This window comes from Streptomyces violaceorubidus, assembly GCF_000717995.1.
Taxonomy (GTDB): domain Bacteria; phylum Actinomycetota; class Actinomycetes; order Streptomycetales; family Streptomycetaceae; genus Streptomyces; species Streptomyces violaceorubidus.
This window is the reverse complement of the sequence record NZ_JODM01000019.1, coordinates 1-115343: the sequence shown is the minus strand read 5'-3', so window position 1 is coordinate 115343 and position 115343 is coordinate 1. Positions and strand designations below refer to the sequence as shown.

The window sequence follows — 115343 nt, the reverse complement described above, 5'->3', positions numbered from 1 at the left end:
GTGCCGGCGAACGTGCCGGGCGTGGGAGCGGGGGCGGGCGTGGGCACGGGACCCGGGTGCGCGACGGTGGGCGAGGCGGCCGTCGGAGGCCGGGGCACGGCCCGGACCGCTGGTCGCGGACGTGGTGCGTGAACGTGAGCGAAGAGCCATGCGACGAGGATCGGGCACCTCGACGCCCTCGCGATGATCATGGTCGTTTCCCGGGGACTACCCACGGGTTGTGGAAAACTCCGCCCCCCTCACGGGTGACCCGACCGCACGCACCCCCACCCACCCCACTCCGCCCCGGTCCCCCGCCCCGGTCCCCCGGTCCCCCGACACCCCGCCCTCACCGTGACGAGACCACAACCCCCAACAGCCCCGGCCCCGTATGCGCGCCGATCACCGCGCCGACCTCGCTCACGTGCAGGTCGGCCAGCCCGGGCACCCGGGCCCGCAGGCGGTCCGCCAGGGCCGACGCGCGGTCGGGGGCGGCGAGATGATGGACGGCGATGTCGACGGGCGCGCTGCCCGCCCGGTCGGCGGCGATCTCCTCCAGCCGGGCGATGGCCCTGGACGCCGTCCGGACCTTCTCCAGGGGTTCGATGCGGCCGCCCTCCAGCCGCAGCAGCGGCTTCACGGCGAGCGCGGAGCCGAACAGCGCCTGGGCCGCCCCGATCCGGCCGCCGCGGCGCAGATAGTCGAGCGTGTCGACGTAGAAGTAGGCGGAGGTGTCCGCGGCGCGCTTCTCCGCGGCCGTGACGGCCTCGTCCACCGTGCCGCCCGACTCCGCCGTCTCCGCGGCGGCGAGCGCGCAGAATCCGAGGGCCATCGCGATCATCCCGGTGTCGACGACCCTCACCGGCACGGCGGCCTCACGGGCCGCGACGACGGCCGCGTCGTGGGTGCCGGAGAGCTCGGCGGACAGGTGGAGGGAGACGATGCCGTCGGCGCCGGACTCGGCGATCCTGCGGTAGGTCTCGGCGAAGACTTCGGGGCCGGGGCGCGAGGTGGTGACCGGCCGCCGTTTCTGCAGCGCCTGGGCCAGGGAGCGGGTCGAGATCTCGGTGCCCTCCTCCAGGGCCCGGTCGCCCAGGACGACGGTCAGGGGTACCGCGGTGATGCCGTGCCGCTCCATCGTCCGGGCCGGAAGGTAGGCCGTTGAATCCGTGACGATAGCGACATGGCGGGACATGAGCTGGAGGTTACCTGGCGTAGTGCCCGTACGGCAGTCCGGCCCCGAGGACCGGGCGTTCACAGGGCCGGATCGAGTCGGCGGGGCCGGTCAGGTGGTGCTCTCGGGGCGGGCCTTCTTCTGCCAGGGGTACACGGGGCGCCCGGCCGGCGGGGTGATGGCGGGACGTGTGGCGTCCTTCTCCGCCGGGCCCCGGGCGGTCGATTCCGGCCGGCTCTGCCGGGTGGACGGGGCTTCGGCGGGCGGGGCCTCGGGCCAGGACGAGGGCGCGGCGGCGGGCTCCGTCTCCGTCCAGTGCCGCAGCGCGCCCGCCTCCACGTCGATCTGCGCGCTCAGCGAGTCCAGGTCGTCGTCCGCGAAACGGCGGGCGCGGTCGCGGGCCGCCCAGCGCAGGGAGTCCGCCGACCGGGTGATGCGCTCGGTGCGCTCACGCAGCCCGGGCAGGCGCTCGGCGAGGGTGGCGCGGTCCGGCTCGGACTCCAGCCGCCGCAGCTCGCCGTCCAGCTCGAAGCCGTGCGCGCTGAGCCGCTCGAAGAGGGCGAGGGACTCCTTGAGGGACTCGTCCTCGGCCACGCGCGCGTGCAGCGCGTCCTGCGTGGCCCGCATCGAGGTGCGCAGGGTGAGCCGCAGCTGTGCCAGCTCGGCCGCCGGGCCCACCTGGACCAGGGACTTGGCCCGCAGGGTGTGGTCCTCGACGGTGCGGCGGGCCTGGGTGATGCCGCGGTCCACGCTGCGCTTGGCGGCGCCGACGGCCTTCACCGTGGCGTACACGCCCAGCACCACGGCGAGCAGGAAGAGCAGGGCGAACACGGTGAGCGCTGCTTCCACTGGGCTCCTCCTCCGAGCGTCCGGCCGGCGAGCCGGCAGGCCACGGCACGGCACCCGTCGTGCCGCTCTTCCACGGTAAACGCAGCGGGCAGGCCCAGGGTTCCGCGAGAACCCCGAACCTGCCCGTACCCGACCCGTAGGGGGCGCCCGGAGCGCCCGGGTCACCGCCTACGCCGGAACGATGTTCACCAGCTTCGGCGCCCGCACGATCACCTTGCGGATCCCGGCCCCGCCCAGCGCGGCCACGACCTTCTCGTCGGCCAGCGCGGCCTTCTCCAGGTCGTCCTCGGAGATGGAGGGGGCGACCTCCAGCCGCGCCTTGACCTTGCCCTTGATCTGGACGACGCAGGTCACGGTCTCGTCGACGACGTAGGCCGGGTCGGCGACCGGGAAGTCCTCGTGGACGACGGAGGAGGTGTGCCCCAGCCTGCGCCACAGCTCCTCGGCGACGTGCGGGGCCAGCGGCGCGACCAGCAGCACCAGGCGCTCGGCGACCGACCGCGGGACCGGACCGCCGGCCTTGGTCAGGTGGTTGTTCAGCTCGGTGACCTTGGCGATGGCGGTGTTGAACCGCATGCCCTCCAGGTCCTGCCGGACGCCGTCGATGGCCTTGTGCAGCGCGCGCAGGGTGTCGGCGTCGATGTCGCTCTCCGCGACGTCGGCCACGGACAGCTCGCCGGTGTTCTCGTCGACGACGTTGCGCCACAGCCGCTGCAGCAGCCGGAACTGGCCGACCACCGCGCGGGTGTCCCACGGCCGGGACACGTCCAGTGGCCCCATCGCCATCTCGTACAGGCGCAGCGTGTCGGCGCCGTACTCGGCGCAGATCTCGTCGGGGGTGACGGCGTTCTTCAGGGACTTGCCCATCTTGCCCAGCAGCCGGGAGACCTTCTCGCCCTGGTAGTAGTAGGCGCCGTCGCGCTCCTCCACCTCGGCGGCCGGCACGGCGATGCCGCGGCTGTCCCGGTAGACGTAGGCCTGGATCATGCCCTGGTTGAACAGCTTGTGGAACGGCTCGGCCGAGGAGACGTGCCCCAGGTCGAACAGCACCTTGGACCAGAAGCGCGCGTACAGCAGGTGCAGCACGGCGTGCTCGGCGCCGCCGACGTACAGGTCGACGCCGCCGTGCGGCAGGCCCTCGCGCGGGCCCATCCAGTACTGCTCGATCTCGGGGTCGACCAGCGCCTCGCTGTTGTGCGGGTCCAGGTAGCGCAGCTCGTACCAGCAGGAACCGGCCCAGTTGGGCATCGTGTTGGTCTCACGGCGGTACTTCTTCGGCCCGTCGCCCAGGTCCAGGGTGACGTGGACCCAGTCCTCGTTGCGGGACAGCGGGGTCTCGGGCTCGGTGTCGGCGTCGTCCGGGTCGAAGGTGCGCGGGGAGTAGTCCTCGACCTCGGGCAGCTCCAGCGGCAGCATCGACTCGGGCAGCGGGTGGGCGATGCCGTCCTCGTCGTAGACGATCGGGAAGGGCTCGCCCCAGTAGCGCTGGCGGCTGAACAGCCAGTCGCGCAGGCGGAAGTTGACGGTGCCCTCACCGGTGCCGGTGCGCTCCAGCCACTCGGTGATGCGCTCCTTGGCCTCGACGACGGACAGGCCGTCCAGGCTGACGCCGTCGCCCGAGGAGTCGGTGCTGGACGAGTTCATGATCTTCGCGTCGTAGGAGGAGAAGGCGTCCTCCCACGTCGCGGTGTCGGTGCCGCGGCCGTCGGTCGGCTCGACGATGCAGCGGATCGGCAGCTCGAAGGCGCGGGCGAACTCGAAGTCGCGCTGGTCGCCCGCCGGGACGGCCATGATCGCGCCGGTGCCGTAGCCCATCAGCACGTAGTCGGCGATGAAGACGGGGACCTGCTCGCCGGTGACCGGGTTGGTGGCGTACGCGCCGATGAAGACGCCGGTCTTGTCCTTGGCCTCGGCCTGCCGCTCGACGTCGGACTTGGAGGCGGCCTGCGCGCGGTACGCGGCCACCGCCTCGGTCGGGGTGGCGTGACCGCCGGTCCACGCGTCGCGGGTGCCCTCGGGCCAGGCGGCCGGGGTGAACTTCTCGACCAGCGGATGCTCGGGCGCCAGCACCATGTAGGTCGCGCCGAACAGGGTGTCGGGGCGGGTGGTGAAGACGGTGATGCGCTCGCCGTCGACGGGGAAGTCGACGCGGGCGCCCTCGGAGCGGCCGATCCAGTTGCGCTGCTGCAGCTTGATGGCCTCGGGCCAGTCCAGCTGGTCCAGGTCGTCCAGCAGCCGGTCGGCGTAGGCCGTGATGCGCATGTTCCACTGGCGCAGCTTGGCCTTGAAGACGGGGAAGTTGCCGCGCTCGGAGCGGCCGTCGGCGGTGACCTCCTCGTTGGCCAGCACGGTGCCCAGTCCGGGGCACCAGTTGACCGGCGCGTCGGAGGCGTAGGCCAGGCGGAACTCGCCCAGGACGTCGGCGCGCTCGGCCTCGCTCAGGGTGCTCCACGCGCGCCCGGGGTGGCCCGGTACGGGCCGCTCACCGGAGGCGAACCGGGCGACCAGCTCGGCGATCGGGCGGGCCTTCCTCGCCTCGTCGTCGTACCAGGAGTTGAAGATCTGCAGGAAGATCCACTGGGTCCACTTGTAGTACTCGGGGTCGATCGTGGCGAACGACCGGCGCTTGTCGTGGCCCAGGCCCAGCCGGCGCAGCTGGGACTTCATGTTCTCCATGTTGGCTTCGGTGGACACGCGCGGGTGCGTGCCGGTCTGCACGGCGTACTGCTCGGCGGGCAGGCCGAAGGCGTCGAAGCCCAGGGTGTGCAGGACGTTGTGTCCGGTCATCCGCTGGAAGCGGGCGAAGACGTCGGTGGCGATGTACCCCAGGGGGTGGCCGACGTGCAGGCCCGCACCGGACGGGTAGGGGAACATGTCCATGATGAACTTCTTGGGCTTGGCGACCAGCTCCGGGTCGCCCGCCAGGTCACCCTTGGGGTTCGGCGCCGCGTAGGTCCCCTCGGCGTCCCAGAAGTCCTGCCAGCGTGCCTCGATCTCGGCGGCCATGGCAGCCGTGTAGCGGTGCGGCGCGGCGTCCGCCGACACAGGGGCGGTCGCCGCGGGGTTCGTCTCGCTCATGATCCTCAAAGCTCCATCGATCGTCTCTGCCAGCGGCTGCGACCTTCATGACCAGCGGCTGCGAAGGCCGGGAAATGAAAAATCCCCTCGCACAGGAGGGGACGCCGCGCCGATTCCGGCCTCCGGACTGTGACCGGGGTCGGGACTGATCAGCGCGGCTCGCTAAGCAGAAGGCGTACGGCACGCATGGCGTCAGGGTACCGCAGTCGTCGAGCGGGCTGCGACGGGCTTCCGACGGGCGTGCGGTCGGTGTGGGGTCGGCGTGCGGCCGACCGGAATCCGCGGCCCGAGATCCGGAAACCGGAGACGCGCCCGAACCAAGGTCAAAGGTTACTTCGCGTAACGACCGCTAAGGGACACCAGCCCGAGCGCACTGTCATTTGATAACAACGCAATAACTCAAACCCCCTACCCGCCGGTATGGCGCCACTTAGAGTGCGGCAGCGGGACCGCTTTCCCGAACCGCTCCGGAGTTGCCCCCATGAACTCTCCCCCGATGAACCCTCCCCCGAGGCACCCGCGCGACCCCGGCTCGCCGCCTCCCGTGACGTCCCTGGCGTGCGGAGGTCCGTCGTCATGACGAACGACAGCACGGTGGACGACACCTTCGCCCAGTTCCTGAACTTCGGCGCCGGCGTCCTCTCCCTCGTCCTCCTCAGCTGCTCGGTGATCTGGGGTCTGCTTGCCCAGGACCGGATCGTCCTCGACACCCGGCAGCGGATCCTGGCCCAGGCCGTGCACCGGACCACCGCCGTCGCCTCGGTCGTCCTCCTGCTGGTGCACATCGTGGTCAAGCTGGTCCTGGACCACACCACGTGGGTCGCCGCGGTCCTCCCGTTCGGGCTCCTGGCCACGGACGACGAGGCGTTCGGCGGCCGGGCCGTCCTCATCGGCTTCGGCACCCTGGCCAGCATGCTCATGATCTTCGTCGGAGTCACCGGAGCCCTGCGCAACCGCTTCGCCTCGCCGGCCCCGGTGGCCGCCCGCTGGCGGGCCATGCACATGCTCGCCTACCCGGCGTGGTGCCTGGCCCTGCTGCACGGCCTCTACGCGGGTCGCGCGGCGAAGCCGGTCTTCGTGGTCCTGTACGCCCTGTCCGTGGCCGGCGTCATGGCGGCCCTGGCGCTGCGCGCGGCACCCCGTCCGGTCAAGCGCGAGGTCGCCGACCGGATCGCGGGCCTCTTCGGGACCGGGGAGCGGCCCGCGCGGCAGGAGCAGGCGGAGATCCGGCCGAGGGACACCGCGCCCCTGCCGGGCCACGAGCACGCCGGGGCCCCGCCCTCGCGCGGCGCGTCCCCGTCCGCCCCGCTGTACGAGTCGGCGGAGCGCCTCACTCCCCCCGAGCCCACCAGCGGCTTCGCGGCGGCCTACCGCGCCGTGTCCGGTCCCCCGGGCCCGCGCCGGGCGCCGCTGACGGCCGACCCGGCCGCGTCCGCCCAGCCGCCGCCGGACCTGCGGCCCACCGAGGCGATGCCGGTCGTGGACGGCGGCGCCGGCACCCCGGGCGGCTGGCCCGTGCCGTCGCCGCCCCCGGTCGGCGAGGCGCCCCCGTCGGCCTACGACCCGCTCAACGACACGGGACACACCATCCCGGTCTACGGCGGTCCGGGCGCGGCGGACCACTCCGCGAGCCACGCCGCGCAGTACGCCTCCGGCTACGGCTCGAGTGACGTGTACGACACCCGTGAGACGAACGCGGTCCACGACACGTACTACCCGGACGACACGTACAACAGCGGTCCCGCCCCCGAACCAACCCCCGGTGTGCCCTCGCCGTCCCACGACTTCGGCGCACCGGGTTCCGGTGAACCTTGGAACACGCCTTCCGGAGGCTTGAAGTGAACGAGGCCCTGCCCGACGTCCCAGAGGTCCGCGTGGTCGGGCTTCCCCAGCTCACGTCGGGCTTCGACCTTGTCGAGCGGCTGGATCTGCCGATGCACCTCAAGGTGCACGGTCCGCTCGAACCGATGGGCGGGGAGCAGCTCGCGCAGCTCTCCGAACGCATCAACCTGAAGGGCCGCGGCGGCGCGGGCTTCCCCTTCCACAAGAAGCTGCGCTCGGTGGCCGAGGCGGCGATCAAGCGCGGCGTACGGCCGGTCGTGGTGGTCAACGGCAGTGAGGACGAACCGGCCTGCCGCAAGGACACGGTGCTGATCAACCGCGCCCCGCACCTGATCCTGGACGGCGCGCTGCTGTGCGCCGAGGCCATGGGCGCCCGCACACTGGTCATCGGGGTCACCCGCGAGTCCACGCAGCGCTCCATGGAGGCCGCCCTCGCCGAGCGCGGCCTGAGCAACGGCCGCCGGTCCGCCCTCCGCGCGCGCGTGCAGCGCAATCCGGTGCGCATGGTCACCGGCGCGGCGGCCTCGCTGATCCGCTCCATCGACGGCGGCCCGGCGATCCCGCCCGGCCGCAAGGTGAGCGCCTCCCGGAGCGGCGTGGGCGGCGCACCCACCCTGCTGTCCAACGCCGAGACCTTCGCCCAGCTGGCGATCGCCGCCCGCATCGGCCCGGAGCGCTACGGCAACACCGGGCTGTACGACGAGCCGGGCACCGTGCTGCTCACGGTCTCCGGCGCGGTGGCCCGCCCCATGGTGATCGAGGTCCCGACGGGCGTGCCGCTGCGCTACGTCCTCCAGCTGGCCGGCGCCCCGCCGGTGCCGCAGGGGGTGCTGACCGGCGGCTACCACGGCAAGTGGATCGACGCGGCGACCGTCGACGAGGCGATCGTCTCCCGCACCTCGCTCCAGCAGGTCGGCGGCTCGCTCGGGGCGGGCGCGATCCTGCCGATCGGTCAGAACACCTGCCCGCTGGGCGAGTCGCTGCGGGTGGCGCAGTGGCTGGCCGAGGAGAGCGCCGGCCAGTGCGGGCCCTGCTACCTGGGCCTGCCGGCCGCCGCGCGGGGGCTGGAGGACATCCTGAACGGCGGTGGCCCGGCCGCCCTGGAGGCGGTCAAGCAGGTCGCGAAGAACGTGAAGCGGCGCGGCGCCTGCTCGCACCCGGACGGCTCGGCGATGTTCCTGGAGTCGACCGTCAAGGCGTTCACGGACGACCTGGCCGCCCATGTCCTCGGCAACGGCTGCGGTCGGCCCGTGGAGGGCGTCCTGCCGCTCTTCGAGACGGGCAGGGCTCCGACCGGCGTCCCGGGCGGCGGGGAGGAGAACGGCCCCAGCCGTCAGAAGATCTTCGTCGACTGGACGCTGTGCCGGGGGCACGGGCTGTGCGCGGACATCCTGCCGGAGGTCTTCCAGCTCGGCGCCGACGGCTTCCCGACCGTCGCGCAGGCCGAGGTGCCGCGTTTCGCGGAGGCCAAGGCGGTGCGTGCGGTGCGCCGCTGCCCGGCGCTGGCGCTGCGCATCGAGGAGGACACCCGCGGACAGGCGCCGTCCTCGCGCGGCAACCTGCCGGTGCTGTCCCAGGGCCGGGGCCGCCGGGCGCTCGGCCGCTGAGACACGAACAAACCCCCCGGACACGATCCGGGGGGTTTCCCTGTGGAGCTAAGGAGAATTGAACTCCTGACCTCCTGCATGCCATGCAGGCGCTCTACCAACTGAGCTATAGCCCCTTGCCCTTCATCCGCCCGGTCTCCCCGGCGGCGACGCCAACATTACACGGTCCACCGGGCACAACACCAAATCGTTTCCGCTTTGCCCGTTCTGCCCTCTTGCGGGGTCGTTCCGCCGTCAGGCCGTCACGAACGAGTAGAAGCGTTTGAGCGTGCAGTGCTCCTCCAGGAGCCGGCCGTAGATCGGTTCACCCTCGAGCTCGCGGTACGTCTCGATGGGGTCGCCCTTTATGATCAGCGCCCGCGCGCATTCCTCGCACCAGTACTGGTAGTCGGGGTTGACCGGCTCCATGTCGCGCACGATGGGCGTACCGCTGCCGCACCAGTCGCACTTCCGCCTGTGTGCACCCATCGATCAGCTCCAGCTGTGGCCGCAGGCCGTGCACACGTAGGAGATCCCGCCGTTGTCGCCGAGGACTTGGGCCACATGACCGGAACCGCAGGAGGGGCAGCTGAGACGGGTGACCGTGTTCCGTGCCACCGCTCCGCCGAGGAGGTGACCGACCTCCTCGAGGATGCTCCCAGGCATCGCCACTCCCTCCCGTCGGGCCGCGGTCCCCTTCCGGCCGTTTGATTCTGCCACGGCCGGGCCGACCCGGTCAGCGACGCCTCAGTACCGGTCCGGACACGGAGTCCCCCCGACGTATACGCCTGTGGGACGCGTGTTGCTCAAGTGGGCGGGGACGAAAAATCCCGCCCCCCGAAGGGGACGGGATTCGTCCGTGGGCTGTGGAGCTAAGGAGAATTGAACTCCTGACCTCCTGCATGCCATGCAGGCGCTCTACCAACTGAGCTATAGCCCCTGGTGCCACGCGACCGGAGTCGCATGGTCCTGCTCCTCGTCCGCTCCGCTCGGCGGGGCGAACAAGAAGAACTTTAGCCTGCGACCTGCCGGAAAGTGAAATCGCGGTTCAGACGTCGTCGCCGATCACCGGCTCCGGCAGGGTGCCGGCGTTGTGCTCCAGCAGGCGCCAGCCCCGGGCGCCCTCGCCCAGCACGGACCAGCAGCAGTTGGTCAGGCCGCCGAGGCTCTCCCAGGTGTGCGGCTCCAGGCCCAGCAGACGGCCGAGGGTGGTGCGGATCGTGCCGCCGTGGCTGACCACGACGAGGGTGCCGTCCTCGGGGAGCTTCTCGGCGTGCCGCAGCACCACGGGGGCGGCCCGGTCGGCGACCTCGGTCTCCAGCTCGCCGCCGCCGCGGCGCACGGGCTCGCCGCGCTTCCAGGCCGCGTACTCCTCGCCGTGCCGGGCGATGATCTCCTCGTGGGTCAGGCCCTGCCAGACGCCCGCGTAGGTCTCCCGCAGGCCCTCCTCCAGGGTCACCTCCAGGCCGGTGAGCACGGACAGCTCGGCGGCCGTGTTCGCGGCGCGCGCGAGGTCGGAGGCGACGATCGCGTCGGGCCGCAGGTGCACCAGCAGCCCGGCGGCCCGGCGGGCCTGGGCGACGCCGGTCTCGGTCAGCTCGACGTCCGTGCTGCCCTGGAAGCGCCGCTCCACGTTCCACGCGGTCTGGCCGTGCCGCCACAGGATGACGCGGCGGCCGCGGCCCGGCCTGCCCGCGGTCACCTCTCCGGTGGCGCTCACCGCCAGTCCTCGTCGGTCCGCGTCGCCTCCTCGGCGGCCTGGAGCTTCGCGTGCTCCTCCGCCTTGCCGCGGGTCTCCTTGGCGTCGGCGGGCAGCTCCAGCTCGGGGCAGTCCTTCCACAGCCGCTCCAGGGCGTAGAAGACGCGCTCCTCGCTGTGCTGGACGTGGACGACGATGTCGACGTAGTCGAGCAGGACCCAGCGGGCCTCGCGGTCGCCCTCGCGACGCACCGGCTTGGCGCCGAGTTCCTTGCTCAGCCGCTCCTCGATCTCGTCGACGATCGACTTGACCTGGCGGTCGTTGGGCGCGGAGGCCAGCAGGAAGGCGTCCGTGATCGACAGGACGTCGCTGACGTCGTAGGCGATGATGTCGTGCGCGAGCTTGTCGGCCGCCGCCTGGGCGGCGGCGTTGATGAGTTCGATGGAGCGGTCGGTCGCGGTCACTGCCTGGCTTTCGGGTCGGCGGTCGGTTGACCTCAAGGGTCTCACGACCGCCGACACGGGCCCACGTGGCGAGCGCCCGCCGCCCGCCGCCCCCCTACGACGCCGGCTTGTAGTCCTGGCCGAGCACCACCGAGACCCGCGCGTTCGCGGAGACCTTCCCCTGGGTGACGGAGCCCGTGGGCAGGCCCAGGGTCTTGGCGACCTCGACGGCGTTCTCCTTGTCGGCGGCCTCGGCGTAGACGACCTCCGAGGTGGCCTCGGTGCCCGAGGCGGTGCCGCCCGACACGAAGGTGAAGCCGCCGTTGAGAAGGACGACGCGGGCCTTGCCGGTGCGGTCCTCGGCGCCGGTGGCGTTGCGGACGGAGACGGTGACGGCCGCGTCCTTGTCGGGGCTCTTGGCGGTGCCGCCGAGGACGTCCTTGACGACGCTGTCACTGGCCTCGGCGCTGAGCCCGCCGTCGTCCTGGACCGGCAGCAGCGCGGTCTTGAAGTCGCCGCCCTTGGCGCGGTCGGAGAGCCCGGCGAGGAAGGTGCCGAGGTCCTTCTCGGTCAGCGGCGGGTCGAGGATCATCCCCATGGTCTGCACGGTGGTCGTCGCCGCCTGCGGGTCGGAGGACAGCTTGCGCAGCACGCCCTGCATGACCTGCCCGAACCGCTGCAACTGGGCGTTCGCGTCCTCGCCCTTGCCGCGGTAGGTGGCGTAGGCGACGGCCATCTTGCCGCTGAGGGTCTGGCCCTCGCCCTTGCGCACCAGGGGCGCGGCGGTCTTGTCCTTGGACTCCGGGTCGGGGACGTCGGCGTCGGTGTCGACCTCGATGTTGCCGACCAGGTCGACGAGGATCTGGAGGTAGGGGGTGTCCAGGCGCCAGGTGCCCTCGATGTCGGTGCCGAGGGCGGAGTCGAGCGCGGTGCGGGTCGCGTCGGGGCCCTCGTCGTCGACGGACTTGGCGAGCGTGGTGGTGCTGCCGTCGTCGCCGGTCAGGGCGAACGCGTTGGGCACCAGCACGGCGGTGCCCTGCTTGGTGGTGGTGTTGTTCACCAGGAGCGCGGTGGAGGTGCCGCCGCCCCTGGTGTCGTGCAGGTGGAGGGCGATGACGTCGCGCTTCTGGGCGCCGGCCGCCGTCGTCGCGCCGCTCTTGTCGTCGGAGGAGGACAGTCCGGGCAGCTTCCCGGCGTACCAGAGGTAGCCGACGCCGCCGACCGCGACCAGCGCCAGGACGACGACCAGGGCGACGACGCGCGAGCGGGCGCGCCGTCGGGCCTCCTCACGGCGCTCGGTGCGGTTCTCCGTGAACTTCATCCAGTCGATGACGTCCTCGGAGTCGCCGGTCGGCTCCTCGACGAAGGCGAACTGCTCGGTGCGGTAGTCCCCGCCGGGTTCGGCGGCCTCGCGGTGCTCCGCGCGCTCCCGCTGCTCGGGCGGCCCGGCCTGCTGCGGGATGTGGGCGGTCTGCTCGGCGACCCGGGGCTGCGGCCCGCTGGTCGCGGCCTGCCCGTACGGGTCGTACGGCGGCCGGGGGGCCGGGGCGCCCCCGTGCGGGCCGGCCGGGTGGCCGCCGTGGCCCCCGTAGCCGGGCGCGGGCGGTTGCGCCGGCTGCTGCCCGGTGTCGTAGCCGCCCTGGGAGCCGTAGGGGTCGTAGGGCTGCTGGACCGGCTGCTGGGCACCCGTGGCGTACGGGTCGTAGCCGTAGCCCTGCTGCCCGTACTGCTGACCGTGCTGTCCCGCCTGCCCGTACTGCTGGCCCTGCCGGGCCTGCTGCCCGTACGGGTCGTACTGCTGCTGGTGGCCGGGCTGGGCGTGGCCCCGCCCCTGGGCCTGGCGGTACACGGGGCGGCCGTACTCGTCGTAGCCGACGAGTTCGTACTGGTCGTCGCCGTGTCCCGCGTCGTATCCGTCGTTCACCGGTGCCCCTCTCGGCTCACTCGCCGCGGTACAGGTGGCGTTTGTCGATGTAGCGCACGACTCCGTCGGGCACCAGGTACCAGACGGGATCGCCCTTGGCGACTCTCGCACGGCAGTCTGTGGAGGAGATGGCGAGGGCGGGCACCTCCACGAGCGAGACACCGCCCTTGGGGAGTCCGGCGTCCGTGAGGGTGTGGCCGGGCCGGGTGACGCCGATGAAGTGGGCGAGGGAGAACAGCTCCTCGCTGTCGCGCCAGGTGAGGATCTGGGCGAGGGCGTCGGCGCCGGTGATGAAGAACAGGTCCGCGTCCGGGTTGAGGGCGCGCAGGTCGCGCAGGGTGTCGACGGTGTAGGTGGGGCCGCCGCGGTCGATGTCGATGCGGCTGACGGAGAACTGCGGGTTCTCGACGGTCGCGACGACCGTCATCAGATAGCGGTCCTCGGCCGCGGAGACCGCGCGGTGGCTCTTCTGCCACGGCTGCCCGGTCGGCACGAACACCACCTCGTCGAGCCGGAACTGCGCGGCGACCTCGCTGGCGGCCACCAGGTGGCCGTGGTGGATCGGGTCGAAGGTGCCGCCCATGACGCCCAGCCGCCGCCTGCCCGACGGGCCCTCGGCCGGGCCGTCGACCGGTCCGGCGGCGCGGGCGGGCACCGCGTTCTGCGTGCCGCGCGCCGGCGCGTGCGCCGGGCCGGTAGGCGTCTCGTGCTCTCCCATGCGAGCAGACCCTACCGGCCCGCCCGGAGCGACCCGGTCGCGCCCACTGGGCCGCGGGCTCAGCGGTCGCGGTTGAACCGGGTGGTGATCCACAGCAGGAGCAGCAGGATGACGAACGCGCCGATGCCGGTGACGTAGGGGCTGAGGCTCTCGTGGTTGCCGCCGTGCTCCTCGCCGCCCTCGGCGGCGAGGGTGACGAACTGGGTGGCGCTGGGAGGAAGGCTCATCTTCGGCAGGACCTATCCGGTGTGGGCGGGACTGGACGTCCGCTCATCGTATGCGGGCGCCCCGCGGGCGATCACGCCGACTCCGCCGTTGGGGACGGGCGGCGGCGGGGGATTGGCGGGTCCGGGGAACCTTCGGATCTCCTCAGTCGTCCTTCTGCTTGTACCCCCGCAGCAGGAACCACGCGGTCAGCACGCAGCCCACCACCATGACGATCAGGACGATCCGGAGCAGATTCCCCGGCCCCTGCTGTTCGGCGGCGGTCGCGGCCCCGGCGAGCCAGTCGGGGTGCGGGATGTGCTGCATGGCGTGGACTCCTTAGACGTACTGCCCGTCCACGGTATCTCCGCCTAGGCTGGGCCCGGCTCGGGGGGCGCAAAGGGCCGCACAAGGGTTCGCAAAGACCATACGTACGTCCGGGTCACACCTACGCGCATGGGGGAAGAGATGTCCGACGGCCACCACACCGGGCACGAGCACGTGCCGAGCCGGCAGCGCAGGCGCTTTCCCGGGATCTCCTCGCGTGCGTACGAGCACCCGGCCGACCGCAGTGCCCTGGTGGCGCTGCGCAGGCTGAGCGGCTTCGACACGGTCTTCAAGGCGCTCAGCGGGCTGCTGCCCGAGCGGAGCCTCAGGCTGCTGTTCCTGTCCGACTCGGTGCGCGTCTCGGACCGGCAGTTCGCCCATCTGAACGTCATGCTGCGCGACGCCTGCTACATCCTGGACCTGGAGAAGGTCCCCCCGATGTACGTCAACCAGGACCCGGTGCCGAACGCGATGTGCATCGGCCTGGACGAGCCGATCATCGTCGTCACCACGGGCCTGGTCGAGCTGCTCGACGAGGAGGAGATGCGGGCGGTCGTCGGGCACGAGGTGGGGCACGCCCTGTCCGGGCACGCGGTCTACCGCACCATCCTGCTCTTCCTGACCTCCCTCGCCGTCCGGGTCGCCTGGATCCCGCTGGGCAACGTGGCGATCATGGCGATCGTGACCGCGCTGCGCGAGTGGTTCCGCAAGTCGGAGCTGTCCGCCGACCGTGCGGGTCTGCTGGTCGGCCAGGACCTCCAGGCGTCCATGCGGGGCCTGATGAAGATCGCGGGCGGCAACCACCTGCACGAGATGAACGTGGACGCGTTCCTGGAGCAGGCCGAGGAGTACGAGGCGGGCGGCGACCTGCGCGACTCGGTGCTGAAGATCCTGAACGTGCTGCCCCGCTCGCACCCGTTCACCACGGTGCGGGCCGCCGAGCTGAAGAAGTGGGCGGCCTCCCGGGACCACCAGCGGATCATGGACGGCCACTACCCGCGGCGTGAGGAGGACAAGGACACCTCGGTGCGGGACTCCTTCCGGGAGTCGGCGTCCCACTACGCCACGCATGTGCGCGGCTCCAAGGACCCGCTGATGAAGCTGGTCAACGACATCGCGGGCGGCGCCGGTGACCTCGGCGACCGGATGCGCCGGGGCTTCGGCGGCTTCACGGGCTCCCAGCCGAGGCCGCCCAAGGACGGGGGCGGACCGGCGGAAGGGCCCGAGGGCGAGGGGGGCACCGGGGGCCCGGAGGCGCCCGGGGGGCCTCGGCGCCCCGGTGACGGCGGCCCGGAGTCCGCGCGCGACGGCGCCTGATCTGCCCCGCTCACTCACACCTGCGGCTGGGCGCTCGCCGCGAGGCTGCCGCACAGGGCCGTGGCCTCGCCGGACGTGTACGGGTCGGTGCCGTCCGGGACGCCGACTGCGGCCTTCTGTCCGGCCAGCAGCGGGCGGAGCTGGTTCGCCGTGTCGTCGGCGCAGGACAGCGGCCCGGCCTGGACGGAGGAGGCGACGAGCCGGGTCTGGTGCAGCCGCAGGTCCTCCCGGTCGAAGCGGAAGTGCAGCTCGCGCCGGACGGTGAACAGCGACGTCTCGGCCCGGGCGTCGCCGGGCGGCCGCAGCGCGTACACCATGGTGTGGTCGGCGGTGACCTCCAGCGTGGACGCGTCGCTCTCCACGGTGCGCAGGCTGCCGTCCACCCGGATCCCGGGGTCGGCCAGCTCGGCCCGGGCCGGGTCGAAGCGGATCAGCCACCCGGTCGGGGCGTGGCGGCCGTCCGCGGCGGGCCTGTCGAAGCTCTCGTCGAACTGGGGGAGCTGGTCGGGGTCCAGCAGCACCCGCACCGAGCGGACGTCCTCGCCGCCGAGCACGTCCGGGTCGAGCGCCGAGCGGACGATGTAGTTCTTCGCCGTGGTGAGCGCGCTGAAGACCTGGTCCTCGGAGAAGTGCGCCGTGCGCCGGGCCCCCGGCAGCGGGATGCCCTGGGCCGCGGTCCTGAAGTGCGCGGCGGGGCTGTGCGCGTACAGGAACGCGGCGTCGTCGGCGCCGGGCACGCGGTCCCGCGGGGCGAGCGGGACGACGCTCATCCGCACCGGCTCGGCCGTCCGCTGCCCGGCGGAGCTCTGGTAGGGGTGCCGTACACCCATGTAGATGGCGGTGCCGAAGGCGACGGCGATCAGCAGGACGAGGATCAGCGCCTGCCGGGACAGTCCGGCCCGGCGCAGGGGCGGCCGGCGGCGCACGGCGGGAGCGTGGTCGGTGATGCGCTCCTGGGCGGAGAACTCCTGGAGCCGGGCAGCGCGCACGAACGATTCGTCGAAGACGACGGATCGGTACTCGTCCTCTCCGCCTCCGGGCGCGCCCTCGGGCGTTCCTCCGGGCGGACCGCCAAGCCCTGCCATACCTTCAGAGTGGGTCTGCGGAAGGTCGCGTAAACGCGCCGCCACAGGTCAAGTTGGGACAGCTTGCCACCGTCCCGGGGGCAGGTCAGGGACTGCGCGGAAGCACCGAGACGGCGGGCTGGGAGTACTCGGCGGAGGCCGAGGGCGTCGCGGCGCCGCCCTGCTCCGGGCCGGTGGAGGCGGGCGGCGGCACCCGCTGCGGGCCGCCGCCCGAGGACGCGCCCCGGTAGACGGCCACGAAGGCCAGCGCGACCATGCCGATGCCCATGGCCAGGGCGAGCAGCCAGGCGACGGGTCGGTGCCAGCGGACCTGCTTGCCGTAGGCCGCGGGAGCGCCGTACGGGCGGTCCAGGGGGTCGCGGTCGTCGTCCGGGTCGTCGAGGTCGGGATCATGGCCGAAATCGCCGTACCCGTCGTCGTAGCGCTCGGACCTGCTGCGGCCCCGGCGGGCCGCTTCCGCCTCGGTGGCCTCCGCTCTGGCCTCCGCGGCCGCCAGGAGGCGTTCGACGGCGGTCGGCTCGTGCACCTCGGCCGCCCGCACGAAGGCCTCGTCGAAGACCACGGAGGCGAACTCTTCGTCCGACACCCCGCGGTCGTGGTCGTCGTCGGGCTCCCAGCCGTCCGGGAACGGCGTGCCCCCCACGTCCTCCGGCACGGCTCCAGAGTAGACCTGGGGGGTCGTTTTGGGCAGACGGCGGGGAAATTCATCCAGTGGGTGAGATGCCCCGTTCGGTACGCCCGCGGTGTGCCCGAGGGGTGGCGGGGGGGCGCGCCCGCCGTCAGCGCCGTACGTGCCCGTCGCCGGTGACGATGTACTTCGTGCTGGTCAGCTCGGGCAGCCCCATGGGGCCGCGGGCGTGCAGCTTCTGCGTGGAGATGCCGATCTCGGCGCCGAAGCCGAACTGGCCGCCGTCGGTGAAGCGGGTGGAGGTGTTCACCGCGACCGTGGTGGAGTCGACCAGCTGGGTGAAGCGCCGGGCGGCCTGCTGCGAGGTGGTGACGATGGCCTCGGTGTGTCCGGAGGTCCACAGCCGGATGTGCTCGACCGCCCGGTCCAGGGAGTCGACGACGGCCGCCGCGATGTCGTACGACAGGTACTCGGTCTCCCAGTCCTCGGGCGTCGCCTCGACGACGGTCGCGCCGGAGTCCTTGGCGTGGGCCATCACCCGCTCGTCGGCGTGCACGGTGACCCCGGCCTCGGCGAGCGCGGCCAGCGCGCGGGGCAGGAACTCGGCGGCGATGTCCTGGTGGACCAGGAGGGTCTCGGCGGCGTTGCAGACGCTGACGCGCTGGGCCTTGGAGTTGATCAGGATGTCGACGGCCATGTCGAGGTCGGCCTGGGCGTCGACGTAGACGTGGCAGTTGCCGGTGCCGGTCTCGATGACGGGGACGGTGGACTCCTGGACCACCGTGTTGATCAGTGACGCTCCGCCGCGCGGGATGAGCACGTCGACCAGACCGCGGGCCCGCATCAGCTCGCGCACGCTCTCGCGGCTCTCGCCGGGCACCAGCTGCACGGCGTCGGCGGGCAGCCCGGCCCCGCCCACGGCGTCGCGGACCACCCGGACCAGGGCGGTGTTCGACTGGTAGGCCGAGGACGAGCCGCGCAGCAGGACCGCGTTGCCGGACTTCAGGCACAGGGCGGCGGCGTCGACCGTGACGTTGGGCCGGCCCTCGTAGATGATGCCGACCACGCCGAGCGGGACCCGCACCTGGCGCAGGTCGATGCCGTTGGGGAGGGTGTTGCCGCGCACGACCTCGCCGACCGGGTCGGGCAGGGCGACGACGTCGCGCACGTCGGAGGCGATGGCGCGGACCCGCTCGGGCGTCAGGGTCAGGCGGTCGACGATGGCCTCGCTGGTCCCGGCGGCGCGGGCCTTGGCCACGTCCTGGGCGTTGGCCTCGACGATCTCGCTCGTGCGGACCTCCAGCGCGTCCGCGACGGCGAGCAGCGCGTCGTCCTTGGCGGCCCGCGGCAGCGGCGCGAGGTCGGCCGCGGCGGACTTGGCCCGGTAGGCGGCCCGGGTGACGGGTGACATCGAGTCGTACGGCGAGAGCGTGGTCATGGGGGGAAGGGTAGTGCGCGCGGTCCGGGGGCCGTCCGGTGTCCCATCCCGCGAGATGCGCCCGGGGGACGGGTCAGAACGGGTGAACACCGACGGGTGTCGCCGGGGCGGGCCCGTACCCCGCGGCGATGCGCTGGTGGTAGGTGGCCCGGTCGATGACCTCCAGGCCGACGATCTCCCAGGGGGGCAGTCCCGCGGTCTGCCGGTGCTCGCCCCACAGGCGCAGGGCGACGGCGGCGGCGTCGTGCAGGTCGCGGGCCTCCTCCCAGTACCGGATCTCCGCGTGGTCGTCGGCGTAGCGGCTGGTCAGCAGGAAGGGGTGGTCGTGCGCGAGCTGTTCGAGCGCCCGGCGCACCTCGGTGAGGGGGGCGCGGGCGCCGGAGACGCTGAGGGTGACGTGCCACAGGCGCGGGGTGTGCTCGGGCTCCTCGCCCCGGAAGCGGTCCCCGGCCGCGACGCTGGTCAGGGCGCGCTCCTCGCCGCCCGCCCGGTTCGCGCCCCGGGCGCCGCCGGGGCGCCCGCCCGAGCCGCCGCGGGCGCCCCCGCCCCCGCGGGCGGCGGTACCACCGCGGGGCGCCGCCGTCCCAGGGCGTACTCCGCTCACGACGGCCTCCTTCACGCACACGGCTCGGCCCGGTGGTCGGCCGGACTTGTCCCTGGGGAAAGTTGAGCAGGCCGTGCGAGATCGCGGGGCGGTTTTGCGGAACGTCCACCACCGATTCGGGGACGTTTCGACCCATTACGGGTGCAGGATCACCAGATCGTCTCTGTGTACGACCTCACGTTCGTACGCGGGTCCGAGTTCGCGCGCCAGTTCCCGGGTGGAGCGGCCGATCAGCCGGGGCATCTCCTTGGCGTCGAAGTTGACCACTCCCCGGGCCACCGCCCGGCCGGTGCCGTCCCGCAGCTCGACGGGGTCGCCCGCGGCGAACTCGCCCTCCACGCCCGCGATGCCGGCCGGCAGCAGCGACTTGCGGCCCTCGACGACCGCCCGTACCGCCCCGTCGTCGAGGACGAGCGCCCCCTGCGGGGTGGAGGCGTGCTGGAGCCACAGCAGCCGGTCGGCGGAGCGGCGGCCGGTGGCGTGGAAGTAGGTGCCGGTGTCGCCGCCGGTCAGGGCGTCGGCCGCGTGCACCGCGCTGGTGAGCACCACGGGGATGCCGGCGGCGGCGGCGATCCGGGCCGCCTCGACCTTGGTGACCATGCCGCCGGTGCCGACCCCGGCCTTGCCCGCGCTGCCGATGTCGACCCCCGCGAGGTCGGCCATGTCCCGCACCTCGGCCAGCCGCGAGGTGCCGGGCCTGCTCGGGTCGCCGTCGTAGACGCCGTCCACGTCCGACAGCAGCACCAGCAGGTCGGCGCGGACCAGGTGGGCGACGAGGGCGGCGAGGCGGTCGTTGTCGCCGAAGCGGATCTCGTCGGTGGCGACGGTGTCGTTCTCGTTGACGATCGGGAAGGCGCCCATCGCCAGCAGTTTGTCCAGGGTGCGCGAGGCGTTGCGGTGGTGGGCGCGGCGGCTCATGTCGTCGCTGGTCAGCAGCACCTGGCCGACGCGGACGCCGTAGCGGGCGAAGGAGGCGGTGTAGCGGGCGACCAGCAGCCCCTGGCCGACGCTGGCGGCGGCCTGCTGGCGGGCCAGGTCCCTAGGGCGGCGGCGCAGGCCCAGCGGGGCGAGCCCCGCGGCGATGGCGCCGGAGGAGACGAGGACGATCTCCTTGTCGGTGCCGCGCACCTTGGCCAGCACGTCGACGAGCGCGTCGACCCGGTCGGCGTCCAGGCCGCCCGCGGCGGTGGTCAGCGAGGAGGAACCGACCTTGACGACGATCCTGCGGGCCTCGCCCACGGCCTGCCTTGCCCCTGGCCCTGTCCCCGGCCTTGCCCCTGCCACGGCCCCGTCCGCCTCTCCCGTCGACACACGCCGATCCCTGCGCTCGCCAGGCAATCTACGCGAAGGGGAAGACGCGCCGCACCGGAGTTCACGCTGCGGACAGGGGCTCGGGCCAGGGCTCGGACCGGAGCTCGGACCGGGCGGGGTCGGAGCCGCTCAGGGGCCGGGGGCGGGGCCCGGGTCGAGGCCCGGGGTCAACACGCGCGTGTCGTCGGACGGTCACCGGGCGTTAACCCGGTTGTCCGATGCGCGACGAGCCTGGAGCGATCGCAGTGCCCCTGTCCCTGCCCCGCCGCCGTCTCCCCCGCCCGCCCCGGCCCCTCGGGCGGCCCCGTGGCCTCCGCTTCGGCCTGCCCGGGCGGCGGACGGCCGTGAAGCTGCTGGTCCTGGGCGTGCTCGCGACCGCCTTCGCCGCCCAGGCCCTCGGCGCGCTGCTGCCGCACGTGCCGCTGCTGCTGGCGGCGAGCGCCGGTTCGCTGGCCGCCGAGGGGGCGCTGTACCGGTGGCAGCGGGGCATGGTGTCGCTGTTCGCCAAGTCGCACGCCGACGTCACCGTCCGGCACGTGCTGCGCGACCTGCTGCTCGTGGTGGGTCTGCTGCGCCTCGGCGAGCAGCACCGCGAGGGGGCGTACGCGCCGCTGGTCGCCGGGCTGCTCGTCTTCTACGCGCTGCACTGGGCGATCCAGGCGGTGTCCGTCCTGGTCCGGCGCTCCCGCACGCTGCCGGTGGTCACCCGGAACGTCGACGCGTCCGCGCTGCGGCTGTCCCCGGCGCCCCCGGCACTGCTGCGCCGCCCCGGGCCCCGGCTGGCGGCCTTCGGGCTGCCCGCGACGGCCGGGCTGCTGGCGACGGCGGCGACCGACGCTCCGGTGTGCGGGGCGGCCGGGCTCGCGCTGTCCCTCGCGCTGGCGCTGGCGGGGCTGGGCACGCTGCTGCTGCGGCTGCTGCCGGGGCGCCGACCCGCGGGCGAGCAGGAGGTGCTCGACTGGTTCGAGGCGTGGCTGACGCAGTACCGGCCGACGGTCGGCCTGTACTTCTCGGGCGGGGCGTCCTCGGCGTACCAGGCGAACATGTGGCTGGAGCCACTGGCGCGGCTGGAGGGGCGGCCGGTGATCGTGCTGCGGGAGCGGCACATGGTGCAGCGGATCGCGGCGACCGACATCCCGGTGGTGTGCCTGCCGAAGGTGTCGACGCTGATGCGCCTGGAGCACTCGACGCTCCGTGTCCTCCTCCACCCCTCCAACTCCGGGAAGACCTCCCAGGTCCTGCGCATCCCCACCATCAAGCACGCCTTCGTCAACCACGGGGAGAGCGACAAGCTGTCCTCGTGCAACCCGTACGCGAAGGCGTACGACGAGGTGTGGGTGGCGGGCCCCGCGGCACGCGAGCGGTACGCGCTGGCCGAGGTCGGCGTCGACGACAGGGACGTGGTGGAGATCGGCCGCCCGCAGCTGGACGCCGTCCGGCCGTACGCGGGGCCGCCCGCCCCCGGGGCGTTCACGACCGTCCTGTACGCGCCGACCTGGGAGGGCTGGGACGGCAACCCCGGCAACACCTCGGTGGTCGAGGCCGGGGAGAACCTGGTGCGGGCGCTGCTCGCGGACCCCGGCGTACGGCTGCTGTACAAGCCGCACCCGCTGACCGGGTCGGTGGACCCGCGGGCCCGGGCCGCCGATCTGCGCATCCGCGAGCTGGTGCGGGCGGCGAACCGGGAGCGGGGCGGGCCCCGGCCGCCCGCGTCGGCGGCCACCGCACTGAGTCGGCGGGCGGCGGAGCTGGACCGGCTCACCGCGGCCGGTTTTCGGTCGGCGGCGGACCAGGCGGAGCGCATGCTGCGGCAGCCCGCGCCGCGGCCGGGGCGGGCCGGGGCGGTGCGGCGGGCGGCGGTGGCGTGGGAGGAGGCGTACTGGGCGTCGCTGCCGGCCTGGGAGCACCAGGTCGTCACGGAGGCCCGGCCCTCGCTCTACGCCTGCTTCAACCGGGCCGACCTGCTGATCAGTGACGTGTCGAGCGTGATCAGCGACTTCCTGGCGAGCGGCAAGCCGTACGCGGTCGCCAACACCAGCACGCTGGCCGAGGACGTGTTCCGCAAGTCGTACCCGACGGTGGCGGCGGCGACCGTGCTGGCGCCGGACGCGTCCGGGGTGCCGGCCCTGCTGGCGGCGGTGCGCCATCCGGAGCGGGACGAACTCGCCGGGGAGCGCGCCGCGTTGGCCCGGCGCCTGCTGGGCCCGGCCGAGCCGCCGTCCCGGGAGCGCTTCGCCGGCGCGGTACGCGACCTGTGCGCGGCGGCGGACCGGCACCGGGTCAGGATGGCCGAGCGGCTCGCCGCGGAGCTGCCCGTCCCCGGCCCGCGCCGCGAACCCGCCGGGCCGTCCGCCCCCTCCGCCTCCCCCGCCCCGGCCCCGGCCCCGGCCCCGGAGCAGCGCGGCCACGTCTGAGTCCCGTTCGCTGGGCCGTGGTGTGCACCACACCTGTCACAGCATGGTCACGAATCACGCCCTCCGTCAGGGGCCGTTCGGCACCTCCGCCGGTCACCGGCGGCACCGGCCCGGACACCCGGCCGGTGCCGCGTGCGGACAGCTCGTACGCGGCGAGGTGGGAGTGTCGTGCCCGGCCGCGCCGCAGCCGCACCGGGACACCTCGGTGCCCCGCACCCGCCGCCGTACCCGGCGCCGCCCGTGACCAGCCGCTCGCCCTCGTGCCGTCCGAATCCGCGGCACCCGGTGCGGGCCCTTCCCCGGGCCACCGATATCGAGTCGGGCACATGGGGCGGAAACCGGCTCAAGTCGATAAAGGGGACAGCGGGACCGAATGTGAGGAAGTTCTCCAGCCGCTTCCCCACGGCCCATTCGGGGCGGCCGGTCCGGCCATTTCCCGCTCTGGCGGGGCACAGGGCGTCCGGCTACCGTGCCCGCGGAAACTCCGCGTGAATCCTTTACGCTGATGCGGCGGCGCGCTCCAGGCCCGAGCAGTGCCCGGAGCGCGTTCCGGTCCCAGCCCGCGGTCCCGTGGTCAGTTCTCGGAACAGGTTGTAAGGATGCCCAAGCTCTCTCTCGTTGTCCCCGTGTACAAGGTGCAGGGCTATCTGCCCGAGTGCCTTGACTCCATACTCGGGCAGGACTGCACGGACTACGAGATCATCGCGGTCGACGACTGCTCGCCGGACGGCTCAGGGGCCATTCTCGACGAGTACGCGAAACGGGACACCCGGATTCATGTGATTCACCTCACGGAAAACGTGGGACTGGGTCGCGCACGCAACGCCGGGCTGGAAAAGGCCACCGGCGATTACGTGTTGTTCCTGGACAGTGACGACACGTTGTCCGACGGCGCCCTGTCGGCCGTTCTGGACCGGATCGAGACCGCGGGCGACCCCGAGATCCTGATCTTCGACTACGCGCGTACCTACTGGGACGGCCGCGTCCGCCCGAACCTGCGGGCCGACCTGCTGAAGGAGGAGGGCCCGGACACCTTCTCCCTCGCCGAGCGCCCCCAGTTGCTCGACCTCCTCCAGATCGTGTGGAACAAGGCCTACCGGCGCGACTTCGTCACCCGGACCGGGCTCACCTTCCCGCCCGGGTACTACGAGGACGCCCCCTGGACGTTCTGCTCCCTGATCAGCGCCGAGCGGATCGCCGTCCTCGACCGGGTCTGCGTGCACTACCGGCAGCGGCGCGAGGGCGGCAACATCCTCAAGACGGTCAGCCGCAAGCACTTCGACGTCTTCGACCAGTACCAGCGGGTCTTCGACTACCTGGACACGCACGAGGAACTCGCCGAGTGGCACGGCCCGTTGTTCCGCAAGATGGTCGACCACTACCTGACCGTCCTGGAGCGTCCGGGCCGTCTGCCGCAGGACGCGCGCGCGGAGTTCTTCCACCGCGCCTCGGCCGACTACCGCGCCCGGGTGCCCAAGGGCTTCACCCGCCCCGGCGGGGGCCGCGGCCACAAGTACGGGATGCTGGAGCGCGACGCCTACACCACCATGGTGAGCGCCCTGGCGGCGGTGAAGTTCCGCCAGCGGGTCAAGACCCGCACCCGCACCGCGCTCAACCGCTCCAAGCGCGGCGCGATGGGCGCCTTCTACCAGTCGCAGCTCAGGCTGCCGCTCGACGACAACCTGGTGCTGTTCTCCGCCTACTGGAGCCGCAGCGTCTCCTGCAACCCCGCCGCGATCGACGCCGAACTGGCCCGGCTGGCCCCGCACATGCGCCGGGTGTGGGCGGTCCGCGCGGAGAACGCGGGCCGGGTGCCCAAGGGCGTGAAGGTCGTCCGGGTGGGTTCCCGCGAGTACTGGGCGGCCCTGGCCCGCGCCAAGTACCTCGTGAACAACGTGAACTTCGCGGACTCGGTGGTCAAGCGCGAGGGCCAGATCCATGTGCAGACCCACCACGGCACTCCGCTGAAGACGATGGGCCTGGACCAGCAGAAGTACCCGGCCTCCACCGACATGGACTTCGAGAAACTCCTGGAGCGCTGCGACCGCTGGGACTACAGCATCAGCGCCAACCAGTTCTCGACCGTCGTCTGGGAGCGGGTCTACCCCTGCTCGTACACCACGCTGGAGACCGGCTACCCGCGCAACGACGTCCTCGTCAACGCCACGTCCGAGGACGTGCGCGCGGCCCGCGCCGCGCTCGGGCTGGCCGACGGCGCCAAGGCGTTCCTGTACATGCCGACACACCGCGAGTACCAGCCGGGCTTCACCCCGCCGCTGGACCTGGGCCGGTTCGCCCGTGAACTCGGGCCGGACGTGACGCTGCTGGTGCGCGGCCACTACTTCTACGGCAACTCCCCGCACGTGAACGAGATGCGCCGCACCGGCCGCATCGTCGACGTCTCCGGGCACGCCCGGGTGGAGGAGCTGTACCTCGCGGCCGACGCCCTGATCACGGACTACTCCTCGGCGATGTTCGACTACGCCGTCCTCGACCGCCCGATCATCAGCTACGTCCCCGACTGGGACGTCTACTCCGCGGTGCGCGGCACCTACTTCGACCTGCTCCAGGAGCCGCCCGGCGCGGTGGCCACCACGCAGGCGGAGCTGCTGCGGCTGCTCACCTCCGGCGCCTACGACAGCCCGGAGACCACGGAGCGCCGGGACACCTTCCGCCGGCGTTTCTGCGAATTCGACGACGGACACGCAGCCGAACGGGTGGTGCGGCGCGTCTTCCTCGGTGAAGAGAGCCTGCCGCCCATCGTCCCGTTCGACGAACGCCACCACGCCCCGACCCCCGCCCAGGCGCTCGAACTGGTCGAGCGGGCCTGACCCCGAAAGGAGACCACCAAGCCATGGCCCCTCGGCTCAGTGTCATCGTCCCCATCTACGACGTGGAGCGTTACCTCCCCGCCTGTCTCGACTCGCTCGCGGCACAGACCTTCCGCGACTTCGAGGTCCTGATGGTGGACGACGGTTCACCCGACGGCTCCGCCGCCATCGCCGAGGAGTACGCCTCCCGCGACCCCCGCTTCAAGCTCATACGCAAGGAGAACGGCGGCCTCGGCGCCGCCCGCAACACGGGCATGACCCACCTTGCGCCCGAGTCCGAGTTCCTGACCTTCGTCGACAGCGACGACCTGATCCCGCCGGACGCCTACCGGCTCATGGTCGGCAGCCTCGACGAGAGCGGCTCGGACTTCGCCACCGGCAACGTCTACCACCTCAAGGGCGAGAAGTCCTGGCAGGTGCCGCTGATGCGGATGCTGGCCGGCGAGGCCCGGCTGCGCACCCACATATCCCGCTACGCCAAGCTCGTCGCCGACCGCATCGCCTGCAACAAGGTCTTCCGGCGCACCTTCTGGGAGAAGCACGGCTTCGCCTTCCCCGAGGGCCGGCTGTACGAGGACACCCCGGTCACCATGCGGGCCCACTACCTGGCCGAGAGCGTCGACGTCATCTCGGAGCCCTGCTACTACTGGCGGCTGCGCGAGGGCGAGTCCGCCCCGTCGATCACCCAGCGGCGCACCGACCCGGCGGGCGTGCGCGACCGGGTCACCTCCGTGATGGAGATCAGCGCCTTCCTCGCCGAGCAGCCCGGCGAGACCTACGCCCGCCTCAAGCGCGAGTACGACACCCGCGTCCTCCGCGACGACCTGCGGCTCTTCCTCAACGTGGTGCCGGACGGCGACGAGGAGTACCGCACCGAGTTCCTGCGCTCGGCGAACCGCTTCCTCGACAGCATCGACCCCAAGGTCGTCATGGACCTCCCGGCCGAGCTGCGCGTGCAGTGGCTGCTGGTGCGCAAGCACCAGATGGAGGAGCTGATCGCCCTGCTGGCCGGCCAGCGCCGCCGGGAGACCCCCGAGGTCAGCGGCCTGGTCCGCAAGTACGCCTCCTTCCCCTCCCTGGAGGGTGCGGACCTGCACCTGCCCAAGGGAGCGCTGCGCATCGACCAGCACCTGAACATGCGCGCCCCGCTCCAGGAGGTGAGCTGGTCCGGCGGCAAGCTCGTGCTGTCCGGCAACGCCTGGATCGACAAGATCGACCTGCCCACGCGCAAGGCCTCGGTCAAGGTGCTCCAGCTGCGCAAGGACCGCTCCCGCCGCCGCATCCTGCTGCCGGCCCGCAACCTGCCGCGCCCCGAGGTCACCACCGACTCCGGCCAGGACCGCTACAACTACGAGTGGGCCGGCTGGGAGGTCACCATCGACCCCGCCCGGCTCCGCAAGGGCGGCGAGTGGCAGGAGGCCGTGTGGCACGTGGGCCTGGGCATCTTCGCCTCCGGGCTGGTGCGGCGCCACGCGGTCCACTCCAGCGGCGGCGCGGCCTGCAACTTCCCGCCGTACCACTGGCTGAGCCCGGAATTCCGGATGCTGCCCGCCGTGGAGCGCGGGGCGCTGAAGCTGCGGATCGAGAAGGTCCGCGCCCTGATCACCGGACGTACCCTTGAGGGCGACCGGATCAAGGTCACCGGTGAGATCCGCGAGCCCCTCGCGGCGGACGAGCAGGTGGTCCTGCGGGTCAAGAACCAGAAGGGCGCCGAGACCCTCGAGTACCCCGCCACCGTGGAGCGCGCGGGTCCCGCGCAGTCCTTCTCGGTCGAGGTGCCGGTCGCGGACGTGGCGCTGATCTTCCACGAGGGCGTCGACGAGAAGGCGCAGCCGGAGAAGCGGACCTGGTCCACGGTGCTGGTCGCGACCGGACCGACGGGCACGGAGCGCCGCTTCGGCACCGTGATGCAGGAGGGCCTGGCCGACGCCGAGTTCGCGCTGCCGGCCTCCCTCGGCTCCCAGTCGCACCTGGTGGAGCTGGCCGTCGTGGCGGGCCACACCGGGTTCCTGAAGTTCTCCGGCCGCACCCGCCGCGCCATGATCGACACCGCCACGGTGCGCGACGGCAGGATCGCCCTCACCGGCCACGCCGACCCCCGGCTGTCCGGCGCCCGCTTCCTGCTCAAGCCGCGCAACCGCTACGAGGAGCGCTTCGTCGAGACGCGGTGGCTCGACGGCGGACGCTTCGAGGTGTCCTTCGACCCCTCCCGCCTCGGCGGCAAGGGCGACCTGCCGCTGCGGGCCGGACGCTGGAACCTCTTCCTGCGGCCCGACGAGGAGGGCGTGCCCGACGTGCCCTTCGTGACCGACCGGCTGGCCGCCGACTCGTTCCCGGTGCAGGCCGAACTCGGCGGACGCCGCTACTGGCTGGAGAACCGCTGGGGCGACTTCCCGCAGCTCAACGCCCGTTCCGAGCTGAGCGACCTGGAGCGCGGCCCGTACCGCCAGAAGGAGCTGCGCCAGACGGTGTACGAGCCGCTGTCCCGGCAGCCGCTCAAGGACCAGGTCTTCTACCTGAGTTACAACGGCAAGCAGTTCTCGGACAGCCCGCGCGCGATGTACGAGGAGCTGGTGCGGCGCGGCTCGGACCTGAAGCACCTGTGGGCGGTCCGCGACGGCCAGGTCAACCTGCCGGACGGGGTCGAGAAGGTCCGCATGTGGGGCCGGGAGTGGTACGAGGCGCTGGCCTCCAGCCGCTACATCGTCACCAACGCCCACCTTCCCGACTGGATCGTGCGCCGCCCGGGCCAGTCGATCGTGCAGACCTGGCACGGCACGATGCTGAAGAAGATCGGGCACGACATCGACACCCTGCACTTCGACCGGCGCTACCAGGAGAAGCTGGCGCTGGAGGCCAAGCAGTGGAGCCTGCTGGTGTCCTCCAACCGCTTCAGCACGCCGATCCTGAAGCGGGCGTTCTCCTACGACGGTGAGATCCAGGAGGCGGGCTACCCCCGCAACGACTACCTGTACTCGCCCGAGCGGGACGCGATCGCGGCGCGGGTGAAGGAGGCCCTCGGTCTGCCCGAGGGCAAGAAGGTCGTCCTGTACGCGCCGACCTGGCGCGACGACCAGTCGCACAGCGCCGGGCAGTACCTGTTCGACCTGCGCATCGACCTGGAGGACGCCCAGCGGCGTCTCGGCGACGACCACGTGCTGCTGATCCGCCGCCACTCCAACGTGGTGGACGCGGTGCCGGGCGCGGGCAACGGGTTCGTGTGGGACGCCTCGGAGTACCCGGACATCGCCGACCTGTACCTCGCGGCGGACATCATGATCACGGACTACTCGTCGGTGATGTTCGACTACGCGCACCTGAAGCGGCCGATGCTGTTCTTCACGTACGACCTGGAGCACTACCGGGACACGCTGCGCGGGTTCTACTTCGACTTCGAGCAGGACTCCCCCGGTCCGCTGATCGACAACTCCAAGGAGCTCGTCGACGCGATCCGGGACATCGACCAGGTGCGGGCGGAGTACCAGGAGCGGTTCGACCGCTTCCACCACCTGTTCTGCGACCTGGACGACGGCAACGCGTCCGCGCGGGTCGTGGACCGGATGATCGAGCAGGCGCGGGAGGGCTGACCCGCTGCCGCGAAGGCGGAGACGGCAAGGGGGCGGGCGTGTGGCCCAGCGCCCGGCGGGACTTGCGCACCGCGCGGGTCAGCACGGTCGGCCCGGCGGCCACGGTCTCGCTGATCACCGGGCGGGGGAAGGTGAACACGTTGATCGGCTGGAGGACGTCGGTGCCCAGCTTGGCCAGCGGCACCCGGGGCGCGTCGGGCGCGGTGCGCAGCGACAGGTCCCAGATGACCTCCTTCTCCTCGTCGTCCTCGCCGTGCGCGCGCACCAGCGTGGCGCAGTCCAGGTCGACGGCCACCCAGCCGTCGCCCTCGTCGCGCAGCGGGAAGGTCAGCACCCGCTCCTTGTCCCGGCGGTGCACGGCCTCCACGACGGCGCCCGCGGCGGGCCGCGCGCCCCACAGTTCGGCGCGTACGGCGATGGTCCGTTCGTCGACCCCGACCGGGCCGACCTCGGCGTGGACGTCACGCAGCGCGCTGCGCAGCCGCAGCCCGCCGTCCTCGTGCAGGTGCGGCAGCAGCAGCGCGAGGGACGGCCCCTGGGCGCGCGGCAGTTCCACGGCGAGCAGGTCCCGGGTGTCGCAGCCGTAGCCGTCGGTGGAGAGCGCCACCTCGCGCTCGCCCTCGCGGACGGCCAGGCTCAGCTCCCAGGTGCCGTGCGGCACCCCGGCGTCCCAGGGCACGACCGCGTCGCCCTCGGCGGAGAACGGGAAGCGGTGCTCCGCGCCTGTGGCGCCGCCCTTGCGCAGGACGAGGTCGGCCTGCCCGGCGCTCGGCGGCAGGGTGCCCACGGCGACGTGGACCGAACCCTCCCGGTCCACCCGGGCGGTGGCGTGGCGGGGCAGCTCCTTGCGGGCGAAGGCCTCCTCCAGGATGGCCTCGAAGCGCTCGCGGCTGGCCCGCTCGTGGAAGCGCTCGGCGTTGCGGACGCCGGCTGCCGCCATCTTCAGGCGCAGTTCGTCGTCCTGGACCAGGCGCCGGATCGCCCCGGCCATCGCCTCCACGTCACCGCGCGGGACGATCAGCCCGTCCTCGCCGTCGGTGAGGATGTTGCGCGGCCCGTGGTCGGCGTCCGTGGCGACGACGGGCAGTCCGGCGGCCATCGCCTCCACGACGACGTTGCCGAACGCCTCCCGCTTGGAGGGCAGGACGAAGATCGAGGCCTTGCCGAACTCCGGGGTGACGGGCGAGGTCTCGCCCATCAGCAGGATGCTGTTGGACAGCCCCAGTTCCTCGATGCGGGCCCGCAGCTTCTTCTTCTCGGCGCCGTGGCCGTAGATGCGCAGGGTCCACTCCGGAGCGGCGGCGTGGACCTTGGCGAAGGCCTCGATCAGCAGGGCGTGGTTCTTGTTGTCGGTCAGGTGGCCGGCGGAGACCACCACCTTGTTGGTGCCGCTGGAGCGGATGGTGGAGGCGGGCACGCAGTTGGGCATCACGGCCAGGCGGTTGCGCACCGCGGGCACCTGCCGGGCGAGCGAGGCGACCTCCTCCGGGGTGAGCGCCGTGAGGGCGTCCAGGTGCCGGTAGGCCGGGAAGAGGCGCTGCTTGATGTCCGTGGCGTAGATGGCGGGCATCGAGTGCTCCTGGGTGACCTTCAGGAAGTCACCCGGGGCCTGCGCCAGCATGATCGTGTTGCGCGGGCTGGAGCTGACGACGACGTCGGCGTCGGTGGTGGCGAAGTACTCCAGCAGCCGCAGCTCCGCGAGTCGGCTCACCACCGGCGTCTTGGCACCGGCGTTGAGCGGGTAGATCAGCGGGAACTTGTCGGACAGCGGGTTGTCCACGTCGGAGACCGGGGAGTGCGGCCGCATGTCGGTGAGCGCCCGGACCCTGACCCGCGGGTCGAGCGGGAAGTACGACTCGTCGCGCACCTTGCGCAGCGCCACGATCTCGACGTCGTGCCGCTCGGCCAGCGCCCCGGCGAGGTTCTGCGTGGCGCTGACCACGCCGCCCATGTGGCACAGGTCCCGAACGAGGAATGCGATCTTCACTTTGCGGCTTCTCTCTGCTCCCGGGAACGGCTGGTCGGGCCGTGCCCCCGCCCCTGGCCACGCACGGGTGGCCACATCCTCCTCACAAAGTACACACGGATGCCGGACGGCAGATCACGGCCCCGACACACCTGTGTAACCCTGCGAACAGCAAGATGCCGCCCGCGGGACCATGGTTCCACGGGCGGCCGTGCGCGGTGCTGCCGCAGGGGATCAGAACGGCTCGAAGCCGTCGAACTCCTGCTGGGCCTCGTCCCGTTCGGCCTCGCGGTCCCGGCGCCGCTGGGCCGCCGGGCGCGGCGCCTCGAAGCGGTGGTCCTCGCCGCGGCGGCCGAGCATCTCGGCGCCCGCCGTGACCGAGGGCTCCCAGTCGAAGACGACCGCGTTGTCCTCGGGACCGATGGCAACGCCGTCGCCGCCGCGGGCGCCCGCCTTCATCAACCGCTCCTCGACACCGAGGCGGTTGAGCCGGTCGGAGAGGTAACCGACGGCCTCGTCGTTGTTGAAGTCGGTCTGGCGCACCCAGCGTTCGGGCTTCTCGCCGCGCACCCGGAACAGGCCGTCCTCCTCGCGGGTGACGGTGAAGCCGGCGTCGTCCACGGCCTTGGGCCGGATGACGATCCGCGTGGCCTCCTCCTTGGGCCGGGCCGCGCGCGCCGTGGCGACCAGCTCGGCCAGGGCGAAGGACAGCTCCTTCAGGCCCATGTGGGCCACGGCCGACACCTCGAAGACCCGGTAGCCGCGCGCCTCGAGGTCCGGCCGGACCATCTCGGCGAGGTCCTTGCCGTCGGGTACGTCGATCTTGTTGAGGACGACGATCCGGGGCCGGTTGTCCAGCCCGCCGTACTCGCGCAGCTCGGCCTCGATGACGTCGAGGTCGGAGAGCGGGTCGCGCTCGGACTCCAGCGTCGCCGTGTCCAGGACGTGCACCAGCACGCTGCACCGCTCCACGTGCCGCAGGAACTCCAGGCCCAGGCCCTTGCCCTGGCTGGCGCCGGGGATGAGACCGGGGACGTCGGCGACCGTGTACACCGTCGATCCGGCCGTCACCACGCCCAGGTTGGGGACGAGGGTCGTGAAGGGGTAGTCGGCGATCTTCGGCTTGGCCGCGCTCAGCACGGAGATCAGCGAGGACTTGCCGGCGCTCGGGTAGCCGACCAGCGCCACGTCGGCGACGGTCTTCAGCTCCAGGTGGATGTCCTGGAGGTCCCCGGGCTCGCCGAGCAGCGCGAAGCCGGGCGCCTTGCGCCGGGCCGAGGCCAGCGCCGCGTTGCCGAGGCCGCCCCGGCCGCCCTGCGCGGCGACGTAGGAGGTGCCGTGACCGACCAGGTCGGCCAGCACGTTGCCCGCGCCGTCGAGGACCACGGTGCCGTCGGGCACGGGCAGGACCAGGTCCTGGCCGTCCTTGCCGGAGCGGTTGCCGCCCTCGCCGGGCTTGCCGCCTGTGGCCTTGCGGTGCGGGGAGTGGTGGTAGTCGAGGAGCGTGGTCACCGACTGGTCCACGGTGAGGATCACGTCGCCGCCACGGCCGCCGTTGCCGCCGTCCGGGCCGCCGAGCGGCTTGAACTTCTCACGGTGGACGGAGGCACAGCCGTGGCCTCCGTTACCCGCGGCGACGTGCAGTTCGACGCGGTCCACGAAGGTGGTCATGGGATGTGCCTCCAGTTACTGCCTACTGCGGGAATGTCTCTTGGTCAACACGCGAAAGGCGGACCCGCTTCCCCTCGGGGAAGTGAGGCCCGCCTCGCGAAAGTGTCCGATCAGGCGACCGGAACGATGTTCACGACCTTGCGGCCACGGTGGGTGCCGAACTGCACCGCACCGGCCTGCAGCGCGAACAGCGTGTCGTCGCCACCGCGACCGACACCGGCGCCCGGGTGGAAGTGGGTGCCACGCTGGCGGACCAGGATCTCACCCGCGTTGACGGCCTGACCGCCGAAGCGCTTCACGCCGAGCCGCTGGGCATTCGAGTCGCGACCGTTCCGGGTGGACGATGCGCCCTTCTTGTGTGCCATGTCTCCTCAGTCCCTTACTTCGCAGCCGCGGGGATCTCAGTGACCTTGATCGCCGTGTACTGCTGGCGGTGGCCCTGACGACGGCGGTAGCCGGTCTTGTTCTTGTAGCGCAGAATGTCGATCTTCTGGCCCTTGTGGTGGTCCACGACCTCGGCCTGGACCTTGATGCCGGCCAGCACCCACGGGTCGCTGGTCACAGCGTCGCCGTCGACGACGAGCAGGGTCGAGAGCTCGACCGTGTCGCCGACCTGGGCGGTGGAAATCTTGTCAACCTCAACGATGTCGCCGACAGCAACCTTGTGCTGGCGACCACCGCTGCGCACGATGGCGTACACGCGGATCTCACTCTCTCGCTCGGAACGGCACCCCCGCAGTCCAGCCACCCGGTGACACACGGACAGCCTCTCCCGGCCGGGGCCACGGGGGCCCGCACCCGGAAGGAAAGAGGTTTACGGGGATGTGACGCGTCAGTCGACACGCCGACGGTCAAGATTACGGGGCCGTACGACAGGGGTCAAACCGGGCCCGCTGCTCCCGGGACCGGGGCCCCGCCGTCACCCGCTCACCGCCGCGACGTACTCGGCGTACGCCTCCCCCGCCCGCGCGGGCGACAGGTCGAGGTGCTCCAGGATCGTGTACCGGCCGGGCCGGGTCTGCGGCGCGAACCCGACGGCCCGCACGAACTCCTCGTCGGCGAACCCGATGTCCCGGGCCACCACCGGCAGCCCGTGCCGGCGCAGCGTGTCCGCCATCAGCAGGGAGCCCTCCCGGTCACCGCGCAGGTACGTCGCGAAGGCCGCGCCGATGCCCACCTGCTCGCCGTGGCTGGCCGCGCGCCGGGGATACAGCAGGTCGAGGGCGTGGCTGATCTCGTGGCAGGCGCCGGACGAGGGGCGGGTGTGCCCGGCGATGGTCATGGCGATGCCGGACAGCACCAGGCCCTCGGTCAGCACGGTCAGGAACCCGTCGTCGCCGCAGCCCCCCGGGTGGCGCAGCACGGCCTCGCCGGCCTGCCGGGCCAGGGCGGCGGCGAGGCCGTCGACCTTCTCGCCGTTCACCCGGTGGGCCAGCTCCCAGTCGGCGACCGCGGAGACGTTGGAGACGGCGTCGCCGATCCCGGAGCGCACGAAACGGATCGGCGCCTCGCGGATCACCGCGAGGTCCACGACGAGCGCGATCGGCGTCGGCACACCGTAGGAACCGCGGCCCGCGTCGTTGTCGAGGATCGAGACCGGCGAGCAGATGCCGTCGTGGGACAGGTTGGTGGCCACGGCGACCATGGGCAGGCCCACCCGGGCCGCGGCGAACTTGGCGCAGTCGATGACCTTGCCGCCGCCGAGCCCGACGACCGCGTCGTAGCGCCCCGACTTCATGCCGTCGGCCAGCCGCACCGCGTCGTCGATCGTGCCGCCGCCGACCTCGAACCAGTCCGCGCCGGGCAGGGACGGCTCCAGCCGCCTGCGCAGCCGAGCCCCGGAGCCGTCGCTGATCGCCACGCCCAGCTTCCCGGACTGCGAGATCCGCTGGTCCGCGAGGACGCTCGCCAGGTCGTCCAGGGCGCCCGGCCGGACGTCCACGACGAGCGGCGAGGGGATGAGCCTCGTCAGCACCGGCACGCGATCTCCTCTCCTCGCCCGTCGCCGCGGCGACGCGGCTGTCGTTGATGATGCGCCCGGCGAGGCCCGGGGAAACGTGCGGCCCCGTCCGGACGCGAATCCGTCCGGACGGGGCCACATGTTTCGGGACAGGTGCCGGGTCAGCCCTCGTCGGTACCGGCCGTGACCGACGACGGTGCCTGCTGGGCGGCCGCCGCGGTCTTCTTCGACGCCGTCTTCTTGGCCGTGGCCTTCTTGGCGGTCGTCGTCTTGGCGGTCGCCTTCTTGGCCGTGGCCTTCTTCGCGGTCGTCGTCTTCTTGGCCGCGGTCTTCTTGGTGGCGGCCTTCTTCGCCGTCGCCTTCTTGGCCGTCTTGCGGGCCGCCGCCTTCTTGGCCGGCGCGGCCTCGTCACCGGCGTCCACGGCCGGCGCACCGGCCGCCTCGGGCTCCGCCTGGACCTCCGCCGGCGCCGACGGGACGACCACGACGGCCGCCTCCTCGGACGCGGTGGACGTGGTGGGCTTGCGCACCGCACGGCGCCGCGGACGGGCCGGGGCGGCGCTCTCGGCCACCTCGGCGGCCACCGGGGCCTGCTCCGGCTGCTCGGACCGCTCCGACGCCGTGGTCTCCGGGACCGTCAGCACGGCGGCCTCGGCACCCTCGGGCGAACCGGCCGGTGCGGACACCTTCCGGGTGGCCCGACGGCGGGTACGGCCCTTGGGCGCGGCCTCCTCCGACACGGGCGCCGGGGCCTCGGCCGGAGCCGGGGCCGGGGCCGGGGCACCGGAGACGGCGTCCTCGACGGCGGCGGGCTCGGCCAGCACCTCGGCGGCGGGCTCGCGCCGCACGGGACGCTCGACCTCCTCCCGCACGGTGACGTCCTGCGCGGTCGGCGCCTCGACGGGCGCGCTCGCGGCCTGCGTGGCCCCGCCCTTCGCGGCCTTCGGCGCACCCGCCGGGGCGGACGCCCGACGGCTCGCGCGACGGCGGCCACGACCACGGGTGGCGGCGGCCTCGGCCTCGGCGGCGCTGCTGTACAGCTCCTCGTCCGCGCTGAAGTCGGGCGCCGGGAGGGCGACCGGCTCCGCCACCTCGGCGGCGACCTCGGACTCGGACTCGGTGTCCGCCTCCTGCTCCGCCGTGGGGCCGGTCTCGACCCCGGCGAGGGCCTCGTGCTCGTGCGGCTGCTCGCCGCCGGCCCGGGCCCGCTTGCGGCGCTTGCCACCGCCGCCGCCCGCGGCGGACGTCGGCTGGTCGAGGTGGACGATGACACCGCGGCCGTTGCAGTGGACGCAGGTCTCCGAGAACGACTCCAGCAGGCCCTGGCCGACCCGCTTGCGGGTCATCTGCACCAGGCCCAGCGAGGTCACCTCGGCGACCTGGTGCTTGGTCCGGTCCCGGCCCAGGCACTCCAGCAGGCGCCGCAGCACCAGGTCCCGGTTGGACTCCAGGACCATGTCGATGAAGTCGATGACGATGATGCCGCCGAGGTCGCGCAGCCTGAGCTGACGCACGATCTCCTCGGCAGCCTCCAGGTTGTTCCTGGTGACCGTCTCCTCGAGGTTGCCGCCCTGACCGGTGAACTTGCCGGTGTTGACGTCGATGACGACCATCGCCTCGGTCCGGTCGATCACCAGCGAACCGCCACTGGGCAGCCAGACCTTGCGGTCCAGCGCCTTGGCGAGCTGCTCGTCGATCCGGTACGTGGCGAAGACGTCGACCTCGCTGGTCCACCTGGACAGCCGCTCGGCCAGGTCCGGCGCCACGTGGGACACGTAGCCGTGGATGGTCTGCCAGGCGTCGTCGCCGCTGACGACGACCTTGGAGAAGTCCTCGTTGAAGATGTCGCGCACGACCCGGACGGTCATGTCCGGCTCGCCGTAGAGCAGCGTCGGCGCGTTGGAGCTGCCGCCGCTCTTCGCCTTCTTCTGGATGTCCTCCCACTGCGCCTGGAGCCGCTCGACGTCGCGGCGCAGCTCGTCCTCGCTGGCGCCCTCGGCGGCGGTGCGCACGATGACGCCCGCGTCCTCGGGGACGATCTTCTTCAGGATCGTCTTCAGCCGGGACCGCTCGGTGTCGGGCAGCTTGCGGCTGATGCCGGTCATCGAGCCCTCGGGCACGTAGACCAGGTAGCGGCCGGGCAGCGAGACCTGGCTGGTCAGGCGGGCGCCCTTGTGGCCGATCGGGTCCTTGGTGACCTGCACCAGGACCGGCTGGCCGGACTTGAGGGCGGACTCGATGCGGCGCGGGCCGTTGGCCATGCCCAGCGCCTCGAAGTTGACCTCACCGGCATACAGGACGGCGTTGCGGCCCTTGCCGATGTCGATGAAGGCGGCCTCCATCGACGGCAGCACGTTCTGCACCTTGCCGAGGTAGACGTTGCCGACGTACGAGGTGGCCTGCTCCTTGTTGACGTAGTGCTCGACGAGCACGCCGTCCTCCAGGACGCCGATCTGGGTGCGCTCGCCGTGCTGGCGGACGACCATGACCCGCTCGACGGCCTCGCGGCGGGCCAGGAACTCGGCCTCGGTGATGATCGGCACGCGCCGGCGGCCCTGCTCGCGGCCCTCCCGGCGGCGCTGCTTCTTGGCCTCCAGACGGGTCGAGCCCTTGATGGACTGCACCTCGTCGGACGGCTCGCTCTTCTCCCGCGCGGGTCGCGGCTCGCGGACCTTGACGACGGTGCGCTCGGGGTCGTCGGAGGAGGAGGTCTCGGCCTCCCCGGAGCCGTCCCCGGCCCGGCGACGACGGCGACGGCGGCGACGGCTGCTGCTGGAACCGCTCTCGCCCGCGGCCTCCTCGCCCTCCTCGGCGTCCTCGTCCGCCTGCTCGGCGGTGTCCGCGGCGTCCTGCTCGGCGGCGGTGTGCTCGCCCTCGCCGTCCGTCAGGTCGCCGTCGGCGGCGTCACCCCGGCGACGGCGACGGCCGCCCCGGCGACGGCGACGGCGCGAGCCGGACTCCTCGTAGCCCTCGGCGTCGTCGTGGTCCTCGCCCGACTCGTCGCCCTCGGCCTCGGTCTCGGCCTCGGCCTCGGCGTCCAACTCGGCGTCGCCGTGGTCCGCTTCCCGGAGCACGTCCTCGGCCACGGCGGCGGTGGCCCGCTCCTCGGCGGCCTCCTCGGCCGCGGCACCCCGGCGCTTGCGGCGGCGGCGCGATCCGGCGGACGGCTCCTCCGGGGCCTCCACGCTCTCCTCGACCGGCTTGGCCGACCCGGCACCGGCCGCCTCGGCGGCGGCCTCGGCCGCGGCCCGCTCGGGCGTCTGGAACTGGGGCTCGGCGAACACGGGCGCCTGGAACACGGCGACCGCGGGACGCGACGGACGCTTGGGCGCCTCCGCCTCGCCGGACGCCGCGGCGCCCTGCGGCGGGGCGGCGAAACCGGTGGCGGCCTTACGGGTGGACCGGCGGCGCGCACGACGCGGCCCGGCGTCCTCACCGGACTCGGCACCCTCCACGGACGCGGCGGGCGCGGCGGCCTCGGCGGGTGCGGTGGTCTCGGCCTTCTTCTTCGCCCTGGCCGGCTCGGCAGCCGCGGCGGCCTCGGGCGCGCTCTCTTCGGCGGGCGCCTCGGCCGGGGCGGTCACACGGCGCGTGGCACGACGACGGGTCCGGCCCTTGGGCGCGGCGCTCTCGGCCTCGGTCCCGGCTTCTTCCGTCTCGTCCTCGGCGGGCTCGGAAGCCACGGCGGCGACCGGCTCGGTGACGGCGGGCTCGACGGCGGCCGGCTCGCTGGCCGAGGTCACACTGCGCGTGGCACGACGGCGGGTACGCCCCTTGGGCGCGGCGCTCGCGGCGGGCTCTGTGGCCTCGACGGCCTCCTCGGCCTGGGCCGGGGCCGCCTCGGCGGCAGGGGCCGCGGGCACGACGGTCTCGGCCGCCTCCGCCGCGGCGGGGGCCCCGGCGGGCGCGGAGGCACGGCGCACCGCACGGCGCCGCGGTCGGGCGGGGGCGGCCGACTCGGCAGCCGGCTCGGGGGCCTCGGCCACCTCGGCGGGGGCCGGCGCGACGGTCTCCGTCGGCGCCTCGGAGCCGCCGGACGGCGGTCCCGCCGGGCGGGACGCGGCCCTGCGCCGACGGCGCGGCGGCAGGGTGTCGCTGGGGGTGTTGGATCCGGAGTCCGTCGAAGCGGTCGACGACTCGGTGGGTTCGGTCGGTTCGAGCATGCGGGGGTTTCTCCCGTCAGGCTCCCGGGCGCCGCGCCTGGTCCGGCATCGACATGTCGACCGCCGGTGACGTCCGCGGCTCGCGCGGTGCGCGGTCGCCGCCGTCCGGGGCGCGGGCGCCGCTCGGAAGCTCTCCGTGTCTTGTCTCGCCGGTTCCGTACCCCTTGTCGTGCACGGCCTGGCGAAGTCTTGTGGTCGGTGCGCTGCCCGACCCAGGTGGCTCCCGAGTTCGAGGGCGGCGCTACGACGTCCGTCCCTACGCGGAACCTTCCTTACGCCGGCGCCTTCGCGGCGGCGGAAGCGGCGGCCGGATGCGGCACGGGCGCTTCTGCCTCGCGGTCGGGCGCGAGCGGGTCGGTCACCGCACCGGTCTCTTCATCGAACAGCCCCTGCGCCAGCCTGGTCACCGCTGCGGGGACCGGCGGCGCCAGGTCGGCCACGGCGCGAAGACCGGACAGGACGTCGTCGGGTCGTACGGCAGGCGTCACGTGCCGAACAACCAGCCGCAGTATCGCACAGGGCCGGTCGGTCGGCCTATCAGCCGGTGAACCGTGCGTGGTGACGCTCTCGAGGTGCGCGACGGCGGAGCGGGTGTCGAAGGTACGGACGCCGTTCTTCGTACGGCGCTGGACCTCCACCGCCGGGGCCGCGTTGAACGCCGCGACGGCGGCCTCGGCCTCGGCGGGCTCCACACCGTCCAGCCGCAGCTCCCACACGGAAGCCGTCAGCCGGTCGGCGAGCCCGGAGGTCCGGGCCTCGACCGCGTCGACGACATCGAGCCCGGTGGGCAGCGACTCGTCGAGGAGCAGCCGCAGCCGCTCCGGGTCGCGCGCCTCGGTGAGCGCGATCTCCAGGTACTCCGCCTCACTGCCTGTGCCGGTGGGTGCGGCATTGGCGTACGACACCTTCGGGTGCGGAGTGAACCCCGCCGAGTACGCCATCGGCACCTCGGCGCGGCGCAGCGCACGCTCGAAGGCGCGCTGGAAGTCACGGTGGCTGGTGAACCGGAGGCGGCCGCGCTTGGTGTAGCGCAGTCGGATGCGCTGCACCGCGGGAACGGGCGGCGGGCCTACGGGCTGTCGCTTGCCCAGGGGACTTCTCCTTGTGTACGGCGGTCGGAACCGGACGCATCCCCGCGGTGGCGGGGAGCACACCGGCTGACGCTTTCCCGGTGTCGTCCAGTCAGGATCATCCCCGCGTCGGCGGGGAGGTTTCGCGCCCGGTCCTCTTTTCTAGAGTACGCGTTTGCGCAGGCGTAGGTTCCCGCCCGGTCCACCGGCCGCCGCTCGGCGGGCTCCCCGAAGAGCATCCGCCGCACGTCGGCGCGGGCCTGCCGTGCGGTGAGCCGGGCCGAGGCCAGCGCCTGCCGCGTCGCCCGCCCCACGCTGCGCCCCGCCTCGGCGAGGGGCCGCACGACGGCGTCCCGCACGGCATGCCCCACCGGGGTCAGCACACTCCGGTACACCCAGCGCGCCGGTTCGGCCACGGTCCACCGCAGGACGGTGCCGAGGAACCGTCCGACCGCGCGCGAGAGGTGCCCGGCGATCCGCCAGGCGTGCCCGGCGGCATCCGCCACCTCCCGTCCGACGACGGCGAGGACCCGGCCGACCGGGGTGAGCACCCACCGCCACACGGCGAGGGCCGGCAGCACCAGCAGCACCCGGACGGTCCAGTACAGAACGAACCCGACACCGGTGAGGACCAGCCGCACCCCCCGCGCCACCTGCCTGCCGCACCAGGCGATCCCGTGCCCGACCGGCATCAGCACCCACCGGTACAGCCACACCGCCGGCACGACGGCCAGATACCGCCCGAGCCATGCCAGACCCGCGTACACCCCGCGCCCGATCGCCGCGAGCACCACGCCCACCCGGGTGAGGAACCAGGCGATCCCGTGCCCCACCGGCGCCAGCACCCACCGGTACAGCCACACCGCGGGCACCACGAGCAGCACCCGCCCCAGCCACCCCACGCCCCGGGCGAGCGGCACGACGACGTACCGCCACAGCCCGACCAGCGGCCACACGAAGACGGCCCGCCCGAGCCACGCCAGCGCCCGCCCGACGGGACGCAGCACCGTGTCCCGCAGGAACCGCCCCGCGACCACCAGCGCGTCCCACACCATGCGCACCGGCACGACCAGCACGAGCACCACGATCCGCACCGGAAGCCGGATCGCCACGGCGAGACACCCCTCGGCATCCCGCTGCGGGCCCGCACCGGACGCCTTCTCCAGATCCACCATGCACATGAGGACGCCGCGGAACCCGATCCGGATCCCGCGGCGCCCCGTAATCCCCGGCTGCCGCCGCTCAGCCGGTCGGAGCGGTCTTCTTGACCGTCAGCGGCAGCAGCTTCTTGCCGGTCGGGCCGACCTGGATGGTCGTGTCCATGGCGGGGCAGACCCCGCAGTCGAAGCACGGCGTCCAGCGGCAGTCGTCGACCTCGGTCTCGTCGAGGGCGTCCTGCCAGTCCTCCCAGAGCCACTCCTTGTCGAGGCCGGAGTCGAGGTGGTCCCAGGGGAGAACCTCCTCGTAGCCGCGCTCGCGGGTGGTGTACCAGTCGACGTCGACGCCGGTCGGCTCCAGGGCCTTGTCGGCGCAGGCCATCCAGCGGTCGTAGGAGAAGTGCTCGCGCCAGCCGTCGAAGCGGCCGCCGTCCTCGTAGACGGCGCGGATGACGGCGCCGAGGCGGCGGTCGCCGCGGGAGAGGAGGCCCTCGACGATGCCGGGCTTGCCGTCGTGGTAGCGGAAGCCGATGGAGCGGCCGTACTTCTTGTCGCCGCGGATCTTGTCGCGGAGCTTCTGGAGACGGGCGTCCGTCTCCTGCGCCGACAGTTGCGGGGCCCACTGGAAGGGGGTGTGGGGCTTGGGGACGAAGCCGCCGATGGAGACCGTGCAGCGGATGTCGCCGGAGCCGGAGACCTCGCGGCCCTTGGCGATGACGCGGGTGGCCATGTCGGCGATCTGGAGGACGTCGTCGTCGGTCTCGGTGGGCAGGCCGCACATGAAGTACAGCTTCACCTGGCGCCAGCCGTTGCCGTAGGCCGTCGCGACGGTCCGGATGAGGTCGTCCTCGGAGACCATCTTGTTGATGACCTTGCGGATGCGCTCGGAGCCGCCCTCGGGGGCGAAGGTGAGGCCGGAGCGGCGGCCGTTGCGGGTCAGCTCGTTGGCCAGGTCGATGTTGAAGGCGTCGACGCGGGTGGAGGGGAGGGACAGGCCGATCTTGTCGTCCTCGTACCGATCGGCGAGGCCCTTGGCGACGTCGGCGATCTCCGTGTGGTCGGCGGAGGAGAGGGACAGGAGGCCGACCTCCTCGAAGCCGGTGGCCTTCAGGCCCTTGTCGACCATCTCGCCGATACCGGTGATGGAGCGCTCGCGCACCGGACGGGTGATCATGCCGGCCTGGCAGAAGCGGCAGCCCCGGGTGCAGCCGCGGAAGATCTCCACGGACATGCGCTCGTGGACGGTCTCGGCGAGCGGGACGAGGGGCTGCTTGGGGTAGGGCCACTCGTCGAGGTCCATGACGGTGTGCTTGGACACCCGCCACGGGACGCCGGAGCGGTTGGGCACGACGCGGGCGATGCGGCCGTCGGGGAGGTACTCGACGTCGTAGAAGGCGGGGACGTAGACGCCGCCGGTCTTCGACAGGCGGAGGAGGAGTTCCTCGCGACCGCCAGGGCGGCCCTCCGCCTTCCAGGCGCGGATGATCGCGGTGACCTCCAGGACGGCCTGCTCGCCGTCGCCGATGACCGCGCAGTCGATGAAGTCCGCGATCGGCTCGGGGTTGAAGGCCGCGTGGCCGCCGGCCAGCACGATCGGGTCGTCGATGCCGCGGTCCCTCGCCTCCAGCGGGATGCCCGCCAGGTCCAGGGCGGTGAGCATGTTGGTGTAGCCCAGCTCCGTGGAGAAGGAGAGGCCGAAGACGTCGAAGGCGCCGACCGGGCGGTGGCTGTCGACGGTGAACTGCGGGACGGAGTGCTCCCGCATCAGCTCCTCCAGGTCCGGCCAGACGCTGTAGGTGCGCTCGGCGAGGACGCCCTGCTGCTCGTTGAGTACCTCGTAGAGGATCATGACGCCCTGGTTGGGCAGGCCGACCTCGTAGGCGTCGGGGTACATCAGGGCCCAGCGGACGTCGCAGGATTCCCAGTCCTTGACCGTGGAGTTCAGCTCTCCGCCGACGTATTGGATCGGCTTCTGCACATGCGGGAGCAGGGCTTCGAGCTGCGGAAACACGGACTCGGCGGCCTGGGTGGCTTCGGCAGGCATCTCACGGGACCTTTGTGTGCGGACAGGGGGGACCATCCAGCCTAACCCGGCCGGACCGGTCCCCCTTACCGCTCGTCCCCGGGGGCCGGGCTAGGCCGACATCGGTCGCTGCACGGTGATCGACTGGAGCAGGCCGACCGCCATCCACACGGCGAACATGGAGGAGCCGCCGTAGGAGACGAAGGGCAGGGGCAGGCCGGTGACCGGCATGATGCCGAGCGTCATGCCGACGTTCTCGAAGGTCTGGAAGGCGAACCAGGCGACGATCCCGGCGGCGACGACCGTGCCGTACAGGTCGGGGGTGCTGCGGGCGATCCTGCAGGCACGCCAGAGGACCACGCCGAGCAGGGCGATGATGAGGCCCGCGCCGAGGAAGCCCAGTTCCTCTCCGGCGACGGTGAAGACGAAGTCGGTCTGCTGTTCGGGGACGAACCGGCCGGTGGTCTGGGAGCCGTGGAAGAGGCCGGAACCGGTGAGCCCGCCGGAGCCGATGGCGATGCGGGCCTGGTTGGTGTTGTAGCCGACGCCCGCGGGGTCGAGGGCGGGGTTGGCGAAGGCGGCGAAGCGGGCGATCTGGTAGTCGTCCAGGATGCCGAGCTGCCACACGGCGAGCGCCCCGGCGGTACCGGCGCCGAGCAGGCCGAAGATCCAGCGGTTGCTGGCGCCGGAGGCGAGCAGGATGCCGAGCACGATGATGACCATGACCATGACCGACCCGAGGTCGGGCATGAGCATCACGATGAGCATCGGCACGGTGGCCAGGCCCAGGGCCTGGAGCACGGTGCGGTGATCGGGGTGGGGCCGGTCCCCCGCGTCCACCCGTGCGGCCAGCAGCATCGCCATGCCCAGGATGATCGTGATCTTCACGAACTCCGAGGGCTGCAGGGAGAAGCCGCCGGGGAGCTTGATCCAGGAGTGGGCGCCGTTGATGGTCGAGCCGAGCGGGGTGAGCACCAGCAGGATCAGGAAGACGGAGGCGCCGTAGAGGACCGGGACGGCGGTGCGCAGGGCGCGGTGGCCGAGCCAGACGACGCCGACCATCAGGGTGAGGCCGATGCCGGTGTTCAGGAGGTGCCGGGTGAGGAAGTAGTACGGGTCGCCCTGGTTGAGTTCGGTGCGGTTGCGGGTCGCGGAGTAGACGAGCAGCGAGCCCATCAGGGACAGGGCCACGGCGGCCAGCAGTATCGGCCAGTCGAGCCGCCGCGCCAGGGAGTCCCGGGCGAAGAGGCGGGTCCAGCCGGCCTTCTCGGGGCCGTACCCGGAGACCTGGAAGCTGTTGCCGGTCATGCGCGTGCCCTCCGGCTTCTTCCCCTGCCGCCCGGCCGGGCGCCGCGCCCGCCGCCTCGGCGTCGGTGGCGTCGGGTGTCGCGGTTCTGGCCGTTCTGGTTGGGGGTGGTGGCCGGCTGGTCGCCCTCCTCGACGGGGGCGTACTCCTCGTCCGGGGAGGCCTTCTCGTCGGGCTGGAGTTCCTTGACGACGTCCTTCGGCATCTTCGGCGAGAGGATGGTGCCGTCCGTCTTGATCTTCGGGAGGCTCGCCTGCGGCTTGGGCAGCAGGGCCTTCTTCGGGTCGATGTCGCCGTCGTCGGAGACGCCGTACAGCGCGTCGTAGATGTTGCGGACGGCGGGTCCCGAGGCGCCGGAGCCGGTGCCACCCTGGGAGATCGTCATGACGATCGAGTAGTCCTTGGTGTACGTCGCGAACCAGGACGTGGTCTGCTTGCCGTAGACCTCGGCGGTGCCGGTCTTGGCGTGCATCGGGATCTTCTCCTGCGGCCAGCCGACCTGGGCGAACCGCCAGGCGGCGGTGCCGCGGCTGGCGACGCCGGCGAGGGCCTCGTCCATCTTGGCCAGCGTGGTCTTGCTTATGGGCAGCTTGCCGTGGGCCGTGGGCTGGATCTCGCGGACGTTCTTGCCGTCGGGGCTGACGACGGCCTTGCCGATGGTCGGGTCGTAGAGGGTGCCGCCGTTGGAGATGGCCGCGTAGATGGTGGCCATCTGGATGGGGGTGACGAGGGTGTCGCCCTGGCCGATGGAGTAGTTGATGGAGTCACCGGCGCGCATCTTGTTGCCCTCTAGGCAGTTCTCGTACGCGATCTTCTCGACGTAGGAGCCGTCCTTCTTGCCGGACTTGCACCAGGCGTCCTTGTTGGCCTCCCAGTAGTCCTGCTTCCACTGGCGGTCGGGGACGCGGCCGGTGACCTCGTTGGGGAGGTCGATGCCGGTCGTGGCGCCGAGGCCGAACTGGTGGGCGGCCTTGTAGAAGTAGTCGTGGGGGTTCTTGGGCTTCATCCCGCCGTCCTTCTTCCACTCCTGGTGGGACAGGCGGTAGAAGACGGTGTCGCAGGAGAGCTCCAGGGCGCGGCCGATGGTGATCATGCCTTCGTTGGCCGACTCGAAGTTCTTGAAGACCTGGCCGCCGACGTCGTAGGCGCTGGAGCAGTCGTAGTTGCCGTCGAAGTCGTAGCCCGCCTCGACCGCGGCGGCCGAGGAGACCACCTTGAAGATGGAGCCGGGGGCCGCCTGCCCCTGGATGGCGCGGTTGAGCAGCGGGTAGTTGGAGTCCTTGCCGGTGAGCTTCTTGTAGTCCTTGGCGGAGATGCCGCCGACCCAGGCGTTGGGGTCGTAGTCGGGGTTGGAGGCCATGGCGACGACGCGGCCGGTCTTGGCCTCCATCACCACGACCGCACCGGAGTCGGCCTCGTAGGTGCGGTTGGTGTTGCGGTCCATCTCCTTGCGGGCGGCCTTCATCGCCTCGTTCAGCTCGTACTCGGCGACCCGCTGGACGCGGGCGTCGATGCTGGTGACGAGGTTGGAGCCGGGGGTGCCCGGGTCGGACTCGGCCTTGCCGATGACGCGGCCGAGGTTGTCGACCTCGTAGCGGGTGACGCCGGCCTTGCCGCGCAGCGCCTTGTCGTACTGGCGCTCCAGGCCGGAGCGGCCGACCTGGTCGGAGCGCAGGTAGGGCGAGTCGGTGTCCTGGGCCTGCTGGAGCTCCTCGTCGGTGACCGGCGAGAGGTAGCCGAGGACCTGGGCGCTGTTGGACTTGCCGGGGGCGGCGTAGCGGCGTACGGCCATGGGTTCGGCGGTGATGCCGGGGAAGTCCTCGGCGCGCTCGCGGACCTGCAGGGCCTGCTTGACGGTGGCCTCGTCGGTGACGGGGATCGGCTGGTAGGGCGAGCCGTTCCAGCAGGGCTGCGGGGTCTTGGCGTCGCAGAGCCGGACCTTGTCGATGACGTCCTGGGGCTTCATGCCGAGGACGCCGGCGAGCTTGGTGAGGACGGCCTTGCCGTCGTCCTTCATCTTCAGCAGGTCGGTGCGGGAGGCGGAGACGACGAGCCGGGTCTCGTTGTCGGCGAGGGCGACACCGCGGGCGTCCAGGATCGAGCCGCGGGTGGCGGGCTGGACGACCTGCTGGACGTGGTTGCCGGAGGCTTCCTCGGCGTATTCGTCGCCCTGGCGGATCTGGAGGTACCAGAGTCGGCCGCCGAGGGTGGCGAGGAGCGAGAGGACGAGGATCTGGATGACGACGAGCCGGGTCTGGACGCGGGTGCTGCGGCCGGTCTCCGGAATGTTAGTCATGGGCGCGGCCCATCCGGTCGAGGGTGGTGGTGGGCGGCGGCTGGGAGTTGGTCACTGCTGCCTCCCCCTGGCGATGCGGGTACGGGTGTGCTGGCGGGCCGTCACAGCCGCTTGACCCCCTTGATGCGTCCGGCGCGGGCCACGCGGGCGCGGGCCGTCTTCACCCTCAGGCCGTTGCGCTGTCTGCCGATGCGCAGGCCGGTGCCCCCGGAGAGCCAGCCGGAGGAGATGTCGGGGCTCTGGGCGGCGGCGTTGGTGTCGGCCAGCGGGTCGTGTTCGGCGCGCCGGGCGAGCGCCATGATGCCGGGGACGACGAAGGGCGCGAGCAGCAGGTCGTACAGGGCGGCCGTGAACAGCAGACCGGGCAGGCCGACATGGCGGGCGGCGGTGTCGCCGACGAGGGCGCCGACGCCGGCGTAGAGCAGGGTGGTGCCGATGGCGGCGGCGACCACGACGACCATGGGGCCGGTGGCCGAGCGGAGCCGTCCGTTGTCCGGCCGGGCGAGACCGGCGAGGTAGCCGATGACGCAGAGCACCAGGGCGTAGCGGCCGGCGGCGTGGTCGGCGGGCGGGGCGAGGTCGGCGAGGAGCCCGGCGCCGAAGCCGACGAGGGCGCCGCCGACGTGGCCGTAGACCAGGGCGAGGCCGAGGACGGTGAGCAGCAGCAGGTCGGGGACGGCGCCGGGCAGGTGGAGGCGGGCGAGGACGCTGACCTGGATCACCAGGGCGACGACGACCAGGGCGACGGACAGCAGGATCCGGTTGACGCGCATGGGGTGAAGGCTCCTACGGCTCGGGCTGCTCGTTCTGCTGCTCTGTCTGGTCGTTCTGGCCGGTGGCCTGGTCCTGGCCGGCCGTGTCGTTCTGACCGGCCGTGTCGTTCTGGCCGGTCGCGTCGCCCTGCCCGGCCTCGTCGTTCCGGGCCGGGCCCTCGGGGTCGGCGCCGGGGGTGACGGTCACCGTCACGGTCGGTGTGGGCTTCGGCTGCTTCTTCTCCGGGAGCACCGTGTCGCGGGGGTCCTTGGCCGGGGCCTGGACGACGACGCCGACGATGTCGAGCTTGGTGAAGCTGACGAACGGCGTGACGTCGAGGATGCGGGTCAGGTCGCCGCCGTTGGGGTCGACGCGGGTGATGGTGCCGACGGGCACGCCCGGCACGAACGGCTTGTCGGCCTGGGAGCCGAAGGTGACGAGGCGGTCGCCCTTCTTGACGTCGGCCTTGCCGTTGAGGAGCTCGACGCGCAGGGGGCGGTTGCCCTGGCCGGCGGCGAAGCCGAGTTCGTCGCCGGACTCCATGCGGGTGCCGACGGTGAAGTCCGGGTCGTTGGCGAGCAGCACGGTGGCGGTGTTCGGGCCGACGGTGGTCACGCGTCCGACGAGGCCGTCGCCGTTGAGGACGGTCATGTCGCGCTTGACGCCGTCGTTGGCGCCGGCGTCGATGGTGATGGTCCAGGAGAAGCCCTGGGCGGCTCCTATGGCGATGACCTGGGCGCCCTTGATGCCGTACTGCCCGGCCCCGGCGAGTCCGAGCATCTTGTCGAACTGCTTCAGCCGGCTGCGGCCCCGCTCGTCGCTGCCGAGCTTCGCCTTGAGGGCCGCGTTCTCGGTCTCCAGTCGCGTGAGCCGGTCGTGCCGGTCGCCGGAGTCGCGGACCGCGGAGACCGCGTTGCCGACCGGGTCGACCGCGGAGGAGACCCCGTTCTCGATCGGACCGAAGACGTCGGCCGCGGCCTGCCGGGCCCCGTCGACCGGGGAGTCCTCCCCACCGCGGATGTCCACCGTGATCAGTGCGAACGCGATGGCGATCAGCAGCACCAGGAGCAGCCGGCTCTCTTTCGTGTCCCTCACGTGCGGCGGCCGTGCCTTCCTCGTCGAATTCGGGAATCTCGGAATGTACGTGGCGGTGTTCAGGAATTCAGCTGATCCGGCACGTCGGGTGCTTCACGCGCATCCGGTGCCGGAACCCTCTATATCAACGATCCGCCGCACGAGAGGAGATCGTCTCGTACGGCGGAACCGAAGGGTGACGTCATCTGCGGGGCGAGGCGTCCAGCACCTGCTGGAGCGCCTCGAACTCCTCGACGCACTTGCCGCTGCCGAGCGCCACGCTGTCCAGCGGGTCCTCGGCGATGTGGATCGGCATTCCGGTCTCCCGGCGCAGCCGTTCGTCGAGCCCGCGCAGCAGCGCGCCGCCGCCGGTCAGGACGATGCCCCGGTCCATGATGTCGCCGGACAGCTCCGGCGGACACTTGTCGAGGGTCGTCTTGACGGCGTCGACGATGGCGTTGACCGGCTCCTCGATCGCCTTGCGCACTTCGGCGGCGGAGATGACGACGGTCTTGGGCAGCCCGGAGACGAGGTCCCGGCCGCGGATTTCGGTGTGCTCGTCGGAGTCGAGGTCGTACGCCGAACCGATCGTGATCTTGATCTGTTCGGCCGTGCGCTCACCCAGCAGAAGGCTGTACTCCTTCTTCACGTGCTGGATGATCGCGTTGTCCAGCTCGTCACCCGCGACGCGGATGGACTGGGCGGTGACGATGCCGCCGAGCGAGATGACCGCGACCTCCGTGGTGCCGCCGCCGATGTCCACCACCATGTTGCCCGTGGCCTCGTGGACCGGCAGGCCGGAGCCGATGGCCGCGGCCATGGGCTCCTCGATGATGTGCACCTGTCGGGCGCCGGCCTGGGACGACGCCTCGATGACGGCACGGCGCTCGACGCCGGTGATGCCCGAGGGCACACAGACGACGACCCGCGGACGAGCCAGATACCGCCGCTTGTGGATCTTCAGGATGAAGTAGCGGAGCATCCGCTCGGTGATCTCGAAGTCGGCGATGACGCCGTCCTTCAGCGGGCGCACGGCAACGATGTTGCCGGGCGTGCGCCCGATCATCTTCTTCGCTTCGGCGCCGACCGCGAGGATGCCACCGGTGTTGGTGTTGATCGCGACGACGGACGGCTCGTTGAGTACGATCCCGCGACCCCTGACGTACACCAGCGTGTTGGCGGTCCCGAGGTCGACAGCCATGTCACGGCCGATGAACGACATTGAGTTCCCCATCAGGATTCGACTGGCCTTCCCAGGAGCTTTTGAGGGCTTTTCAGGTAGGCGAAGTGGGTGCAGTGACGCGTGGAGGCTTCCATCGTAGACGCGCTTTCGCGAACACTGCGCGAGGGTCTTCGCCATTGTCAGCAGATGGCGCACCGCCTCGCTTCTGGAGACGGGCCAACGGTGGCATCCGTTCCCCCGATCAGGCGCGCATATGCCACAGGGCGGTCGCTTTCGCGCGACCGCCCCGGCTCCGCCCGGTCCATTCGACTGACACGGTGTCAGAAAAAAAGACGCTCCCGGCGTGTCCCGTAGGTGGATCAGACCCGGCCCGGGAAGAAGATCTTCAGCTCCCGCTCGGCGGACTCCTCGGAGTCGGAGGCGTGGATCAGGTTCTCGCGGACGATCACACCGTAGTCCCCGCGGATGGAGCCGGGCGCGGCGGCGATCGGGTCGGTGGGCCCGGCCAGCGCGCGCACCCCCTCGATGACCCGCTCGCCCTCGACGACCATCGCCACGACCGGCCCGGACGCCATGAACTCGACCAGCGGCTCGTAGAACGGCTTGCCCTGGTGCTCGCCGTAGTGCTGCTCCAGCGTCTCGGTGTCCAGGGTGCGCAGTTCCAGCGCGGTGATCTGCCAGCCGGCCTTGCGCTCGATACGGCTGATGATCTCGCCGGTCAGGCCACGACGGACGGCGTCGGGCTTGAGGAGGACGAGGCTGCGCTGAGTCACGAGGGGCTCCCTTGGAGATGTGCGGTCGTGCGGGTGATGAATGAGGTTACCGGGCGTGTCGCGGCCCCGGTCACACAGCGTCAGGCATACCGGCCCGGTCGGCCCCGTCCCGCCGGTCAGGCGGGGTCGGGCGCGGCGGCCTCGGCCTGGGCGGCGAACCTCGCCTTCGCCTCGTCGATCTTCCGGCCGTAGTGCACCGAGGCCCACCACAGGGCGGCGAAGATCGCACCGAGGAAGAACATGGTCGGCACCACGAAGCCGGCGGCGATCAGCGCGACCTGCAGCGCCCAGCCGAGGGCGATCCCGCCGGGCCGGGTGAGGACCCCGCACAGCAGCACGCTGAGGAACATCGCGATGCCGCTGACCGTCCACACCGTCCCCACGGACAGGTCCGGGTCCTTCATGGCGACCAGTCCGGCGAAGCCGATCACGAAGAACTCGCCGATCAGAGTCGAAGCACAGAGCGTACGCACGGTTTCTCAGCCCCTCCCGAGAAGCAGTCGGGCCTCGCCGACGGTGATGACGGAACCGGTGACGAGCACACCGCCGCCCGCGAACTCGCCCTCCTCCTCGGCCAGCGTGATCGCGGCCTCCAGGGCGTCCGGCAGCCGCGGCTCGACCTGGACGCGGTCGTCGCCGAAGACCTCCACGGCGATCGCGGCCAGCTCGTCGGCGTCCATCGCGCGGTGGCTGGAGTTCTGGGTGACGACGACCTCGGCGAAGACCGGTTCGAACGCCTCCAGCAGCCCCCGTACGTTCTTGTCGCCGCTGGCACCGACCACCCCGATGAGGCGGCTGAACTGGAAGGCCTCCCCCACCGCCTCGGCGGTGACCCGGGCGCCGGCCGGGTTGTGCGCGGCGTCCAGCACCACGGTCGGCGAGCGCCGCACCACCTCCATCCGCCCCGGCGAGGCGACGGAGGCGAAGGCCTTGCGCACGGTGTCCACGTCCAGCGACTCGGGACGCTGCGCGCCGACGCCGAAGAACGCCTCGACGGCGGCCAGCGCGACCGCCGCGTTGTGCGCCTGGTGGGCGCCGTGCAGCGGCAGGTAGACCTCGGTGTACTCGCCGCCGAGCCCGCGCAGGGTGACCAGCTGCCCGCCGACGGCGACCTCGCGGGCCACGACGCCGAACTCCAGCCCCTCGCGGGCGACGGTGGCGTTGACGTCGACGGCCTTCTTCAGCATGACCTGCGCCGCGTCCACCGGCTGCTGGGCCAGGATCACGGTGGCGTCCTGCTTGACGATGCCGGCCTTCTCGGCCGCGATCTCGCCGGGCGTCTCGCCGAGCCGGTCGGTGTGGTCCAGGTCGATGGGGGTGACGACGGCGACGTCCCCGTCGATGACGTTGGTGGCGTCCCAGGAGCCGCCCATCCCGACCTCGACGACGGCCACGTCCACGGGCGCGTCGGCGAAGGCGGCGTACGCCATGCCGGTCAGCACCTCGAAGAACGACAGCCGGTACTCCTGCCGCGCGTCGACCATCTCGACGTACGGCTTGATGTCGGCGTACGTCTCGACGAACCGCTCGGCGGAGATCGGCGCCCCGTCCAGGCTGATCCGCTCGGTGATCGACTGGACGTGCGGCGAGGTGTACCGCCCGGTGCGCAGCTCGAAGGCGCCGAGCAGGGCCTCGATCATGCGGGCGGTGGAGGTCTTGCCGTTGGTCCCGGTGATGTGGATCGAGGGGTACGAGCGCTGCGGCTCGCCCAGTACGTCCATCAGCGCGGCGATCCTGGTGACGGACGGCTCCAGCTTGGTCTCGCCCCAGCGGGTGGCCAGCTCCGTCTCGACGGCGCGCAGCGCCGCGTCCACCTCGGGATCCTCCGGGCGCCCGGGGACGTCGGCCTGCGGGGGGCCGCCCTGGGTGCGCAGGGTGCGGCTGCCGGCCTCGATGACGGCGAGGTCGGGGTCGCGGGTGGTCTCCGCGTCGATGATCTCGTCGAAGGAGTCGAGGGGGTCGGGCTGGTCGTTCTGGCCGGGGTTGTCGCTCACGGGGACCAGTCTACGTACCCCGTGCCCCGTGACCGCGGGCAGTCGTGCGGCCTGGACGGCACGGCTGCCCGCGGGCTGCGGCGGTTACGCCTCCGGCAGCTTCTCCAGCTGCGCGGTGATGCGGGCGATGTCCTCGTCCGCCTTGGCCAGCCGGCCCCGGATCTTGTCCACGACGTGGTCCGGCGCCTTGGCGAGGAACGCCTCGTTGCCGAGCTTGCCGTTGGCCTGGGCCTTCTCCTTCTCCGCCGCCGCGAGGTCCTTCGCCAGCCGCTTGCGCTCGGCGGCGAAGTCGATGACGCCGGAGAGGTCGAGGGCCACCTCGACACCCGCGACCGGCAGCGTGGCCGTCGCCGTGAAGGACTCGCCCTCCGGCTGGAGCCGCAGCAGCTGCCGGACGGCCGCCTCGTGGGCCGCGAGCGCGCTGCCGGTCAGGGTCAGCCGGGCCGGGACCCGCTGGCCGGGCTGGAGACCCTGGTCGGCACGGAAGCGCCGGACCTCGGTGATGACGGACTGGACGGTCTCGATCTCCCCCTCGGCGTCCGCGTCGCGGAACCCGGAGTCGGACGGCCACTCGGCGATGACGACCGACTCGCCACCGGTGAGCGTGGTCCACAGCGTCTCCGTGACGAAGGGGACGACCGGGTGGAGGAGACGCAGCGTCACGTCCAGGACCTCGCCCAGGACCCGCTGGGAGACCTCGGCCGCCTCGCCGCCCGCCTGGAAGGTGGTCTTGGACAGCTCGACGTACCAGTCGAAGACCTCGTCCCAGGCGAAGTGGAACAGGGCGTCGGAGAGCTTCGCGAACTGGTAGTCCTCGTAGTACGCGTCGACCTCGGCGACCACCGAGTTCAGCCGGGACAGGATCCACCGGTCGGTCGAGGACATCCTCGACGCGTCCGGCAGCGGGCCGTCCACCGTCGCGCCGTTCATCAGCGCGAAGCGGGTGGCGTTCCAGATCTTGTTGGCGAAGTTGCGGGAGCCCTGGACCCAGTCCTCGCCGATCGGGACGTCGACGCCCGGGTTGGCGCCGCGCGCGAGGGTGAAGCGCAGGGCGTCGGAGCCGTACTTGTCCATCCAGTCCAGCGGGTTCACCACGTTCCCGAAGGACTTGGACATCTTCTTGCCGTTCTGGTCACGGACCATGCCGTGCAGGGCGATGGTGTGGAACGGCGGGGTGCCGTCCATCGCGTAGAGGCCGAACATCATCATCCGGGCGACCCAGAAGAAGAGGATGTCGTAGCCGGTGACCAGGACCGAGTTCGGGTAGAACTTCGCGAGCGACTCGGTCTGCTCGGGCCAGCCGAGCGTGGAGAAGGGCCACAGGCCGGAGGAGAACCAGGTGTCCAGGACGTCGGAGTCCTGGTACCAGCCCTCGCCGCCGGGCGGCTCCTCGTCGGGGCCGACGCAGACGACCTCGCCGTCCGGGCCGTACCAGACGGGGATGCGGTGGCCCCACCACAGCTGGCGCGAGATGCACCAGTCGTGGAGGTTGTCGACCCAGTCGAAGTACCGCTTCTCCATCTCCTGCGGGTGGATCTTGACCTTGCCGTCGCGGACCGCGTCGCCGGCGGCCTTGGCCAGCGGGCCGACCTTGACCCACCACTGCATGGACAGGCGCGGCTCGATGGTGGTCTTGCAGCGCGAGCAGTGGCCGACGGAGTGGACGTAGGGCCGCTTCTCGGCGACGATCCGGCCCTCGGCGCGCAGCGCGGCGACGATGGCGGAGCGGGCCTCCAGGCGGTCAAGGCCCTGGAAGGGGCCGTGGGCGGTGATGACGGCGTGCTCGTCCATCACGGCGATGGACGGCAGGTTGTGCCGCTGGCCGATCTCGAAGTCGTTGGGGTCGTGGGCCGGCGTCACCTTGACGGCGCCGGTGCCGAACTCGGGGTCGACGTGCTCGTCGGCGACGACCGGGATGGAGCGGTCGGTCAGCGGCAGCTTGATCAGCTTGCCGACCAGGTGCTTGTACCGCTCGTCCTCGGGGTGGACGGCGACGGCGGTGTCGCCGAGCATCGTCTCCGCGCGGGTGGTGGCGACGACGATGGTCTCGTCGCCCTCCCCGTACTTCATGGAGACCAGTTCGCCGTCGTCGTCCTGGTACTCGACCTCGATGTCGGAGATCGCGGTCAGACAGCGCGGGCACCAGTTGATGATGCGCTCGGCGCGGTAGATCAGCTCGTCGTCGTAGAGCCGCTTGAAGATGGTCTGGACGGCCTGGGACAGTCCCTCGTCCATCGTGAAGCGCTCGCGGGACCAGGCGACGGCGTCGCCGAGGCGGCGCATCTGGCCGCTGATCTGGCCGCCGGACTCGCTCTTCCACTGCCAGACGCGCTCGACGAAGGCCTCCCGGCCGAGGTCGTGCCGGGACTTGCCCTCCTTGGCCAGCTCGCGCTCGACGACGTTCTGCGTGGCGATGCCGGCGTGGTCCATGCCAGGCTGCCACAGCGTCTCGTAGCCCTGCATGCGCTTGCGGCGGGTCAGGGCGTCGATGAGCGTGTGCTCGAAGGCGTGCCCGAGATGCAGGCTGCCCGTGACGTTCGGCGGCGGGATGACGACGGTGTACGGCGGCTTCTCGCTCTTCGCGTCGGCCTCGAAGTAACCCCGTTCCACCCAGCGCTCGTACAGCCGCCCCTCTACCTCGGCCGGCGCGTACTGGGTCGGCAGTTCGGTACTGGGGGCGGGCTGCGGCTGCTGAGAGTTCTCGGTCACGGGGGTCAGTTTACGGGCGTCACGGCCCTGTTCCGAAACGCGTTTCTTCTGTAACGGTGCGGCCCCCGGTGACCTGCGCACGCCAGGTCTGGGTCAGGATGTCAGCACCACGTAAGGCATCTGAGGGGGAACCCAGTAATGAGTCACCAGCAGCCGGGCCCGTACGGCGGGCAGCCCCAGCAGCCCGGACCGTACGGCCAGCCGGGACCGTACGGCCAGCAGCCGCCGCAGGCCCCCCAGCCCGGCTACGGCTACCCCCAGCAGACGCCTCCCCCTCAGCCGGGTTACGGCTACCCGCAGCAGCCCCAGCAGGGCGCCGTCCCGCCGCAGGCCCCCTACGGTCAGCAGCCCGCCTACGGTCAGCAGCCCCCGTACGGTCAGCAGCCCCCGTACGGCCAGCAGCCCCCGTACGGTCAGCAGCCGTACGGCATGCCTCAGCCCCCGGCTCCGGGTGGCGGCGGCAAGAAGAAGGCCGGTCTGATCATCGGCGCGGTCGCCGTCGTGGCGGCGATCGGCGTGGGGGCCTACTTCGTGATCGGCGGCGGTGGCGGCGCGGGCGGCCTGGAGGACGACGGCGCCCACAAGCTGACGACGCCGGCGACGGTGCTCACCGACTACAAGCGCGCCAGCGACGAGGCCGCCGAGACCGACTCGGACACGGTCAAGGACCTGGAGAAGAGTGGCGTCAAGGACGGCACGAGCGTGACCGGGTTCTACACCACCGCGGACCTCACCGGGTACGACCCTTCGGACCCGAGCACGGCCCCCGACCCCGCTGAAATGGCGACCGCCAAGGGCATCACCTACATCGGTGCGTACGGGAAGATCTCGGACCCCGAGACAGTGCTCGACAAGTTCTTCGCCGAGTTCAAGAAGGAGTCCGAGAAGAACTCGTCGTCCTCCTCCGAGACGGGGGGCGGCAAGGCCGTGGGCGAACCCGAGTCGGTCGACATCGACGGCGCGGTCATGAAGTGCCAGGGCGTCGAGGGCACCAACCCGGTCTCCAAGAAGGAGAAGACGGACTGGATCTGCGCCTGGGCCGACTACAGCACGATCGCTCTGGTCTCACCGGGTGACGCCACCAAGGGTGTGACGAAGGACGTCGCCGTCGACATCACCACCAAGCTCCGCAAGGAAATCCGCGTCAAGGCCTGACGCGCCTTCGGACGCCACGCGGGAGGGGGGCCCGGTCGAATCGACCGGGCCCCTCCCGCGTGCGTGGTGCGTGACCGGCTACGCCGTCTTCTGCTCGCCCGGGCCCCGCCCCCGCGAATCCCGGGGGATCAGCGTCGGGTTGACGTTGGAGAGGACCACGTCGGCGGTGATGACGACGCGGGCGACGTCCTTGCGGGACGGGACCTCGTACATCACGCCCTGGAGGACCTCCTCCATGATGGCGCGCAGGCCGCGGGCGCCGGTCTGGCGGAGGATGGCCTGGTCGGCGATGGCCTCCAGGGCCTCGCGCTCGAAGTCCAGCTCCACGCCGTCGAGTTCGAAGAGGCGCTCGTACTGCTTGACGAGGGCGTTGCGCGGCTCGACCAGGATCTGGAGGAGCGCCTCGCGGTCGAGGTTGTGGACGGAGGTGATGACGGGCAGCCGGCCGATGAACTCGGGGATCATGCCGAACTTGACCAGGTCCTCCGGCATGACCTGCTCGAACTGGTCCTTGGACTCGATCTCCCGCTTGGAGCGGATCTGCGCGCCGAAGCCGATGCCCTTGGCGCCGGCCCGGCCCTCGATGATCTTCTCCAGGCCCGCGAAGGCACCGCCCACGATGAACAGGACGTTCGTCGTGTCGATCTGGATGAACTCCTGGTGCGGGTGCTTGCGGCCGCCCTGCGGCGGGACCGAGGCCGTGGTGCCCTCGAGGATCTTCAGCAGGGCCTGCTGGACGCCCTCGCCCGACACGTCGCGCGTGATGGAGGGGTTCTCGCTCTTGCGCGCGACCTTGTCGATCTCGTCGATGTAGATGATCCCGGTCTCGGCCTTCTTGACGTCGTAGTCCGCGGCCTGGATCAGCTTGAGCAGGATGTTCTCGACGTCCTCGCCGACGTACCCCGCCTCGGTGAGCGCCGTGGCGTCGGCGATCGCGAAGGGGACGTTCAGCATGCGGGCGAGGGTCTGGGCGAGGAGGGTCTTGCCGGAGCCCGTGGGGCCCAGCAGGAGGATGTTGGACTTCGCCAACTCGATGGCGTCCTCGCGGCCTTGGGCGCCGCCGTTCTCACCGGCCTGGACCCGCTTGTAGTGGTTGTACACCGCGACGGAGAGGGCCTTCTTGGCCGCTTCCTGGCCGACCACGTAGCTCTCGAGGAACTCGTAGATCTCGCGGGGCTTCGGGAGCTCCTCCCAGCGCACCTCGCTGGTCTCGGCCAGCTCCTCCTCGATGATCTCGTTGCAGAGGTCGATGCACTCGTCGCAGATGTACACACCGGGCCCTGCGATGAGCTTCTTGACCTGCTTCTGGCTCTTTCCGCAGAACGAGCACTTGAGCAGATCGCCGCCGTCACCGATGCGTGCCACGGTGTGCTTCCCCTTCGCCTGGGAGACTCCCGGCGTCGACGTCACGTCAACGGCGGGCGGACTCCTGGTGCTGCCTTATGTCCGACGGTACCTTGCCGGGCCCCTCGTCCGGGCCCCCCTTGGCACGGTCCCTTTGACGTGAATCGCGTCAAACCGTGCCAAGGAGCGGCAGACGATACAGCCTCCCGCCTAGCGGAGAGAGGAGTTGTCCATCTTCCGGGTGGTGATGATCTGGTCGATCAGGCCGTAGCTCAGCGCGTCCTCGGCCGTGAGGATCTTGTCGCGCTCGATGTCCTCGCGGATCTTCTCGACCGGCGTGGTGGAGTGCTTGGCCAGCATCTCCTCCAGCTGCGAGCGCATCCGGAGGATCTCGTTGGCGGCGATCTCCAGGTCGGAGACCTGACCGCGGCCGGTCTCGCTGTACGGCTGGTGGATCAGGACGCGGGCGTTCGGCAGCGCCATGCGCTTGCCCGGCGTACCGGCGGCCAGCAGGACGGCGGCGGCGGAGGCGGCCTGGCCCATGCAGACCGTCTGGACGTCCGGCTTCACGTACTGCATCGTGTCGTAGATAGCCGTGAGCGCGGTGAAGGAGCCGCCGGGGCTGTTGATGTAGACCGAGATGTCCCGGTCGGGGTCCATCGACTCCAGGCACAGCAGCTGCGCCATGACGTCGTTGGCCGAGGCGTCGTCGATCTGGACGCCGAGGAAGATCACCCGCTCCTCGAAGAGCTTGGCGTACGGGTCGTACTCGCGCACGCCCTGCGAGGTGCGCTCGACGAAGCGCGGGATGACGTAGCGGGACTCGGCCTGCGGGCCGGTGTAGCGGCCCTGGGAGGCGGCGCGCAGGTCCTGCGTGGCGTTCATGCGGTCGTACAGGCCGCTGCCGGGGAAGTCGTTCACAGTGTCTCCTGTAAAGGGGCTGAGGCGGTCGGCTCGGGGCGGGGGATGGCTCAGGCGCCCGTGCCGCCGCCGCCCGGCATGCCGGCGGCCGTGGCGATGACGTCGTCGATGAGGCCGTACTCCTTGGCCTCGAAGGCGTCGAACCAGCGGTCGCGGTCCGAGTCGCGGGTGATCTGCTCGATCGTCTGGCCGGTGTGCTGGGAGGTCAGCTCGGCCATGCGCCGCTTGGTGTGCAGCAGCCGCTCGGCGTGGATCTTGATGTCCGAGGCCGAACCGGCGAGGCCGGCGGACGGCTGGTGGATCAGGATCTCGGCGTTCGGCAGCGCGAAGCGCTTGCCGGGGGTGCCCGCGCTGAGCAGGAACTGCCCCATGGAGGCCGCGAGACCCATCGCGATCGTCACCACGTCGTTCTTGATGTACTGCATGGTGTCGTAGATCGCCATGCCGGCCGTGATCGAACCGCCCGGGCTGTTGATGTACAGGAAGATGTCCTTGTCCGGGTCGGAGGCAAGGAGCAGCAGCTGTGCGGTGATCTTGTTGGCAATGTCGTCGTCGACCGGCTGGCCGAGGAAGATGATCCGCTCGCCGAGCAGTCGGTTGTAGACCTGGTCGCCGAGGCCGCCACCGATAGAGGGCTCGCCGGCGGCTGAGGGCATCAGATTCGTCACGTATCCACCTGCTCGTCTTACGACGGCGCCGGGCCGTCTCACGTTTCCCTGCGGGGCTGGAGCCGCTTTCCGGGACTCCCCTGCCCTCGTATTCATGGACCCTAACGCGGTGGCCCTCCGGTGCCATCCCGGTTCTGCGGGTGTTCGCCTCGGGCGTAGCGGTACGCAGGGCGCGGGTGCGACCGCGGGCCGTACGACGAACGGGCCCCGGCGTCAAAACGTCCGGGGCCCGTTCCACATCCGTCGGGGACGGCGCGAGGGGATCAGCCCTCGGTCTTCTCCTCGGCCTTGTCGTCGGCCTTCTCGGCGTCGGTGGACTCGGCGGCGGCCTCGGGGGCCTCCGTCTCCTCGTCCTCCTCGTCGTCCAGGTCGACGATCTCGCCGTTGGTGTCCTTGACCGTGGCCTTCTCGACCACGGAGGCCAGGGCCTTGCCGCGGGCGACCTCGCCGACGAGGAGCGGGACCTGGCCCTGCTCGACGACGGCCTGGGCGAACTGGTCGGGGGACATGCCGGAGGAGGCGGCGCGGCGCATGAGGTGCTCGGTCAGCTCTTCCTGGCTGACGTTGAGCTTCTCCTGCTTGACCAGCTCGTCGAGGACGAACTGGGTCTTGATGCCCTTGACCGCGGCCTCGCGGGTCTCGGTCTCGAACTCCTCGGCGGTCTTGCCCTGGAGCTCCAGGTACTTCTCGAGGTCGAGGCCCATCTGGCCGAGCTGGTGGTGCTCGAGGTTGTGCTTACGGGTGTTGATCTCGTCCTCGAGGAGCTTCTCGGGGACCGGGACCTCGACCAGGTCGAGCAGCTTGTCCAGGACGCGCTCCTGGGCCTGCGTGGCCTGGTCGTACTGCTTCATGTTGGCCAGGCGCTTGCGGCTGTCGGCCCGCAGCTCCTCCAGCGTGTCGAACTCCGACGCGAGCTGCGCGAAGTCGTCGTCCAGCTCGGGCAGCTCGCGCGCGGCGACCTGGGTGACCTTGACGGTGACCTCGGCCTCCTTGCCGGCCGCCGAGCCGCCCTTGAGCTCGGAGGCGAAGGTGGCCTCGCCACCGGCCTCCAGGCCCTTCACGGCCTCGTCGATGCCGTCCAGCAGCTCGCCGGAGCCGATGGTGTAGGACACGCCGTCGGCGACGCCGTCCTCGAGGACCTCGCCGTCGACCTTGGCCTGCAGGTCGATGGTGATCACGTCGCCGTCCGCGGCGGCGCGCTCGACCGGGGAGGTGGAGGCGAAGCGCTCGCGCAGCTGCTCCACCGACTTCTCGACGTCCTCGTCGCTGACCTCGACGGCGTCGACCTCGACCTCGATGCCGGAGTAGTCCGGGATCTCGATGGCGGGGCGGATGTCGACCTCGGCGGTGAAGTTCAGCGTCTCGCCGTCCTTCAGCTCCGTGATGTCGACCTCGGGCTGGCCGAGCGGGTTCAGCTCGGCCTCGTTGACCGCGTCGGTGTAGAACTTCGGAAGCGCGTCGTTGACCGCCTCCTCCAGAACCGCACCGCGGCCGAACCGCTGGTCGATGACTCGGGCCGGGATCTTGCCCTTGCGGAAGCCCTTCACCGTGACCTGCTGGTTGATCTTCTTGTACGCCGCGTCGAGGCTGTCCTTGAGCTCCTCGAAGGGCACCTCGACAGTGAGCCGAACCCGGGTCGGGTTCAGGGTCTCCACGGCGCTCTTCACGGTTCGGTCTCCTTGGTGGCTGACTTCTTGGGTTCTGCCGGAACCAGAGAGTGTCCGGCAAATTACGCCGCCCGGAGACTTCAGACGCTGATGACACACGGGCGTGCAGCTTGCATAGTAACGGCAGCGACTACACGGCCCAAAAGGCGATCACTCGGTGGATCGGTCAGTGGATCGGTCGGTGGTCGGGGTGGCGGGATTTGAACCCACGGCCTTCCGCTCCCAAAGCGGACGCGCTACCAAGCTGCGCCACACCCCGTCTGGTGCGACACGTAGGGTACATGCCCCCCGTGCCGGGGGCCGCAGACTTTCCCGCGCGCCCGGGAAGGTCCGGCGTCGGCCGGAAGGGGTGTGCGGCGAGGGGGGACGACCCGCTACGATGCGTGCAGTGCCGCGGTCACCGACCCGCGGCGCCAGCTGTGCGGGCGTAGCTCAATGGTAGAGCCCCAGTCTTCCAAACTGGCTACGCGGGTTCGATTCCCGTCGCCCGCTCCGAGAGGCCTCCGGCCCGGTCCCCCAGGGGATCGGGCCGGAGGCCTTTGTGCGGCTAGAACTGGATCGAGTTGATCGTGTCCGCTATCGAGTCCAGGAAGCGTTGGATGTCGTCGGCCATGCCGGTCGAGGCGAGGAAGAAGCCGAAGAGGACCGCGACGACCGCCGGCCCCGCCTTGATCGACCCTCCCCGCAGCAGCACCACCAGGATGATCCCCAACAGCAGCACCACTGACAGTGAAATGGCCACAACTGATCACACCCTCGGTCGGTCCGCACTACCGCCCGGAGGTGCGGCACCGCACACCCCCGCCAGAACCATCGTGCCACCAACCGGGCCTCCTCATGCGGCGGGTGACACATCGTCCGGCCGGTTCCGTGGGTGGCGCACTCCCCCGCGTACGCGGGCGCGCCCCGCCCTCGCGCCCCGGACGGAATTTCGACGGGCCACTCGTGCGGGGAATTGGCGCCACTTCGTTTCCATGTCCACACAACGCGTTCGCAGATATTTCGAATTGTCGCGGCGGACACATCGGCATTGACATCGGTGACGCGCCGACGGGTGCGCCGACAGGGTCGTCACAGGGAGATCACAGGATCACCATGAGACCCGTAAGCGCATTGAAGCGGACATTCCAGCGGAGTCGCCCGCCGGACTTATGCGGTCTTTAGTCATGACGTGTCACGACAAGTGGGGCGCCCCGGGAGGGGCTTGGCCGCGCGGCGGCCGGGCGGGTTGTGGGGGCCGTCACGCCGTCAAAGAGGCCGGGTTCCGGAAATTCGGGGGTACTCGAACGGTACTCGTACCGCATTGGAAGCCCCGCTCAAGACCCGAATTACAGGAATGACGTCGAGGGTTTTACGGAATCCCACACAGAACGCTAGGGTGCCTCAGATGTTCTACGCTGCCTCGTCCCCCACCAGAGCAGCGAGGTCCTGCGACCGCTCGCCGAGTTCTCGGCGGGGGTCGCATGACTAGCTCGCTGCGACCTCACGGCGACCGGAAGTCGCCGTCGTCCCCTCCCTCCCCGCCGAGCCGGCAGCGCGACGCGTTCTTCGACAACGCCAAGTACCTGGCGATCGTGCTGGTCGGTGTGGGGCACGCCTGGGGTCAGATCCTGGACGGGAACCGGACCGTGGAGACCCTCTACCGGGTCCTGTACACGTTCCACATGCCGGCGTTCATCGTCATCTCCGGCTACTTCTCGCGCAGTTTCGACCTCAGCCCCAAGCGCGTCCGACGGCTGATCACCGGGGTCGCCGTCCCCTACCTCGTCTTCGAGGTCGCCTACACGCTGCACCGCCGCGTCAGCGAGGACCCGCAGAGCGACTTCAGCCTGCTGGACCCCACCTACCTCCTGTGGTTCCTGTGCGCGCTGTTCGTCTGGCGGCTGACCACCCCGATCTGGCAGACGGTCCGCCGGCCGCTCCCGATCGCCCTGTGCATCGCCGCGCTGGCCTCCGTGACGCCCAGCGTCGGCAACGACCTGAACATGCAGCGGGTGTTGCAGTTCCTGCCGTGCTTCGTGCTGGGTCTGGTGCTGCGCCCCGAACACTTCCGGCTGGTGCGGCGCCGTTCGGTGCGGATCCTGTCCGTGCCGGTGGTCGCGGCGGCCCTGCTGGTCGCCTGGTGGTCGGTGCCGCGCATGGAGACCGGCTGGTTCTACCGCAACGCCGCCATGCAGGAGACGGGTGCACCCTGGTGGTCGGGGCCCGTGCTGACGCTGGCGCTCTTCGGCTGCTCCGTGGTGCTGACCGCGTGCTTCTTCGCCTGGGTGCCCGGCCGGCGCATGTGGTTCACGGCGCTCGGCGCCGGCACGATCTACGGCTATCTGCTGCACGGCTTCCTGGTGAAGGAGGGCAGCTACGCCGGCTGGTTCCAGCACTCCTTCCTGGACACGCCGCTCGGTGAGATCGGGCTCACCGTCCTCGGCGCCGCCGCCGTCACCCTGCTGTGCACCAGGCCCGTCCAGCGGGCGCTCCGGTTCGTGGTCGAACCGAGGATGGACTGGGCCTTCAGGCGGGTTCCGGGCGACGCCGCCCGGGGCCGTGCGAAGCCCGAGCGGTCCGAGGCGCGCGACCCGGCCGCCGCGTCCGCCGCGCCGAACGGCAGCGGCGAGAAGGTCTCCGTCTAGGACCGGCGGGTCACCCCTGGCCGAGGAGGGCGCGCATGCGCGTGTACTTCTCGGCCAGTCGTGTGCGGGTGGCCTCGTCGAGGACGGCCAGCCGCCCGGGGTCGGCGTTGTGCGCCAGGTCCGCCTCCTTGACCAGCCGAGCGCCGGGGGTGGCCAGGATCCGCGCGGCGTACGCCTCGGGCGGCTCCCCCGCCCGCCTGGTGAGGGCCAGGACGATGTCCTTGGTACGGCGGCTCAGCGGCGCCTCGTCCAGCCAACGCCCGGTCAGCGCGTCGTCCTCGACGGCGTCGTGCAGCCAGGCGGCCGCGATCTGCTCGTCGTCGCCGCCGCGCGCCCGTACGCCCTCGGCGACGGCCCGCAGGTGTTCGGCGTACGGCCGGCCCGCCTTGTCCCGCTGTCCGGCGTGGGCGGCGCGTGCGGTGGCCTCGACCTCGGCCAGGGAGAGCGTCGGGGCGGGCGGTCCGAAGTCCTGGGGCATGGGCCCAGTATGTCGGTGCGGGCGCGGGGCCTCAGTCCGTGGCCGGTGCGGGCTGGGCGGCGGGGCCCTCGCGGGAGATCAGCAGCAGCGCCCGGTCGTCGTTGACGTCCTTGGCCACCGCCTCGATCAGATGCCAGGCCGCGCCGTGGAAGCCGCCCGCGACATAGCGGTCGGCCTCGCCGGTGAGGCGGTCGATGCCCTCGGCGATGTCCCGTTCGGAGGTCTCCACCAGGCCGTCCGTGAAGAGCATCAGCACGTCCCCGGGCCGCAGGGAGCCCTTCACCTGGTCGAACTGGGCGCCGTCGTACACGCCGAGCAGCGGTCCCTCGGCCGACTTCTCCTCCCAGCGGCCGGTGCCGGCGCTGAGCTGGAGGCCCGGCGGATGCCCGGCCGAGTACAGCTCGTAGTCGCCGGAGTCGAGGTCGAGGACGAGGTGGATGGAGGTGGCGAAGCCCTCGTCCCAGTCCTGGCGGAGCAGATAGCCGTTGGCGGCCGGCAGGAAGGCGTGCGGGGGCAGGCTGCCCAGCAGTCCGCCGAAGGCCCCCGACAGCAGCAGGGCGCGCGAGGCCGCGTCCATGCCCTTGCCGGAGACGTCGGTGAGGACGACCTCCAGCGTCCGCCCGCCGTTCGTCCGGGCCGCGACGACGAAGTCGCCGGAGAAGGACTGCCCGCCCGCCGGGCGCAGCGCCATCTCGCGGTGCCAGCCCTTGGGCAGATTGGGCAGCTTGCTCTGGACGCGGATGCGTTCGCGCAGGTCGAAGAGCATGGTGCCGCCGCGCCGCCAGGGCACACCGACCCGGCTGCGGAACTGGGCGACGAGAAGCCCGAAGAAGCCGCAGGCCGCGACCACCAGGACCACACCGGGGGTGACCCTGGAGGGGCCCTCGGTGTACGGGCCGAGCTGCACGGACTCCACGATCAGCGCGGTGGCCGCCGCGGCGTACAGGCCGAGCAGGCTGGCCGGGCGCAGCAGCAGGCCGCCCGCGACGATCGGGATGACGAGCGCGGAGGGCGAGCACCACACGGAGTTGGCCATCGTGGTGGCCGCGATGACGGGGATCGTCACCAGCAGTCCGGCGAGCGCGATCCAGTCCGAACCGTCGCCGCGGAAGTAGTCGACGGCGGCTCGGCGCACGCCGACGCGGGCCCGGTGCCACTGCTTCTTCCACCGGGCCGTGAACGTCTCGGCCTCCGCGCGCCGCTGTCGTCCTGCTGCCATTAGTTCGGGACCCTATCCATCGGACCGGCCGCTTGGCACGGGAGGTCCCACTTGTCCCCCGTCCGAGGCCGGACTTCACAGTGAACTTCACGAACGGCTCGCGCGCCGCAACCCTGCGGAAATTGTCTCGCCCCGCTCGCGCGGCCCTGGTACGCATGCTGCATGGAACGCTCCAGGAGTGACGACGGCGGTGTGACGACGGAGCTGCGGGTACTGCGGCGCGACGAGTGGGACAGGTGGTACGGGACGCTCGTCCGTGCCTTCGGCGGGGTTCCGGAGCCCGCCGAGGAGTTGGAGCTGTACCGGGAGCTGACGCGGGTCGACCGGTCGATCGGGGTCTGGGAGAGCGAGGGGGAGGGCGGCGCGTGCGTCGGGACGGCGGGGGCGTTCGACTTCCGGTTGACCGTGCCGGGCGGTGCCCGGGTGCCCGCGGCGGGCGTGACGATGGTGAGCGTCGCCGCCACGCACCGGCGCCGGGGCGTCCTGACGTCGATGATGCGGCGGCAGTTGGACGACGTACGGGCCTGGGGCGAGCCGCTGGCCGTGCTGACGGCTTCCGAACCGGCGATCTACGGCCGGTTCGGGTACGGCGCCGCGACCTTCGGGCTCAGCGCGGAGATCGACACGAGCCGGGTCCGGCTGTCGGTGCCGGCCGGCACGGACGACGTACGGCTGCGGTACGAGGCGCCCGCCGACGTGCTCGACGCGTGCGAGGCGGTGTACGCGCGGCTGGTGCCGGGGCGGCCCGGGATGCTGGCCCGGCGGCCCGGCTGGGAGCGGCCGGCGCTGCTGGACCCGGAGAGCGGGCGGGACGGCGCCTCGCCCCTGCAGTGCGTGGTCGCCCGGCGGGAGGGCCAGGTCACCGGGTACGCGCGGTTCCGGGTGCGGCCGGCCTGGGGGCGCGAGGGGGCCGGGGGCACGGTGGTCCTCGACGACCTGGCCGGCCTCGATCCGGCGACCGGGGCGGCGCTCTGGCGCTTCCTGTTCGACGTCGACCTGACCTCCACGCTGGCGGTGCGGGGGCGGCCGGTCGACGAGGCGTGGCAGCACCAGGTGTCGGACATCCGGCGGTGCCGGCCGGAGCTGCGGGACGCGTTGTACGTCCGGCTGGTGGACGTGGGGGCGGCGCTCGCGGCGCGGACCTACCAGGCGCCGGTGGACGTGGTGTTCGAGGTCGAGGACGCCTTCTGCCCCTGGAACGCGGGGCGTTGGCGGCTGAGCGGCGACGCGAAGGGGGCGTCGTGCGAGCGCACCTCGGACGCGGCCGATCTCGCGTTGTCCGTACGGGAGTTGGGGGCGGCGTATCTCGGAGGTGTGAGCCTCGGTTCGCTGGCCGCGGCCGGGCGGGTGCGCGAGGTGCGGTCCGGGTCGCTGGCACAGGCGTCGGTGGGGTTCGGCTCGGACGTGGCGCCGTGGCTGCCGCACGGGTTCTGACGGGGGAAGCTACCGCCGCTGGCAGGTCGGGCACCAGAAGAGGTTGCGGGCGGCGAGGTCGGCGGTGCTGACCGGGCCGCCGCACAGGTGGCAGGGCTGGTTGGCCCGGCGGTAGACGTACACCTCGCCGCCGTGGTCGTCGACGCGGGGCGGGCGACCCATGGCCTCGGGGGTGTGCTCGGGGCGGACGGTGTCGATGCGGTTGTTGCGCACGCCCTCGCGCATCAGGGCGGTGAGGTCCTGCCAGATCGCGTCCCACTCGGCGCGGGTGATGTCCCTGCCGGGGCGGTACGGGTCGATGCCGTGGCGGAAGAGGACCTCGGCGCGGTAGACGTTGCCGACGCCGGAGACGACCTTCTGGTCCATGAGCAGCGCGGCGATGGTGGTGCGGCTGCGGGAGATCCGGCGGTGGGCGGCCGCGGGGTCGGCGTCCGGGCGCAGGGGGTCGGGGCCGAGGCGGTCGTGTATCGCCTGCTTCTCCGGGGGCGTGATCAGGGCGCAGGCGGTGGGGCCGCGGAGGTCGACGTACGCGGTGTCGCCCGCGAGGCGCAGGCGGACGGTGTCCGTGGGCGGGGGCGCGGGGGTGGGGCCGAAGGTGACCTTGCCGAAGAGGCCGAGGTGGATGTGGACCCAGGTGGGGCTCTCGGCCGCGTCCTCAGCCGCGCCGAAGCCCAGGAAGAGGTGCTTGCCGTGGGCGTCGGCGGTGGTCAGGACGGTGCCGTCGAGCAGGGCCGCGGAGTCGGCGAACTTGCCCTGGGGGCTGGTGACGCGGACCGCCGTCCGGGCGAAGGCGGCGGTGTAGTCCTGGGCCAGGCGGTGGATCGTGTGGCCCTCTGGCACGGGTTCGTCCTTTCCATACCTTCCGCCCCCCGTTCACCGGACGCGCCGGCACAGGCGTGCGCGCCGGCGCACCTCCGGCGGTGGGGCCGGAGGCGGCCGGGAGCGTGGGGGCGCTACTGCTGGGGGTGGTGGGGCGGGATGGGCGGGAGGTCGCCCGTCGTCTCGTAGGACGTGAGCATGCCGATGCGGCGGATGTGGCGTTCGTCACCGGAGAACGGCGTGGTGAGGAAGGTCTCGACGAACTTCGTCGCCTCGTCCCGCGTGTGCATACGGGCGCCGATCGCGACGACGTTGGCGTTGTTGTGCTGGCGGCCCAGCGACGCCGTCTCCTCGCTCCAGGCCAGCGCCGCGCGCACGCCCTTCACCTTGTTCGCCGCGATCTGCTCGCCGTTGCCGGAGCCGCCGATCACGATGCCGAGGGCGCCCTGGTCCGCGGCCGTGCGCTCGGCGGCGCGCAGGCAGAAGGGCGGGTAGTCGTCCTGGGCGTCGTAGAGGTGCGGGCCGCAGTCGACGGGCTCGTGGCCCGCCGCCTCGAGCCATTCGACGAGGTGGTTCTTGAGTTCGAAGCCCGCATGGTCCGAGCCGAGATACACGCGCATGCGTCGAGTGTGACACGCGGGCCACGACGCGGACTCTTCGGGTGGCAGCGACGAAAAGAGCACGTGAAACTATGGAAGCTCAGGGAAAGCTCAAGTAACGATCCGGATTCAAAGGTTCCCGATTCCGTTCACCTCCGTTTCACTGGTCCGGCTCGTACACCGCTCGTACGGGAAAGTGCTCGACCGGCGCAAAGGAAACCCTCCCCCCATGACTTCGCAGCCGACCTTGACCAAGCCCGAGGAGGGTTCCGCGGGCCCCGGTTCCGGACTCCAGGCCGGACTCAAGAACCGCCATCTCTCGATGATCGCCATCGGCGGCGTCATCGGAGCCGGGCTGTTCGTGGGTTCCAGTACCGGGATCGCCACCGCGGGACCCGGCATCCTTCTCTCGTACGCCCTCGTCGGCACGCTCGTGGTGCTGGTGATGCGGATGCTCGGGGAGATGTCGGCCGCCCATCCCGCCTCCGGATCGTTCTCCGCCCACGCCGACCGGGCGCTCGGGCCCTGGGCCGGGTTCTCCATCGGGTGGCTCTACTGGTTCTTCTGGGTCGTGGTGCTGGCCGTGGAGGCGACGGCCGGGGCGAAGATCCTGGAAGGGTGGATCCCCGCCGTGCCCCAGTGGGGGTGGGCGCTGATCGTGATGGTCGTGCTGACCGCCACCAACCTCGTCTCCGTCGGCTCCTACGGCGAGTTCGAGTTCTGGTTCGCCGGGATCAAGGTCGTGGCCATCGCGGCGTTCATCGTCGTCGGCGCCCTGGCCGTCTTCGGTGTGCTGCCCGGCGTGGACAGCGAGCAGGCGGGGCTGGGGAACCTGACGGAACACGGCGGTTTCCTGCCGAACGGGGCCGGGGCCGTCCTCACCGGCGTGCTGCTCGTCGTCTTCTCCTTCATGGGCAGCGAGATCCCCACCCTCGCCGCCGGTGAGTCCGAGGACCCGCAGCGGGCCGTCACCAAGGCGACCAACAGCATCATCTGGCGCATCGCCGTCTTCTATCTGGGATCCATCTTCGTCGTGGTCGCGCTGCTGCCCTGGGACTCGCAGTCGATCATCGACAAGGGCTCCTACGTCGCGGCGCTCGACTCGCTCGGTATCGCGAACGCCGGTCAGATCATGAACTTCATCGTGCTGACGTCCGTGCTGTCCTGTCTGAACTCCGGGCTCTACACCGCCTCCCGCATGGCCTTCTCGCTCGGCGAGCGCGGGGACGCGCCGGGGGCCTTCGCCCGCACCACCCGGCGCGGGGTGCCGCGGACGGCGATCCTGGTCTCCGTGGTGTTCGGCTTCGTCGCCGTGTTCTTCAACTACGAGTTCCCGGACTCCGTCTTCCTCTTCCTGGTCAACTCCTCCGGCGCCGTCGCCCTCTTCGTGTGGCTGGTGATCTGCTTCTCGCAGCTGCGGATGCGCCGGATCATCCAGGCCGAGACGCCGGAGAAGCTGGTGGTGCGGATGTGGCTGTTCCCGTATCTGACCTGGGCCGCCGCCGCCCTGATCGTCTTCGTGCTGGGCTACATGCTGACCGACACCGAGCACGACGGGCGCACCACCGTGCTGCTGTCGCTGCTCGTCGCCGCGCTGGTCCTCGTCGTCGCCTTCGTCAAGCAGCGGATCACCGCGACGCGGAAGGCCGCCGCCGGGAAGGGCTGACCTCGGCCGGGAGACGAGAGAGGCTCGCCGGGGCGCTGTCGCGCTCCGGCGAGCCTCTTCGCGTGGGCCCGGGGGCGGTTACCGCTTGTCGACCAGCTTCCACGCGGTGGGCAGGACGCCCATCGCCAGCGCGGCCTTCAGCGCGTCGCCGATCAGGAACGGGGTGAGGCCGGCCGCGATCGCCGCGGTCAGGGACAGGTCGGCGGCGAGGGCCAGGTAGGGCACGCCGACGGCGTAGATGATCGCCTCGCCGAGCAGCATCGTGCCGGCCGTGCGCAGCACCGAGCGGTCGGCGCCGCGGCGGGCCAGGGCGCCCACGGCCGCGGCGGCGAGCAGCATGCCGAAGACGTAGCCGAGGGAGGGGGCGGCGATGCCGGAGCCGCCCTCCGCGAACCACGGCATGCCCGCCATGCCGACCAGGGCGTACAGCGCGAGGGAGAGCAGGCCGCGGCGGGCGCCGAGCGCGGTGCCGACCAGCAGTGCCGCGAAGGTCTGGCCGGTCACCGGCACCGGGGAGCCGGGCACGGGCACCGCGATCTGGGCCGCGACGCCGGTGAACACGGCGCCGCCCGCCACGAGCGCGACGTCCCTGACTCGGGAGGAGGGGATGAGGTCGGCGAGGACCTGCCCGGAGCGGCGGGCGGATACGGCAGCGGTGCTCATGGGGACTCCGCGGTGGTGTGGACATGTCGGGACACCGCGACGCTATCCCAGTGGCGGGGGCCGATCACCAGCAGCGCTCGACAAAGGCCCGCTCGTCGGCTTGGTGGGCTCCCGACAAAGGGCCCGGGATACACCTGGACCGGGGTGACACCGGTCACCGAGGGGGTGAGGCGGGCGTCACCCGGAAGCGGAACCCTGCATTCGGACGATCACATTCCGCATCCGGGCCGTCCGTATCGTGGGCGTCCGCCACCGCCGGACGGCACGGGACCGGAAACTGTGGGCGCTTTTGCCCCATGTCCCCCCACGCATCGGACGAGCCGCTCCCTGGCGGCCGGACGACGTCTTCGCCTGGCTGCTGAACATGATCGGCGCGGTCATCCTGGTCGTCTGGATCTTCATCGCCGCCTCGCAGCTGCGGCTGCGCCGCCGCCTGGAGCGGGAGGCGCCCGGGAGGGTCGTCGTGCGCATGTGGGGCTTCCCGTGGCTGACCTGGGTGGCCCTGGCGGGCATGGCGGCGGTGTTCGTGCCGATGGCCCGCGAACCGGACACCCGGGTGCAGCGGTACTCGACGGGCGGGATGACGCCGGCCCTGGCGGCCCTCGGCCACGCCCGGCAGCGCCGGGGGGCGGCCAGCGGTTCGACGCCGTGATCGCCCGCCTGGAGGTGGTCGGGGTCACCTACCGGCCTTCCCCCGAGGGCCCCCGCACGGACTCGTGCGGGGGCCCTTTCGTGTGCGCGGGCCCACCCCTCCACCCCTCCGAGCACTCTTGCTGCTAGCGTGCACTTGCAAGGCTTTTGCAATAAGAGGCCGGAGGGGATCCGCCATGTCCGTCTACACGCTTCCTGAGCTGCCGTACGACTACTCGGCGCTGGCTCCCGTGATCAGCCCCGAGATCATCGAGCTGCACCACGACAAGCACCACGCGGCGTACGTCAAGGGCGCCAACGACGCGCTGGAGCAGCTCGCCGAGGCGCGGGACAAGGAGACGTGGGGCTCGATCAACGGCCTGGAGAAGAACCTGGCCTTCCACCTCTCCGGCCACATCCTGCACTCGATCTACTGGCACAACATGACCGGCGAGGGCGGCGGCGAGCCCCTGGAGAAGGACGGCGTGGGCGAGCTGGCCGCCGCGATCGCCGAGTCCTTCGGCTCCTTCGCCGGTTTCCAGGCGCAGCTCACCAAGGCCGCCGCGACCACCCAGGGCTCGGGCTGGGGCGTGCTGGCGTACGAGCCGCTGAGCGGCCGGCTGATCGTCGAGCAGATCTACGACCACCAGGGCAACGTCGGCCAGGGGTCCACCCCGATCCTGGTCTTCGACGCCTGGGAGCACGCCTTCTACCTGCAGTACAAGAACCAGAAGGTCGACTTCATCGAGGCCATGTGGGCCGTCGTCAACTGGCAGGACGTGGCCAGGCGCTACGAGGCCGCCAGGTCCCGCACCAACACGCTGCTGCCGGCTCCCTGAGCCCTCCGGGTCGTCCTGCCTCGTGATCGTCTTCTCAACCTTCACCGGGCGGGCGGAATGAGGGAAGCCCCCGCGAGGACGTGACTCGCGGGGGCTTCCTGTGCGCCGGGGCGCGCGGGCGCGGCCTACAGGTTGCTGAAGTCCGGGCCCTTGGTGCGGGTCCGCTTGATCTCGTAGAAGCCCGGCACGGAGGCCACGGCGAGGGTGCCGTCCCAGAGCCTGGCGGCCTCCTCGCCCTTGGGGGCGGGGGTGACGACCGGGCCGAAGAAGGCGACCTGCTCGCCGTCGGCGCCGGGCACGGCGATGACCGGGGTGCCGACCTCCTGGCCGACCTTGTCGATGCCCTCCTGGTGGGAGGCGCGCAGCTGCGGCTCGTAGGCGGTGCCGTCCCAGTGGTCCATGAGGGACTCGGGCAGACCGACGTCCTTGAGGGCGGCGGCCACCGTCTCCCGGCCCGGGCCCTCCTCCTGGTTGTGGATGCGGGTGCCGAGCGCCGTGTAGAGGTCGCCGAGCACCTCGCGGCCGTGCTCCTCCTGGGCCGCGATGACGACGCGGACCGGACCCCAGGCCTTGACCTCCAGCATCTCGCGGTACTCGGCGGGCAGCTCGTCGAGCTTGTCCTCGTTGAGGACGGCGAGGCTCATCAGGTGCCAGCGGACCTCGATGTCCCTGACCTTCTCCACCTCCAGGACCCAGCGGGAGGTCATCCAGGCCCAGGGGCACAGGGGGTCGAACCAGAAGTCGACGGGCGTCTTCTCCGACATGTCTCTCCTCATGAGGCTGCGCGAGCGAGCGTTCTCCGGGGCAACCGACCGCCCGGCCCACCCATTCCCGGCTGCCGGGCGTCAGGGGCGCATGGCAGGATCGGTGCTGTCCACATACTGAACACCATCCGAGGGAGTGCCGCCCGTGCCCGGTGAGAATCTGACCCGCGATGAGGCCCGGGAGCGGGCCGCACTGCTGTCCGTCGACGGGTACGAGGTGTCCCTCGACGTGCGCTCGGCCGTCGGTGAGGCACAGGGTGAGGGGCCGCGCACGTTCCGGTCCGTCACCACGATCCGCTTCCGCTGCAACGAGCCGGGCGCGAGCAGCTTCGCCGACCTGATCGCCCCGAGCGTCACCGCCGTCTCCCTGAACGGCCGCGACCTCGACCCGAGCGAGGTCTTCGACGGCTCCCGGATCGCCCTGGAGGACCTGGCCGCCGACAACGAGCTGGTGGTCGACGCCCGGTGCGCGTACTCCCGCACCGGCGAGGGACTGCACCGCTTCGTCGACCCCGAGGACGGCGAGGTGTACCTGTACACGCAGTACGAGCCGGCCGACTCGCGGCGGGTCTTCGCGTGCTTCGAGCAGCCGGACCTCAAGGCGCCCTTCCGCTTCGAGGTGCGGGCGCCCGAGGAGTGGACGGTGTGGTCCAACGGCGCGGGTGAGCTCGCCGACGGGGTGTGGCGGTTCGCGGAGACGAAGCCGATCTCGACGTACATCACGTGCGTGGTCGCGGGGCCGTACCACTACGTCACGGACTCCTACCAGCGTGTGTTCGAGGACGGTACGCGGCTGGAGATCCCGCTCGGGGCGATGTGCCGCAAGGGTCTCGCGCCGCACTTCGACGCGGACGACGTCTTCCTGGTCACCAAGCAGGGCCTGGACTTCTTCCACGACCACTTCGACTACCCGTACCCCTTCGGGAAGTACGACCAGGCCTTCGTGCCCGAGTACAACCTCGGCGCGATGGAGAACCCGGGGATGGTGACCTTCCGGGAGGAGTACATCTTCCGCGGGAAGGTGACGCGGGCGTCGTACGAGGGCCGCGCCAACACGATCCTGCACGAGATGGCGCACATGTGGTTCGGCGACCTGGTCACCATGGAGTGGTGGGACGACCTGTGGCTCAAGGAGTCCTTCGCGGACTTCATGGGCGCGTTCGCCAACGTCGGCGCGACCCGCTTCAAGGACGCCTGGATCACCTTCGCCAACCGCCGCAAGGCGTGGGCCTACCGCGCCGACCAGCTCCCCTCCACCCATCCGATCACGGCCGACATCCGTGACCTGGAGGACGCCAAGCTCAACTTCGACGGCATCACCTACGCCAAGGGCGCCTCCGCCCTCAAGCAACTGGTGGCGTACGTCGGGCAGGACGCGTTCCTGGAGGGCGCGCGGCGCTACTTCAAGCGGCACGCGTACGGCAACACGCGCCTGGGCGACCTGCTGTCGGTCCTGGAGGAGACCAGCGGGCGGGACATGGCGGCCTGGTCGCGCTCCTGGCTCCAGACGGCGGGCGTCAACTCGCTCACCCCGCAGGTGCTGTTGAGCGCCGAGGGCCGTGTCGACGAGCTGGCCGTGGTGCAGGAGGCGGCCGCGACCACCCCGGCGGACCACCCCCGACTGCGCCCGCACCGCGTCGCGGTGGGCCTGTACCGGCGTACGGCCGAGGGGGCGCTGGAGCGGTACGCGCGCGCCGAGGTGGACGTCGAGGGGCCGCGCACGGTGGTCGCGGAGCTGGCCGGTGCCGAGGCGCCCGAGCTGGTCCTGGTCAACGACGACGACCTCACCTACTGCAAGACGCGCTTCGACGCCACCTCGCTGGCGACGCTGCGCGAGCACCTGGGCGCGCTGACCGACCCGCTGGCCCGCGCCCTGTGCTGGTCGGCGCTGTGGAACATGACGCGGGACGCGCTGCTGCCGACGCGGGACTTCGCGGCGCTGGTCCTGCGGTTCGCGGGGCGCGAGTCCGACATCGGCGTCCTGCAGATGCTGCACGCCTGGACCGGCGCGGCGCTGGTGCACTACGCCGCCCCCGAGTGGCGGGAGGCGGGCGGTCGGCTGCTCGCCGAGGGTGCGCTGCGCGAGCTGCGGGACGCGGCGCCGGGCAGCGAGCAGCAGCTGGCGTGGGCGCGGTTCTTCGCGTCGGTGGCGGCCGAGGAGGCCGACCTGGCGGTGCTCCGGGGTCTGCTGGAGGGCACGGAGAAGATCGACGGGCTGGAGGTGGACCAGGAACTGCGGTGGACCTTCCTCACCCCGCTGTCCGCGCACGGGGCGGTCGACGGCTCGGTGCTGGTGGCCGAACTGGCCCGGGACGACACCGCCTCCGGCAAGCGGCACCAGGTGCGCTGCCTGGCCTCGCGCCCCTCCGACGTGGTCAAGGCGCAGGCCTGGGCGCAGGTCGTGGAGTCGGACAAGCTGTCCAACGCCCTGGTGGAGGCGACCATCGCCGGTTTCGCGCAGCCCTCGCAGCGGGAGCTGCTCGCGCCGTACACCGAGAAGTACTTCGCGGCGATCGAGCGGGTGTGGGCCGAGCGGTCCATCCAGATCGGGATGGACGTGGTCCGGGGCCTGTTCCCCTCCCTGCGGGACTCCCAGGACACGCTGGACGCGACCGACGCGTGGCTGTCGGCGCACGAGGACGCGGCACCGGCCCTGCGCAGGCTGGTGCTGGAGGCTCGGGACGATCTGGCGCGGGCGTTGCGCGCGCAGGCCTGCGACGGGGGTGCGTAGGGGTTTTGTCGGCCGTCGGGCGCGGCTTGGTCGTGGCTGGTCGCGCCCACGCGGCGGAGCCGCACACGGCCCCGCGCCCCTCGGTGCGGCGCCGTCCGGCCCCGCACCGCTGAGCCCTGGCCCATGACCGAGCGCTCCGTCGTCGTTACGGAATCCGGTCAGGAGCAGCCGTAACCCCTGGGCCGCACTGTGGCGGACCAGGGGTTATCGGCATCCGAACAGGCGTCCTTCAGGGCGGGCCTGTCCCGGTTCGGCGATGGGTGTGTAACAGGGGTTAAGGGGCGGATCGGGCGCGGGAAATTGCCGGTCATGACGCACAACACCCCGATCACCCCGCGCCCCCGCCCGCTCCACGAACTGGCCGACGGCCGGCGTCGGCTGATGACGGCCGCCCAGCTGCGGGCGCACGGGGTCTCCGCCGCGGAGACCGACGAGCAGTGCCGGCCCGGCGGTCCCTGGCAGCAACTCCTCCCGAACGTCGTGCTGCTGCACCCTGGCCCACCGACCAGCGACGAGCGCCTGCACGCGGTGCTGCTCTACGCGGCGCGGGACCGCTCCTGCGGTGCGGCAGCGGGCGGGAGCGTCTCCGTGCCGGTCCAGCCGGGCGGGGAGCAGCCGCCCGTGCCGGCCTACGCGGAGGCGATGATCACCGGCCTGGCCGCGCTGACGCTGCACGGCTTCTCGGCCGCTCCCCCGCTGTCGTCCCTGGAGCGGATCGACGTCCTGGTCCCGCGGCTGCGCAGGCTGCGCACCACGGGCTGTGCGCGCGTCGTGCGCACGACCGCGCTGCCGACCGCCGTGGAGCTGACCGGGGTGCCGGTGGCGCCGGTGGCGCGGGCCCTGGCGGACGCGGTGGCGGAGCTGACCGACCCGGGCACGGTCCGCCGCCTGCTGACCGAGGCGGTGCGCGGCGGACACTGCGAACCGGCCGTGCTGGTCAGGGAGTTGAACCGGGCTCGGCTGCTCAGCCGCCCGCACGTGGTGGACGCCGTGGACTCGCTGGTCGCCGAGGGGCGGGCGCTGGCCGAGCAGCGGCTGTACCGGATGGTGCGCGAGCACGGCCTGCCCGAGCCGGTCTGGAACGTCGACCTGCGCCTGCCCGGCGGCCCCCACCTGGGCGGCGTGGACGCCTTCTGGCCCGAGCACGCGGTGGCGCTGGAGCTGGACACCCGGGCGCACCGCCACCGGGAGGACGACGCCGACCGGGCGGAGCACGCCCGCAAGCGCGAGCACCTGGAGCGGCTGGGGATCACGGTCGTGCACCTGACCCCGCGCAAGCTGCGGGACTCCCCGGAGCACCAGGCGACCGTCGTGCGCACGGCACTGATGGCGGCCGGGGACCGGGAGCCCGCGGCGTACGTCGTGGTGCTGCCCCGCTAGGGCCTGTCCGGCGGGCCCTTGGCCCAGCTCACCCGTCGCAGAACTCGGCCTCGATCACCGCCTCGGCGTCGCCGGACCAGTCGCCGTTGAAGTTGAGGGCGAGGGCGTGCCGGCCGTCCCCGGTCGTCACCGCCTCCGAGGAGGAGCCGTGGATGCCGCCGGCGTGGCCCCAGACCGTCACCCCGCAGTCCAGTCGACGCTTGATCAGTCCGAGCCCGTAGTCGGCGTCCTCCCGTGCGGGGACCGTGGTCGTCATCTCGGCGAACTGCTGCGCGGGCAGCAGCCTGCCGCGGAAGAGGGCGGTGTAGAAGCGGTTCAGGTCCGCCGAGTCGGAGATCGCCTCGCCCGAAGCGCCGGCGATGGAGGGGTTCAGCCGCGTGACGTCGTACGTCGGGCCGGTCGCCGTCGGGGCCAGCTTGGAGTAGGCCCGGCTGCTGGGCTCGGGCAGGCCCGTGCGGGTGCCCGGGAAGGAGGTGGCGCGCAGCCCGAGCGGCTCGATGATCCGGCGGCGCACCTCCTCGCCGTACGGGCGGCCGGTGGCCGCCTCGATCACCAGGCCGGCCAGGACATAGTTGGTGTTGGAGTAGTTCCAGGAGGCGCCGGGTGCGGAGTCCGGCTCGTGGGCCATGGCGATCGCGACCAGCTCGCGCGGTGTCACCGTCTCGTGGCGGTGCTCGAAGAAGCCGTCCTTGAGGAAGTGGTCGCGGGCGAACCCCTCGTCGGCCGTGTAGTCGTAGACGCCGCTGGTGTGATTGAGGAGTTGGCGCAGGGTGATCCGGCCGCCGTCGTGGCCGTGGCCCGCGACCAGGCCCGGCAGCCACTCGTCCACCGTGTCGTCGAGCGAGAGCCGGCCCTCGGCCTCCAGTTGCAGCAGCACGGTGGCCACGAAGGTCTTGGTGATGCTGCCGACCCGGTAGCGGTCCCGCTCGGAGCGCGGCTCGCCGGTGCGCAGATCGCCCACTCCGGCGGTCCCGGACCAGGTCCCGCGGCCGTCGCGGGCGCTCGCGGTGACCCCGGGCACTCCGTCCTCGACGGCCGCCCGCAGGGCCCGGCGGGTGGCGTCGTGGCCGCCGGTGGCGGCGGGCGCGGCCACGGCGGGGCCCGCGACGGCCGCCGACAGGGCCAGGGCGGTGGCCGCGAGCAGGGCGGTACGTACACGTACGGTCATGTCTTCCCCCATCCTCGGTACTGCTCGGTCCCGGGAGAGACCGCACCGACCGCATGAGGGTTGCCGCGCTCCGCGACGGTTGAACGGGATTCGGCCCCTTTTCACCCGCACCGGTGCCGTACGGGCCACGGGGTTGTCACGGGCCGTCCCCGGTGTCGGACAACTCTCCCCGGACGGTGATCCGTTGATCGAGGGGGAGCGGTCGGACGGGACCGGATTCCGGGCCGGTCCGGCCGGCGCCGGTCGGGCCGTGGTCCGGTGCGGGTGCGGGAAGGGGCGGGCGCGATGCCGGGCGCCCGCCCCGTCGCGTGTGGCGGCGCGGTCAGTGGCAGGTGAGGGTGCGGGCCTCGGGGAGGGAGGCGGTGATCCGGGCACGGGCGGTGGCGATGTTCCGGTCGCCGGTGATCACCGCGTCCGCGGTGGGCCGGTCCCGGAGGGCACCGACGAGGACCCGGTCGCCGGGGCCGAGCCGGGCAAGGCCGTCGTCCAGGACGAACGTCGTCGTCGGCCCGGTGCTCGCCCCGGGCGCGTAGGCCCGCGTCACGCGGAGCGTGATCCGGTGCCGGGCGGCCCCCGGCACCGGTTCGGCGCCGGTCACCGTGCCCTCGGCGACCAGACGGGCGCAGGCGAGGTACCGGGGGGTGCCGAAGACCACGGCGGGCTCCTGGCCCGCGGACGGGCCCTTTGGCCGGGCCGCGGACTTGTCGGCCGCGCTGCCGCTCGCCGCGTCGTCGGAGGCACCGGTGCCGCTTGGCACCACCAGCCAGCCCAGGCCCGCGACGACGACCCCCGCGCAGGCCGCCGCCAGGACGCCCAGGGCGAGGCGGAAGGGGCGGCGGCGCGGTGCGGGGACCCGCACCGGTTGCGCCGTCGCCGTCGCGCGCTCCTGCGGGACGGCGTCGCCCAGGGCGTCGCCGAGCAGGTTCAGCTGCTCCCGCAGCAGCGCCACGTCGGCCGTCGCCGACCGGTACTCGCCCTGGGCGTCCGCGCCCGCGTCCGGCGGCAGCGGCTCGCCCGTGATCGCGGCCATCAGCGCGTCGTCCGCGCCGGGGTGCTGTTCGGCGGCCATCTCACACCACCTCGTCCTCGTGCAGGCGGGCGCGCAGGGCCCGTACCGCCGTGTGCAGCCTGCTCTTGACCGTGCCCTCGGGGATGCCCAGCTCCTCGGCGATGCCGCGCACCGGCAGGTCGGCGTAGAAGCGCAGGACGAGGACCTGGCGCTGGGCGTCCGGCAGCTCGTCCAGGCCCTGCGCGACGGCCAGGGACAGCACACTGCTGTCCTCGTCGCCGGGGTGCTCCGTCTGGCGCAACGCGGCCAGGCGTTCCCCGAGCCGGTCCTGGCGGCGCCTGGCCCGGTGCCAGTCCATGGCCAGGTTGGAGGCGACGACCGCCGCCCAGGCGGACACGTCGCGCGGCGCCTCGCGACCACTGGCCGTCCGCTCCAGCAGCCGCAGCCGGACCTGCTGCACCCCGTCCAGCAGGTCCGTCTGCGGCACCCCGCCGAGCGCGAGCACCGCCCGCACCCGGCGTTCCTGTGCCGCGTCCAGGGGGTCGTCGCGGACGTCGTCCCCCTGGCCGCGGCGGGCCCTTCTGCGCAGCAAAGCCATTTCCTCCCCCGGCCACGTTTCCCCTAGGACGCACGAGGCGCCCGAAACGTTCGCCCGCCCGGTCGCCCTTCGGCGCGAGGCATAGGTCACATCGTCGTGTGCGGCGGGGAGGGATGGGCAGGGGCGGACCGAGCCTCGGCGTCCCAAGGCGCGGGCACACCGCGCAAAGGATTGGACAGGCGGGCCGGGCTTCGCCCCATGATGGAAAAGTCTCGGCCGAGCAAAGCGCGCGTGAGGACACGCGCACGAACGGAGAAGGAGTCACCGTGAGGGTCGGAATCGTCGGAGCCACCGGTCAGGTGGGCACGGTCATGCGCAGGATCCTCACGGAGCGCGACTTCCCGGTCACCGAGCTGCGGCTGTTCGCCTCGGCGCGCAGCGCCGGCAAGGAGCTGGACGGGGTGACGGTGGAGGACGCGGCCACCGCCGACTACTCCGGACTGGACATCGTGCTGTTCTCCGCGGGCGGCGCCACCTCCAAGGCACTGGCCGAAAAGGTCGCCTCGCAGGGCCCCGTCGTGATCGACAACTCCTCCGCCTGGCGCCGCGACCCCGAGGTCCCGCTCGTGGTGTCCGAGGTGAACCCGCACGCGATCGCCGACCGCCCCAAGGGCATCATCGCCAACCCGAACTGCACCACGATGGCCGCGATGCCGGTGCTGCGTCCGCTGCACGCGGAGGCGGGCCTCGAAGCCCTCGTCGTCGCCACCTACCAGGCGGTGTCGGGTTCCGGCCTGGCCGGCGTGGACGAGCTGTTCGAGCAGGTCCAGAAGGTGGGCGCCGACGCACCCAAGCTGACCCACGACGGTTCGGCCGCCGACTTCCCGAAGCCGGAGAAGTACGTGGCGCCGATCGCGTACAACGTGCTGCCGCTGGCCGGGTCCATCGTCGACGACGGTCTGCACGAGACGGACGAGGAGCAGAAGCTCCGCAACGAGTCCCGCAAGATCCTGGAGATCCCGGAGCTGAAGGTGTCCGGCACCTGCGTGCGGGTGCCCGTCTTCAGCGGCCACTCCCTTCAGATCAACGCCCGTTTCGCCCGCCCGCTCAGCGTGGAGCGCGCCAAGGAGCTGCTGGCCGGCGCCCCCGGTGTCGCGCTCACCGAGGTGCCGACCCCGCTCCAGGCGGCCGGTCAGGACCCGTCGTACGTGGGCCGTATCCGCCGGGACGAGACCGTCGACAACGGCCTCGCCCTGTTCGTCTCCAACGACAACCTGCGCAAGGGCGCGGCCCTGAACGCGGTGCAGATCGCGGAGCTGGTGGCGGCGGAGCTGAAGGGCTGATCGCCGGCTAACCCCGCCTCACCTCGTAGAGGAAGCAGCCGTACTCGACGGCCCGGACGTGGACGAACGCCACGGCCGGGTCGTCGAACGCTTCCCGGAGCGCGTACGCGAAGGCGCCGGGGTCCCCGACGAGCCGCCCGCCCAGGATGCGCCCGTCGGCGGAGTAGCGGCGCAGGGTGCGGTGCGAGTCGGTGAAGGGGAGGCGGTCCGTCCGCGGTCCCGCGCACTGCTCGGCGTGGACGAAGACGGGACCCTGCTCGTCGTAGGGGCCCGGGTCGGCGCCCGTGGCCGCCGCCCAGCGGCGCAGCGGGGCGTAGGAGACGAGGACGATCCGCTCGCCGGGGCCGCTGTGGCGCAGGCAGCAGCGCAGGGGTGCGCCGCCCGCTTCGTCGGTGAAGGGCGCGGGGACGCGGCCCGCGTCGTCGGTGGCGCGCAGTTCGTCGAGGGTGGCCGGTGGGACGGGGTGTGCGGTGCAGCCGTTCATGGGGTCCAGGCTCGCGCGCGGGCGCTCCGCGCACCGGCGGGAAATGGACATCGCGTTCCGTCCCGGCCACGTGGAAGGATGGCACAACCCACACATAACGAGGAGATGACCGCGTGCCTGGCACAAACCTGACTCGCGAAGAGGCGCGGCAGCGGGCGACGCTGCTGACCGTTGACTCGTACGAGATCGATCTCGACCTCACCGGCGCGCAGGAGGGCGGCACCTACCGGTCCGTGACCACGGTGCGCTTCGACGTCGCCGACGGCGGCGGGGAGTCCTTCATCGACCTGGTCGCGCCGACGGTGCACGAGGTGACGCTGAACGGCGACGCCCTCGATGCCGCCGAGGTGTTCCAGGACTCCCGCATCGCGCTGCCGGGCCTGCTGCCGGGGCGCAACGTCCTGCGCGTGGCCGCGGACTGCGCCTACACCAACACCGGCGAGGGCCTGCACCGGTTCGTCGACCCGGTGGACGACCAGGCGTACCTGTACACGCAGTTCGAGGTGCCGGACGCGCGCCGGGTCTTCGCGAGCTTCGAGCAGCCGGACCTGAAGGCGACGTTCCAGTTCACCGTGAAGGCCCCCGAGGGCTGGACGGTCATCTCCAACTCGCCGACGCCCGAGCCGAAGGACAACGTCTGGGAGTTCGAGCCGACCCCGCGCATCTCGTCGTACATCACGGCGCTGATCGTCGGCCCGTACCACTCGGTGCACAGCGTGTACGAGAAGGACGGCCAGTCCGTGCCGCTCGGCATCTACTGCCGTCCCTCGCTGGCCGAGCACCTCGACGCGGACGCCATCTTCGAGGTCACCCGGCAGGGCTTCGACTGGTTCCAGGAGAAGTTCGACTACGCGTACCCGTTCAAGAAGTACGACCAGCTCTTCGTGCCGGAGTTCAACGCGGGCGCGATGGAGAACGCGGGCGCGGTGACCATCCGCGACCAGTACGTGTTCCGCTCGAAGGTGACGGACGCCGCGTACGAGGTGCGGGCGGCGACGATCCTGCACGAGCTGGCGCACATGTGGTTCGGCGACCTGGTCACCATGGAGTGGTGGAACGACCTGTGGCTGAACGAGTCCTTCGCCACCTACGCCGAGGCCGCCTGCCAGGCCGCCGCGCCGGGGTCGAAGTGGCCGCACTCGTGGACGACGTTCGCCAACCAGATGAAGACCTGGGCGTACCGGCAGGACCAGCTCCCGTCCACGCACCCGATCATGGCGGACATCAGCGACCTGGACGACGTGCTCGTCAACTTCGACGGCATCACGTACGCCAAGGGTGCGAGCGTGCTCAAGCAGCTCGTCGCGTACGTCGGTGAGGAGGCGTTCTTCAAGGGCGTGCAGGCCTACTTCAAGCGGCACGCGTTCGGCAACACCCGCCTGTCCGACCTGCTGGGCGCGCTGGAGGAGACCTCCGGGCGTGATCTGAAGACCTGGTCGAAGGCGTGGCTGGAGACGGCCGGCATCAACGTGCTGAGCCCTCGGATCGAGACGGACGCGAACGGCGTCATCACCTCCTTCGCCATCCGCCAGGAGGCCCCCGCGCTGCCCGCCGGTGCCAAGGGTGAGCCCACCCTGCGCCCGCACCGCATCGCGATCGGCGCCTACGACCTCGACGCCGACGGCAAGCTGGTGCGCGGGGACCGCGTCGAGCTGGACGTGGACGGCGAGCTGACGGACGTGCCGCAGCTGGTGGGCAAGCCGCGCCCGGCGGTGCTCCTCCTGAACGACGACGACCTGTCGTACGCCAAGGTCCGCCTCGACGAGCAGTCGCTGGCCCAGGTCACCGAGCACCTCGGCGACTTCACCGAGTCGCTGCCGCGCGCGCTGTGCTGGGCGTCGGCGTGGGACATGACCCGCGACGCGGAGCTGGCGACCCGCGACTACCTGTCGCTGGTGCTGTCCGGCATCGGCAAGGAGTCCGACATCGGCGTGGTGCAGTCGCTGCACCGCCAGGTGAAGCTGGCGATCGACCAGTACGCCGCCCCCACCGCCCGCGAGGCGCTGCTCACCCGCTGGACCGAGGCGACGCTGGCCCACCTGCGCGCCGCCGAGGCGGGCAGCGACCACCAGCTGGCGTGGGCGCGGGCGTTCGCGGCGACGGCGCGCACTCCCGAGCAGCTGGACCTGCTGGACGCGCTGCTCGACGGCACGCAGACCATCGAGGGTCTGGCCGTCGACACGGAGCTGCGCTGGGCGTTCGTGCAGCGGCTGGCGGCCGTGGGCCGGTTCGGCGGGTCGGAGATCGCGGCCGAGTACGAGCGGGACAAGACCGCCGCCGGTGAGCGCCACGCGGCCACCGCGCGGGCGGCCCGGCCGACCGAGGCGGCCAAGGCGGAGGCCTGGGAGTCGGTCGTGGAGTCCGACAAGCTGCCGAACGCCGTCCAGGAGGCGGTCATCGCCGGCTTCGTCCAGACCGACCAGCGCGAGCTGCTGGCCTCGTACACGGAGCGGTACTTCGAGGCGCTGAAGGGCGTCTGGGAGTCCCGTTCGCACGAGATGGCGCAGCAGATCGCGGTCGGCCTGTACCCGGCGGTGCAGGTGGCACCGGAGACCCTGGACCGCACGGACGCGTGGCTGGCCTCCGCCGAGCCGAACGCGGCCCTGCGCCGACTGGTCTCGGAGTCCCGCTCCGGCGTCGAGCGCGCCCTGCGGGCCCAGGCGGCGGACGCGGCGGCGGCCGAGTAGGCGGACGGTACGTACGGGGGGGCGTCCGGTGTCGCACCGGGCGCCCCCTCGGCGTGCGCTCGGCGTATCCGGGGGCGTGGGCGCGTACCTGGGGGCGCGTACTCGGGGGCGTGTGTCCACGCCCCCCGGCGCCCTGCGGCCTGCGCCCTGCGCCCTGCGCCCTGCGCGACACCATGCCCGGCGCCGATCCGAACGCCCCCCGGCGGGGACCCCGTACCGGATCCCCGCCGCGACGTCAGGTGGCGCGCAACTCCGCCGCCGCCCGCAAGGCCGTCAGGACGGCGGCGCCGATCCGAACGCCCCCTCCCCGTGTCCTCGGACGCGTGTACTCGCCGAGCGAGTGTCCCCGCACACCCGACGCAGCACCACGACCGCCGACCGCGGCACCGTGCCCGCCCGCATGGCCGCATCGACCTGCGCCCCCGCCGCCGGGCACGACCAGCCACTGACGACCGCCCATACCCGGCGCCGATCCGAACGCCCCCCGGCGGGGGCCCCGTACCGGGCCCCGCCGCGACGTCAGGTGGCGCGTTCCTCCGCCGCCGCCCGCAGGGCCGTGAGGACGGCGGCGGTCGCGGCGGCCTCCTCCGCCCCCTTGCGCACGGCCGCGACGACGTGCCGGACGGGGCGGTCGGCGCGCAGTTCGCGCATCGCCACGCCGTCCCGCGGCACGGCCGCCATGCGCGGGACCAGGGCGACGCCCATGCCCGCCCCGACCATGGCGAGGATCGCCGGCCAGCCGGCCGCCGCGTGGCCCTGGTGCGGCCGGAACCCGGCGGCCTCGCACGCTGTCGCCGAGGGCCCGGGAGGTGACGAAGCTGCCGGACCAGACGAGGGTGGCGAGGACGGCGAGCGCGAGCCCGAGGGCGACGGGTGCCGCGGGCCGCGCCTCGGCGGTCCGTCGGGGGGTGATCCGGGTGGCGTCGGGACGGGCGGCTGTGGCCACGGAGGTCCTTTCCTGGTCGGGGGCCTGGCGGGCCTACCGTCGCAGGGCCGCACCCGTCAGGTCCATCGAATCTTTTCGACGCTTTTGTGAAGCAGAACCGAAGGGTCCACCGACCGCCACGGCCCCCCGCGGGCGCGGCGCCCGCTGCCCCGCGAGGGTCGCTCCGAACGCCAGCACCATGCCCGCCAGTTGCACCGGGCCGAGCGCCTCGCCGAGCGCCGCCCAGCCGATCACGGCGGCGGTCAGCGGCGAGAGCGGGCCGAGGAAGGTGACCTGGGTGGCGGAGAGCCGGCCGATGCCGCGGAACCAGAGCCAGTACGCCAGCGCCGTGTTGGCCAGCGCCAGGTAGAGGTAGCCGCCGATCGCCGGGCCGTCCAGGGCGGGCGGGGCGCCTTCGACCAGCAGGGCGAGCGGCGCGACGAGCAGGCCGCCCGCGGTCAGCTGCCAGCCGGTCAGGGCGAGCGGGCCGACACCGTCGGGGCGGCCCCAGCGCTTGGCCAGCACGGTGCCGGTGGACATGGAGGCGGTGGAGGCGAGGGCCGCCAGCACACCGAGCGCGTCCAGTCCCCCGGCCGCCTCCAGCACCACCAGGCTGACGCCGGACGCGGCGACGACGCCGGTGAGCACCGAGCGGGCGGTGGGGCGCTGCCCGAGCAGCAGGGCGGACAGCCCGACGACGAGGAGCGGCCCGACCGAGCCCACGACGGCGGCCATTCCGCCGGGCATCCGGTAGGCGGCGAGGAACAGCAGCGGGAAGAAGGCCCCGATGTTCAGCGCGCCCAGCACCGCGGCCTTCCCCCACCAGGCGCCGCGCGGCAGCACCCGGGCGAGCGCGAGCAGCAGCAGACCGGCGGGCAGAGCACGCATCAGCCCGGTGAACAGGGGCCGGTCGGGCGGCAGGAACTCGGTGGTCACGGCGTAGGTGCTGCCCCAGGAGACGGGGGCGAGGGCGGTGAGCGCGACGACGGCGGGGCGGGTGGCGGCCATGGGGCACCCTTCGGAGGCGAAATGAAGCTCAACAGCAAGTAGCTTACCCCTAAGCAAGTTTCTGTCAATCTAGTTTACTTCAAGCTAGTTTCCGTCAAGCTACTTTCTTGCGGTCGAGCGGAACGGCCCCGATACTCGTCCCATGACTGAACGTCCCCCGCAGCCCGGACCGCGCAAGGACCCCGTCGACGTGATCATCGACCAGTGGGCGGTGGTGCGGCCCGACCTGGACACGGCCGCCATGGAGGTGTTCGGCCGGGTCTTCCGGCTGGCGCGCGCCATGGGCGACCGGATGGAGAAGGCGTACGCGCGCTTCGGCATCTCACGCGGGGAGTTCGACGCCCTGGCCACCCTGCGCCGCTCCGGCGAGCCGTACACGCTCTCCCCCCGGCAGCTCTCGGCCACGCTGATGCTCACCACCGGCGGCATGACCGGCAGGCTGGACAAGCTGGAGCGGGCGGGGCTGCTGCGCCGCTCCCCCGACCCGCACGACCGCCGGGGACTGCAGGTCACGCTCACCGAACGGGGGCTGGAGCTGATCGACGAGGCGGTCGGCGCGGGCCTGGCCGTCCAGACCGAGGCGCTGGCCTCCCTGGACGCCGAACGGGCCGGTGAGCTGGCCGGCCTGCTGCGGGACCTCCTCGCCGGCACGGAGGAGTAGGCCCCGCCCGCGAAGACGCCGAAGGGCGCCGTCCCCTCCGCGTACGTGCGGCGGGGCGGCGCCCTCGGTGAAGCCGGGTCGGGAGGCCGGGCGTCGGGTCAGGCCTTCGCGGCGACCTTGGCCTTGGTCTTGGTCTTGCCCTTGGCGCCGGGAGCCGACACCCGGTGGTCCGGGTGGGACCGGTCGAGGACCAGCACCAGGCCCGCGATGACGGCGAACAGCGCGAGCGGGGCCAGGACGTAGAGGCCCAGCGTCTCGACGACGCCCAGGCCGGTGCCGGGGTCGTCGCCGTCGTCGCGCGTCAGCGCGAGCGCGGGGGACGACATGAGCAGCATCATCAGCGTCGTACCGGCTGCCAGGGCGCCGGCGCGCAGGGCGTTCTTCTTGTCCACGGTGCAAAGTTAGCGAACGGTCCGGGCGACCGCGCGCCCGGGGTGCCCGTACGGGGCGCGGGCACCCCGCGGCCCCGTGCCGCTCAGCCGTCCCGGTCGCCGCCGCCTTCCCTTACCGCGTCGATCAGGGCGTGCAGGCGGGGCGAGGCGGCCAGGTCCTCCAGCGTCACCGGGCGGCCCTCGGCATCGGCGACGGGCAGCCGCCAGTTCGGGTACTGGTCCCAGGTGCCGGGCAGGTTCTGCGGGCGGCGGTCGCCGACGGCGTCCGGGAGCCAGATGCCGACCATGCGGGCGGGGGTGCGCAGCAGGAAGCGGTGCACGGCCTGGATCTCCGCCTCCTCGGCGGGCGTTCCGGTGTCGCCGCCGGTGCCGTGCAGCAGCCCGAGCCGGGCCAGTACGTCGATCCACTCGGCGGTGTCCGCGGCGGCCTCGGCGCGTTCCTCCTCCAGCGGGCGGGTGAGCAGCCCGAGCCGGTAGCGGAGTTCGACGTGTTCTCCGGCGAGGCGGGCGGCGGTGGACGGCAGGTCGTGGGTGGTGGCGGTGGCCAGGCAGTCGGCGCGCCACCGCTCGGGCGGCAGGGGGCGGCCGTCGCCGGCCCAGTCCCGTTCGAACCACAGCACCGAGGTGCCCAGCACTCCGCGCTCGCGCAGCGCCTCGCGCACCCCGGGCTCCACGGTGCCCAGGTCCTCACCGATGACGACGGCACCGGCCCGGGCGGCCTCCAGGACGAGGACGGCGAGCATGGCCTCGGCGTCGTAGTGGACGTAGGTGCCCTCGGTGGGCGGGTGGCCCTCGGGCACCCACCAGAGCCGGAACAGGCCCATGACGTGGTCGACGCGCAGTGCCCCGGCGTACCGGAACAGACCGCGCAGCAGCTCCCGGAACGGCGCGTACCCGCAGTCCGCGAGGCGGTCCGGGCGCCAGGGCGGCAGACCCCAGTCCTGCCCGCGGGAGTTGAAGGCGTCCGGCGGCGCCCCCACCGACATCCCGGCGGCGAAGTACTCCTGCTGGGCCCAGGAGTCGGCGCCGCGCGGGTGCACGCCGACGGCGAGGTCGTGGACGATCCCGACCGGCATGCCCGCCTCGCGGGCGGTGCGCTGGGCGGCGGTGAGCTGGGTGTCGGTCAGCCAGGTGAGCCGGGAGTGGAAGTCGACGCGGTGCATCAGCTCGCGGCGGGCGCGGTCGGTGTCGGCCGAGCGGGGGTCGCGCAGCCCTTCCGGCCACCGGTGCCAGTCGGAGCCGTGCACCTCGGCCAGCGCGCACCAGGTGGCGTGGTCCTCCAGGGCGGCGCCCTGTTCGGCGAGGTAGTCGCAGTAGGCGGCGCGGCGGCCGGGCCCGAGGGGGACCTCGTGGAGCAGCTCCAGGGCCTCGCGCTTCAGCTCCCCCACGGCGTCCCGGTCGATCAGGGCGCCCTTGTCCAGGACGTCCTCGCGCAGCCGCCCGGCCCGCTCCCGCAGGGTCCGGGCGCGCTCGGGGTCGCCGACGTACGCGAACTCGGGCACGTCCTCGATCCGCAGGTGCACGGGGTCGGGGAAGCGGCGCGAGGAGGGCCGGTAGGGGGACGGGTCGGTGGGGGCGCCGGGCACGGCCGCGTGCAGCGGGTTGACCTGGACGAACCCGGCGCCGAGGGCGCGTCCGGCCCAGGCGGCCAGCTCGCCGAGGTCGCCGAGGTCGCCCATGCCCCAGGAGCGGCGGGAGAGGAGGGAGTAGAGCTGGACCAGGAGTCCGTGGGAGCGGGCGGCGGGCGTGGGCAGCCGGGCGGGCGCGACGATCAGGTGGGCCTCGGCGGTGCGCCCGTCGGGCGCGGTGGCGGTCAGCCGGTGTACCCCGGTCGGAAGCCGCCCGGCACCGTCGCGGCACTCGCCCTGCTCGGTGTCGACGCGCAGCCGGGTGCCCGCGGGCAGGTCGGCCAGCGCGGCCGGGGTGCCGCCGCCGTCCCAGCGGACGACGGTGGGCGGCAGCAGCCGCCCGCGCACCTCGCTCTCGCGGGCGGCGAGCGCGGCCCGTACGGCCCCCGGGCCGCTGGTGTCCACGCCGAGGGCGGCCAGCGCGAGGGTCACGGCGGTGGCCGAGGCGGAGACGGTGCGCTCCGGGGAGGGGCGGTAGGAGGTGGCGACGCCGTGCAGGGCGGCGAGCCTGGTCAGATCCTCGGGAAGGTCCTCGGCGGGGGGCTCGGCCGACCGGTCTGCGGGCATCTGCTTCCTCTACGACCTCGTGGGTTCCGGCACGGCGAAGGAGGGGCCGCCCTGCTCCGGCACGTCGGCCGTGAGCTCGGGCGAGGACTCGCTGGTCAGCGGTACGGCGTCGGCGAACGGCGACTCACTGGTGAGGGGCTCGGCGTCGGGCAGCGGCGGCTCGCTGGTCAGCGGGGTCTCGGCGCAGCCGCCGGTGGCGCCGAAGACGCAGTAGTGCGGGGTCTCGGAGGCGGCGGAGGGCTCCGCCACGGGTTTGGAAGGGGCCGGGAGCAGGAGGAGTGCAGCCACGGGAGTCTCCTTTGTCGCGACGGTTGTCGGGTCAGGGGCAGCCCTACCCAGTCCGGGCGAGGACAGACGCCCCGACACCGACAACATGATCCTGGTCACATCCACCCCGTCTCGAATCGACACGGACCCGGTCAAAAATCCACCTAACCCGCGCACGGAAAGCCCAAACGGTCAGGCATGCAACGCCCCGCCGGGCGGCCGACCCCGACCCCGTCCTCATGGTCGTCGAGGCCACCTCGTACGCCGCCTCTCGGCGAGGACGTCGCGCTGACCGAGGCGGGCGGGGCCGCCCTGGGCACCCTGCCGCCGGGGAACCGGGTGCGGCGGGCGGGTGCTCGGGGTCTCAGGCGGAGATGCCGTCGATCCGGGCCATGGCGTCCTCCGCGCCGTACGGCTGCAAGTACGGCAGCCAGCGCGGGTCCCGGTGTCCCGTGCCGATGATGCGCCAGGCCAGGCCGGTGGGCGGGGCCGGTTTGTGGCGCAGGCGCCAGCCGAGTTCGACCAGGTGGCGGTCGGCCTTGACGTGGTTGCAGCGGCGGCAGGACGCCACCACGTTGTCCCACGCGTGCAGGCCCCCGCGACTGCGCGGGATGACGTGGTCGACGCTGGTGGCGGCGGCGCCGCAGTACATGCAGCGGCCTCCGTCGCGGGCGAAGAGGGCGCGGCGGGTGAGCGGGACGGGGCCGCGGTAGGGCACCCGCACGAATCGCTTGAGCCGGACCACGCTGGGTGCGGGCACGGTGACGGTCGCGCTGTGCAGATAGGCGCCGGACTCCTCGAGGCACACGGCCTTGTTCTCCAGGACGAGGACGAGCGCGCGGCGGAGCGGTACGACGCCGAGTGGCTCGTACGACGCGTTGAGGACCAGGACATGCGGCACGGGTGCCTCCTTGGGCGTCGGCGGCGCGTGGCTCGCGCCGGGACGATCTGGTTCAGTCTCCCCTCATGCCTGGTCGTAGCGCCACCATGTCCCGGTAACGGGCTGGGAGTGTTTTCGACCACACGGGGCCTGCCGTCCCGGGCGTGACCAGTCCGAGCGCGGGTGAGCAGTGTCTCCCCCGCCCATTTCGGGCCGAACCGCGTCCGGTGCCCCGTTAGTGTGGTGCCTCTGCCCGTCCGGTGACCTTTCCGTGACCTTGGACCGGACCCTCGGACCGGACCCCGCAGGACGGGCCGCCGCACCTGGAGGTTTCCGTCGTGTCCCTGTCCGCCGCCGTCCTGTCGGCCGCCGGTTCGTCGCCCTCGCCGTCGCCCACACCGACGGCCCCGACCGTGCCCTCGCTGAGGGAGGCCCACGAGAGCGCGACCAACGCCGCGGGCTGGGTCGAGGAGAACTGGTCGACGTGGCTCGCGATCGGACTGCGGGTGCTGCTGATCGTGGTGATCGCGGTGGTGCTGCGCGCGGTGGTGCGGCGGGCGATCACCAAGCTGATAGACCGCATGAACCGCAGGAGCGGTGGGTCCGGCGGTACGGCACTGAGCGGGCTGCTGGTCAACGCCGAGCGGCGCCGGCAGCGCTCGGAGGCGATCGGGTCCGTCCTGCGTTCGGTGGCCAGCTTCCTCATCCTGGGCACCGCCGCCCTGATGGTGCTCGGCACCTTCCAGATCAACCTGGCCCCGCTGCTGGCCTCCGCCGGTGTCGCCGGTGTGGCGATCGGCTTCGGCGCCCGCAATCTGGTCACCGACTTCCTCTCCGGCGTCTTCATGATCCTGGAGGACCAGTACGGCGTCGGCGACAGCATCGACGCGGGCGTCGCCTCCGGCGAGGTCATCGAGGTCGGGCTGCGGGTGACCAAGCTGCGCGGCGCCGACGGCGAGATCTGGTACGTCCGCAACGGCGAGGTCAAGCGCATCGGCAACCTCTCCCAGGGCTGGTCCACGGCCGGTGTCGACGTGACCGTCCGCTCCGACGAGAACCTGGACAGGGTGAAGGAGACCCTCTCCGCGGTCGGCGAGCGGATGAGCAAGGAAGAGCCCTGGAACGAGATGCTGTGGGGCCCGATCGAGACGCTCGGCCTGGACTCCGTGCTGCTCGACTCGATGGTGGTGCGGGTCTGCGCGAAGACCATGCCCGGCAAGTCCCTCACCGTCGAGCGCGAGCTGCGCTGGCGCATCAAGCGGGCCTTCGACGCGGCCGGCATCGCGATCGTCGGCGGCGCCACCGTCCCCCTGGAGGGCGCCCCGGTCGCCGCCGACCCCACGGCGGGCGTCGCGGCGCCGTCGGCGTACGCGAGCACCGCCTCGCCGCAGTCCATGGCGGCCTCCCCCATTCCGCCGCCCAGCACCAGCAAGTAGCCCGGCCCGGACCGGCCCACACCCTTTCCGCCCCCCAGGTAACGACTGCGTTGCCTCGGGGGCGGTCTCTTGACGGCTCCTTGCGGCGGGCCTACGTTCTCCAGCCAACAGGAAACTTTCCTAACAGACCTTCTCGGGGCGTCCCGCCGGAGCGTTTCCGGTGGTCCGCGCGGTGGACTTCCCCCACCGCCCCTGAAAAGCTGAGCGGTCGAGAGGCAGGTGTGGACACGCATGGCAGGAACCGCCGGTACGCCGGGCACCCCGCGCGTCCTGCGCGCCATGAACGACCGGGCCGCACTCGACCTCCTCCTGGAGCACGGGCCGCTGTCCCGGACCCGGATCGGCAAGCTGACCGGGCTGTCGAAGCCCACCGCCTCGCAGTTGCTGGCCCGTCTGGAGGCGGCGGGGCTGGTCCTGGCCGGGGGGACGACCGAGGGCCGCCCCGGGCCGGGCGCCCAGCTCTACGAGGTCAACCCGGCCGCCGCGTACGCCGCCGGGATCGACGTCACCCCGGACCGCGTCCTGGCGGCGGTCGCCGACGTCACCGGGCGCACCGTCGGCCGGCACGAGCTGCCCACCCCGGGCCGGCGCCCCGCCGTCCCCGTCGTCCAGCAGGTCACCGACGCCCTCGACGGCGCGGTGAAGGCCGCCGGACTCGCCCGCGGCGACGTCCACCGCCTCGTCGTCGGCACCCCGGGAGCCTTCGACCCGGGCACCGGGCGGCTGCGCTACGCCTCCCACCTGCCCGGCTGGCACTCCCCCGCCCTCCTGGACGAACTCGCCGCCGCCCTGCCGATGCCGGTGGAGTACGAGAACGACGTGAACCTCGCCGCCGTGGCCGAGCAGCGCCTCGGTGCGGCCCGGGGCCACGAGGACTTCGTCCTGCTGTGGAACCAGGAGGGCCTGGGTGCCGCCCTGGTGCTCGGCGGCCGGCTGCACCGCGGCTGGACCGGCGGCGCCGGCGAGGTCGGGTTCCTGCCGGTGCCGGGGGCGCCGCTGGTCCGCAAGGTCAGCCGCACCGGCAGCGGCGGCTTCCAGGAGCTGGCCGGCTCCCAGGCGCTGCCGCGGCTGGCCCGGGAGCTGGGGGTCGCCGAGGTGCCCTCGGGGCCGTACACCGAGGCCGCCGCCGCCCTGGTCGCCCGCGCGGCGCGGGCCGGCTCGGACGACGAACCGCACCGCCGGCTGCTCCAGACCTACGCCACCCGCCTGGCCACCGGCCTCGCCTCCCTCGTCTCGGTGCTGGACCCCGAGCTGGTGGTCCTGAGCGGCACCTCGCTCACCGCGGGCGGGGAGGCGCTGCGCGACCTGGTCCGGGACGAGCTGGAGGAACTGGCCGCCTCCCGGCCCCGGCTCGCCGTCGGTGAGGTGCGGGAGCACCCCGTCCTGCGCGGCGCGCTGGAGAGCGCGCTGGCGACCACCCGCGACGAGGTCTTCGACACCTCGCGCTGACACCCCCGCACCGCCCCTCACCCGCCCCACCCACCTGTCCCCACCCTGCCCCTGGGAGCTTCGCCATGCCCGGAATATCCAGAAAAGCGGCCCTCGCGGTCGCCGCCTCCGCCTCCCTCGCCCTGCTCGCCACCGCCTGCACCGGCCAGTCCGGATCCGGCCCCTCCGACGACCCGAACGCCGAGACGACCCTCACCTTCTGGCACGGCTGGAGCGCCCCCGCCGAGGTGAAGGCCGTCCAGGCCAACGTGGACCGCTTCGAGAAGGCGCACCCCAACATCAAGGTGAAGGTCGTCGGCAACATCAACGACGACAAGCTCAACCAGGCCCTGCGCGCGGGCGGTTCGAGCGGCCCCGACGTGGTGTCCTCGTTCACCACGTCCAACATCGGCAAGTTCTGCTCCTCGGGCGCCTTCCTCGATCTGAAGCCCTTCGTCGAGAAGTCGAAGCTCGACCTGGACGCGCTCATCCCGAAGCCGATGCTGGAGTACACCCAGTTCGAGGGGACGCGCTGCGCCCTGCCGCTGCTCGGCGACGCCTACGGCCTCTACTACAACAAGGACGCCTTCGAGGCGGCCGGGATCAAGGCCCCGCCGAAGACCTGGTCCGAGTTCGCCCGGGTGGCGAAGAAGCTGACGAAGACCCGGGGCGACGGGTACGAGCAGCTCGGCTTCATGCCGAACTACCACGGCTACGAGACCGTGGTCGACCACTACATGTCCCAGTGGGACCACGCCTACTTCGGCGAGGACGGCAAGTCCAGCGTCGCCGAGGACCCGGCGTTCGCCGAGATGTTCACGTACCAGAAGAAGCTCGTCGACGACCTCGGCGGCTTCGAGAAGCTGGAGAAGTACCGCAACACCTTCGGTGACGAGTGGGGCGCCAAGCACCCCTTCCAGACCGGCCAGGTGGCCATGCAACTGGACGGCGAGTGGCGGCTCGGCATGGCGAAGGACGCGGGGGTCGGCTTCGAGATCGGCACCGCGCCGATGCCCGTCGCCGACGACGAGGCGGACGAGTACGGCAAGGGCTTCCTGTCCGGCACCGTCATGGGCATCGCCCCGCAGAGCAAGAAGCAGAACGCCGCGTGGGAGCTGGTGAAGTACATGACGACCGACACCGAGGCCGTCGTCGCCTTCGCCAACGCCATCCGCAACGTGCCCTCCACCTTCCCGGCCCTCAAGTCGCCCGACCTGAAGACCGATCCGGCGTTCAAGACCTTCCTGGACATCGCCCAGCACCCCGAGTCGAACTCCCCGCCCGCCTCCGTCAACGGCGCCACCTACCAGCTGACCCTCCAGGACTTCGGCTACCAGTACGAGTCGGGCAAGGTGAAGGACCTCAAGGCCGGTCTGGAGAAGACCGCCGCGCAGATCGACCGCGACATCGAGCAGGCGAAGTAGCGGGCATGACCACGTCCACGAGCGCGAACACGCTCCGCGCCAAGCGCCGGTCCTCGGCGCTGCGCACGGTGGCCTTCATGTCACCGTGGCTCGTCGGGTTCGGCGTCTTCTTCGCCTATCCCCTGGTGTCCACCGTGTACTTCTCGCTGATGAAGTACGACGGCTTCGGCGTCCCGGAGTTCCGGGGCCTGGAGAACTGGGCGTACGTCCTCCAGGACTACCCGCTGTTCTGGCCCGCGCTGCGCAACACCCTCTGGCTGGTCCTGGTGATGGTGACCTGCCGGGTGGCGTTCGGGCTCGGGGTCGGGCTGCTCATCACGAGGATCAGGACGGGCGCCGGGGTCTTCCGGACCCTCTTCTACCTGCCCTACCTCGCCCCGCCCGTCGCCGCGACGCTGGCCTTCGTCTTCCTGCTCAACCCCGGTACGGGGCCGGTCAACTCGGTCCTGGAGGGGCTGGGGGTGCCGGCGCCCGGCTGGTTCACGGACGCCGCCTGGTCCAAGCCCGCGCTGACCGCGCTCGCCGTGTGGGGCGTGGGCGACCTCATGGTGATCTTCATGGCGGCGCTGCTCGACGTGCCGAGGGAGCAGTACGAGGCGGCCGAGCTGGACGGGGCCTCGGCCTGGCAGCGGTTCCGGTTCGTGACGCTGCCGAACATCTCGCCGATCGTGCTGTTCGCCGTGGTCACGGGCGTGATCCAGACCATGCAGTACTACACGCAGCCGCTGGTCGCCGGGAAGGTCGCCTCCGGGATCATCGGCGGCTCCGGGCAGTCCTTCGAGCCCGGCTATCCCGACAAGTCCACCCTCACCCTCCCCCAGCTCGTCTACAACCTCGGCTTCCAGCGCTTCGACTACGGCTCCGCCTGTGTGGTCGCGCTCGTGCTGTTCGCGCTGGCGATGGCGTTCACGGCACTGCTGATGCGCCGCCGGGGCGGTCTGATCCAGGCAGGTGACCGATGACCACCCAGGTACCGACGGCCCAGCTGCCGGCCCGGCCCGCCGCGGCCGGCGACCCGCCGCCCACCGAGGAGCGCACCGCCCGCCGACGCGTCCTGCTGCACTGGATCGCCGTCCACGCCCTGGGCGTGGCCGCCGCCCTCTTCTTCACGCTGCCGTTCGTCTTCGTGGTGCTCACCTCGCTGATGAGCGACCAGCAGGCCCTCACCCGCGACCTGTGGCCGCACACCTGGGAGTGGGGCAACTACCGCGCGGTCCTGGACACGCCCGGCTTCCTCACCTGGTGGCGGAACACGCTGCTGTACGCGGGGCTCGGCACCGTGCTGACCGTGGCGTCGTCGATCCCGGTGGCCTACGCGCTGGCCAAGTTCCGCTTCCGGGGCCGGCACCTGTCGCTGATGCTGGTGATCTCGATGATGATGCTGCCCCCGCAGGTGATCATCATCCCGATGTACCTGTTCTGGGCGAAACAGCTGGACCTGTCCGGCACGCTGTGGCCGCTGATCATCCCGATGGCCTTCGGCGACGCCTTCTCCATCTTCCTGCTGCGCCAGTTCCTGCTGACCATCCCGGACGAGTACCTCGACGCGGCCAGGGTCGACGGCTGCGGGGAGCTGCGCACCCTGCTGAGGGTCGTCCTGCCGATGGCGAAGCCCGGCATCGCGGCCGTGGCCCTCTTCCAGTTCTTCTACGCCTGGAACGACTACTTCGGCCCCCAGATCTACGCCTCCGAGAACCCCGGCGCCTGGACGCTCTCCTACGGCCTGGAGTCCTTCAAGGGCGCCCACCACACCGACTGGAACCTCACCATGGCCGCGACCGTGCTGGTCATGGCCCCCGTGATCCTCGTGTTCTTCTTCGCGCAGAAGGCGTTCGTCGAGGGTGTCACGCTCACCGGAGTAAAGGGTTGATGTCTGCATGAAACTCACCGTGGTCGGCGGCGGTTCGACCTACACGCCCGAACTGATCGACGGCTTCGCCCGGTTGCGGGACACGCTCCCGGTGGAGGAGCTGGTGCTCGTCGACCCGGCGGCGGACCGGCTGGAGCTGGTGGGCGGCCTCGCCCGGCGCATCCTCGCCCGGCAGGGGCACACCGGCCGCGTGGTCACCACCTCCGACCTGGACGCGGCCGTCGAGGGCGCCGACGCCGTCCTGCTCCAGCTGCGCGTCGGCGGCCAGGCCGCCCGGCAGCAGGACGAGACCTGGCCGCTGGAGTGCGGTTGCGTGGGCCAGGAGACGACCGGCGCGGGCGGGCTCGCCAAGGCGCTGCGCACGGTGCCGGTGGTGCTGGACATCGCCGAGCGGATCCGCCGGGCCAACCCGGACGCCTGGATCATCGACTTCACCAACCCCGTCGGCATCGTCACCCGCGCCCTGCTCCGGGCCGGGCACCGCGCGGTCGGGCTGTGCAACGTGGCGATCGGGCTGCAACGCAAGTTCGCCGCGCTGCTCGGGGTGGCGCCCGCCGACGTCCACCTGGACCACGTGGGCCTCAACCACCTCACCTGGGAGACCGGAGTGCGGCTCGGCGGGCCCGAGGGCGAGGACGTGCTGCCCCGCCTGCTGGCCGAGCACGGGGACGCGGTCGCCGCCGACCTGCGCCTGCCCCGGCCGCTCCTGGACCGCCTCGGCGTCGTCCCGTCGTACTACCTGCGCTACTACTACGCCCACGACGAGGTCGTCGACGAGCTGCGCACCAAGCCGTCCCGGGCCGCCGAGGTCGCGGAGATGGAACGGCAACTGCTCCGGATGTACGGCGATCCGGCCCTGGACGAGAAGCCCGCGCTGCTCGCCGGGCGCGGCGGCGCCTACTACTCCGAGGCCGCCGTCGACCTCGCCGCCGCCCTGCTCGGCGGCGCGGGCTCGCCGTACCAGGTGGTGAACACCTACAACGGGGGCACGCTGCCCTTCCTGCCCGACGACGCGGTGATCGAGGTCCCGGCGGCGGTGGGCGGCAAGGGGGCCGCGCCGCTGCCGGTGGCCGACGTGGACCCGCTGTACGCGGGGCTCATGGCGCACGTGACCGCGTACGAGGACCTGGCCCTGGACGCGGCCCTGCGCGGCGGGCGGGACCGGGTCTTCCGGGCGCTGCTCGCCCACCCGCTCGTCGGCCAGTACGCGTACGCCGAACAGCTCACGGACCGGCTGATCGCACACAACCGGGAGCACCTGGCGTGGGCCTGAGCGCGAGCGTCCTCGCCGTCGACGCGGGCAACAGCAAGACCGACGTGGCCGTGGTGGCGGCCGACGGGGAGGTGCTCGGCACGGCCCGCGGCGGGGCCTTCCGGCCGCCCGCCGTCGGCGTCGAACGGGCCGTGGACGCCCTGGCGGAGGCGGTGGCCCGGGCCTTCGCGGCGGCCGGGGTCACCTCCGTCGACCACGTCTCGGCGTGCCTGGCCAACGCCGACCTGCCCGTGGAGGAGGAGCAGCTGGCCGCCGCGCTGCACGCGCGCGCGTGGGGCACCGGCGTCGAGGTGCGCAACGACACCTTCGCGATCCTGCGGGCGGGCGTCGCCGAGCCCCTGGGCGTCGCCGTCGTGTGCGGGGCCGGCGTCAACTGCGTCGGCATGCGCCCCGACGGCCGCACCGCCCGCTTCCCGGCCATCGGCCGCATCTCCGGCGACTGGGGCGGCGGCTGGGGGCTGGCCGAGGAGGCGCTGTGGCACGCCGCGCGCGCGGAGGACGGCCGGGGCGGGCCCACGGAGCTGGCCCGCACGCTGCCGGCCCACTTCGGCCTCGACTCGATGTACGCCCTCGTCGAGGCCCTGCACCTGCGGCGGATCGAGCCGGCACGGCGGCACGAGCTGACCCCCGTGCTGTTCGCCACGGCGGCCGGCGGCGACCCGCTCGCCCGGTCGGTCGTGGACCGGCAGGCCGACGAGGTGGTGGCCATGGCCACGGTGGCGCTGACCCGTCTCGACCTGCTGGCCGAAGCCGCGCCGGTCCTGCTGGGCGGCAGCGTGCTGGCGGCCCGGCACCCGCAGCTCGACGGGCGGATACGGGACCTGCTGGCGGCCCGTGCCCCCAAGGCCGTGCCCCGGGTCGTGACGGCCCCGCCCGTGCTGGGCGCGGTGCTGCTGGGCCTCGACCACGTCGGCGCGGCGCCCGCGGCCGGGGAACGGGCCCGGGAGCACTTCGCCTCCTGAGCCGCCTGAGCCGCTTGAGCCCTCGGAGCCGCCTGAGCCGCCTGAGCCCTCTGAGCCGCCTGAGCCCTCTGAGCCGCCTGGGCCGCCCGCGCCCCGCACCGTGGCGGCGACCGGGGACCGGTACGAGGAACCGTACCGGTCCCCGCGGCGTATTCATGGGCAGGGGTGGTGCGTTGCACCGGAAGCGCAGCAAGATCGGGTGAAGGCCGGTGCGAATGTCGGCGCGGACAGCGATACTTGCGGCGACGGATGGCCATGGGGGAGGTCAGCAGTGACTCAACCGCCGAGGGGCGGCACGGCACCGCCGCCGGACACGGCGCCGCGTCGTACCGCCTTCGCCGAGGGCGTGGACCGGCTGCGCGCGGCCGCGGTCACCGAACCCGGGCGGCTGCGCATCATCGGCGCGGTGCTCGCCGTGCTCGTCGTCGCCTTCGGCACCGTCACCGCCTGGCAGATGAACGAGCGGGCCGCGGCCGCCGACGACGTGCTCACCCGCAGCCAGCCGCTCAGCTCCGCCGCGGCCGACATCTACCGCTCGCTCGCCGAGGCCAACACGGCGGCCTCCAGCGGCTTCCTGGCCGGCGGCCAGGAGACGGAGGACTCCCGCACCCGCTACGACACCGGGATCCGGGCCGCCGCCGAAGGGCTGGTGACGGCCGCCGCCAACTCCGAGCCGAAGTCCCCTGCGGCGGCGACCATCGCGAAGCTCAACCGCCTGCTTCCCGAGTACAAGGGCCTGGTCGAGCGGGCCCGCACCTACAACCGGCAGGGCTTCCCGGTCGGCGGCGCCTATCTGCGCTACGCCAACGAGAAGATGCAGAAGGAGATGCTCCCGGCGGCGGAGGACCTCTACAAGAAGGAGAACCAGCGGTTGGGCGCCGACTACGGCGACGCAAAGCCCTACCCCTGGGCGGCGATCGCCCTCGGCGTCGTCCTGCTCGCCGCGCTGGCCTGGGCCCAGCACCGCAACTACCGGCTCACCAACCGGGTCCTGAACCAGGGCCTGGTCGCGGCGACCGCCGCCTCCGCGGTGGTGCTGCTCTGGCTGGTCGTCGGCCACAGCGTCGCGCGGTCGAACCTGACCGACTCCTACGAGCACGGCGTACGCTCCCTCAACGCGCTGAACGAGGCCCGCATCGCCTCCCTCAAGGCCAGGGGCAACGAGAACCTGACCCTGGTCTCCCGCGGCGCGGAGACGACGAAGGTGGGCGACACGACGTACGACTCCTACGACCTGGCCTTCGGCAAGAGCATGGACGGCCTCGGCCGGGCGCTGGCCGAGGCGGGGCGGCTCGCCGACGACAAGGCGGGCGCACAGCCGGTCGACACGGCGAACGGCGACATGGCGGAGTGGAAGAAGCGCCACGCCTCGGCCCGCACGCAGGACGAGAACGGCAACTACCGGCAGGCACTTGACCTGGTGATCGGCGGCGACGGCGCCACGGTGGAGTGCTTCGACGGCGTCGACGCCGCGCTCGCCACCGCGCTGAAGCACGAGAAGGCGGAGTTCGAGCAGGCCGCGGGCGACGGCCTGGACGCGATGGGCTACCTGCCGCAGGGCGCGGGCGTGCTCGCCGGGCTGGGCGCGGCCGGCGCGCTGACAGGCATCGGCCGCAGGCTGTCGGAGTACCGGTGAGCCGGGGCGCGGGCCCGGCGGGCCGGTGGGAAGGGGTGCCCGTGAAGCCCGTGAAGCCCGTCAAGGCAGGACCCGGGAAAGAGGGCGTGAGGATGCGTGCGGGACGGTTGCGGACCGGCCTGAAGGGCTGGGGCGGCGTGGGGACGATGGCCTTCGCCTGCGTCCTCGCGGTATTGGCGGCCCTGCTCCTGCCGATGGTCCCCTGGCACGGCACGGGCGGGGGCGGCGGTGCGGACGACGACGGCCACGGTGTCGCCCACGGCAACCAGGCGCGGGCCGCGCGGGAGTGCGCGGACCCGGAGAAGCAGACCCTCGCCCCGTCCGGGGACGACGGGCCCGCCATCGACGCGATCCGCGCCCGCGAGGGCGAGAAGCGCAAGCTGGTCGTCGGCGTCGACCAGAACAGCTACCGCTGGGGCTACCGCGACCCGAACAGCGGCGGCGACGCCGAACTGGAGGGCTTTGACATCGACCTGGCGCACCGGATCGCGAAGGACCTCCTCGGCGACGAGGACGCCGTGCAGTTCAAGGCGATACCCACCGACCAGCGCATCCCCGCGATCCAGGACGGCCGGGTCGACATGGTGGTCCGCACGATGACCATCAACTGCGACCGGCTGGAGGACGTCGCGTTCTCCGCCCCCTACTTCAGGACCGGTCAGCAGGTACTGGCGCCCAAGTCCTCGAAGATCACCGGCTACGACGGCACGCTGTCCGGCAAGGAGATCTGCACGGCGGCGGGTTCGACGGCGCTGAGCACCCTGGAGCAGGACCAGAAGGACGGCAGGCTCGCCGCCGACGCCGACCTGCGCACCACCGTGCCCAACCAACTGGACTGCCTGGTGCGGCTCCAGCTCGGCGAGGTGGACGCGGTCGTCACCGACGGCGCCCTGGCCGCGAGCCAGGCCGCGCAGGACCCGACGGTCGAGCTGAAGGGCGACGCCTTCACCACCGAGTACTACGGCGTGGCGATGAAGAAGGACGCCGACGATCTGGTACGCCGGGTCAACCGGGTCCTCGAGGAGTGGCGCGCGGACCGGGCGGGCGGGTGGCAGCACTCGTACGAGGAGTGGCTGTCGGAGACGATGGGCGGCGCGGCGAAGTCGCTGCCGCCGGCCCCGCGGTACCTGCGCGGGAGCTGACCGGCGGCGGCGCAGGCGACGACAGAGCACAGGCACGGCACGGCACGGCACGGCACAGCACAGCACGGCACAGCACGGCACAGCACATACAAGTCCCTACGGCGAGAGGTGATCGATGGGCGACACGGGACCCACCGGGCCGGTGATGGACCGGGACGAGGTGGACCGTGCGCTGGCGCGGCTCGGCGCGGAGCACGAGGCGATCGAGACCTCGCTCCTCGCCCTCCAGGACCACGCGGGCCGCAGACTCCTCGAAGGCGCCGAGCTCACCGGCGTCACCGCCGAGCGCTGGAGTGCCGCGGAGGCGTCGATCACGCTGCTGTGGGCCTACTTCGACGCGTACACGGGCGCGCTGCGCACCGCACGGGAGATCCGCTCCCGGCGCCGCTGGTCCAGCCGCGAGGACCTGGCGGAGCTGACGGAGCTGCTGCGCGGCGAGGCCGTCACGGTGTCCGGCGGCGCCGCCGTCACCGCCAACGCGCCCACCGCGCACGGCGGTCCGGGCCGGCTCAGCGAGCGGTACTCGCTGGTGACGCTGGTGGCACGGATGAACGAGCTCTACGCGACCTCCCTGGACATGGTGGTCGCCGCCGACGCCGTGTGGTCGGCGCTGCCCGCCCGGATCGATCTGCTCGCCGCCGAGCTGGGGCGCACCCGCAAGCTGGCCCACTCCGTGGGCGTGCGCCCCGGCGAGCACCCGGCCGGGGACGACCTGGAGCGGATCACCCGCACCCTGACCCGGCTGCGGGAACAGGTGATCTCCGACCCGCTGGCCTTCTGGACGCCCGCCCGGGGCAGTTCGGCACCGGGCGGCGGCCGTCCCGACACCACGGTGTACGACCGGGAGGCGCGCGCCCTGGAGGAGGTGCGCCGCGAGATCGACGCGGTGCTGGCCGTGCGCCAGGACGCCGAGCAGCGGATCGTGCGGCTGCGGGACGTGCTCTCGCGCGCGGACCGCACGCTGGCCGAGGCCCGTACCGCGCGGGGCGAGGTGCTGGCGAAGATCGCCGCGACGGAGGTGCCGGTGGTCGGCGGGCCGCCGATCGTGCTCCAGGAGCAGCTCGCGGCGGCGGCCGAGTACCGCAGGCACGCCCAGTGGCACCGGCTGTCGCCGCTCCTGGAGTCCCTGGAGGAGAAGGCGGAGGACGAACTGCTGCGGGCCCGGGAGTCGTTGACCGCGGTCACCGCGCCGCTCGCGGTCCGCGCCGAGCTGCGCGGCCGGCTCGACGCCTACAAGGCGAAGATGGCCCGGCTGGGCCACGCCGAGGACCCCGAGCTGGCCGAAAAGTACGAGAAGGCGCGCCGCATGCTGTGGAGCGCGCCCTGCGACCTGCGGGTCGCCGAGCAGGCCGTGCTGCGCTACCAGCACGCGGCGGCCGAACTGCTCGGCGCCACACGGCGCGTGCCCGGCCAGGGCGGTCCGGTGGACCGGACGGGGCCGGGCGCGTGACGGGCGGCCCGCGTCCGGGGCGGCCCGCGCACGAGCGAGAAGGGGGTGCAGCGCCATGAGTGAGGCAGGGCGGACGTGTCAGCGTCCCGGCTGCGGCGGGACCTACGAGGACATGGGCGGCGGCGAGCTGTACTGCGACACGTGCGGTCTCGCGCCGGTCGTCGCGGCGGGCGGCGCACTCGCCTCGGCGCCGACCGGTGTCGCCGGGGGCGGGGGCGGGGGCGGGGGCTCGCGCGGTTCGTCGGGCAGCGGCAGCTCCAGCGCCCGCAGTGCGCGCACGTCGTCCCAGTCGTCGCGCTCGTCGAAGTCCCGGCGCTCGGTGTCCGGCCGGCTCTCCCGGGCGCTGTCGGGCCGCTCCACGGGGCGTTCGGTGTCGGTGCGCAGCTCCGGTTCGGGCGCGGGTTCCACCGGGCGCGGACGGCTCGGCGTCGGGCTCGTCGAGGTGCCGGCGGTGCCGCGGCCCGACCCGCGCGAGATGGTCATGGACCACCCGGAGGTGCCCGAGCGCAAGCGGTTCTGCTCCCGCTCGGACTGCGGGGCGCCGGTCGGGCGGGCGCGCGGCGAGCGGCCGGGCCGCACGGAGGGCTTCTGCACCAAGTGCGGGCACCCGTACTCGTTCGTGCCCAAGCTGAAGGCCGGGGACGTGGTGCACGGCCAGTACGAGGTGGTGGGCTGCCTCGCGCACGGCGGGCTCGGCTGGATCTACCTCGCCGTGGACAAGGCCGTCTCCGACCGCTGGGTGGTCCTCAAGGGCCTGCTGGACACCGGCGACCAGGACGCGATGGCGGCGGCGATCTCCGAGCGGCGCTTCCTCGCCGAGATCGAGCACGCCAACATCGTGCGGATCTACAACTTCGTCGAGCACCTCGACCAGCGCACCGGCTCCCTCGACGGCTACATCGTCATGGAGTACGTCGGCGGCAAGTCGCTCAAGGAGATCGCCAACGCCCGGCGCTCCCCGCAGGGCCGGCGCGACCCGCTGCCGGTCGAGCAGGCCTGCGCGTACGGCATCGAGGCGCTGGAGGCGCTCGGCCACCTGCACAGCCGCAAGCTGCTGTACTGCGACTTCAAGGTCGACAACGCCCTCCAGACCGAGGACCAGCTCAAGCTCATAGACATGGGCGCGGTGCGCCGCATGGACGACGACGAGTCGGCCATCTACGGCACGGTGGGCTACCAGGCCCCGGAGGTCGCCGACGTCGGCCCGTCGGCGGCGTCCGACCTGTACACGGTGGGGCGGACCCTCGCCGTGCTGTCGTTCGACTTCCAGGGGTACACGACCGTCTACGCGGACTCGCTGCCCGACCCCGACAGCATCGAGGTCTTCCGGCAGTACGAGTCGTTCTACCGGCTGCTGGTGCGGGCCACCGACCCGGATCCGGCCCGCAGGTTCGCCTCCGCGCAGGAGATGGCCGAGCAGCTGACGGGCGTGCTGCGCGAGGTGGTCTCGCTCCGGACGGGCCGTGCCAGGCCCGCCGTCTCCACCCTGTTCGGGCCCGAGCTCCGGGTCACGGACACGGAGTTGTTCCCGCGCCTGGACGGCGAGGTGTCGCGGCTGGGGGCCAGGCTGCCGGGTCCGGGCGGACGCCGGGGCGGCTGGGGGGCGTCCCCGCCGGGCGGTGCGACCCCCGCGCCCGCGCTGCCGGGCGGGTCCGGTCCGGCGGTGGGTGCGCCGGGCGGGACCGTCGCGCACGCCCCGCCGGTCGGGGCGGGTACGGGGGCGGTGGGCGCGCCGGTGGCCGCGTCCGGGGGCGCGAGCGCCTCGCTGCCGGGTGCGGTCAGCTCGGTCGGCGGTCTCGGCACCGGGGCCGTCGGCCTGGTCAAGGACCCCGACGCGCCCACCGCCTCGCTCGCGCTGCCCGTCCCCCGGGTCGACGCCGGTGACCCCAACGCGGGCTTCCTGGCGGGCCTCATGGCGTCCGCGCCGGCCGAGCTGCTGACCGCGCTGGCCGCGGCCCCGGCGCCGTCGACCGAGACCCGGCTGCGGCAGATCCGGGCCCGGCTGGAGAACGGCGACGCGTCCGGCGCGCTGGAGGCGCTGGAGGCCTTGGAGGGTGAGCGCCCCGACGACTGGCGGGTGGTCTGGTACCGCGGTCTCGCCGCGCTGGTGACCGGCGCCCACGAGGACGCCGCGCTGGCCTTCGACGCGGTCTACGACGCCTTCCCCGGCGAGATCGCGCCCAAGTTGGCGCTCGGCCTGTGCGCGGAGGTGCTGGGGCAGCTCGACAACGCCGCCGAGTACTACCGGCTGGTGTGGTCCTCCGACCCGAGCCACGTCAGCGCGGCGTTCGGTCTGGCCCGGGTGCAGCTGGCCTCCGGCGACCGGGCCGGTGCCGTACGGACGTTGGAGTCCGTGCCGGAGTCGTCCGTGCACTGCACCGCGGCGCGGGTGGCGGCCGTGCGGGCGCGGCTGCGGCAACGCACCGCGGCCGCGGGCGATCTGGCGTTCCTGGACGACCTGGTGGCCGCCGCGCGGCAGGTCGAGGCGCTGGACGTGTACGGTCTGGATCCGGCGCGGCGCGAGCAGCTGTCGGCCGAGGTCCTCGGTTGCGCGCTGGACTGGGTACTCTCCGGAGGTCGGGGTTCCGTCCCTCCCGCCGCCGGGGGACGGACGCTGCTCGGCAGCGGCCTGGACGAACGCGGCCTGCGTTTCGGGCTGGAGCGTTCGTACCGCACGCTGGCCCGGCTGGCGCGGGGCGGCGAGGAGAGGATCGACCTGGTGGAACGTGCCAATCGTTACCGCCCCCGGACGTGGGTGTAGTTGATGTCGCAGATGCCACAGCGGACCGCTGTGTCGAAGTGCCCGAGCTGTGAGGAACCCCTCGAGTCGGGTGACCGTTTCTGCGGTGCGTGCGGATACGACCTGTCCGTCGTGCCCGCGCGGCCCGGGGACAGCCCGATCCTCGCTGTCAACGGGGCGGCGCCCGCGCCGGACGGCGTGGACTGGCCGGTGGCCCGGGACTCGGACGGCCGCGGCCACCCCGCCCCCGTGCACGCGGCGGCCGAACTGCCGGGCACCGACTCGGGCGGCTCGCCGCTGCCGCCGCCGCCCCCGCCCGCGGCGCCGCCCTCGGCTCCGGCGGCTCCGGCCTCGATTCCGGCGGCCCCGGCCGAACCCCCCGCGCCCGGTGTACGGTTCGACCGGCCGGGCGAGCCCGACGAGTACCCCTTGCAGGCGCCCGACCCGCGGCTGAGCGCCGAGCAGGGACCGGCCCCCGAGCGGGCCGAGGCCGCCCCCAGGCCCGCCCCGGCCGGACCGCCCGCGGCCGAGAAGGTGTGCGTCGCCTGCCGCGCGGGCCGGGTCGACGACGACGGCTACTGCGAGAACTGCGGACACGCCCAGCCCCGCGAACGCGACCACATGGAGCAGGAGTCGGGACCCGTCGCCGCCGTCAGCGACCGCGGGCTGCGCCACCACCGCAACGAGGACGCGTTCTCGGTGGGCTGCACCGTGCTGCCCGACGGCGCCCCCGCCTCCGTGGCGATCGTCTGCGACGGCGTGTCCTCCGCGACCCGCCCCGACGACGCCTCCCTCGCCGCCTCCCGGGCGGCCGGTGAGTCGCTGCTGGGCGCCCTGCCGCGCGGCACGCACCCGCAGCAGGCCATGCACGACGCCATCCTCGCCGCCTCGCGGGCGGTCAACGCGCTGGCCGAGGAGCCCGCCACCGCCCGCGAGCAGGCCCCGCACCAGAACGCGCCGGCCTGCACCCTGGTCGGCGCCGTGGTCACCGCGGGTCTGCTCGTCGTCGGCTGGGTCGGCGACAGCCGCGTCTACTGGGTGCCCGCCGACCGCGCCACCCCGCCCGCCCGGCTCACCGAGGACGATTCCTGGGCCGCCCAGATGGTCGCCGCCGGCCTGATGAGCGAGGCGGAGGCCTACGCCGACGAGCGCGCCCACGCGATCACCGGCTGGCTCGGCGCCGACGCCTACGAACTGGAGCCGCACACCGCGTCCTTCAAGCCCGACCGCCCCGGTGTGGTCGTGGTCTGCACGGACGGCCTGTGGAACTACGCGGAGTCCGCCGAGGAGATGGCCGAGGCCATGCCCCTGGACGCCGCCGTCCGCCCGCTGCACGGCGCCCGCGTTCTGGTCGGTCACGCCCTGGACGGCGGGGGCCACGACAACGTAACAGTGGCCCTCCTCCCGTTCCCGGCCCCGCCGCAGGGGGCAGGATCGGCCTGAGACCTCCGCGCGGACACGGGCGGAGGGGCGGCCTCGCGGACCGCAGGGGGCGGTCCGCGCCTGCGAGCCAAGGCCCCACCGCTGTGGGGACGTAGAGGGGGATGCGACCCGGCATGGCCAATTTCTCGAAGTCGAACGTGCCGCAGTTCGCGGTGGACGTCTACCAGAACGAGTACCTGCCCGAGGGCGGCCGTGAGGTCAACGCCATCGTCACGGTCACCGCGACCGGCGGCGGCACGGTCGGGAGCGCGGTCGCCGCGCCCCACCTGTACTCACCCGGCCAGGGACCGTCCGCCGCCGTGGCGTTGATGGTCGACTGCTCGGGCTCGATGGACTACCCGCCGACCAAGATGCGCAACGCGCGCGACGCCACGTCCGCCGCGATCGACACCCTGCGCGACGGCGTGCACTTCGCCGTGGTCGGCGGCACCCACGTGGCGAAGGAGGTCTACCCGGGCGGCGGGCGGCTCGCGGTCGCCGACGCCACCACCCGCGCCCAGGCCAAGCGGGCGCTGCGCGGCCTCGCTGCGGGCGGCGGCACCGCCATCGGCACCTGGCTGCGGCTGGCCGACCGGCTGCTGTCCACCGCGGACGTCGCCATCCGGCACGGCATCCTGCTCACCGACGGCCGCAACGAGCACGAGGCGCCCGAGGGCCTCAGGGCCGCGCTCGACGCCTGTGCCGGGCGTTTCACGTGCGACGCCCGTGGCGTGGGCACCGACTGGGAAGTGAAAGAAGTCACAGGCATCGCCTCGGCTCTGCTCGGCAGCGCCGACATCGTCGCCGATCCGGTCGGCCTGGCCGCCGACTTCACGCGGATGATGGAGACGGCCATGGGCAAGGAGGTCGCGGACGTCGCACTGCGCCTGTGGACCCCGGTCGGCACCACGGTGAAGTTCGTCAAGCAGGTCGCCCCGACGGTCGAGGAGCTGACCGGCCGCCGAACCGAGGCGGGACCCCGGGCCGGTGACTACCCCACCGGTTCCTGGGGCGACGAGTCCCGTGACTACCACGTCTGCGTGGAGGTTCCGGCCGCCGGCCTCGGTCAGGAGATGCTGGCCGCCCGCGTCTCCCTGGTCGTCCCGGAGCCCGGGGGCAGCGTCCGGAACCTCGGCGCGCAGGGTCTCGTACGGGCCGTGTGGACGGACGACATGACGGCGTCCACGTCGATCAACCCCCAAGTCGCCCACTACACGGGGCAGGCCGAACTGGCCCAAGCCATCCAGCAAGGGCTGGATCTACGCAAAGCGGGAGACATCGACGGCGCAACGGCCAAACTGGGCCGCGCCGTTCAGCTCGCCGGAGCCTCCGGAAACGCCGATACGGCGAAACTGCTCGCGAAGGTGGTGGACGTGGTGGACGCGGCGGCAGGTACTGTGCGACTGAAAGCGAAGGTCGAGGAGGCCGACGAGATGACTCTCGAGACCCGGTCGACGAAGACTGTTCGTGTGAAGAAGTGACGCACAACAACCGCGCGACACGCCCGCAAGAGAGGGAAGCTCCGACATGCCGACCTGCCCGAACGGACACCAGTCGGGTTCCGACGACTGGTGCGAGGTCTGCGGTCACCGCATGGCCGGTGCCGTGCCGCCCCCTCCGCCGCCACCGCCCGGCGGCGGCTACGGCTTCCCGCCGCCCGCCGGTCCGGGTGGGCAGGGCGGGCCGGGCGGCGGTCCCGGTGGTGGTCCGGGCGGCGAGCCGCAGTTGTGCCCGCAGTGCCGCACACCGCGCGAGGGCGGTGCGCCGTTCTGCGAGGAGTGCCGGTGGAACTTCCTGACGAACACCGCCACCTCGTACACCCCGGCCGCCCCGCGCCCGCCGGCCTCCGGCGGCCCGGCGCCGCACTTCCGGCCGCCGGGCGGTCCGTCCTACGGCGGCGGTGACGCGTACGACTACCAGGGCTCCCGCCCGTCCCAGATGAACCGTCCCGCGGAACCGATCCCCCCGGGCCCGCCGCCCTTCGGCGCCGACCCGTCGGGCCGTGGTGGCCCCGGCGGCGCTCGTGGCGGTCCCGGCGGCCCGGGTGGCCCCGCGGGCGGTCCCGGCGGCCCCAACGGTCCCTACAGCCCCAATGGGCCGGGGGGTCCCGGCGGTCCCGGTCGCGGGCCTGGTGGCCCCGGTGGCGGTCCCGGTGGCCCGGGTGGCGGTCCCGGTGGCCCGGGTGGCGGTCCCGGTGGCCCGGGTGGCCCCGCGGGCGGCTTCGGCGGGCCTGGTGGGCCCGGTGGTGGCTTCGGTGGGCCCGGCGGCCCTGGCGGCCCCGGTGGGCCCGGTGGGCCCGCCAACCCGCACGCACCCGGTGGTCCGAACGGCCCCGGTAGCCCCGGTGGCCAGGGCGGGCCCTCCGGTCCCCCGGCCCCTCCCGGTTTCGGTGGCGACCCGTCGCGTCCGGTTCCGCCTCCGCCAGGGCCCGTTCCGCCCGCGCCCGGTGGCCCCGGCGGCCCCGGTGGGGCTCCGCAGGGGTTCCAGTCCGGTCCGCCGGCCCCTCCCGGCTTCCCGCAGGAGACCAACCGCCCGCGGCAGGGCGGCCCGTCCTTCGGCGGCGGTGACGACGACTGGGTACTCTCCCCGCCGTCGTCCACCGGTCCCGGTGGACCCGGCGGCCCGGCGGGCCCCGGCGGGCCGAACGGGCGGGGCCCGGCCCAGGGCGGCTACGGCTACCCGCAGCCCGGCGCCACCCAGGCACCGCCCGGCCCCGGTCAGGGGTTCCCGCAGCAGCCGCAGCAGCCCCAGCAGCCGACGACCTGGTCGGCGACGATCGGTCCGGACCGCGAGTACTTCATGGCGATGATGCAGCGCTCCGGCCCCGAGGCCGCGGGCCTGAACCTGCCCGCGTACTCGCCCGAGCAGCAGCGCACGCTCACCGGCAACCAGATCACCATCGGCCGCCGGAGGCACTCCACCGGCGACACCCCGGACATCGACCTGGCCGTGCCGCCGGAGGACCCGGGCGTCTCGCACCAGCACGCGGTGCTGGTGCAGCAGCCGGACGGCAGCTGGGCGGTCGTCGACCAGAACTCGACGAACGGCACCACGGTCAACGGCGGCGAGGAGCCGATCCAGCCCTTCGTGCCGGTGCCGCTCCAGGACGGCGACCGGGTGCACGTGGGCGCCTGGACGACGATCACGATCCGCCGGGGATAGCCCGACCGGCACGCACCTGCACGCACCGTCAGGCGAACGGCCAGGCGTAGGGGCCCTCGGGGTCGTCCAGCCACGCCCAGGCCCGTTCGCCGCTGACGGTGATGCCGTAGCGCTCGCGGCGCGGGGCGTCCTCGCGGTCCCACAGCGCGTACGCCTCCTGCGGATCGAGCCGCCCCCGGCTCAGCGCCAGCAGGAAGCGGAACAGGTCGTCCTCCCGGGCCCGGCGCGGTACGCCGCCCAGTCCCGGTGTCTCGGGCTCGGCGCGGGCCGCGCCGCGCAGCGGCACGAAGTACGCGGGCGTGTGCAGGAAGCGCCCCTCGGCGTGCCCGGCGTCGCGCACGGTGAGGACGACGAGCCCGGTGGCCAGCGGGGTCAGGATCCGGCCGCCGGGGCGGCACTGGGCCAGCCAGGCGCGCGGCACCGAGGGCAGCGTGCAGGTGGCGAGGATCCGGTCGTAGGGGGCGCGCTCGGGGACGCCGCGGGCCCCGTCGCCCGTGACGACGGCCGGGTGGTACCCGGCGCGGTCCAGGTGCCGGCGGGCCGACTCGGTGATCTCCGGTTCCAGGTCGACGGTGGTGACCAGGTCGTCGTCGCCCAGGCGATGGGCGAGCAGGGCGGCGTTGTAGCCGGTGCCGGCGCCGATCTCCAGGACCCGGTCGCCGTCCCGCACGTCCAGCTCGACCAGCATCATCGCCATCAGCGAGGGCTGGCTGCTGGAGGAGAGCAGTTCGCCGTCGCGCAGCCGGGTCGCCAGCGGGGCGTCGGCGTACGCGCCGCGCACCCAGCGCGCGCGGGCGCCGGGGTCGGGGTCCTCGCCCCACCGGCGTTCGTAACCGCCCCGGACGCCCACGTAGTAGTACGGCACGAACAGGTGGCGCGGGACCTCCCGGAACGCCTCCCGCCACACCGGGTCGGCCGCCCAGGCGCGCTCGATCTCCCGCACCAGCTCCGCCCGCGCGGAGGCGGCGAGGCTGTCCAGGTCCTCGTGCCCGCCCATGCCTCCACAGTACGGGCCGCGCGCACGGCGGGCGGGGCGGTCGGGGGCGGTCCTGGGCCTTGAGTCCTATGTCCCCGTGTCTGAGACCATGGACGACGTGAATGAGATTCGGCGCGGCACGCTTCAGGAGCAGACCTTCTACGAGCAGGTCGGCGGGGAGGAGACCTTCCGCCGGCTCGTCCACCGTTTCTACGAGGGGGTCGCCGAGGACCCGATCCTGCGGCCGATGTACCCCGAGGAGGACCTGGGTCCGGCCGAGGACCGCTTCGCGCTGTTCCTCATGCAGTACTGGGGCGGCCCGACGACGTACAGCGACAACCGGGGTCACCCGCGGCTGCGGATGCGGCACGCGCCCTTCGCCGTCGACCGGGCCGCGCACGACGCCTGGCTGAAGCACATGCGGGTCGCGCTCGACGAGCTGGGCCTGTCCGAGGAGCACGAGCAGACGCTGTGGAAGTACCTGACGTACGCGGCGGCCTCGATGATCAACACCCAGGGCTGATCAGCACCCGGCCCGCTCCCGCCGCCGGGTGACCGGTCGCGCCGGGTGACCATGTGCGGCGAGTGATCGGGTGCGCCAAGTGACCGGGTGCGGCGAGTGACCAGGTGCGCCGACGGGCGCATTCCGGTCAGCCGACGCCGGATTCCGGTCACGATGCGGTCAAGTCCACATCCCAAGCGCTTACTTCCGCACCTCTCCCTCTGACAACATCCCGGAGAGGTCTGGACAACAGCGGCGGGGGGCCGGGTGGCAGGGTACGGGGGGCTCGTGGGGTTCGTGCTGCTGCGGGCGCGGGCGCACCGCCTGCTGCTGGCGGCGGCCCTGCTCACCGTGCTGCTGACCACCACCGTGCTGGCCACGCTGACCGCCTACTCGGGCGCCATCGGCGACGCGGCCCTGCGGCACGCCCTCGCCGACCCCCGCACCGGGGCCGACGCCGCCCTGATCGTGAAGGCGGCCGTACCCGCCGAGCAGCGGCCGGCCGCCGACGCCACCGTGCGCGCGGGCGCCGCGAAGACCTTCGAGGGACTGCCGCGTACGGTGCGGACCCTGGTGCGCTCGGGCCCGTACGCGCTGCCCCGCTCCCTGCGGCCGCCCACCGAGCGGTCCGGCGACCCCGATCTGACGTACTTCGCGGCGCTCGACCCGACGCAGGTCCGCGTCGACGAGGGCCGGATGCCCGCGAGCGGGGGCGGGGGCGGGGAGACCGACGGCGCCGTCGAGGTGGCGGTGCCGGTGGCCGCCGCCGAGCGCGTCGGCCTCGGCACGGGCGACCGGCTCACCCTGACCGACCGGCTCGACGGTCCCGCCGTCGAGATCGTGGTGAGCGGCCTGTACCGGCCGGTCGACAGCGGGTCGCCGTACTGGCGCCTGGACGACCTGGCCGGGCGCGGTCTCCAGCAGGGCGGCTTCACGACGTACGGGCCGCTGCTCGCCCCGCCCGGCACGCTGAGCGGCGGCCGGGTCAGCGCGGGACCGTCCGGGTGGCTGGTGACGGCGGACTACTCCTCGCTGACGACCGGAGGGACGCGGGACCTCGGGGACGCCGCCCGGGGCGGCCTGGCGTGGCTGCGCGAGCAGCGGGTGCTCAGCGGCACCACCGCGGCGACCACCGAACTGCCCGCGATCCTGGAGCGCCTGGACCGTTCGCTGGAGGTCTCCCGTTCCACCCTCCTGGTCATCGCGTCGCAGCTCGTGCTGCTGGCGGGCGGCGCGCTGCTGCTGGTGGCGCGGCTGCTGAGCGTGGAGCGGGCGGGCGAGCTGCGGCTGCTGCGGGCGCGCGGCGCCTCCCGGTCCCGGCTGGCGGCGGGGTCCGCGCTGGAGGCGCTGCTGCTGGCCGTGCCCGCGCTGGTCTGCGCGCCGCTGCTGGCCGGGCCGCTGGTCCGGCTGCTGGCCGGGCAGGGGGCGCTGGCCCGGATCGGGCTCGGCTGGGAGCCGTCGGCCGGCGGCAGCGGCACGGTGTGGCTGGTCGCGGCGGTCGCGGCCCTCGGCTGCACGCTGGCCGTGACGCTGCCCGCGCTGACCCTCGCGCCGGAGGCGGGCGGCGTGCGTCCCCGGGCGCTGCCGGGCCGGCTGCGGGGCGGCGTGGACGTGGGCCTGCTGGTGATCGCCGGTATCGCCTACTGGCAGTTGGACCAGCAGACCTCCGCCACCGGGACGGGCACCGCCGACGCCGACGCCGACGCCGCGGGCAGTCTGGGGGTCGACCCGCTGTTCGTGGCGACGCCCACGCTGGCGCTGCTGGCCGGGACGGTGCTGGCACTGCGGCTGCTGCCGCTGGTGGCGCGGCTCGCGGAGCGCCGGGCGGCCGGGGGGCGCTCGCTCGCGGCGGCGCTGGCGGGCTGGCAGCTGAGCCGCCGTCCGATGCGCGGGGCGGGTCCCGTGCTGCTGCTGGTGCTGGCCGTGGCGCTGGGCACGATGGCGATCGGGCAGGGCGCCTCGTGGTCCCGTTCGCAGGACGACCAGGCCGACTTCCGCACCGGAGCACCGATCCGGGTGCAGGCCTCGGGCACGCCGGGCCCGGGCCGCACCGATCTGGTCGCGGACGTGGCCGGTGTCGCGGAGGTCGCCCCCGCGGCCCGGTCCGAAATCTCCCTGTCCGGCGACCGGACGGCGACGGTGCTCGCGCTGGACACCTCGCACGCGGCGGACCTGATGCTGATGCGGCCGGACCTGGCCGACCGGTCGCCGCGGGCGCTGCTGTCCGGGATGGCGCCCGGCGGCCCGTCGCGGGGCGCGGGGATCCCGGCGGGCACGGCCCGCCTCGCGCTGGCGGCGACCCTGGACGTCCGGGGCGCCGGCCGGGCCCCGGACGGCTCCCGGTCGGCGGACGTGACGGTCACCGTCGAGGACCGCTGGGGCACCCCGTACCGGCTGGAGGCCGGTTCGCTGGCCGCCGACGGCCGGGAGCACATCCTCGGCCTGGACGTCTCCGCCGGACCGCTCACCCTGACCGGCGTCGAGTCCACGGTGGTCCAGCCCGGCGGCCGGGGCGAGGAACACCGCCTGACCGTACGGCAGGTGACGGCCACGGGCGCCGACGGGAGCGTACGCCGGGTGCCGCTGCCGGACGCCTGGACGGCCGGTTCGGAACTGGCACCGCCGCCGGCCCCGCCGAACCCGGGCGCCGCACCCTCCAAGCCGCGCGTGCTCGGCTCCGGTCCGCTCGCCGTCGAGTACTCCACGGGCCACACGGAGGCCGACGCCTGGAAGATCACCACGCTCACCGTGCGGCTGCGGGTCGCGCAGCCGGGGCCGGCCGAGGTGACGGGCGTGGCCACCGACCGCTTCCTCGACTCCTCGGGCGCCCGCACCGGGCAGCGCGTCACGGTGCTGATCGGCGGCCACGACGTGCCGGTGCGGATCGTCCGCTCCGTGCGCGAGCTGCCCGGCACGGGCCCCGAGACGCCGTCGGCGCGGTTCGGCGGCGCCCTGCTGGTCGACCTGCCGGCGGTCAACCGGCAGTTGCAGGGCAAGTACGGTGCCGCCGTCGCGCCCACCGAGTGGTGGCTGCGGAGCGCGCCGGGCCAAACCGGCCGGGCGGCGTCCGGCCTGCGGGCGTTCCCGGACACCGCCCCGGCCCAGGTCCTGGTGCGCGACGAGGTCGCCGGGCAACTGCGTGACGACCCGTTCGGCGCCGGCCCCGGCGCCGCGTTCGCCGCGGCGACCCTGGTGGCGGCGGCACTCGCCGCGGTCGGCTTCGCGGTGAGCGCCGCCGGGTCGCTGCGCGAGCGCGGCACCGAGTTCTCCGTACTGCGCGCCCTGGGCGCCTCGCGCCGCCGACTGGCCCGCGCGGTCGCCGCCGAGCAGGCCGTGCTGACCGGCCTGGCCCTGCTGACCGGCGCCGCCCTGGGCGCGGTCCTGACCCGGGCGGTGATCCCGCTGACCGTACTGACCCCGCAGGCCACCCGCCCGGTGCCGGACGTCCACGTGGCCCTGCCGGTCGACCGCACCGCCCTGCTGCTGGCCGGCATGGCCGTCGTCCCGCTCCTGGTCACCGCGGCACTGGCCCTGCGCCGCACCGACACGACGGTGACGCTCAAGGACCTGTCTCTTATACACATCTGACGCTGCCGACGAAGGCTTAGGTGTAGATCTCGGTG

General features: G+C 72.7%; 87 protein-coding genes, 4 tRNA genes and 4 pseudogenes (1 of these 95 running past the window's edge). 34 read left to right on the top strand and 61 right to left on the bottom strand.

The features are described from left to right. The 4 genes from IE94_RS0121960 to leuS all read right to left on the bottom strand — a co-directional run. Nucleotides 1-150 carry the 5' portion of a ComEA family DNA-binding protein gene (locus IE94_RS0121960; RefSeq protein ID WP_030186919.1) on the bottom strand. It extends 933 nt beyond the left edge of the window, so the window shows 150 of its 1083 coding nt (coding positions 1-150); it begins with the start codon at nucleotides 148-150; its stop codon lies beyond the left edge, outside the window. Between the two features lie 178 nt (nucleotides 151-328). Beyond that, nucleotides 329-1174, bottom strand: a complete 846-nt coding sequence (locus IE94_RS0121955; protein WP_030186918.1) for a DegV family protein — start codon at nucleotides 1172-1174, stop codon at nucleotides 329-331. A gap of 90 nt (nucleotides 1175-1264) precedes the next feature. Continuing rightward, complete coding sequence (locus IE94_RS0121950) at nucleotides 1265-2002, bottom strand: hypothetical protein (protein WP_030186916.1); 738 nt, start codon at nucleotides 2000-2002, stop codon at nucleotides 1265-1267. A 168-nt stretch (nucleotides 2003-2170) separates the two neighbouring features. Continuing rightward, nucleotides 2171-5080 (bottom strand): leucine--tRNA ligase, encoded by a 2910-nt coding sequence (gene leuS, locus IE94_RS0121945; protein ID WP_030186915.1) that lies wholly within the window; start codon nucleotides 5078-5080, stop codon nucleotides 2171-2173. A gap of 576 nt (nucleotides 5081-5656) precedes the next feature. On the opposite strand from leuS, the gene IE94_RS0121940 reads away from it, so the two are divergent. Continuing rightward, entirely contained in the window at nucleotides 5657-6922 is a 1266-nt protein-coding gene (locus tag IE94_RS0121940; protein WP_030186913.1) for a ferric reductase-like transmembrane domain-containing protein, read from the top strand. Beyond that, on the top strand, nucleotides 6919-8529 hold the full coding sequence (locus IE94_RS0121935) for an NADH-quinone oxidoreductase subunit NuoF family protein (protein ID WP_030186911.1): 1611 nt from the start codon (nucleotides 6919-6921) through the stop codon (nucleotides 8527-8529). The genes IE94_RS0121940 and IE94_RS0121935 overlap by 4 nt, the downstream gene beginning before the upstream one ends. Before the next feature lie 43 nt (nucleotides 8530-8572). On the opposite strand, the gene IE94_RS0121930 is transcribed toward IE94_RS0121935, so the two are convergent. The 10 genes from IE94_RS0121930 to IE94_RS39370 form a co-directional block, all read right to left on the bottom strand. Further along, nucleotides 8573-8645: transfer RNA gene (locus IE94_RS0121930), tRNA-Ala, on the bottom strand. A 118-nt stretch (nucleotides 8646-8763) separates the two neighbouring features. Continuing rightward, nucleotides 8764-8997: a hypothetical protein gene (locus IE94_RS0121925; RefSeq protein ID WP_003976229.1), complete on the bottom strand. Its 234-nt coding sequence runs from the start codon at nucleotides 8995-8997 to the stop codon at nucleotides 8764-8766. 3 nt (nucleotides 8998-9000) lie between these two features. After that, a complete protein-coding gene (locus IE94_RS39380) occupies nucleotides 9001-9174 on the bottom strand; it encodes a hypothetical protein (protein ID WP_104632996.1) in 174 nt (57 codons plus the stop codon). 201 nt (nucleotides 9175-9375) lie between these two features. Next, nucleotides 9376-9448, bottom strand: a tRNA-Ala gene (locus tag IE94_RS0121915). A gap of 108 nt (nucleotides 9449-9556) precedes the next feature. Then, a complete protein-coding gene (locus IE94_RS0121910; RefSeq protein ID WP_030186908.1) occupies nucleotides 9557-10228 on the bottom strand; it encodes a histidine phosphatase family protein in 672 nt (223 codons plus the stop codon). Next, the gene (rsfS, locus tag IE94_RS0121905; RefSeq protein WP_030186907.1) at nucleotides 10225-10671 is read right to left on the bottom strand and encodes a ribosome silencing factor; all 447 of its coding nucleotides are present in this window, start codon (nucleotides 10669-10671) and stop codon (nucleotides 10225-10227) included. Before rsfS ends, IE94_RS0121910 begins: the two co-directional genes overlap by 4 nt. A 94-nt stretch (nucleotides 10672-10765) precedes the next feature. Further along, nucleotides 10766-12574: an LCP family protein gene (locus tag IE94_RS0121900; RefSeq protein ID WP_030186906.1), complete on the bottom strand. Its 1809-nt coding sequence runs from the start codon at nucleotides 12572-12574 to the stop codon at nucleotides 10766-10768. A gap of 16 nt (nucleotides 12575-12590) precedes the next feature. Next, on the bottom strand, nucleotides 12591-13292 hold the full coding sequence (nadD, locus tag IE94_RS0121895; protein WP_030186904.1) for a nicotinate-nucleotide adenylyltransferase: 702 nt from the start codon (nucleotides 13290-13292) through the stop codon (nucleotides 12591-12593). Between the two features lie 59 nt (nucleotides 13293-13351). Beyond that, nucleotides 13352-13519, bottom strand: coding sequence for a hypothetical protein (locus tag IE94_RS39375; RefSeq protein ID WP_030186902.1), 168 nt, complete (start codon nucleotides 13517-13519; stop codon nucleotides 13352-13354). A gap of 142 nt (nucleotides 13520-13661) precedes the next feature. After that, entirely contained in the window at nucleotides 13662-13823 is a 162-nt protein-coding gene (locus tag IE94_RS39370; RefSeq protein ID WP_030186901.1) for a hypothetical protein, read from the bottom strand. A 141-nt stretch (nucleotides 13824-13964) separates the two neighbouring features. Here IE94_RS39370 and IE94_RS0121880 point away from each other — a divergent pair, with 141 nt between their 5' ends. Beyond that, a complete protein-coding gene (locus IE94_RS0121880) occupies nucleotides 13965-15140 on the top strand; it encodes a M48 family metallopeptidase (RefSeq protein ID WP_037923226.1) in 1176 nt (391 codons plus the stop codon). A gap of 14 nt (nucleotides 15141-15154) precedes the next feature. Here the strand turns inward: IE94_RS0121880 and IE94_RS0121875 are convergent, their stop codons facing one another. The 5 genes from IE94_RS0121875 to proB form a co-directional block, all read right to left on the bottom strand. Continuing rightward, nucleotides 15155-16225 carry an SCO2583 family membrane protein gene (locus tag IE94_RS0121875; RefSeq protein WP_030186897.1) on the bottom strand — a complete coding sequence of 357 codons (1071 nt, stop codon included), beginning with the start codon at nucleotides 16223-16225 and terminating at the stop codon, nucleotides 15155-15157. A gap of 85 nt (nucleotides 16226-16310) precedes the next feature. Continuing rightward, nucleotides 16311-16880 carry an SCO2584 family spore wall biosynthesis protein gene (locus IE94_RS0121870; protein WP_030186896.1) on the bottom strand — a complete coding sequence of 190 codons (570 nt, stop codon included), beginning with the start codon at nucleotides 16878-16880 and terminating at the stop codon, nucleotides 16311-16313. A 124-nt stretch (nucleotides 16881-17004) separates the two neighbouring features. Further along, nucleotides 17005-18291 (bottom strand): glutamate-5-semialdehyde dehydrogenase, encoded by a 1287-nt coding sequence (locus IE94_RS0121865; RefSeq protein ID WP_030186895.1) that lies wholly within the window; start codon nucleotides 18289-18291, stop codon nucleotides 17005-17007. A gap of 73 nt (nucleotides 18292-18364) precedes the next feature. Continuing rightward, nucleotides 18365-18757 carry a hypothetical protein gene (locus IE94_RS0121860; RefSeq protein WP_342450763.1) on the bottom strand — a complete coding sequence of 131 codons (393 nt, stop codon included), beginning with the start codon at nucleotides 18755-18757 and terminating at the stop codon, nucleotides 18365-18367. 273 nt (nucleotides 18758-19030) lie between these two features. Next, on the bottom strand, nucleotides 19031-20134 hold the full coding sequence (gene proB / locus IE94_RS0121855; RefSeq protein WP_030186891.1) for a glutamate 5-kinase: 1104 nt from the start codon (nucleotides 20132-20134) through the stop codon (nucleotides 19031-19033). 290 nt (nucleotides 20135-20424) lie between these two features. On the opposite strand from proB, the gene IE94_RS0121850 reads away from it, so the two are divergent. From IE94_RS0121850 to IE94_RS0121840, 3 genes are all read left to right on the top strand, one after another. Next, nucleotides 20425-22620 (top strand): hypothetical protein, encoded by a 2196-nt coding sequence (locus IE94_RS0121850; protein WP_342450762.1) that lies wholly within the window; start codon nucleotides 20425-20427, stop codon nucleotides 22618-22620. 599 nt (nucleotides 22621-23219) lie between these two features. Beyond that, nucleotides 23220-25451 carry a bifunctional glycosyltransferase/CDP-glycerol:glycerophosphate glycerophosphotransferase gene (locus tag IE94_RS0121845; protein ID WP_030186888.1) on the top strand — a complete coding sequence of 744 codons (2232 nt, stop codon included), beginning with the start codon at nucleotides 23220-23222 and terminating at the stop codon, nucleotides 25449-25451. A 23-nt stretch (nucleotides 25452-25474) separates the two neighbouring features. Continuing rightward, nucleotides 25475-29038, top strand: coding sequence for a bifunctional glycosyltransferase/CDP-glycerol:glycerophosphate glycerophosphotransferase (locus IE94_RS0121840; protein WP_030186887.1), 3564 nt, complete (start codon nucleotides 25475-25477; stop codon nucleotides 29036-29038). 898 nt (nucleotides 29039-29936) lie between these two features. Here the strand turns inward: IE94_RS0121840 and IE94_RS41190 are convergent. The 18 genes and pseudogenes from IE94_RS41190 to IE94_RS0121750 form a co-directional block, all read right to left on the bottom strand. Continuing rightward, nucleotides 29937-30467: pseudogene (locus IE94_RS41190) on the bottom strand (glycosyltransferase); the annotation flags it as partial. A gap of 771 nt (nucleotides 30468-31238) precedes the next feature. Continuing rightward, entirely contained in the window at nucleotides 31239-32675 is a 1437-nt protein-coding gene (gene obgE, locus IE94_RS0121830; RefSeq protein ID WP_030186885.1) for a GTPase ObgE, read from the bottom strand. A gap of 110 nt (nucleotides 32676-32785) precedes the next feature. Further along, the gene (gene rpmA, locus IE94_RS0121825) at nucleotides 32786-33040 is read right to left on the bottom strand and encodes a 50S ribosomal protein L27 (RefSeq protein ID WP_003976205.1); all 255 of its coding nucleotides are present in this window, start codon (nucleotides 33038-33040) and stop codon (nucleotides 32786-32788) included. 14 nt (nucleotides 33041-33054) lie between these two features. Further along, on the bottom strand, nucleotides 33055-33375 hold the full coding sequence (gene rplU, locus IE94_RS0121820) for a 50S ribosomal protein L21 (RefSeq protein ID WP_007449531.1): 321 nt from the start codon (nucleotides 33373-33375) through the stop codon (nucleotides 33055-33057). Nucleotides 33376-33594: 219 nt separating this feature from the next. Further along, entirely contained in the window at nucleotides 33595-34656 is a 1062-nt protein-coding gene (locus tag IE94_RS0121815; protein WP_030186882.1) for an iron-containing alcohol dehydrogenase family protein, read from the bottom strand. Nucleotides 34657-34796: 140 nt separating this feature from the next. After that, a complete protein-coding gene (locus tag IE94_RS0121810; protein ID WP_030186880.1) occupies nucleotides 34797-38798 on the bottom strand; it encodes an Rne/Rng family ribonuclease in 4002 nt (1333 codons plus the stop codon). Between the two features lie 272 nt (nucleotides 38799-39070). Then, on the bottom strand, nucleotides 39071-39847 hold the full coding sequence (locus IE94_RS0121805) for a TIGR03936 family radical SAM-associated protein (protein WP_030186878.1): 777 nt from the start codon (nucleotides 39845-39847) through the stop codon (nucleotides 39071-39073). 139 nt (nucleotides 39848-39986) lie between these two features. Continuing rightward, a pseudogene (locus IE94_RS35900) lies at nucleotides 39987-41049 on the bottom strand (hypothetical protein). A 61-nt stretch (nucleotides 41050-41110) separates the two neighbouring features. After that, nucleotides 41111-43069: a TIGR03960 family B12-binding radical SAM protein gene (locus IE94_RS0121795; RefSeq protein WP_030186877.1), complete on the bottom strand. Its 1959-nt coding sequence runs from the start codon at nucleotides 43067-43069 to the stop codon at nucleotides 41111-41113. Between the two features lie 90 nt (nucleotides 43070-43159). Further along, a complete protein-coding gene (rodA, locus tag IE94_RS0121790; RefSeq protein WP_030186872.1) occupies nucleotides 43160-44356 on the bottom strand; it encodes a rod shape-determining protein RodA in 1197 nt (398 codons plus the stop codon). Continuing rightward, nucleotides 44353-46650, bottom strand: coding sequence for a penicillin-binding protein 2 (mrdA, locus tag IE94_RS0121785; RefSeq protein ID WP_030186870.1), 2298 nt, complete (start codon nucleotides 46648-46650; stop codon nucleotides 44353-44355). The genes rodA and mrdA overlap by 4 nt, the downstream gene beginning before the upstream one ends. A 101-nt stretch (nucleotides 46651-46751) precedes the next feature. Continuing rightward, nucleotides 46752-47423, bottom strand: a complete 672-nt coding sequence (mreD, locus tag IE94_RS0121780; protein ID WP_030186868.1) for a rod shape-determining protein MreD — start codon at nucleotides 47421-47423, stop codon at nucleotides 46752-46754. 13 nt (nucleotides 47424-47436) lie between these two features. Then, nucleotides 47437-48498: a rod shape-determining protein MreC gene (gene mreC / locus IE94_RS0121775; RefSeq protein WP_030186861.1), complete on the bottom strand. Its 1062-nt coding sequence runs from the start codon at nucleotides 48496-48498 to the stop codon at nucleotides 47437-47439. Between the two features lie 181 nt (nucleotides 48499-48679). Continuing rightward, on the bottom strand, nucleotides 48680-49699 hold the full coding sequence (locus tag IE94_RS0121770) for a rod shape-determining protein (RefSeq protein WP_007449816.1): 1020 nt from the start codon (nucleotides 49697-49699) through the stop codon (nucleotides 48680-48682). A 320-nt stretch (nucleotides 49700-50019) separates the two neighbouring features. Further along, nucleotides 50020-50433: a nucleoside-diphosphate kinase gene (ndk, locus tag IE94_RS0121765; RefSeq protein WP_030186859.1), complete on the bottom strand. Its 414-nt coding sequence runs from the start codon at nucleotides 50431-50433 to the stop codon at nucleotides 50020-50022. Nucleotides 50434-50549: 116 nt separating this feature from the next. Next, on the bottom strand, nucleotides 50550-50906 hold the full coding sequence (locus IE94_RS0121760; protein ID WP_030186857.1) for a DUF4233 domain-containing protein: 357 nt from the start codon (nucleotides 50904-50906) through the stop codon (nucleotides 50550-50552). Between the two features lie 6 nt (nucleotides 50907-50912). After that, nucleotides 50913-52427 (bottom strand): bifunctional tetrahydrofolate synthase/dihydrofolate synthase, encoded by a 1515-nt coding sequence (gene folC / locus IE94_RS0121755; RefSeq protein WP_030186855.1) that lies wholly within the window; start codon nucleotides 52425-52427, stop codon nucleotides 50913-50915. 84 nt (nucleotides 52428-52511) lie between these two features. After that, complete coding sequence (locus tag IE94_RS0121750) at nucleotides 52512-55136, bottom strand: valine--tRNA ligase (RefSeq protein WP_030186853.1); 2625 nt, start codon at nucleotides 55134-55136, stop codon at nucleotides 52512-52514. 138 nt (nucleotides 55137-55274) lie between these two features. On the opposite strand from IE94_RS0121750, the gene IE94_RS0121745 reads away from it, so the two are divergent. Continuing rightward, nucleotides 55275-56291, top strand: coding sequence for a hypothetical protein (locus IE94_RS0121745; RefSeq protein WP_030186851.1), 1017 nt, complete (start codon nucleotides 55275-55277; stop codon nucleotides 56289-56291). 78 nt (nucleotides 56292-56369) lie between these two features. Here the strand turns inward: IE94_RS0121745 and clpX are convergent, their stop codons facing one another. From clpX to IE94_RS0121720, 5 genes are all read right to left on the bottom strand, one after another. Then, complete coding sequence (clpX, locus tag IE94_RS0121740; RefSeq protein ID WP_003976182.1) at nucleotides 56370-57656, bottom strand: ATP-dependent Clp protease ATP-binding subunit ClpX; 1287 nt, start codon at nucleotides 57654-57656, stop codon at nucleotides 56370-56372. Nucleotides 57657-57845: 189 nt separating this feature from the next. Next, on the bottom strand, nucleotides 57846-58556 hold the full coding sequence (locus IE94_RS0121735) for an ATP-dependent Clp protease proteolytic subunit (protein WP_030186850.1): 711 nt from the start codon (nucleotides 58554-58556) through the stop codon (nucleotides 57846-57848). 50 nt (nucleotides 58557-58606) lie between these two features. Beyond that, nucleotides 58607-59212 carry an ATP-dependent Clp protease proteolytic subunit gene (locus tag IE94_RS0121730; RefSeq protein ID WP_030186848.1) on the bottom strand — a complete coding sequence of 202 codons (606 nt, stop codon included), beginning with the start codon at nucleotides 59210-59212 and terminating at the stop codon, nucleotides 58607-58609. 275 nt (nucleotides 59213-59487) lie between these two features. Beyond that, a complete protein-coding gene (gene tig / locus IE94_RS0121725; RefSeq protein WP_030186842.1) occupies nucleotides 59488-60891 on the bottom strand; it encodes a trigger factor in 1404 nt (467 codons plus the stop codon). Between the two features lie 182 nt (nucleotides 60892-61073). Continuing rightward, nucleotides 61074-61150 (bottom strand) — tRNA-Pro (locus IE94_RS0121720). A 162-nt stretch (nucleotides 61151-61312) separates the two neighbouring features. Between IE94_RS0121720 and IE94_RS0121715 the strand changes: the two genes are divergently transcribed. Further along, a tRNA-Gly gene (locus IE94_RS0121715) sits at nucleotides 61313-61383 on the top strand. Between the two features lie 55 nt (nucleotides 61384-61438). Here IE94_RS0121715 and IE94_RS0121710 read toward each other — a convergent pair. Next, complete coding sequence (locus tag IE94_RS0121710) at nucleotides 61439-61633, bottom strand: hypothetical protein (RefSeq protein WP_003976178.1); 195 nt, start codon at nucleotides 61631-61633, stop codon at nucleotides 61439-61441. Between the two features lie 721 nt (nucleotides 61634-62354). Between IE94_RS0121710 and IE94_RS0121705 the strand changes: the two genes are divergently transcribed. Next, nucleotides 62355-63518: an acyltransferase family protein gene (locus tag IE94_RS0121705; protein WP_030186836.1), complete on the top strand. Its 1164-nt coding sequence runs from the start codon at nucleotides 62355-62357 to the stop codon at nucleotides 63516-63518. A 10-nt stretch (nucleotides 63519-63528) separates the two neighbouring features. Here IE94_RS0121705 and IE94_RS0121700 read toward each other — a convergent pair whose 3' ends face one another. After that, nucleotides 63529-63996, bottom strand: coding sequence for an HD domain-containing protein (locus tag IE94_RS0121700; RefSeq protein ID WP_030186835.1), 468 nt, complete (start codon nucleotides 63994-63996; stop codon nucleotides 63529-63531). A gap of 31 nt (nucleotides 63997-64027) precedes the next feature. Continuing rightward, nucleotides 64028-65215, bottom strand: a complete 1188-nt coding sequence (locus IE94_RS0121695) for a PP2C family protein-serine/threonine phosphatase (protein ID WP_030186834.1) — start codon at nucleotides 65213-65215, stop codon at nucleotides 64028-64030. A gap of 162 nt (nucleotides 65216-65377) precedes the next feature. Between IE94_RS0121695 and IE94_RS0121690 the strand changes: the two genes are divergently transcribed. Continuing rightward, nucleotides 65378-66649 carry a GNAT family N-acetyltransferase gene (locus IE94_RS0121690; protein ID WP_051777592.1) on the top strand — a complete coding sequence of 424 codons (1272 nt, stop codon included), beginning with the start codon at nucleotides 65378-65380 and terminating at the stop codon, nucleotides 66647-66649. 9 nt (nucleotides 66650-66658) lie between these two features. On the opposite strand, the gene IE94_RS0121685 is transcribed toward IE94_RS0121690, so the two are convergent. Both IE94_RS0121685 and IE94_RS0121680 read right to left on the bottom strand, forming a co-directional pair. After that, the gene (locus tag IE94_RS0121685) at nucleotides 66659-67489 is read right to left on the bottom strand and encodes an Fpg/Nei family DNA glycosylase (RefSeq protein ID WP_030186831.1); all 831 of its coding nucleotides are present in this window, start codon (nucleotides 67487-67489) and stop codon (nucleotides 66659-66661) included. Nucleotides 67490-67602: 113 nt separating this feature from the next. After that, nucleotides 67603-68088, bottom strand: a complete 486-nt coding sequence (locus tag IE94_RS0121680; protein WP_030186829.1) for a ribose-5-phosphate isomerase — start codon at nucleotides 68086-68088, stop codon at nucleotides 67603-67605. A gap of 208 nt (nucleotides 68089-68296) precedes the next feature. Between IE94_RS0121680 and IE94_RS0121675 the strand changes: the two genes are divergently transcribed. Next, nucleotides 68297-69733 (top strand): amino acid permease, encoded by a 1437-nt coding sequence (locus IE94_RS0121675; RefSeq protein ID WP_030186828.1) that lies wholly within the window; start codon nucleotides 68297-68299, stop codon nucleotides 69731-69733. Between the two features lie 78 nt (nucleotides 69734-69811). Here IE94_RS0121675 and IE94_RS0121670 read toward each other — a convergent pair whose 3' ends face one another. Continuing rightward, nucleotides 69812-70396, bottom strand: coding sequence for a biotin transporter BioY (locus IE94_RS0121670; protein WP_030186827.1), 585 nt, complete (start codon nucleotides 70394-70396; stop codon nucleotides 69812-69814). A gap of 328 nt (nucleotides 70397-70724) precedes the next feature. Between IE94_RS0121670 and IE94_RS0121665 the strand changes: the two are divergent. After that, nucleotides 70725-71048 (top strand): annotated as a pseudogene (locus IE94_RS0121665) (amino acid transporter); the annotation flags it as partial. A 175-nt stretch (nucleotides 71049-71223) separates the two neighbouring features. Beyond that, nucleotides 71224-71865 (top strand): superoxide dismutase, encoded by a 642-nt coding sequence (locus IE94_RS0121660; RefSeq protein ID WP_030186825.1) that lies wholly within the window; start codon nucleotides 71224-71226, stop codon nucleotides 71863-71865. Nucleotides 71866-71990: 125 nt separating this feature from the next. Here the strand turns inward: IE94_RS0121660 and IE94_RS0121655 are convergent, their stop codons facing one another. Next, nucleotides 71991-72629, bottom strand: a complete 639-nt coding sequence (locus IE94_RS0121655) for a mycothiol-dependent nitroreductase Rv2466c family protein (protein ID WP_030186823.1) — start codon at nucleotides 72627-72629, stop codon at nucleotides 71991-71993. Between the two features lie 145 nt (nucleotides 72630-72774). On the opposite strand from IE94_RS0121655, the gene pepN (IE94_RS0121650) reads away from it, so the two are divergent. Then, complete coding sequence (gene pepN / locus IE94_RS0121650; RefSeq protein ID WP_030186821.1) at nucleotides 72775-75360, top strand: aminopeptidase N; 2586 nt, start codon at nucleotides 72775-72777, stop codon at nucleotides 75358-75360. Nucleotides 75361-75669: 309 nt separating this feature from the next. Continuing rightward, a complete protein-coding gene (locus IE94_RS0121645) occupies nucleotides 75670-76740 on the top strand; it encodes a hypothetical protein (RefSeq protein WP_030186819.1) in 1071 nt (356 codons plus the stop codon). Between the two features lie 28 nt (nucleotides 76741-76768). Here IE94_RS0121645 and IE94_RS0121640 read toward each other — a convergent pair whose 3' ends face one another. The 3 genes from IE94_RS0121640 to IE94_RS0121630 all read right to left on the bottom strand — a co-directional run bounded on the left by IE94_RS0121640 (nucleotide 76769) and on the right by IE94_RS0121630 (nucleotide 79515). Beyond that, on the bottom strand, nucleotides 76769-77908 hold the full coding sequence (locus IE94_RS0121640) for a serine hydrolase domain-containing protein (RefSeq protein WP_030186817.1): 1140 nt from the start codon (nucleotides 77906-77908) through the stop codon (nucleotides 76769-76771). A gap of 322 nt (nucleotides 77909-78230) precedes the next feature. After that, a complete protein-coding gene (locus IE94_RS0121635) occupies nucleotides 78231-78977 on the bottom strand; it encodes a hypothetical protein (RefSeq protein WP_030186816.1) in 747 nt (248 codons plus the stop codon). Nucleotide 78978: 1 nt separating this feature from the next. After that, entirely contained in the window at nucleotides 78979-79515 is a 537-nt protein-coding gene (locus IE94_RS0121630; RefSeq protein WP_030186815.1) for an RNA polymerase sigma factor, read from the bottom strand. 266 nt (nucleotides 79516-79781) lie between these two features. On the opposite strand from IE94_RS0121630, the gene IE94_RS0121625 reads away from it, so the two are divergent. Next, nucleotides 79782-80798, top strand: a complete 1017-nt coding sequence (locus IE94_RS0121625; protein WP_030186813.1) for an aspartate-semialdehyde dehydrogenase — start codon at nucleotides 79782-79784, stop codon at nucleotides 80796-80798. Between the two features lie 7 nt (nucleotides 80799-80805). Here the strand turns inward: IE94_RS0121625 and IE94_RS0121620 are convergent, their stop codons facing one another. Next, on the bottom strand, nucleotides 80806-81282 hold the full coding sequence (locus IE94_RS0121620) for a DUF1203 domain-containing protein (RefSeq protein WP_030186812.1): 477 nt from the start codon (nucleotides 81280-81282) through the stop codon (nucleotides 80806-80808). A 113-nt stretch (nucleotides 81283-81395) separates the two neighbouring features. Here IE94_RS0121620 and pepN (IE94_RS0121615) point away from each other — a divergent pair, with 113 nt between their 5' ends. Beyond that, nucleotides 81396-83969, top strand: a complete 2574-nt coding sequence (pepN, locus tag IE94_RS0121615) for an aminopeptidase N (RefSeq protein ID WP_030186811.1) — start codon at nucleotides 81396-81398, stop codon at nucleotides 83967-83969. A 519-nt stretch (nucleotides 83970-84488) separates the two neighbouring features. Here the strand turns inward: pepN (IE94_RS0121615) and IE94_RS35895 are convergent. Continuing rightward, a pseudogene (locus IE94_RS35895) lies at nucleotides 84489-84758 on the bottom strand (LysR substrate-binding domain-containing protein); the annotation flags it as partial. A 190-nt stretch (nucleotides 84759-84948) separates the two neighbouring features. Beyond that, a complete protein-coding gene (locus IE94_RS0121605) occupies nucleotides 84949-85902 on the bottom strand; it encodes an EamA family transporter (RefSeq protein WP_030186809.1) in 954 nt (317 codons plus the stop codon). A gap of 142 nt (nucleotides 85903-86044) precedes the next feature. On the opposite strand from IE94_RS0121605, the gene IE94_RS0121600 reads away from it, so the two are divergent. Beyond that, the gene (locus IE94_RS0121600; protein ID WP_030186807.1) at nucleotides 86045-86563 is read left to right on the top strand and encodes a MarR family winged helix-turn-helix transcriptional regulator; all 519 of its coding nucleotides are present in this window, start codon (nucleotides 86045-86047) and stop codon (nucleotides 86561-86563) included. 98 nt (nucleotides 86564-86661) lie between these two features. Here IE94_RS0121600 and IE94_RS0121595 read toward each other — a convergent pair whose 3' ends face one another. The 4 genes from IE94_RS0121595 to IE94_RS0121580 all read right to left on the bottom strand — a co-directional run bounded on the left by IE94_RS0121595 (nucleotide 86662) and on the right by IE94_RS0121580 (nucleotide 90318). After that, nucleotides 86662-86955, bottom strand: coding sequence for a hypothetical protein (locus IE94_RS0121595; RefSeq protein WP_030186805.1), 294 nt, complete (start codon nucleotides 86953-86955; stop codon nucleotides 86662-86664). Nucleotides 86956-87038: 83 nt separating this feature from the next. Continuing rightward, entirely contained in the window at nucleotides 87039-89150 is a 2112-nt protein-coding gene (gene malQ / locus IE94_RS0121590) for a 4-alpha-glucanotransferase (RefSeq protein WP_030186804.1), read from the bottom strand. A gap of 9 nt (nucleotides 89151-89159) precedes the next feature. Next, nucleotides 89160-89438 (bottom strand): hypothetical protein, encoded by a 279-nt coding sequence (locus IE94_RS0121585; protein ID WP_030186802.1) that lies wholly within the window; start codon nucleotides 89436-89438, stop codon nucleotides 89160-89162. A gap of 343 nt (nucleotides 89439-89781) precedes the next feature. Further along, a complete protein-coding gene (locus IE94_RS0121580; protein WP_030186800.1) occupies nucleotides 89782-90318 on the bottom strand; it encodes an HNH endonuclease in 537 nt (178 codons plus the stop codon). 317 nt (nucleotides 90319-90635) lie between these two features. Here IE94_RS0121580 and IE94_RS0121575 point away from each other — a divergent pair, with 317 nt between their 5' ends. The 10 genes from IE94_RS0121575 to IE94_RS0121530 all read left to right on the top strand — a co-directional run bounded on the left by IE94_RS0121575 (nucleotide 90636) and on the right by IE94_RS0121530 (nucleotide 102918). Continuing rightward, on the top strand, nucleotides 90636-91733 hold the full coding sequence (locus IE94_RS0121575) for a mechanosensitive ion channel family protein (protein ID WP_030186798.1): 1098 nt from the start codon (nucleotides 90636-90638) through the stop codon (nucleotides 91731-91733). Nucleotides 91734-91964: 231 nt separating this feature from the next. Continuing rightward, on the top strand, nucleotides 91965-93182 hold the full coding sequence (locus tag IE94_RS0121570; RefSeq protein WP_030186796.1) for an ROK family transcriptional regulator: 1218 nt from the start codon (nucleotides 91965-91967) through the stop codon (nucleotides 93180-93182). A 65-nt stretch (nucleotides 93183-93247) separates the two neighbouring features. Next, the gene (locus IE94_RS0121565) at nucleotides 93248-94585 is read left to right on the top strand and encodes an ABC transporter substrate-binding protein (protein WP_030186794.1); all 1338 of its coding nucleotides are present in this window, start codon (nucleotides 93248-93250) and stop codon (nucleotides 94583-94585) included. A gap of 5 nt (nucleotides 94586-94590) precedes the next feature. Further along, nucleotides 94591-95547, top strand: coding sequence for a carbohydrate ABC transporter permease (locus tag IE94_RS0121560; RefSeq protein ID WP_030186792.1), 957 nt, complete (start codon nucleotides 94591-94593; stop codon nucleotides 95545-95547). Next, entirely contained in the window at nucleotides 95544-96455 is a 912-nt protein-coding gene (locus IE94_RS0121555; protein WP_030186791.1) for a carbohydrate ABC transporter permease, read from the top strand. Before IE94_RS0121560 ends, IE94_RS0121555 begins: the two co-directional genes overlap by 4 nt. 7 nt (nucleotides 96456-96462) lie before the next feature. After that, nucleotides 96463-97728 (top strand): 6-phospho-beta-glucosidase, encoded by a 1266-nt coding sequence (locus IE94_RS0121550; protein ID WP_030186788.1) that lies wholly within the window; start codon nucleotides 96463-96465, stop codon nucleotides 97726-97728. Further along, entirely contained in the window at nucleotides 97719-98690 is a 972-nt protein-coding gene (locus tag IE94_RS0121545; RefSeq protein ID WP_030186787.1) for an N-acetylglucosamine kinase, read from the top strand. Before IE94_RS0121550 ends, IE94_RS0121545 begins: the two co-directional genes overlap by 10 nt. Before the next feature lie 271 nt (nucleotides 98691-98961). Beyond that, nucleotides 98962-100326 (top strand): hypothetical protein, encoded by a 1365-nt coding sequence (locus IE94_RS0121540; protein WP_030186784.1) that lies wholly within the window; start codon nucleotides 98962-98964, stop codon nucleotides 100324-100326. 92 nt (nucleotides 100327-100418) lie between these two features. Further along, nucleotides 100419-101468: a glutamate ABC transporter substrate-binding protein gene (locus IE94_RS0121535; RefSeq protein ID WP_030186781.1), complete on the top strand. Its 1050-nt coding sequence runs from the start codon at nucleotides 100419-100421 to the stop codon at nucleotides 101466-101468. Nucleotides 101469-101583: 115 nt separating this feature from the next. Then, complete coding sequence (locus IE94_RS0121530; protein WP_030186779.1) at nucleotides 101584-102918, top strand: coiled-coil domain-containing protein; 1335 nt, start codon at nucleotides 101584-101586, stop codon at nucleotides 102916-102918. A 102-nt stretch (nucleotides 102919-103020) separates the two neighbouring features. On the opposite strand, the gene IE94_RS41910 is transcribed toward IE94_RS0121530, so the two are convergent. Beyond that, on the bottom strand, nucleotides 103021-103401 hold the full coding sequence (locus IE94_RS41910) for a hypothetical protein (protein ID WP_425337978.1): 381 nt from the start codon (nucleotides 103399-103401) through the stop codon (nucleotides 103021-103023). Here IE94_RS41910 and IE94_RS0121525 point away from each other — a divergent pair. The 4 genes from IE94_RS0121525 to IE94_RS35890 all read left to right on the top strand — a co-directional run bounded on the left by IE94_RS0121525 (nucleotide 103370) and on the right by IE94_RS35890 (nucleotide 110242). Next, nucleotides 103370-105679, top strand: coding sequence for a serine/threonine-protein kinase (locus tag IE94_RS0121525; RefSeq protein WP_425337977.1), 2310 nt, complete (start codon nucleotides 103370-103372; stop codon nucleotides 105677-105679). The genes IE94_RS41910 and IE94_RS0121525 overlap by 32 nt on opposite strands. 3 nt (nucleotides 105680-105682) lie before the next feature. Next, entirely contained in the window at nucleotides 105683-107101 is a 1419-nt protein-coding gene (locus tag IE94_RS0121520; RefSeq protein WP_030186776.1) for a PP2C family protein-serine/threonine phosphatase, read from the top strand. A gap of 113 nt (nucleotides 107102-107214) precedes the next feature. Further along, nucleotides 107215-108561, top strand: coding sequence for a vWA domain-containing protein (locus IE94_RS0121515; protein ID WP_030186775.1), 1347 nt, complete (start codon nucleotides 107215-107217; stop codon nucleotides 108559-108561). Nucleotides 108562-108607: 46 nt separating this feature from the next. Further along, on the top strand, nucleotides 108608-110242 hold the full coding sequence (locus IE94_RS35890) for an FHA domain-containing protein (protein ID WP_037923215.1): 1635 nt from the start codon (nucleotides 108608-108610) through the stop codon (nucleotides 110240-110242). Between the two features lie 28 nt (nucleotides 110243-110270). Here the strand turns inward: IE94_RS35890 and IE94_RS0121505 are convergent, their stop codons facing one another. Then, a complete protein-coding gene (locus IE94_RS0121505; protein WP_030186771.1) occupies nucleotides 110271-111239 on the bottom strand; it encodes a methyltransferase domain-containing protein in 969 nt (322 codons plus the stop codon). An 88-nt stretch (nucleotides 111240-111327) separates the two neighbouring features. On the opposite strand from IE94_RS0121505, the gene IE94_RS0121500 reads away from it, so the two are divergent. Both IE94_RS0121500 and IE94_RS0121495 read left to right on the top strand, forming a co-directional pair. After that, nucleotides 111328-111741: a globin gene (locus IE94_RS0121500; protein WP_030186770.1), complete on the top strand. Its 414-nt coding sequence runs from the start codon at nucleotides 111328-111330 to the stop codon at nucleotides 111739-111741. Between the two features lie 246 nt (nucleotides 111742-111987). Beyond that, a complete protein-coding gene (locus IE94_RS0121495) occupies nucleotides 111988-115308 on the top strand; it encodes an FtsX-like permease family protein (protein WP_037923212.1) in 3321 nt (1106 codons plus the stop codon). The last annotated feature ends 35 nt before the right edge of the window (nucleotides 115309-115343 follow it).

Coding starts and splice junctions, on each gene's coding strand:
- IE94_RS0121955 (WP_030186918.1), bottom strand. CDS start 1,174: ATGTCCCGCCATGTCGCTATCGTCACGGATTCAACGGCCTACCTTCCG.
- leuS (WP_030186915.1), bottom strand. CDS start 5,080: ATGAGCGAGACGAACCCCGCGGCGACCGCCCCTGTGTCGGCGGACGCC.
- IE94_RS0121940 (WP_030186913.1), top strand. CDS start 5,657: ATGACGAACGACAGCACGGTGGACGACACCTTCGCCCAGTTCCTGAAC.
- IE94_RS0121925 (WP_003976229.1), bottom strand. CDS start 8,997: ATGGGTGCACACAGGCGGAAGTGCGACTGGTGCGGCAGCGGTACGCCC.
- IE94_RS39380 (WP_104632996.1), bottom strand. CDS start 9,174: ATGCCTGGGAGCATCCTCGAGGAGGTCGGTCACCTCCTCGGCGGAGCG.
- nadD (WP_030186904.1), bottom strand. CDS start 13,292: ATGGGAGAGCACGAGACGCCTACCGGCCCGGCGCACGCGCCGGCGCGC.
- IE94_RS39375 (WP_030186902.1), bottom strand. CDS start 13,519: ATGAGCCTTCCTCCCAGCGCCACCCAGTTCGTCACCCTCGCCGCCGAG.
- IE94_RS39370 (WP_030186901.1), bottom strand. CDS start 13,823: ATGCAGCACATCCCGCACCCCGACTGGCTCGCCGGGGCCGCGACCGCC.
- IE94_RS0121880 (WP_037923226.1), top strand. CDS start 13,965: ATGTCCGACGGCCACCACACCGGGCACGAGCACGTGCCGAGCCGGCAG.
- IE94_RS0121875 (WP_030186897.1), bottom strand. CDS start 16,225: ATGGCAGGGCTTGGCGGTCCGCCCGGAGGAACGCCCGAGGGCGCGCCC.
- IE94_RS0121865 (WP_030186895.1), bottom strand. CDS start 18,291: ATGACCACGCTCTCGCCGTACGACTCGATGTCACCCGTCACCCGGGCC.
- IE94_RS0121850 (WP_342450762.1), top strand. CDS start 20,425: ATGCGCGACGAGCCTGGAGCGATCGCAGTGCCCCTGTCCCTGCCCCGC.
- IE94_RS0121845 (WP_030186888.1), top strand. CDS start 23,220: ATGCCCAAGCTCTCTCTCGTTGTCCCCGTGTACAAGGTGCAGGGCTAT.
- IE94_RS0121840 (WP_030186887.1), top strand. CDS start 25,475: ATGGCCCCTCGGCTCAGTGTCATCGTCCCCATCTACGACGTGGAGCGT.
- obgE (WP_030186885.1), bottom strand. CDS start 32,675: ATGACCACCTTCGTGGACCGCGTCGAACTGCACGTCGCCGCGGGTAAC.
- rpmA (WP_003976205.1), bottom strand. CDS start 33,040: ATGGCACACAAGAAGGGCGCATCGTCCACCCGGAACGGTCGCGACTCG.
- IE94_RS0121810 (WP_030186880.1), bottom strand. CDS start 38,798: ATGCTCGAACCGACCGAACCCACCGAGTCGTCGACCGCTTCGACGGAC.
- IE94_RS0121795 (WP_030186877.1), bottom strand. CDS start 43,069: ATGCCTGCCGAAGCCACCCAGGCCGCCGAGTCCGTGTTTCCGCAGCTC.
- rodA (WP_030186872.1), bottom strand. CDS start 44,356: ATGACCGGCAACAGCTTCCAGGTCTCCGGGTACGGCCCCGAGAAGGCC.
- mrdA (WP_030186870.1), bottom strand. CDS start 46,650: ATGACTAACATTCCGGAGACCGGCCGCAGCACCCGCGTCCAGACCCGG.
- mreD (WP_030186868.1), bottom strand. CDS start 47,423: ATGCGCGTCAACCGGATCCTGCTGTCCGTCGCCCTGGTCGTCGTCGCC.
- IE94_RS0121770 (WP_007449816.1), bottom strand. CDS start 49,699: ATGTCGTTCATCGGCCGTGACATGGCTGTCGACCTCGGGACCGCCAAC.
- IE94_RS0121745 (WP_030186851.1), top strand. CDS start 55,275: ATGAGTCACCAGCAGCCGGGCCCGTACGGCGGGCAGCCCCAGCAGCCC.
- IE94_RS0121730 (WP_030186848.1), bottom strand. CDS start 59,212: ATGCCCTCAGCCGCCGGCGAGCCCTCTATCGGTGGCGGCCTCGGCGAC.
- IE94_RS0121705 (WP_030186836.1), top strand. CDS start 62,355: ATGACTAGCTCGCTGCGACCTCACGGCGACCGGAAGTCGCCGTCGTCC.
- IE94_RS0121700 (WP_030186835.1), bottom strand. CDS start 63,996: ATGCCCCAGGACTTCGGACCGCCCGCCCCGACGCTCTCCCTGGCCGAG.
- IE94_RS0121695 (WP_030186834.1), bottom strand. CDS start 65,215: ATGGCAGCAGGACGACAGCGGCGCGCGGAGGCCGAGACGTTCACGGCC.
- IE94_RS0121690 (WP_051777592.1), top strand. CDS start 65,378: ATGGAACGCTCCAGGAGTGACGACGGCGGTGTGACGACGGAGCTGCGG.
- IE94_RS0121680 (WP_030186829.1), bottom strand. CDS start 68,088: ATGCGCGTGTATCTCGGCTCGGACCATGCGGGCTTCGAACTCAAGAAC.
- IE94_RS0121675 (WP_030186828.1), top strand. CDS start 68,297: ATGACTTCGCAGCCGACCTTGACCAAGCCCGAGGAGGGTTCCGCGGGC.
- IE94_RS0121670 (WP_030186827.1), bottom strand. CDS start 70,396: ATGAGCACCGCTGCCGTATCCGCCCGCCGCTCCGGGCAGGTCCTCGCC.
- IE94_RS0121660 (WP_030186825.1), top strand. CDS start 71,224: ATGTCCGTCTACACGCTTCCTGAGCTGCCGTACGACTACTCGGCGCTG.
- IE94_RS0121655 (WP_030186823.1), bottom strand. CDS start 72,629: ATGTCGGAGAAGACGCCCGTCGACTTCTGGTTCGACCCCCTGTGCCCC.
- IE94_RS0121645 (WP_030186819.1), top strand. CDS start 75,670: ATGACGCACAACACCCCGATCACCCCGCGCCCCCGCCCGCTCCACGAA.
- IE94_RS0121640 (WP_030186817.1), bottom strand. CDS start 77,908: ATGACCGTACGTGTACGTACCGCCCTGCTCGCGGCCACCGCCCTGGCC.
- IE94_RS0121635 (WP_030186816.1), bottom strand. CDS start 78,977: ATGGCCGCCGAACAGCACCCCGGCGCGGACGACGCGCTGATGGCCGCG.
- IE94_RS0121630 (WP_030186815.1), bottom strand. CDS start 79,515: ATGGCTTTGCTGCGCAGAAGGGCCCGCCGCGGCCAGGGGGACGACGTC.
- IE94_RS0121620 (WP_030186812.1), bottom strand. CDS start 81,282: ATGAACGGCTGCACCGCACACCCCGTCCCACCGGCCACCCTCGACGAA.
- IE94_RS0121605 (WP_030186809.1), bottom strand. CDS start 85,902: ATGGCCGCCACCCGCCCCGCCGTCGTCGCGCTCACCGCCCTCGCCCCC.
- IE94_RS0121600 (WP_030186807.1), top strand. CDS start 86,045: ATGACTGAACGTCCCCCGCAGCCCGGACCGCGCAAGGACCCCGTCGAC.
- malQ (WP_030186804.1), bottom strand. CDS start 89,150: ATGCCCGCAGACCGGTCGGCCGAGCCCCCCGCCGAGGACCTTCCCGAG.
- IE94_RS0121570 (WP_030186796.1), top strand. CDS start 91,965: ATGGCAGGAACCGCCGGTACGCCGGGCACCCCGCGCGTCCTGCGCGCC.
- IE94_RS0121565 (WP_030186794.1), top strand. CDS start 93,248: ATGCCCGGAATATCCAGAAAAGCGGCCCTCGCGGTCGCCGCCTCCGCC.
- IE94_RS0121560 (WP_030186792.1), top strand. CDS start 94,591: ATGACCACGTCCACGAGCGCGAACACGCTCCGCGCCAAGCGCCGGTCC.
- IE94_RS0121555 (WP_030186791.1), top strand. CDS start 95,544: ATGACCACCCAGGTACCGACGGCCCAGCTGCCGGCCCGGCCCGCCGCG.
- IE94_RS0121550 (WP_030186788.1), top strand. CDS start 96,463: ATGAAACTCACCGTGGTCGGCGGCGGTTCGACCTACACGCCCGAACTG.
- IE94_RS0121535 (WP_030186781.1), top strand. CDS start 100,419: ATGCGTGCGGGACGGTTGCGGACCGGCCTGAAGGGCTGGGGCGGCGTG.
- IE94_RS0121530 (WP_030186779.1), top strand. CDS start 101,584: ATGGGCGACACGGGACCCACCGGGCCGGTGATGGACCGGGACGAGGTG.
- IE94_RS41910 (WP_425337978.1), bottom strand. CDS start 103,401: ATGACCATCTCGCGCGGGTCGGGCCGCGGCACCGCCGGCACCTCGACG.
- IE94_RS0121520 (WP_030186776.1), top strand. CDS start 105,683: ATGTCGCAGATGCCACAGCGGACCGCTGTGTCGAAGTGCCCGAGCTGT.
- IE94_RS0121515 (WP_030186775.1), top strand. CDS start 107,215: ATGGCCAATTTCTCGAAGTCGAACGTGCCGCAGTTCGCGGTGGACGTC.
- IE94_RS35890 (WP_037923215.1), top strand. CDS start 108,608: ATGCCGACCTGCCCGAACGGACACCAGTCGGGTTCCGACGACTGGTGC.
- IE94_RS0121505 (WP_030186771.1), bottom strand. CDS start 111,239: ATGGGCGGGCACGAGGACCTGGACAGCCTCGCCGCCTCCGCGCGGGCG.
- IE94_RS0121500 (WP_030186770.1), top strand. CDS start 111,328: ATGGACGACGTGAATGAGATTCGGCGCGGCACGCTTCAGGAGCAGACC.